The organism is Bacillus sp. AFS040349, from assembly GCF_002577655.1.
In the GTDB taxonomy this organism is placed as follows: domain Bacteria; phylum Bacillota; class Bacilli; order Bacillales; family Bacillaceae; genus Metabacillus.
This window is the reverse complement of sequence record NZ_NUMC01000023.1, coordinates 1-87,265: the sequence shown is the minus strand read 5'-3', so window position 1 is coordinate 87,265 and position 87,265 is coordinate 1. Positions and strand designations below refer to the sequence as shown.

General features: G+C 36.2%; 74 protein-coding genes, 1 tRNA gene, 1 pseudogene, 1 riboswitch and 3 other annotated features. Of the genes and pseudogenes, 8 read left to right on the top strand and 68 right to left on the bottom strand.

Annotated features, from left to right (window positions below):
• Positions 1-8 precede the first annotated feature (8 nt).
• From radC to COD11_RS06360, 14 genes and pseudogenes are all read right to left on the bottom strand, one after another.
• Positions 9-500, bottom strand: a pseudogene (gene radC, locus COD11_RS06425) (RadC family protein); the annotation flags it as partial.
• 108 nt (positions 501-608) lie between these two features.
• Positions 609-1,178: a Maf family protein gene (locus tag COD11_RS06420; protein ID WP_098795932.1), complete on the bottom strand. Its 570-nt coding sequence runs from the start codon at positions 1,176-1,178 to the stop codon at positions 609-611.
• Positions 1,179-1,362: 184 nt separating this feature from the next.
• Positions 1,363-2,376 carry an SPOR domain-containing protein gene (locus COD11_RS06415; protein ID WP_098795931.1) on the bottom strand — a complete coding sequence of 338 codons (1,014 nt, stop codon included), beginning with the start codon at positions 2,374-2,376 and terminating at the stop codon, positions 1,363-1,365.
• Between the two features lie 126 nt (positions 2,377-2,502).
• A complete protein-coding gene (locus COD11_RS06410; protein WP_098795930.1) occupies positions 2,503-3,282 on the bottom strand; it encodes a pilus assembly protein PilO in 780 nt (259 codons plus the stop codon).
• Positions 3,279-3,863 carry a PilN domain-containing protein gene (locus COD11_RS06405; RefSeq protein WP_098795929.1) on the bottom strand — a complete coding sequence of 195 codons (585 nt, stop codon included), beginning with the start codon at positions 3,861-3,863 and terminating at the stop codon, positions 3,279-3,281. Before COD11_RS06405 ends, COD11_RS06410 begins: the two co-directional genes overlap by 4 nt.
• Before the next feature lie 6 nt (positions 3,864-3,869).
• Positions 3,870-4,865, bottom strand: a complete 996-nt coding sequence (gene pilM, locus COD11_RS06400) for a type IV pilus biogenesis protein PilM (protein WP_098795928.1) — start codon at positions 4,863-4,865, stop codon at positions 3,870-3,872.
• A 15-nt stretch (positions 4,866-4,880) separates the two neighbouring features.
• Entirely contained in the window at positions 4,881-5,651 is a 771-nt protein-coding gene (locus COD11_RS06395) for a prepilin peptidase (protein ID WP_098795927.1), read from the bottom strand.
• 96 nt (positions 5,652-5,747) lie between these two features.
• On the bottom strand, positions 5,748-6,209 hold the full coding sequence (locus COD11_RS06390) for a prepilin-type N-terminal cleavage/methylation domain-containing protein (RefSeq protein WP_098795926.1): 462 nt from the start codon (positions 6,207-6,209) through the stop codon (positions 5,748-5,750).
• Positions 6,210-6,302: 93 nt separating this feature from the next.
• The gene (locus COD11_RS06385) at positions 6,303-7,511 is read right to left on the bottom strand and encodes a type II secretion system F family protein (protein WP_098795925.1); all 1,209 of its coding nucleotides are present in this window, start codon (positions 7,509-7,511) and stop codon (positions 6,303-6,305) included.
• Positions 7,511-8,551, bottom strand: a complete 1,041-nt coding sequence (locus COD11_RS06380) for a type IV pilus twitching motility protein PilT (RefSeq protein ID WP_098795924.1) — start codon at positions 8,549-8,551, stop codon at positions 7,511-7,513. The genes COD11_RS06385 and COD11_RS06380 overlap by 1 nt, the downstream gene beginning before the upstream one ends.
• Positions 8,552-8,560: 9 nt before the next feature.
• Positions 8,561-10,222: a GspE/PulE family protein gene (locus tag COD11_RS06375; protein WP_098795923.1), complete on the bottom strand. Its 1,662-nt coding sequence runs from the start codon at positions 10,220-10,222 to the stop codon at positions 8,561-8,563.
• Between the two features lie 24 nt (positions 10,223-10,246).
• On the bottom strand, positions 10,247-11,572 hold the full coding sequence (locus COD11_RS06370; RefSeq protein ID WP_098795922.1) for a G5 domain-containing protein: 1,326 nt from the start codon (positions 11,570-11,572) through the stop codon (positions 10,247-10,249).
• 17 nt (positions 11,573-11,589) lie between these two features.
• Positions 11,590-12,381 (bottom strand): PRC-barrel domain-containing protein, encoded by a 792-nt coding sequence (locus COD11_RS06365; RefSeq protein ID WP_098795921.1) that lies wholly within the window; start codon positions 12,379-12,381, stop codon positions 11,590-11,592.
• Between the two features lie 29 nt (positions 12,382-12,410).
• On the bottom strand, positions 12,411-13,709 hold the full coding sequence (locus COD11_RS06360) for a hypothetical protein (protein WP_141549653.1): 1,299 nt from the start codon (positions 13,707-13,709) through the stop codon (positions 12,411-12,413).
• Between the two features lie 136 nt (positions 13,710-13,845).
• Between COD11_RS06360 and COD11_RS06355 the strand changes: the two genes are divergently transcribed.
• From COD11_RS06355 to COD11_RS06345, 3 genes are read left to right on the top strand one after another with little or no spacing between them, the layout of a single operon-like run.
• Positions 13,846-14,367 carry a type IV pilus modification PilV family protein gene (locus COD11_RS06355; protein WP_176550998.1) on the top strand — a complete coding sequence of 174 codons (522 nt, stop codon included), beginning with the start codon at positions 13,846-13,848 and terminating at the stop codon, positions 14,365-14,367.
• On the top strand, positions 14,351-14,986 hold the full coding sequence (locus COD11_RS06350; protein ID WP_098795918.1) for a PulJ/GspJ family protein: 636 nt from the start codon (positions 14,351-14,353) through the stop codon (positions 14,984-14,986). The genes COD11_RS06355 and COD11_RS06350 overlap by 17 nt, the downstream gene beginning before the upstream one ends.
• Before the next feature lie 18 nt (positions 14,987-15,004).
• Positions 15,005-16,678, top strand: a complete 1,674-nt coding sequence (locus COD11_RS06345; protein ID WP_098795917.1) for a hypothetical protein — start codon at positions 15,005-15,007, stop codon at positions 16,676-16,678.
• A 37-nt stretch (positions 16,679-16,715) separates the two neighbouring features.
• On the opposite strand, the gene COD11_RS06340 is transcribed toward COD11_RS06345, so the two are convergent.
• From COD11_RS06340 to COD11_RS06325, 4 genes are all read right to left on the bottom strand, one after another.
• Positions 16,716-18,461, bottom strand: a complete 1,746-nt coding sequence (locus tag COD11_RS06340; protein WP_098795916.1) for a vWA domain-containing protein — start codon at positions 18,459-18,461, stop codon at positions 16,716-16,718.
• A 168-nt stretch (positions 18,462-18,629) separates the two neighbouring features.
• On the bottom strand, positions 18,630-20,339 hold the full coding sequence (locus COD11_RS06335; protein WP_231307945.1) for a sensor domain-containing diguanylate cyclase: 1,710 nt from the start codon (positions 20,337-20,339) through the stop codon (positions 18,630-18,632).
• Between the two features lie 106 nt (positions 20,340-20,445).
• On the bottom strand, positions 20,446-21,768 hold the full coding sequence (locus tag COD11_RS06330; RefSeq protein ID WP_098795914.1) for a bifunctional folylpolyglutamate synthase/dihydrofolate synthase: 1,323 nt from the start codon (positions 21,766-21,768) through the stop codon (positions 20,446-20,448).
• A gap of 73 nt (positions 21,769-21,841) precedes the next feature.
• A complete protein-coding gene (locus COD11_RS06325) occupies positions 21,842-24,490 on the bottom strand; it encodes a valine--tRNA ligase (RefSeq protein WP_098795913.1) in 2,649 nt (882 codons plus the stop codon).
• A gap of 110 nt (positions 24,491-24,600) precedes the next feature.
• Positions 24,601-24,843, bottom strand: a binding site (T-box leader).
• A gap of 235 nt (positions 24,844-25,078) precedes the next feature.
• On the opposite strand from COD11_RS06325, the gene COD11_RS06320 reads away from it, so the two are divergent.
• Positions 25,079-25,270: a hypothetical protein gene (locus COD11_RS06320; protein WP_098795912.1), complete on the top strand. Its 192-nt coding sequence runs from the start codon at positions 25,079-25,081 to the stop codon at positions 25,268-25,270.
• 41 nt (positions 25,271-25,311) lie between these two features.
• On the opposite strand, the gene ysxE is transcribed toward COD11_RS06320, so the two are convergent.
• The 8 genes from ysxE to hemA all read right to left on the bottom strand — a co-directional run bounded on the left by ysxE (position 25,312) and on the right by hemA (position 34,038).
• Positions 25,312-26,355, bottom strand: a complete 1,044-nt coding sequence (gene ysxE / locus COD11_RS06315; RefSeq protein ID WP_098795911.1) for a spore coat protein YsxE — start codon at positions 26,353-26,355, stop codon at positions 25,312-25,314.
• Positions 26,356-26,455: 100 nt separating this feature from the next.
• Positions 26,456-27,622: a stage VI sporulation protein D gene (spoVID, locus tag COD11_RS06310; protein ID WP_098795910.1), complete on the bottom strand. Its 1,167-nt coding sequence runs from the start codon at positions 27,620-27,622 to the stop codon at positions 26,456-26,458.
• 139 nt (positions 27,623-27,761) lie between these two features.
• Positions 27,762-29,051 (bottom strand): glutamate-1-semialdehyde 2,1-aminomutase, encoded by a 1,290-nt coding sequence (gene hemL / locus COD11_RS06305; RefSeq protein ID WP_098795909.1) that lies wholly within the window; start codon positions 29,049-29,051, stop codon positions 27,762-27,764.
• 43 nt (positions 29,052-29,094) lie between these two features.
• The gene (gene hemB / locus COD11_RS06300) at positions 29,095-30,075 is read right to left on the bottom strand and encodes a porphobilinogen synthase (protein ID WP_098795908.1); all 981 of its coding nucleotides are present in this window, start codon (positions 30,073-30,075) and stop codon (positions 29,095-29,097) included.
• Positions 30,072-30,872, bottom strand: coding sequence for a uroporphyrinogen-III synthase (locus COD11_RS06295; RefSeq protein WP_098795907.1), 801 nt, complete (start codon positions 30,870-30,872; stop codon positions 30,072-30,074). Before COD11_RS06295 ends, hemB begins: the two co-directional genes overlap by 4 nt.
• Positions 30,872-31,804, bottom strand: coding sequence for a hydroxymethylbilane synthase (hemC, locus tag COD11_RS06290; RefSeq protein WP_098795906.1), 933 nt, complete (start codon positions 31,802-31,804; stop codon positions 30,872-30,874). Before hemC ends, COD11_RS06295 begins: the two co-directional genes overlap by 1 nt.
• Positions 31,805-31,836: 32 nt before the next feature.
• Complete coding sequence (locus tag COD11_RS06285) at positions 31,837-32,667, bottom strand: cytochrome C assembly family protein (protein ID WP_373995074.1); 831 nt, start codon at positions 32,665-32,667, stop codon at positions 31,837-31,839.
• 18 nt (positions 32,668-32,685) lie between these two features.
• Positions 32,686-34,038 carry a glutamyl-tRNA reductase gene (gene hemA / locus COD11_RS06280; protein ID WP_098795905.1) on the bottom strand — a complete coding sequence of 451 codons (1,353 nt, stop codon included), beginning with the start codon at positions 34,036-34,038 and terminating at the stop codon, positions 32,686-32,688.
• 364 nt (positions 34,039-34,402) lie between these two features.
• On the opposite strand from hemA, the gene COD11_RS06275 reads away from it, so the two are divergent.
• Positions 34,403-34,891: a LiaF transmembrane domain-containing protein gene (locus tag COD11_RS06275; RefSeq protein ID WP_098795904.1), complete on the top strand. Its 489-nt coding sequence runs from the start codon at positions 34,403-34,405 to the stop codon at positions 34,889-34,891.
• Between the two features lie 638 nt (positions 34,892-35,529).
• On the opposite strand, the gene yihA is transcribed toward COD11_RS06275, so the two are convergent.
• The 26 genes from yihA to COD11_RS06145 form a co-directional block, all read right to left on the bottom strand.
• A complete protein-coding gene (yihA, locus tag COD11_RS06270; RefSeq protein WP_098795903.1) occupies positions 35,530-36,114 on the bottom strand; it encodes a ribosome biogenesis GTP-binding protein YihA/YsxC in 585 nt (194 codons plus the stop codon).
• Positions 36,114-38,435: an endopeptidase La gene (gene lon / locus COD11_RS06265; RefSeq protein ID WP_098795902.1), complete on the bottom strand. Its 2,322-nt coding sequence runs from the start codon at positions 38,433-38,435 to the stop codon at positions 36,114-36,116. The genes yihA and lon overlap by 1 nt, the downstream gene beginning before the upstream one ends.
• 237 nt (positions 38,436-38,672) lie before the next feature.
• Positions 38,673-40,346, bottom strand: a complete 1,674-nt coding sequence (lonB, locus tag COD11_RS06260) for an ATP-dependent protease LonB (protein WP_098795901.1) — start codon at positions 40,344-40,346, stop codon at positions 38,673-38,675.
• 362 nt (positions 40,347-40,708) lie between these two features.
• Positions 40,709-41,974, bottom strand: a complete 1,266-nt coding sequence (gene clpX / locus COD11_RS06255; RefSeq protein ID WP_098795900.1) for an ATP-dependent protease ATP-binding subunit ClpX — start codon at positions 41,972-41,974, stop codon at positions 40,709-40,711.
• A gap of 346 nt (positions 41,975-42,320) precedes the next feature.
• Positions 42,321-43,610 (bottom strand): trigger factor, encoded by a 1,290-nt coding sequence (gene tig / locus COD11_RS06250; protein WP_098795899.1) that lies wholly within the window; start codon positions 43,608-43,610, stop codon positions 42,321-42,323.
• 340 nt (positions 43,611-43,950) lie between these two features.
• Positions 43,951-44,964 (bottom strand): tetratricopeptide repeat protein, encoded by a 1,014-nt coding sequence (locus COD11_RS06245; RefSeq protein ID WP_098795936.1) that lies wholly within the window; start codon positions 44,962-44,964, stop codon positions 43,951-43,953.
• A gap of 246 nt (positions 44,965-45,210) precedes the next feature.
• Complete coding sequence (leuD, locus tag COD11_RS06240) at positions 45,211-45,807, bottom strand: 3-isopropylmalate dehydratase small subunit (protein WP_098795898.1); 597 nt, start codon at positions 45,805-45,807, stop codon at positions 45,211-45,213.
• 86 nt (positions 45,808-45,893) lie between these two features.
• Complete coding sequence (gene leuC, locus COD11_RS06235; protein WP_098795897.1) at positions 45,894-47,321, bottom strand: 3-isopropylmalate dehydratase large subunit; 1,428 nt, start codon at positions 47,319-47,321, stop codon at positions 45,894-45,896.
• A 123-nt stretch (positions 47,322-47,444) separates the two neighbouring features.
• Positions 47,445-48,554 (bottom strand): 3-isopropylmalate dehydrogenase, encoded by a 1,110-nt coding sequence (gene leuB, locus COD11_RS06230; RefSeq protein WP_098795896.1) that lies wholly within the window; start codon positions 48,552-48,554, stop codon positions 47,445-47,447.
• 26 nt (positions 48,555-48,580) lie between these two features.
• Complete coding sequence (locus COD11_RS06225; protein WP_098795895.1) at positions 48,581-50,125, bottom strand: 2-isopropylmalate synthase; 1,545 nt, start codon at positions 50,123-50,125, stop codon at positions 48,581-48,583.
• Positions 50,112-51,143 (bottom strand): ketol-acid reductoisomerase, encoded by a 1,032-nt coding sequence (gene ilvC / locus COD11_RS06220; protein WP_098795894.1) that lies wholly within the window; start codon positions 51,141-51,143, stop codon positions 50,112-50,114. The genes COD11_RS06225 and ilvC overlap by 14 nt, the downstream gene beginning before the upstream one ends.
• Before the next feature lie 98 nt (positions 51,144-51,241).
• On the bottom strand, positions 51,242-51,757 hold the full coding sequence (ilvN, locus tag COD11_RS06215; protein WP_098795893.1) for an acetolactate synthase small subunit: 516 nt from the start codon (positions 51,755-51,757) through the stop codon (positions 51,242-51,244).
• Positions 51,754-53,475 (bottom strand): acetolactate synthase large subunit, encoded by a 1,722-nt coding sequence (gene ilvB / locus COD11_RS06210; RefSeq protein WP_098795892.1) that lies wholly within the window; start codon positions 53,473-53,475, stop codon positions 51,754-51,756. The genes ilvN and ilvB overlap by 4 nt, the downstream gene beginning before the upstream one ends.
• A gap of 113 nt (positions 53,476-53,588) precedes the next feature.
• Positions 53,589-53,839 (bottom strand) — a binding site (T-box leader).
• Positions 53,840-53,852: 13 nt separating this feature from the next.
• Positions 53,853-54,758, bottom strand: a complete 906-nt coding sequence (gene ilvE / locus COD11_RS06205; protein ID WP_098795891.1) for a branched-chain-amino-acid transaminase — start codon at positions 54,756-54,758, stop codon at positions 53,853-53,855.
• A 501-nt stretch (positions 54,759-55,259) separates the two neighbouring features.
• Positions 55,260-55,336 (bottom strand) — tRNA-Arg (locus COD11_RS06200).
• Between the two features lie 275 nt (positions 55,337-55,611).
• The gene (locus tag COD11_RS06195; protein ID WP_098795890.1) at positions 55,612-56,124 is read right to left on the bottom strand and encodes a metallophosphoesterase family protein; all 513 of its coding nucleotides are present in this window, start codon (positions 56,122-56,124) and stop codon (positions 55,612-55,614) included.
• Positions 56,125-56,148: 24 nt separating this feature from the next.
• Entirely contained in the window at positions 56,149-56,736 is a 588-nt protein-coding gene (locus tag COD11_RS06190; protein WP_098795889.1) for an XTP/dITP diphosphatase, read from the bottom strand.
• Positions 56,733-57,500: a ribonuclease PH gene (gene rph, locus COD11_RS06185; RefSeq protein WP_098795888.1), complete on the bottom strand. Its 768-nt coding sequence runs from the start codon at positions 57,498-57,500 to the stop codon at positions 56,733-56,735. Before rph ends, COD11_RS06190 begins: the two co-directional genes overlap by 4 nt.
• A gap of 111 nt (positions 57,501-57,611) precedes the next feature.
• On the bottom strand, positions 57,612-58,685 hold the full coding sequence (locus tag COD11_RS06180) for a GerMN domain-containing protein (protein ID WP_098795887.1): 1,074 nt from the start codon (positions 58,683-58,685) through the stop codon (positions 57,612-57,614).
• Positions 58,686-58,825: 140 nt separating this feature from the next.
• Positions 58,826-59,653, bottom strand: a complete 828-nt coding sequence (racE, locus tag COD11_RS06175; protein ID WP_098795886.1) for a glutamate racemase — start codon at positions 59,651-59,653, stop codon at positions 58,826-58,828.
• Positions 59,654-59,668: 15 nt separating this feature from the next.
• Complete coding sequence (locus tag COD11_RS06170; protein WP_232273900.1) at positions 59,669-60,109, bottom strand: MarR family winged helix-turn-helix transcriptional regulator; 441 nt, start codon at positions 60,107-60,109, stop codon at positions 59,669-59,671.
• Between the two features lie 180 nt (positions 60,110-60,289).
• Positions 60,290-60,514 carry a spore germination transcription factor GerE gene (gene gerE, locus COD11_RS06165; RefSeq protein WP_003184172.1) on the bottom strand — a complete coding sequence of 75 codons (225 nt, stop codon included), beginning with the start codon at positions 60,512-60,514 and terminating at the stop codon, positions 60,290-60,292.
• Between the two features lie 135 nt (positions 60,515-60,649).
• Positions 60,650-61,117: an acyl-CoA thioesterase gene (locus tag COD11_RS06160; protein WP_098795885.1), complete on the bottom strand. Its 468-nt coding sequence runs from the start codon at positions 61,115-61,117 to the stop codon at positions 60,650-60,652.
• A 68-nt stretch (positions 61,118-61,185) separates the two neighbouring features.
• Entirely contained in the window at positions 61,186-61,947 is a 762-nt protein-coding gene (gene sdhB, locus COD11_RS06155) for a succinate dehydrogenase iron-sulfur subunit (protein ID WP_098795884.1), read from the bottom strand.
• The gene (gene sdhA, locus COD11_RS06150; RefSeq protein WP_098795883.1) at positions 61,947-63,710 is read right to left on the bottom strand and encodes a succinate dehydrogenase flavoprotein subunit; all 1,764 of its coding nucleotides are present in this window, start codon (positions 63,708-63,710) and stop codon (positions 61,947-61,949) included. Before sdhA ends, sdhB begins: the two co-directional genes overlap by 1 nt.
• A 32-nt stretch (positions 63,711-63,742) precedes the next feature.
• The gene (locus tag COD11_RS06145; protein ID WP_098795882.1) at positions 63,743-64,351 is read right to left on the bottom strand and encodes a succinate dehydrogenase cytochrome b558 subunit; all 609 of its coding nucleotides are present in this window, start codon (positions 64,349-64,351) and stop codon (positions 63,743-63,745) included.
• Between the two features lie 478 nt (positions 64,352-64,829).
• Here COD11_RS06145 and COD11_RS06140 point away from each other — a divergent pair, with 478 nt between their 5' ends.
• On the top strand, positions 64,830-65,261 hold the full coding sequence (locus COD11_RS06140) for a YslB family protein (protein ID WP_098795934.1): 432 nt from the start codon (positions 64,830-64,832) through the stop codon (positions 65,259-65,261).
• Positions 65,262-65,305: 44 nt separating this feature from the next.
• On the opposite strand, the gene COD11_RS06135 is transcribed toward COD11_RS06140, so the two are convergent.
• The 13 genes from COD11_RS06135 to zapA form a co-directional block, all read right to left on the bottom strand.
• On the bottom strand, positions 65,306-66,535 hold the full coding sequence (locus COD11_RS06135; RefSeq protein ID WP_098795881.1) for an aspartate kinase: 1,230 nt from the start codon (positions 66,533-66,535) through the stop codon (positions 65,306-65,308).
• Between the two features lie 138 nt (positions 66,536-66,673).
• Positions 66,674-66,854: riboswitch (Lysine riboswitch) on the bottom strand.
• 93 nt (positions 66,855-66,947) lie between these two features.
• Positions 66,948-68,732 carry an excinuclease ABC subunit UvrC gene (gene uvrC / locus COD11_RS06130; RefSeq protein WP_098795880.1) on the bottom strand — a complete coding sequence of 595 codons (1,785 nt, stop codon included), beginning with the start codon at positions 68,730-68,732 and terminating at the stop codon, positions 66,948-66,950.
• Positions 68,733-68,988: 256 nt separating this feature from the next.
• Positions 68,989-69,303 carry a thioredoxin gene (gene trxA, locus COD11_RS06125; protein WP_098795879.1) on the bottom strand — a complete coding sequence of 105 codons (315 nt, stop codon included), beginning with the start codon at positions 69,301-69,303 and terminating at the stop codon, positions 68,989-68,991.
• A 440-nt stretch (positions 69,304-69,743) separates the two neighbouring features.
• On the bottom strand, positions 69,744-70,721 hold the full coding sequence (locus tag COD11_RS06120) for an electron transfer flavoprotein subunit alpha/FixB family protein (RefSeq protein WP_098795878.1): 978 nt from the start codon (positions 70,719-70,721) through the stop codon (positions 69,744-69,746).
• Positions 70,722-70,787: 66 nt separating this feature from the next.
• The gene (locus tag COD11_RS06115; RefSeq protein WP_098795877.1) at positions 70,788-71,561 is read right to left on the bottom strand and encodes an electron transfer flavoprotein subunit beta/FixA family protein; all 774 of its coding nucleotides are present in this window, start codon (positions 71,559-71,561) and stop codon (positions 70,788-70,790) included.
• Positions 71,562-71,603: 42 nt separating this feature from the next.
• A complete protein-coding gene (locus COD11_RS06110; protein ID WP_098795876.1) occupies positions 71,604-72,377 on the bottom strand; it encodes an enoyl-CoA hydratase in 774 nt (257 codons plus the stop codon).
• A gap of 106 nt (positions 72,378-72,483) precedes the next feature.
• Positions 72,484-73,077 carry a fatty acid metabolism transcriptional regulator FadR gene (locus COD11_RS06105; RefSeq protein WP_098795875.1) on the bottom strand — a complete coding sequence of 198 codons (594 nt, stop codon included), beginning with the start codon at positions 73,075-73,077 and terminating at the stop codon, positions 72,484-72,486.
• 175 nt (positions 73,078-73,252) lie between these two features.
• Positions 73,253-74,941 (bottom strand): AMP-binding protein, encoded by a 1,689-nt coding sequence (locus COD11_RS06100; RefSeq protein WP_098795874.1) that lies wholly within the window; start codon positions 74,939-74,941, stop codon positions 73,253-73,255.
• Positions 74,942-75,245: 304 nt separating this feature from the next.
• The gene (locus COD11_RS06095; protein WP_098795873.1) at positions 75,246-75,650 is read right to left on the bottom strand and encodes a DUF350 domain-containing protein; all 405 of its coding nucleotides are present in this window, start codon (positions 75,648-75,650) and stop codon (positions 75,246-75,248) included.
• Positions 75,651-75,665: 15 nt separating this feature from the next.
• Positions 75,666-78,026: an endonuclease MutS2 gene (locus tag COD11_RS06090; protein ID WP_098795872.1), complete on the bottom strand. Its 2,361-nt coding sequence runs from the start codon at positions 78,024-78,026 to the stop codon at positions 75,666-75,668.
• 79 nt (positions 78,027-78,105) lie between these two features.
• A complete protein-coding gene (gene polX, locus COD11_RS06085; protein WP_098795871.1) occupies positions 78,106-79,830 on the bottom strand; it encodes a DNA polymerase/3'-5' exonuclease PolX in 1,725 nt (574 codons plus the stop codon).
• 175 nt (positions 79,831-80,005) lie between these two features.
• A complete protein-coding gene (locus COD11_RS06080) occupies positions 80,006-80,545 on the bottom strand; it encodes a CvpA family protein (RefSeq protein ID WP_098795870.1) in 540 nt (179 codons plus the stop codon).
• 9 nt (positions 80,546-80,554) lie between these two features.
• Complete coding sequence (zapA, locus tag COD11_RS06075) at positions 80,555-80,827, bottom strand: cell division protein ZapA (protein ID WP_379051133.1); 273 nt, start codon at positions 80,825-80,827, stop codon at positions 80,555-80,557.
• A gap of 107 nt (positions 80,828-80,934) precedes the next feature.
• Here zapA and rnhC point away from each other — a divergent pair, with 107 nt between their 5' ends.
• A complete protein-coding gene (rnhC, locus tag COD11_RS06070; protein WP_098795868.1) occupies positions 80,935-81,867 on the top strand; it encodes a ribonuclease HIII in 933 nt (310 codons plus the stop codon).
• Between the two features lie 344 nt (positions 81,868-82,211).
• Here the strand turns inward: rnhC and pheT are convergent, their stop codons facing one another.
• The 3 genes from pheT to COD11_RS06055 all read right to left on the bottom strand — a co-directional run bounded on the left by pheT (position 82,212) and on the right by COD11_RS06055 (position 86,847).
• Positions 82,212-84,626, bottom strand: a complete 2,415-nt coding sequence (gene pheT / locus COD11_RS06065; protein ID WP_098795867.1) for a phenylalanine--tRNA ligase subunit beta — start codon at positions 84,624-84,626, stop codon at positions 82,212-82,214.
• 16 nt (positions 84,627-84,642) lie between these two features.
• Positions 84,643-85,677 carry a phenylalanine--tRNA ligase subunit alpha gene (gene pheS / locus COD11_RS06060; RefSeq protein WP_098795866.1) on the bottom strand — a complete coding sequence of 345 codons (1,035 nt, stop codon included), beginning with the start codon at positions 85,675-85,677 and terminating at the stop codon, positions 84,643-84,645.
• A gap of 67 nt (positions 85,678-85,744) precedes the next feature.
• Positions 85,745-86,039, bottom strand: a binding site (T-box leader).
• 55 nt (positions 86,040-86,094) lie between these two features.
• Complete coding sequence (locus tag COD11_RS06055; protein ID WP_098795865.1) at positions 86,095-86,847, bottom strand: TrmH family RNA methyltransferase; 753 nt, start codon at positions 86,845-86,847, stop codon at positions 86,095-86,097.
• A gap of 173 nt (positions 86,848-87,020) precedes the next feature.
• Between COD11_RS06055 and sspI the strand changes: the two genes are divergently transcribed.
• On the top strand, positions 87,021-87,239 hold the full coding sequence (sspI, locus tag COD11_RS06050) for a small acid-soluble spore protein SspI (protein WP_098795864.1): 219 nt from the start codon (positions 87,021-87,023) through the stop codon (positions 87,237-87,239).
• Positions 87,240-87,265: the final 26 nt, after the last annotated feature.

The following is an 87,265-nucleotide window of genomic DNA, read 5'->3' as shown; positions in this document are numbered from 1 at the left end:
CCTTATGGGCGCACAACCTCCCTCGGATGTACAATCGATGCGTTAAGACTGCCGATAAACACGGTTTGTTTATGAAGCACTTGATTTTTTGTATTCAAGTATAGACAAACAAAGTGTTCTTGACTTAAAAAGCGCATTTCTTCCATCACATAATTTGCACCATCTTGCGGAGAGCGTATAACATAACGATCTTCATAAGTTAAACGGTTGAATCTGCGACCAAGTTCAAGAGCAGCTAATATTTGGACGGCCTTAGCCGTTCCAATCCCTGAAATTGTCGTGATCTCCTCAACAGATGCGTCTTTTAACATTCTTAAGCCTTCAAAATGCTTTAACAGTTTTTGTGACAAATCTAGTACAGATTCTTTCTTTGTGCCTGTTCGTAACAAAATGGCTAATAGTTCCTGATTAGAAAGTTTATCTGGACCTTCGTTTAACAAGCGTTCTCTCGGTCGTTCATCTTGAGGGAAATCCCGGATTTTAAAAGTTGATGTTTCCATTTATCCTCCTTCATTTCCCTTTCTGCTCTGTTCATTCTTTTCTCTATGTGTAATAGAATGTTTCCTTTGTTACCTTTTTATGCCACAAAATGATTTACAATTTTCCTCTTACCATGTGAACCCCGCTGCAACAAGCTCTCTTTTTGTTCTAGCGATCGGCAGACCAACTACTGAATAATAATCACCATGTATTTCCTTTACAAGCAATGATCCATACCCTTGAATTCCGTATGCACCTGCTTTGTCCATTGGCTCACCTGTTTGAACATATTCATCAATTTCCTTATCTGTTAAAGAATAAATCGTTACGCTCGTTTTTTCAGAAAAACAACGCACATCATCGTTGTTTATAAGACATACTCCGGTATACACCTCATGTGTTTTTCCTGAAAGCATTTTAAGCATTTGCACGGCTTCAGAGAAGTCCTTAGGCTTACCTAGCATTTTTCCTTCATAAACAACAAGCGTGTCTGATCCAATAACAAAAGCATTTGAAACATTTTCGGCTACACTTTTGGCTTTTTGCTCAGCCAATGATTGAACCATTTCGGCAGGACTGAGCTTCTCGTCAACAACCTCCTCCACCTCACTGGCAATCACTTCAAAAGGAAGTTGGAGAAGCTCTAGAAGTTCTTTTCTACGGGGAGAAGCTGAAGCTAAAATGAGGTTTTTTTTCATGTCAAAACATCCTTTCTTCGTTTCAGATTAGAAGATACTTCTATATCTTACCAAAGGATTTTTTTTAGGACAATTTTGTAATATTAAATTTTAAAGTGTCGAATTTTAGTGATTGCTCAAATAACAAGTTGTATAAAAAAAAGACTGATAAAAGAGTAAAAATATCTTTTATCAGTCTCTTATTCTACGATTGTAAGCTTGCAACAACCTCTAAAATCTCTTGCTGAGCCTCCCAGCCTTTATTAGCTTTAACATTTGCAGCAGCTTCTGAGAGCTTGCTAAGTAAAGACTTTTCTGTGTCGTTCGCAGTTTCAATCTCTTTTAATTGTGACTCAACAGCTGATACTTCATCTTGATTCACACTTTGCCCGTTTGTTGCTTGAGAAGCTAGTGAAGATAAAGTAACAATTGAGCTTACCCATTGATCAGGGGTCTTTGTAGTTGCAATAGAAAGGGATAACTGCTTTCCTCCCCAAAAATCATTAAACGAGTTCTGTTTATATAGATTGTTTAAGGCTTCTGTTTCGGCTTTCTCTTTCCCAATACCAGCTAAAACAGTGAAAGATCCATCTGCCTCAATCACTGTAGAAGCCAACCCTTTATTTTTTATAGTAGACGAAACTGTATCTGCTCCCTCTTTCGTTGAAAAGATCCCACCTTGTACAACGTAAAGCTGAAGAGTAGCTGTAGAGGTTGAAGCTGCTGCTGGCTCCTCTGTATTACCACCCTCGGTTGAAGCTGCATCAGGTGTGTCATTTGTGACAACCGTAGGAACAGACGCTTCTGGCATATCTTTATTAGATAAAAAGTTTAATGCAATATAACCAAATCCAACTCCTAGAAAAATAGCCATAAGAATCACTGTGAACATTTGTTTTAAAGGAAATGTGACAAAATTACTTTTGCTTTTTGCTTTTTTCGAATAAACAAAAGGTGCAACTGTTGAATTTGATAAAATTTTCTTTTTCTTAGGAGTTACTACCTTAGGGTCATCTTCAAAAATACTGTCATCTTCATCAGGCAAAAGCCAAGGAAAATCTTCTTCTTCTTTTTTAGCAGAAGCCATTTCTTTTTCAGCTTGTAGCTTCTCTTCCCATGACGATATTTGATATTCTTCGTTTTTTGATTCTTTATCTGACACAGGACGATCTTTACCATTTATTTTGATTTTTACTGTGTCTGAGGTCTGCTTGTCCATATGCCTACCACCCTTCTTTGAAAACACGACCACTCATAATGATCTAATGCTAACAGAAGGATAAAAAAAAAGAACAAGACATTTGTCGTCTCATCCTTAATTTTTTTCGTCATTTTTTTTAAAATGCTATGATCGATCTTCGTCTTCTTCTTCAATCGCATTTGTAAAAGGATTTTGTTTGTCACTTGGCTCAGGCGTAAAAATTGGTGGTAGCTGTTCTCGTAACTCTTCCAAACTAGGTAAATAAAACGTCGAAACAACAACATTGTATTCATAATCAGTTTCTTCACTATCTTCAAGCAGATGAACGAATTCAGGATTTCCTTCTACTGATACAGATTCAATTTGTGTAATTCTTTTAGAGTTTTCCAAAATTCGGATAAAATCCTCTAATTCATAATAGCTTGGAGATGTTACGGTTAACTCAACCGTTAACTTTTCTAATCCTTGCGGCATTGGCTCTGTTTCTACTTCTTCAGAGGCTTCTTCATTACCCTCATTCTCTGCATCAGGATCTAGTTTCTCGTCATATGCTTCAACAAGCTCATCCCCATCTTCTTCAGCAGTGACCTGCTCTCCTTCTTGAAAGGTTAACGACGTAATCATGCTGTTCGAAATGGTCTCCGCCTTTTCTAAGTCTAGAAGAAATTGCTCTTCAAACGGACTAACAGGCAGAATTTTTTGTAATTCAACTGCAGAAAGCATCGCTTCATTAATATTTGATCCAGAACTAGACTTTTGCAAAGTTTGAATAAGTGTATTCTCCGTTTCAATTTGACTTTGCAGGCTGTCTATTTGTTGAGCTTTTGGTTTTATTAAAAGTAAATAAGAAAAATAAACAACAAGAGAAGATAGAACAAGTGTAAGGACGATGATTATTGTATGTTTTTTTCTCCATTCAATCATTCTTCACTGTCCTCCTCTTTAAAAGCCTTTAGGGCAGCTCTGTCAGTAAGCAGTTTATACCCAGCGAGATATCGCGGAACAGAATCTTCTTCTGCTACATCAATTGGTACCGTTTCTACTGTTAGTAATTTCACTTCTTTTAATAAGTCAGATTCTTTAAGTCTTTTTAAATAATAGGCTGTTTCACTAGATGACTCAAACTGTACAATCAATTCCAGTGAAGAGCTATCCAAGTAATCCATTTGATAGAAATACCCTTTTTCAGGTAGCTGTTTTGTTAATTCATTTAATAAAGGAACAAAATCTACTGGATATTCTTCAGACCATTGAATGGCTTTTTCCAAATCTGATACGGCATCGGAATCAGTACTTTGACTTGCTTGCTGCTGCAGTACAGTTGTCTGCTGCTGAGCTGTATCATATTCTTGTTCTAATTGAGCTATTTGTTCATTTTTCTTGTTCAGTAATGAAAAAATAGTCAGCGTTGCACAGAGTATCATGATGGCCACAATTAAGATAACAAGGAGATTGGTGTAATTTCGTTGCTGTTTTTGTGGGAGTAAATTAATTTCCGCTAACATGATGTTTTACACCTCTTTTAATGCTAATCCAAGCACAGTATGAAACTTAGCGGGAACAGCTATGTTTTTATGTGTGTATACACGATCTTTGAAAAGAGAAATAGTAATGGATGTTCCCAGTTCTTTTAAGTCCTTCTGTAATTCATGTATATACGGGTTATCACCTAATAATTCAATATGTGTAATTTGGTGATCTCCTTGATGAAGACTAAAACGATAGAAATTGATGATTTTTTCAATTTCTTTCACTACATCCCGAAATTGAAGAGAAAGCTCTTCAGGTTCTTTACATTCATATTGATAGTATAATTGCGTTTCCGGCTCAAGTTTGTACGACCATTTTTTCAACATTCCCTCTAACGGCAAATGACGTGTAAAAATTGGCTTACAATCTTCAAAAATACTAAAGTTTACCGAGTCAAGCTTTACTTCCACTAGCAATGTGTTATCTTTACTTTTCACATGCTGTTTGTTATAAAGCAATCTGTAATTAGAAAGTGCCGATAAATCTGCAGCAATTGCTTCTAGCTTCAAATCATCAAGCAGTTCTGTGTATTGCTTAATCATAGCCTCTGGTGCTGCAAAGAGAAGAATTTCCTTTTCAGTCTCTGTTTCTTGCAGAGGCACAAAGTCAAATACAGGCTCTTCAAAAGGAAGATGAATATTGTTTCCAAGCTCTAAATAAAGATAGCCTTTTATTTCATCATCTTTTAAATCTGCTGGTACCTTCACTTTCCGAACACTGACGAATGCATCTGGAGTAATAAATCGTACCTGTTTACGTTTTATTCCCCAGTCACTCATACACTGATCCAAAATCATCGCAAGCTTATCTGCATCCTTAATCTGCCCGTCAACGACAATTCCTTCAGGTAAATACGTTTCAACAAAATGGTTCACAACAAGTGGATCTGTGCTTTTAAGCTCAAGCAGTTGAATGGAATAATTTGATATATATAAGTTAATAGAATGTTTAGTTTGTCTAAATAAAGGAAGAGCCATTATAAAAACCCCTTCTTAATATAAGTAAGAAAAGAATGTAGTCATGTATAGCGAGATAAGTTCAGAACCAAAGAAATATGCCACCAAAGCACCGATAACTAGAAATGGACCAAAAGGGAAAGGTTTGCCCTTTTTCACACTACCTGTCAGCATCCCAACTACTCCTACTATGGTACCAACTAATGTGGCGATAAAAAAGGTTAGGAGCACAAGTTTCCAGCCAAGCACAACACCAAAAACAGCTAAAAGCTTCATATCTCCGCCACCCATACCACCTCGACTGACCAAAATAATAACGAGAGGCACAAGAGTCCCAACAATTAGACCCGCAATTGGATCCCACCATGGTTCAGTACGTATGAACATTCTCTCAATAAAAAATAAAACAAGAAAAAACAAATTCACCTTATCAGGAATAATCATATATTTCAAATCTGATACGGTAACAATCATGCAAAGTGAAATAAGTGACCATGCTATAATCAATTCTTTTGACCATCCCACCAAAAGCGGTGAAATCGTAAAAAGAATCGCTGTTAGTAGTTCCATAGATGGATAAAATGGTGAAATAGACGTTTGGCAGTTTTTGCATTTACCCATTTGCAGTACGTATGACAATATTGGAATAAGTTCAATTGGTGATAGTTTTTTATCACATACTGGGCATGCTGAGCTTGGGTATGCGATGGATTTCTTTATTGGGACACGTAGTCCGACTACGTTGAAAAAGGAGCCTAGTATTGCGCCTAGTATGAAGATGTAGGTGTGTAGGATGATATTTTCCATGAAAGGTAACTCCTTTTATATATAAATAAATATAGATAGTCCTTATCTGGGACTATCTATATTTAGCCTCAATAACTCTCAATAGCTCTTAATTACTTACTTATAATTTGTAACATTAGACCTCTGCAGATCTTTAGCATCAGTCTTTTGTGTAGCAGTATGGGTTATATAAGTTGTGGTGTCATTATCGCCTACTAATGTTACATAAAATTTAGTAGGTTTAGCTGTATTATCAACTGTTACTTTTGTTCCTGTTTCACTGTAATTCGGATTTGTAGAGTCACCATTCGGATCTTTAATTGACTCTAGATGACCTGCAGTAATAAGAGCCCCTAATGTTACTCCGTCAGTCCCAATTTTATCTCCAGTAGTTGTATATAATCTTGCAGCATTAGCAATTTGTTTAGCATTAGCAATATGTGCATCAGCCTTAGAATTCGCAATCATCCCACCAATCGCCGGAATCGCAATCGCAGCAATAATCCCTAAGATTACAACTACCGCTAAAAGCTCAATTAACGTCAATCCACGCTCATTTTTCATAAGTTTTTTCAACATTTCTTTTCCTCCTAAAAGCTTAGTTCTAATTCCCTAAATCTATGTTAATTATACATCAATAGTTTAGGTAGTGAATATAAAAATATTGTAAATTTACATCTGCACATGGTTAAATATGTCAAACATTGGAACAATAATAGCTATGACAATCGTACCAACTATTCCTGCTAATAGAACGATCATTAATGGCTCAATTAGTGACTTTAGTCGGTCTGTACTGTTTTCTACTTCTTCTTCATAAAAGTCCGCTACTTTACCAAGCATTTCATCTAGTGAACCAGTTTCTTCTCCAATGGCGATCATTTGAGTAACAAGTGGCGGAAATGCCCAATGCTTTTTCATCGGTTCAGTTAATGACAAACCATTTTCCAAGGAAACACGAGAATTTGCAATAACCTTTGCTACAACTTCGTTTTCAACAATTTTCTCAACAATTAATAAAGACTGTAGAATCGGCACAGAGCTTGAAAATAACGAACTGAGTGTTCTTGTCATTCTTGCTAATACAGCCTTTTGAATCATGCTTCCAAAGATCGGCATACGAAGGGCAACAACATCTAAATAATACTTTGTTTGCTTATTTTTACGTAACGCAAAAAAGGTTGAAAAAACAGCAGCAAAAAACAATATAACAATATACCAATACTCTTGCATAAAAATACTAGAGTTTAAGACAAATAGTGTGATAGCTGGTAACTGTGCTCCAAAGCCTTCAAACATAGAAACGAAGGTAGGAACAACAGAAACTAGCAAAAAGATTACAACAACAACAGCAACAATTGCAACCGCCATTGGATAGGCCAAAGCAGATTGAATCTTTTGCTTTGTTCGATGCTGTTTTTCATATTGAATAGCAAGCCTGTCCAGCGTTTCCTCCATGCTTCCGCTTGCTTCACCAGCTTTAATCATATTCACAAACATCGAAGAAAAGATCCGTTTATGCTTTGCAGCAGCAACAGATAATGCTTGTCCTGATTTTAAATCATCTTCCATTTGCTCTAAAGCTTTTCGTAACGGCTTACTACTAGTTTGCTTCGCTAGGATATTTGTTGCATCTACTATTGTCACACCTGCTCGTAACAATGTTGAGAATTGCCTTAGATATATAACAAATTCCTGAAGCTTAACAGGATTACCTATCGCTATATCCTTTGTTAGCAGTGTTTCTGGTATTTCTTCAATATTTATAATTCGTATTCCTAGTTCACTCAGTTTCAGAACAGCCTCACGCTTTGAATTGGCAGTAACTTTCCCTGACTTTTTACCTGAACGATCACGACCTTCATATTTAAACTTTGCCATTAGTCTGTCGTCCCTTGTTTGTATGGTAATGCTGCTTCAGAAGAAATAATGCCTGCTTTTACAAACTCTGAAAGAGAGCTTTCAAAGGTTCTCATTCCTTGTGCCCGGCTTGTTTGAATCACGCTCGGAATTTGGTATGTTTTTTCATTACGTATTAAGCTGGCAACTGCCGAATTATTCAATAGGATTTCTGTAACAGCACGGCGCCCTGATTTATCAACAGTCGGGAAAAGTCTTTGTGAAATAACCCCAACTAACACCGATGCTAGCTGAAGTCGAATTTGTGGCTGCTGATTAGCCGGAAACACATCAATAATCCGATCAACTGTTGATGCAGCAGACGAGGTGTGAAGTGTACCAAGAACAAGATGTCCTGTTTCTGCTGCCGTTATTGCTGTGTGAATTGTTTCTAAGTCACGAAGCTCTCCAACTAAAATCACATCTGGATCTTGTCTTAGTGCTGCTTTTAAACCTGATGCAAAACTACCTGTATCAAAACCAACTTCACGTTGATCAACAATACATTTTTGATGTTTATGCAAATATTCAATCGGATCCTCAAGTGTAATAACATGGCGCTTCATATTTTGATTCATAAAGGAAATCATCGAAGCAAGTGTTGTTGATTTTCCACTGCCGGTTGGTCCAGTTACTAAGATCAGTCCATGAGGCTTTTCCACAATTGATTTTAAAATCGATGGCAACTGCAAATCGTCTATTGATGGAATATTCCTTGGGACAATTCGTACAGCTAAGGAAATACAAGAACGCTGGCGAAACGCATTAACACGAAAGCGAGATACACCTGGAATTCCGTAAGAAAAATCAAGCTCTCCTTTTTCTTCAAACAATGACCATTTTGCTGAAGAAATCATCGCCTTTGCCATTTCTTCTGTATCAGCAGGCATTAACATGTTTTCGCCAATTCGAACTAACTCGCCGTTCATTCTCATAACGGGAGGTACGCCAACTGACAAATGAATGTCTGAAGCTTGCTTTTCAAAAGCAAGCTTTAATATAGAGTCAATTTTTGCTTTCAATGTTTTCACCTACTCCGCTACAGTTACACGTAATATTTCTTCTGTTGTTGTTAAACCTTGCTTTACCTTAAGCAGACCATCATCAATTAAAAAGATTGTTTTATTTTTTATCGCAAGATCACGGAGCTTTGAAAATGGTTCATTATTCATGATCACTCGCTTCATTTCATCACTCAACATAAGAAGCTCGTGGATGGCTAATCTTCCTTTATAGCCTGTCATATTACAAGTTCCACAGCCTCTGCCTCTTACAACTTTATCAATAGATAAACCTCTTTTAGCAAAAATCTCAATTTCTCGTTGTGTAGGAGCTTGTTCTGAAGCACAATCACGGCATACTTTACGAACAAGTCGTTGAGCCACAACACCAGTTAAAGAAGATGCAACTAAAAATGGTTCTACTCCCATATCAACCAAGCGTGTAATGGTACCTAATGAATCATTAGTATGAAGCGTGCTTAACACTAAATGTCCTGTTAACGATGCACGTACTGCAACATCAGCTGTTTCACGGTCACGAATTTCCCCGACCATAATAATATTAGGATCTTGACGAAGAATGGATCGCAATCCCTTTGCAAATGTCATTCCAACATTTGCATTGACTTGAATTTGATTAATTCCTTCAAGCTGATACTCAACTGGATCTTCAATCGTAATAATATTTACTTCCTCTGAATTTAAGTGATTTAACGCTGCATACAAAGTGGAAGATTTCCCTGAACCTGTTGGACCTGTAATTAACATAATCCCTGTAGGATTTTCTATTAATGTTTTGAATCTTTTTAAATTTAAGCTATTAAAACCGAGCTTGTTTAAGTCATTTAAGGTACTGCCCAAATCTAAAATACGCATAACAATCTTTTCACCGTAAATCGTCGGAAGTGTTGAAACCCGAAGATCAATTGGGTGAAATTCGATATGCATTTTAATTCGACCATCCTGTGGAACACGGTGCTCGGTAATATCTAAATTTGCCATGATTTTCAGACGGGCAACTAAAACGCTTTGCATATGCTTTGGAAATGTTCGTTCATTTTTTAGAACACCGTCAACACGAAAGCGAATTAACACTTTTGTTTCCTGAGGGTCAATATGAATATCACTGGCTTTTTGTTGAACAGCATTTTGAAGAATTTGATTAACAAGTCTAACAACAGGTGAATCATCACTTGTGATTTTTTCTTCCTGAACCTCATCTTGAACGGTTAATTGGTTCATAATATCTGACATGCTGTCATCGATTTCATAGTACTTATTGATTGCTCTTAAAATATCATCTTTTGAGGCAATAGCTGTTTCAATTTGAAATCCTGTTGCTAGACGAAGATCATCAATCGCATAGAAATCCATCGGATCTGCCATCGCAACAAAAAGCTTATCTCCCTCAACTTTGATTGGAATTAATAAATTTCGCTTAGCCATTTCTTTTGATACAAGCTTAACTAATTTTTGATCAAACGGAAAACGATACAAGCTTACATGCGGAATTCCTAACTGAAATTCTAGAACCTCAATTAATTGCTGCTCTGTAATAAATCCTCTTTCAAGCAAGGCATCCCCTAATCGCTGCCCCTTTTGTTTTTCTGCTAGAGCCGATTGTAGTTGTTCTTCTGTTATAAGTCCTGAATCTAGTAATAAGTCTCCCAATCTTTTTCTAGTATCGTTCATCCATAATCCCTTCTTTAATTCAGGTTATTTTTCAATCGCATTTTTAGCTGGAGTTTCCCAAATGCCTTCGCTGTTAGACTTCTCTTCATTATCCGTTGTATTACTGTCTTCTTTTACTGATTCCTTATTTTCACTGTTATCATTTTCTGTTGTCTCCTGCTCAGTGCTTTCTTTCTCTTCAGTGAATACTTCGTTTGAAGATTCATTATTTAGTAATCTATTAATTAATCCGGTTTCAATTATTTTATGAGTAGGAGGATAAAAATCTTCAGCAATTTCTTCCGATTTAATAAAGACTCCTTCTAGATCAAACACTTCACGAGTGATTTTAACTGATAAACCATCTTTTCCTTTCTGAACAACCTTCTCTTGGCCTTCTTCTAGAAAACTAGTATATCGAATAATAGATTTTGGAGGATATGATGTTTTTTCCACTAAGTTCACTTTATAGCTATTTAAAAATGGTGCCCCATTTACTCTTGCAAATAGTCCAGCATTTGTTAGCTCTAATGAAATCGTATATTCTGTTGAATTTGGGTTATACCATTTTAAATCAGACTTATCTTTTATAATATTTGCCTCATACCCGAGTTCAATCGTTTCTGGCAACTGAATACCTGTATGTCGTTCAACTATAACAAAATTAGTTGAGAGGAATGTTTTATAAAGTGCAGATGCCACAACATTTAGTCCATCCTGCGGAAGATTTTCCGAATCTTTTATTACCTCAAGAAATGAGACTTGCGATTGAGCCGGTATGATGATTGTTCCAATTGAGTCAACCACCTTTTGAACCATAGCCTGATCAAATGATGATGAAACAAAATTTTCAGCTGCTACCGTATTTAGATCACTTTTCACATATGCCCCAATCGAGAAAAACTGATTTTCTGTTGCCATTTTCTTCACAGCATCTACCATGACTGCTTGAAGTTGTTCATGATCAATTGTTTCGTAGCGCTTATTAAGAAAAGTTTTTAGCTGTTCTTCATAGACAGTTTGATTAACAGATACAATCAACTCATTACTTGTTTCACTTGTAATGGAATCAACAGTTGCTGGAAAATCAAAGTTAAAAAAGTCCTGTCCAATCACTGTAATTTCTTCATTAATTGAGAGCTGTAAATACTCACCTTGAAACCATGCCGTTACTTGCTGTTCTAGCTCATTTATAGCCTGCTCTTTTGTCATATTCTCAATATTAACGGAGCCAATTAAAGTTCCTGGCTCAAATGTTCCTTTTGTTAGAAACGCATCATAAGCCTTCACACCCATTTGTGAAAAACTAACTAAATAAACAGTGGAAATAAGTAATACTAAATATATTTTCAACCCTCTGTTTAAGTTCAAAATTGGTTGCTCCTTTTTTACATTTCAGTATTCATAGACAGTTCAACGAATGTACTTGGGCCATCATTTTGGGCCTTTTTAATATCATCAATTGACAATACTGTACCACTTTCAATAAGTAACTCTTGATTCGATCCATAAATATCTTTAATGACTCTTTTTCCTTCTAATAACTGAATTTGTTTTTCCTTAATCACATCAATTTGTTCATTATCCAGATCCTCAAATTGATCGTCCTTTTGTACTGGAGATAGATCTTCTAATAATTCTTCTACCGTATTATTTTGGTTTTCTGTTGAAACTTCCTCTTCAACAAGGTGTTTTGCAGACTCCAGTAATGCTGCGGCAGCATCTTCACTTACAACTAATATATCTTTTCCGAACGTTAAAACATTTTCAGACTTTACATAAACATCTTTATTATTCACAAACAAGTGAAGGCCGATAATAACACCAGTTTCTTCATTAACGTAATACTCTTTGGCTTCTCCGAGTAATTGACCTTTTCGAGTAATAACACGAGTATCGGTAATTTTAATTCGCTTATTAACAAGCTGATTAGCGATTGGTATTTCATTAAGGTCAATAATGGCATTATCTGAATCGATTGTAACCGCAAATTCACCAATTCCAATTACTTTACTAAACGGAATAGCCTTAACACTAACCTGCCAGTCATCATGTTCAACAGTTAAAAAATCAACCGTCCCTTTTTCAGGATTCACAACAAGTGATTTTACATTGCCGAGCTCTACCCCAGCTGTAATACTAATAATTGGTAAACCTACGATTTCACTACTTTTTTTCATCTGTGTCACACACCTATTCTCTATTTTTGCTATTTATTTAAAGAACTTATCCAGGTTAACTGTTCAAGTAGAACAGGGTATTGGTTTAATTTTCGCTTCATATCTTCAAGTAATACATGATAATCATTTTCTTTATTTTTTTCGAAATAATGCTGTAAAAGCTCTTTGGCAAATAAGTAATAATCTTTTTCAGTTGATGCCTCAGAAACAGCTTTTTGAAGAACCGCTTCATATTCAAGATTAGAAAGGTTGTTCTTATAGTAATGAAGTTGTTCTAGCAGCATATTTAGAACGTTATTTGATAACTGATTTTGGTTCTTTGGTTCTTCTACTTCAGTAGGAAGTTGCTGATCATCAGTTTCTTCTTCGAGCAGATGATCTTGTTCAAAGGTGTCAGCTATCTCATTTTCTTCTTCAAGATTATGCTGCGCAACAGATTCTTCTTTTGCGGATCCTTCGGTGTCTTCAATCATTTCCTGATCCTCAGTATAAAGCCTCTCTTCGTCTTCTTTCATTTCTGAAGCCGATACTCTCTCCTCATCATTCATTAACGTTTCAAACAATTCGTTCATTTCGGAGTATGGCTCTGAGTCTTCCAGCTCATCTTCCGTTTCTTTGTTGTCATTTTGAATTCCACTGATTTTATCGACTTCATTATTATCTAGGTCGACCACATCTCGACCCTCAAAAAGCTCAAGTAAAAAGTCATCCCCTAAATCAGTTTCCACCTTATCTTTAGAAGATGCTTCCTGCTCATCATTTTCTTTAGAAATAGCAACTTCTTCTAGTGTCTTAGATTCAGGTTGTTCATCGTTTTGACTTGCATCTAATTGATCAAAAAATTCCTCAAGAAAATCTTGTTCATTCTCATTCTCTGATGTTTCCGATTCGAATTCCACAATTACATCATTTGGTTCTATTTCAATATTAGAAGGTGAAACTTCTATCTCCTCTTCGATGATGATATTAGATGGAGATTCAACATTTTCTTCTTGAAGTTTTTCGTTTTCTTCCTCATGTTGTAATTTTTCTTCTTTTGAAACAAATGACTCATCCTGACTAAATTCATCTGTGTTTTCTCCATGTTCCAATTGAAAAAGAGCCTCCCTTTTATTCAATAAATACCCTACTGCTACTAGAAGAACTAAGATAGCTGGGGCTGCTTGCCATATGGGCATTAATTGAATGGTGAAGGAAAAAAGCGCAGCACATAGTAAAGCTACACCTGCTAATACCATCTTACCGGTTTTATGTAACCCGAACGGAATAAAAAACAGAATTGGCATCAAAAGGATAAAACCAATTACTAACATTAAATATACCTTCAAAATATCACCCCATTTAGTGATTAAGTAATTTTTCCTATATTTCTATCATTTATCCATGTATTTAACTAAAAAAAGACAAAAATCGACTATAACTTATTGTATAATAAAGTCGACCTATTTGAAAGAAGGGATTGGAATGAAATTCAAATTGGTAAAACTTTTCACCTATAACAAAGGTTTTACATTAATTGAAGTATTATTGTCTATAGTTATTTTTAGTATTTTAACTTTAGGTATGCTAGCACTTTTTTCACAGGCCATGACATACACACAAAAAAGCGAAAACGATACTTTAGGAGTATACGCTGCTAGAAATATGTTGAATTTTATGGAACAACAAAGCTTTAACACGATAAAAAAAGACTATGTAGATGCTTTAACAGATGAAGGAGAAGGGTCAACTGTTATGATTACTAATGAAGTTTGTCCTATATGGTTTAATGGTGATAGCGATGAAATAAAAAAGAAACGAGAAAGATGTTACATTACTTTTAGTCCTAATTTAAATAATCGCCAATTGAATGTAAGTGTAGAACTAAAAAAACATACTGATTCCACACTTCAAACTTCATTAATTCCAATGAAAATTTTAGTTGAGTGGGATGAAGGAAACGAATCAAGCTTAGAGGGGTTTATCACAAATGAAAAACTTCGTTAAAGCCATTAAAGAAGAAAGAGGTGTGTCCCTATTAGAAGTAATGGCCACCATCTTAATTTCTTCAATTATTTTGGTTGTTGTTTATAATGTTTTTATTATGGGAATCAAAACTTACGAAAAAGTAGGAGTCGAAATGCAGTTAAAAGATGAAGCAGATCATATTGTCGCTTCTATACTTAAAGAATTGTATGAAACACCAATCGACTCGGTCAAACCTTGTGATGGTATTGAAAACTGTATAACCATTAGTCATGATAAAAAATTAAAAGCAAATGAGCAATTTCCTTCTGTTATTGAGCCAACAGAGCTTGATGCAACACACATAATTGAAATTGCACTAGTGGAGAACGAGCTAAAATTAACAGTACGTACTGATGAAACCGTTCTTTCTACAAGCAATCTTTTAAATAAAAAATATGAACTGCTACTTGGGGATGAAATCGATCAAAATGAACGATCACGACTAGAGATTATTGATTGTATTGATGAAGATAACGAACCTAACACATGTGAAAAAGGCCTTATCCAAATTTTTCTTCATCTTCAAGACAAAAGTTTCACAAAGGACAAACTCATCTCTGTCGATCCTATTAAACTTGAAAGTAAATTCGGTTTTTAACCGCTGGAGGTGTACAAATTGAATAATGAAAAAGGACAAGCTCTTCTTACCGTCCTTCTCGTCTCCTTAATCTTTACGGTGCTGGGGCTAACGATCGTTGCAGCATCTATTAATAGTAACCAGAGAACTGGAGTCCGTATCGATGATATAGAGTTAACTGCTGAAGCAACACGAACTCTAAATGAGGCCATTGCCGTATTTAGTCAAAAGGTTTCAAGTAATATAAATTTATCTGAGCCTAATTTATTAAGTGGTAAATTGGATAATGAACTGTTATTGGAAATAAGAACAGATCTAACAAATAAATTTTCGGAAAATCTTGAAATTGAAGATATTACAGACAACGGTGAATTTGGTGCAATTAATAAATCAAAACACCTAACCCGGATCTTTCGCTTCTCTTATACTAACGAAAATACCGATGGTCGTGCAAAAATCATAAAAAAAGTATCTCGAATCGTCTACTTGGCACCAACTCCTAGCTTCTTAAAATACGCAATTGGTTCAGGACCTGAAGGTAAATTATACCTAAATGGAGCTACTGAAATTGTTGGAGACTTACACAGCGGTTTTATCTTTACCGACGATCTTGCATGGTTCACTGACACTGATGATTCCTTACGGAGAAGTAATGAGACCTTGTTACCCCGAATACTACCTAACAATGATCAGACTGGAGGAAACATATTCTATCGAGAAGAAATAAATAATCTAACTGACTCACCATCTATTATTAAAAATATTAATGATCACTTTGATGAGCCAAAGCCAACTATTATAAAAGATACAGCTGATTTTATTAGTGTAAATTTCGAAAGCACATTGGCACAAATATTTAATGATATTATTGGAAATAGTAAATTCACCGCCAGTGACTTTACCTCAACTTATTCTATGACAAATGCTGTCAATGAGCTTAAAAACGATAGCTTAGTTCAGCAAATTGATTATTGTGAAGAAACCTCTCCACAAGGGGCCCAAAGAGCTCAAGCATACATTTACAACTCAAATATTATACAAGGAAATAGTTGTAATCATTTTCTTGAAAATAGCTGGTTTATCATTGATGGAGATCTGCAAATTCCAAGAGATACTGAAATCCCCGGGAACATCATAGTCACAGGAAATTTAATTATACAGGGAAATGAATTTGATAATAGCCAGCCCGATAAGCTAGAAGTAGAAGAGGATGACAATATTTATTTTAACTCTACTATTTATGTAATGGGAAAAACGAGCATTACTAATACAAATATTAAACGTTTAAATAATGCTCAAAGCTCTAAACTCCTTTTGTTAACCAAAGGAAATTTATCAATTTACCGAATAAATGAATTTAACACGAACAATAAGGACATTGAGCCTCTAGATGCTTTCTTCTATACTGACTCGGAAGCAGACCTATATGGTGTTGCATCACTTTTTAAAATTAATGGAGGTCTTTTCGCAAATAAAAAGCTAACTGTTAATGCAATAAGACAAAACTCATTTTCTAAAACAACGAACGATTTAAAAAGTGTTATAGATCCTGTTATTTTACAGAGAAATAGCGAATCAAGGTTTTTCGTAGAACACGACAGATCGGTTCTCTTAGATCCTGACAGATTAAATTCATTGCCAAGAGTAGATAAATATCAATTATTATATGATCAGGTTATTGTGGAAAATGGGGAAGTAAGCAGTTCACCCTAAGTAAAAAGGCAGATTCAAAAAGAATCTGCCTTTTTACTTACCATTTATTTTCTTTGTCGTAGGTATTTCCACCACCATTCTCAGAACCATCACCTGGATCCGAGCCACCTTCTTGGTCATCTTCACCTGTTTCTCCACCGTCGCTAAAATCTGTATTACGTTTAACAACAACCCTCATAGTCGCAGAGATATTTGAGTTTTCATCAGCAATTGCTTTAATATCTGTGTATCCAATATCTTTGCCTGTAATATACCATTCATGTCCAATTCTATCGATAATTATTGGAACATTATAATCTGTTGTTACATTTCCAATCAGTTTATTTGTCGCATCAAAAGGTACAAATGAGAGATAATCCTCTACTTTAAATTTTTCACCTACATAAATTGTTTTCTGCTTTGGATTAAAAGAAATACTTTCTAATGGAATGTTACGCTCTTTAACTTTCACTGTAAAAGGAATACCTTTCTTCGTGACATTTCCTGAATTATAAAGGATATCAAATGAAAAATTATAATCCCCAGTTGCTGTAAATGTTACAGGTAATTCATAATACAGAGATCGGTCACCAGCATTAGGTGGATTTGGATTATACTTTATATCTTTTAAATTCATAATAACAGAATCATCAACGATGGACACTGCATCTGTTTGTTGAACTGTTACACCGCTTGGAAGCTTAAACCGTATAAAGCCGTTTGAAAGAGATGGATATTCAGCAGAGATATTTGTAGAAATATCTTCAAACATCTTTACGAGGTTATCACTTGTTGCTCTTTCAGCTTTCCCATTAGACATACTAGATAATTCGGCTAAATAATTCATATCCAACTGATCCCGATCTCCAAAACCTATTGATAAAAGCGTTATCTTGTTATTGTTTATACTTTGGGCTTGTTCTCGTCCATGCTGTTTGATTGCATTCGGCACTGACTGGTTGTAATGTGAATGATAATAAAGGTTATTATTATGTTCTATTGCCATTGTATTTCTATCGCCGTTAGAATCATAATACATCGTTTTAGTACCACTTATAGCTACTTTTGAATCAGATATGACATAAGTGTTATTTCCTATCGAAACAAATTTCCCATCATAGTACTTTTCATAGTATTTTTTATAACCATAGTAATAGTAATAGTCAGAATGCTCTATTAATCTAAAATAATTGCCATTAACAGCAACTTGTTTGGATGAATTCGTTGGTTTTCCGTCTGTCATAAAAATAATGTATTGATCACGTTCACTTCTATTTGTTGAGTTTTTTAAGATATTTTCAGCTATCTTTAATGCATCTGTGTAATTTGTCCCACCCTCAGCAGGAGCATTTTTTATTTTATCTATAATTTTATTTGGATCTGATTGGAGGGTACTGATTGTATATGTGGAGTTCACATCTGAATCAAAGGCTACAATCCCATACCGATCATTACCATTTTTAGAATTTGTTTTAAACGTATCAACTGCTTTTTGAACAGCTTCTTTTGCTAACTGAAGTTTTGTTTTTCCTTTACTGACTTCTTCTGACATCGAACCGGATTTATCAAAGACAATGACAACATCCATCGGCTTACGTACATTTGCTTGAGCCGTTCCTCCGGGAAGTAAATCAAACGTTACTGTAGTTGTTACTTTACCATCCCTACCGATTTCCAAAGTTTGCTGTCCACCAACTGTCGCATTTATCGAGAGGCCATCAACAGCTGACGCTTGATTAAAAGGGACAATGGATTGAACGATTAATAGAACCATCATAAATACTGCGAAAAAATATTTGTACATATGTAACCTCCCACGACATGTCCTACTACGAAAGATCTATAGTAGTTAGATAGTTCAATTATATCAGACAAAAGAATCAAATATAATAGCTTCATATAATTTTTACATAAATACTACAATATTAGACGTTTATTGCGCAGGAAATATTCTCTTCTTCACAAGTAAATGCTAGCTAACATATCCAGCTACCCTATTACGTCCAGCTCGTTTTGCACCTATATACATCGCACGGTCTGCATGGCGTATTAGTGATAATGGATCATCTGCATCATTTGGTGCTGTCGCCACACCAAAGCTTGCTGTTACAAAAAGAGCTTGTGTATGATTTGAGTTTTGTAGTGTGGATTCAATGATAAATGGTATATTAGCTATTTTTTGTCTTAGCTCTTCAGCTATTTGCAGGCTGTCTTTGTTGCTATAACCAGGCAGAAGAACAACAAATTCCTCTCCACCATACCTAGCAACTGTTCCATTTCCTCCTACAGCCTCCACAATTCTATTTGCCAATTCTATTAAAACCTCATTGCCGGCATGATGCCCGTATGTATCATTTACTGACTTAAAATGATCTAAATCTATTAGAATAATAGAAAGGGATTTATTTTCCTGACTGCTAATTAATTCAAATTCTTTCTGAAGTTCATTTTCTATAAAGCGATAATTATATAATCCAGTAAGAGCGCAGTGCTCACTTTGTTTTTTTGTTTTCTCATAGTTTCTAGCATTTTCTATAGCAACACCGAGATATGTTGAAAGTAAGTCAATTAACATTAGCTGAGTTCGATCAAATGCCCTCTTTTTGTTGCTTGCTAAAATAACGATTCCAACCAAATCTTGATTTCTCTTCACAGGTACTCCTATAACACTTTCAACAGACTCAGGGAGTTGAGAATGCTGTATATTTTTCCATTGCGCTCGAGAATGAAAAAGAACACTTTCTCTCATAGCGTACACATATCCAGATATACCTTTTTTAGTTGATTTATTCGTTTCTGGCTTTAGCTGAATAAAACCACTTTCAAACTCTCTTACAATTTTAAGCTTTTCTTGATCATAAACATCTATAATATAAGCTGCTTCAACAGGAATCATTTTCGTAATCTTTTCAATAAATATATTGAGAACTTCATTCTTTTGCAGCCTTTCTGTTAACTGGTGACCAATTTCACTTGCTTGCTGCAAATAATGATTAATTTGCTTGCTTTTGTAGTAAAGAGTCAGAATGATAGATAATGTTAATAGTGGAATACCTATAAATAGAATGGAGGAAATCCCGACTTCAAAATATAGAAAATATAAAGCTACTGCAAATGGAAACACGATGATGGAAGTAACAAATTCCCATAGAAAGCTTTTTGTTAGAATATCAAACTTTTCCTTAAACAAAAGTGATTTAATTGCATTCAGTAACAGCTGATTTGAAAGGAATATAGTTGCTTCATAAGCAATGATTGCAGAAAGAAAATGAGCACTGTATCCATTTCTCCCATGTGTTCCACCTACTAAATAGTAAACGATTGCGCCTATTATTGAGATTGACAAAAACAGCAACGAATTAAGAGGCACTCGATACAGATCTTTTCTTCTTAATCGAAGCTTACTTAACAGGACAATCACTGCAATTTGAGTGAAAATGATCTCAACGAACAATCCAAAATAAAGAAAAACAACAAGTGAAACACCTTGAATATAAAACACTGGTGTATCATTAATTATAATTGGAAAGAAAGCAACCAAACACATTAATACTAGAAATGAAATAAGATCGATTTCTAGACCTTTAATGGTAGGAGGCGACATTTGATAAGAAATCCATAGTAAAATGGGGGATAAAATGATCCATGTAGCCCAAATAAGAGCCTGTACCTTCTTATTCATCAATCAGCCTCCTTTACAAAATAAGTATTTATTCCTATATTATACTAAATTTAAAGAATATTTCTAAACTTTTTTCACTAAATATTTACACTAGTTTTCGTAGTCATTATGTTCCTTTATTATGATTCTTTTTTATTAAATAGCTCCTTATTTCCGATATAAAATATAATGATCCTGTAACGATAATTATATCTTCCTTTTCTCCCTGGAATAAATGAAGCAATTGATCCAACATTTCCTTCCAAGATTCAGAATAACTCTTTTCTTCATGTTTACAAGCAGAGTAAAGTTTTTCCGCGACTTCTGCCCTAGGAAAATCAAAAGTCGTAAAATGCATGGTAGCAGCAATACTACTAAGGCGGTCAATCATCTCCTCATACTCTTTATCTTTAAGTGCACTAAATAAAATATGAATATTCTTGTCCGAGTAATGACTCGTTATAGTCTCAATTAGACTCTCAATTCCTTCATGATTATGAGCCCCATCGACAATGATAACGGGATTGCTATTAACCTGTTCAAATCTACCTTTCCACGTTGCTCTTAAAAGACCCTTATAGATTTGATCATCTGAGATTGTTAACTTGTTACTTTCCCTTAAATAATGTAAGGCTGAAACAGCTAATGCTGCATTTTTTGTTTGATGCTGTCCCCTCATCTGAATTTTAAGGTTTTCAAAAAAATAGCCTTCTGTTTCAACAGTAAATATTTCACCTCGCTCATAGGTGGAATGTTCAAGAATGTGAATTTCTGAACCAACACTTAAACTTTCTGCGTCTAATTGCTTTGCTTTATTCTTTATTACCTGAAGTGCTTCATCTTTTTCTACCGCTGTTAGAACCGGCACATTTTGTTTAATAATGCCTGCTTTTTCAGAAGCAATTTCAGTAATTGTATTCCCCAATATATTCATGTGATCATAGCCAACATTCGTAATAATGGATAATAGCGGGTTGATAATGTTGGTCGAATCCAGTCGGCCTCCTAAGCCTGTTTCCAGCAGCAGAATATCTGGTTGATTCAACTTACCGAAGTATAAGAACATCATCGTTGTAATAATTTCAAATTCAGTTGGTCCACCGAGGTCAGTTTGTTCAATTTTCTCAACAAATGGCTTTACCTCATTTACGAGATTTAACATGTCTACATCAGAAATTGGCTCTCCATTAACACTGATCCGCTCATTAAATGTTTCAATATAAGGTGATGTAAAAGTACCCACTTTATAATCTGCTTCCTTGAGTATGTGAAGCATGTAAGAAATTGTTGATCCCTTACCATTTGTACCAGCAACATGAATGGTAGGAATGTTCATTTCAGGATGACCCAGTTCTTTTAAAAGCCATTCCATCCTTTTTAATCCAGGTTTAACTCCAAATTTTAATCGACCATGTATCCAATCCACAGCATCCTCGTAACGGTTAAACATTGGTATCCTCCCTTTAAAACAAGCCATTTAAAAACTCGGGGGAACTAAAATTAGCACCACCCGAGTTCATCTCTTAGCCCTTTAGTTCTTGAATTCTGGCTAATACAATATCACGTTTTTCTCTATAATCGTTTTCTTTAGCTTTTTCCTCTTCAATGACTTTCTCAGGTGCTTTCTTTAAGAAGCCTTCATTGCCTAATTTCTTTTGAACGCGTTCTACTTCTTTATCAAGCTTTTCACGTTCTTTTTCAAGGCGTTTAATTTCTTCTTCAATATTAATTAACCCTTCAATTGGTAAAATAATTTCAGCACCTGTAACAACAGCACTCATGGATTTTTCTGTTGAATCAACTTCTGTTGAGATGCTTAGAGAACTTGTATTACAGAATCTTTCAATATAAGCACGGTTGTTTTCAAGCTGTTTTAATACATCTTGATCTTTTGCTTTTATTCTCATTGGAATTTGCTTGCTCATTGGTGTGTTAACCTCTGCACGAATATTACGAACAGCACGTATCACTTCAACTAATAACTTCATTTCTGTTGCTGCCGCGCGGTCTGTTAATTGTTCATTAACAGTCGGCCAAGCTGCAACTGTAATGGATTCACCTTTATGAGGAAGTGATTGCCAAATTTCTTCTGTAATGAATGGCATAAATGGATGCAGCAATCTCATTGTGTTATCAAGCACATAAGCAAGAATTGAACGAGTTGTTTTCTTCGCTGATTCATCTTCTCCATATAGAGGGAGCTTCGCCATTTCAATATACCAATCACAGAAATCATCCCATATGAAATTATATAGAAGACGTCCAACTTCACCAAATTCATATTTATCAGCAAGCTTTGTTACATTTTCAATCGTTTCATTTAAACGAGTTAAAATCCATTTATCAGCAACAGATTTTTCACCAGTTAAATCAATTTCTTCATATGTTAAGCCATCCATATTCATCAACGCAAATCGTGATGCGTTCCAAATTTTATTAGCAAAATTCCAAGTAGATTCAACTTTTTCATAGCTGAAACGTAAATCCTGACCCGGTGAACTTCCTGTTGATAAGAAGAAACGTAATGAATCAGCACCGTATTGATCAATAACTTCCATCGGATCAACACCATTACCAAGTGATTTACTCATTTTACGTCCCTGCTCATCACGTACAAGACCATGGATTAACACATCCTTGAATGGACGTTTACCTGTAAATTCAAGGCCTTGGAAAATCATACGAGATACCCAGAAGAAGATAATGTCATAACCTGTTACAAGTACATCAGTTGGATAGTAACGTTTAAAGTCAGCTGACTCGGTATCCGGCCAATCCATTGTTGAGAACGGCCATAGCGCTGAGCTGAACCATGTATCAAGCACATCATTGTCTTGATTCCAGTTTTCAATATCAGCTGGTGCTTCCTGGTTTACATAAACCTCTCCAGTTTCTTTATGGTACCAAGCAGGTATTCTATGTCCCCACCAAAGCTGACGAGAGATACACCAATCACGAATATTTTCCATCCAACGTAAGTACGTTTTCTCAAAACGATCTGGAACAAAGTTTACCTTCTCATCATCTTCTTGAAGCTTAATTGCTTCATCAGCAAGTGGCTGCATTTTAACAAACCATTGTGTAGAAAGGTAAGGCTCGACAACCGCACCACTTCGCTCACTATGACCAACTGAATGCATATGCTCTTCAATTTTGAAAAGTACACCTGAATCTTGAAGATCTTTTACAATTTTCTTTCTGCATGCAAAACGGTCTAAGCCTTTATAAGCGCCTGCCTTGTCATTCATTGTTCCATCTTCATTCATAACTAAAATACGTTCAAGGTTATGACGATTTCCGATTTCAAAATCATTAGGATCATGTGCTGGTGTAATTTTTACTGCACCAGAACCGAATTCCATATCAACATAATCATCGCCAACGATTGGAATTTCACGTCCTACGATTGGTAGTACAACGTTTTTGCCGATTAAATGTTTATATCTCTCATCTTCCGGATGAACAGCAACAGCTGTATCTCCTAGCATTGTTTCCGGACGAGTTGTTGCGATTTCAATAGAGCCTGAACCGTCTGCTAATGGATAACGCATATGGTAGAAGGCACCTTGAACATCTTTATAAATAACTTCAATATCAGATAATGCTGTTTTTGTTTGTGGATCCCAGTTAATAATATATTCTCCACGATAAATTAAGCCTTTATTATATAGTGTAACGAATACTTCACGAACTGCTTTTGAGAGTCCTTCATCAAGAGTAAATCGCTCACGACTATAATCAAGACCAAGACCCACTTTTGCCCATTGCTCACGAATATGACCAGCATATTCTTCTTTCCATTTCCAAGTTTCTTCAATGAACTTTTCTCTTCCTAAATCATATCTGGACTTTCCTTCTTCTTTTAACTTTGCTTCTACCTTTGCTTGTGTAGCAATCCCAGCGTGGTCCATACCTGGAAGCCATAACACATCAAAGCCTTGCATTCTTTTCATACGCGTTACAATGTCTTGCAATGTTGTATCCCAAGCATGACCTAGGTGCAGCTTTCCTGTTACGTTAGGCGGTGGGATCACAATTGTATAAGGTTGTTTCTTTTCGTCACCAGTTGCCTCAAAGTACTTTCCTTCAAGCCAAAAAGAATAGCGGTTTTTTTCAATCGCATTTGGATCATATTTTGTTGGTAATGAAACTTGTTGTTCATTGTTTTCCATTAGATTTCCTCCTAAGTTTTCTTTTTACATTTTTTATGTACATGTGAAAGATTACTTGGTACCATTTCACATATTTTCCAGTTTTAAAAATAAAAAACTCCTTCCATCCATAAAAGGACGAAAGGAGAATATTTCGCGGTACCACCTTTTTTTATAGACAGTATAAAAACATTTACTATACAGTCTACACACTCATCAATTTAACGGCTTTCAACCGGCTTCTCCTACTATATTTTTTCAAAGAAGCAACTCCTGGGCGACCTTCCAATGCCTCTACTTAAGAAATCTTCCAGCAATGATTTCTCTCTCTGTAAAGTGATGACGATTGTACTCTTCCCATTCAACGTTTCATCATTATGTACTTTTTCTTTAACAACTTATTCTATATTACTAAACAATCCTTTTTTTCGTCAATATTTTCCCCATATTTCTTCCCTTTCATACAGGCACCTATCACAGAATCTTGGCATATTTTACATTAAGTGGTCCTTTGCACGAACAATTCTTTATTTTTAAACACATAATATGAGCTATTTCTGAAATTGTGAGTAGTTTTATAGAAAAGCTTAAACGAGGAGGAGTTGTCATATGAAGAGGCGGTATAGCCCTTACACACTCCCGCCATGGCTTAGACAAATTCGGGCGGTCGGCGTACAGATTATCATTCCTTTAACCATCTTCCAGGGCATTCGAACTGTTTTCTTTCCTACAACATTTGATGTTCTTTTGCTCGGTATTTTAATTGGCTTAGCTATTGCACTCCGTTATGATTGGATTTAACAGTAAAAAAGGAATCGGAATTGTCCGATTCCTTTTCATTTCTAAGATTCAGTTTGTGCCTCTGCTGCTTCTGCTTCCATTTTCTTTCTGTTTTCTATTTCGGAAACCTTCATGACAAAGTACTCAATATTTTTAAATTGCCAATAAGCTCTTACAAGCTGTTTATTTGCTTCTAACTCAGAGCTCTTTTTCCCCTTTTTTGAATAGTTTTTAATGAAACGACATAGTCGCTCTGGATAAGCCAAATAACCAATAAATAAAAGCATTTCCTCTTCTGTAAATGGGTAGTCTTTTTGATAGGAATAAAACCAATTCACAACATCATCACTTTGAATTGGATACGTTTTCGCCGTTCGATTCAAAAATAATAAAAAATCATCAATAGGACTTGAATATGACGATTTCTCAAAGTTTGATAAATAACCATTTCCATCATCATCATATAAGAAGTGGCGCGCAGATACTTTTCCATGCGTTAACACTACTCTTGAAGACTTTTGATCTGTCATTTTCTCATACCACTCATCAAGCTTTTTACGAGAAAATTCAATAGCTCTTGACACCTCAGTATAGTAAGTAACGGCTTGCAACTCAAATGGAGATAAATAAATCTTTTTCTCACATTCTTCAACAAAGGTTTCAATACGTGCTTTTTCTTCATCCAATTTATTCGTTAGTTTTTCATAATGATTTGTTGCCTCTTGACCATCAAGAGATATTTTCTTTTCTGTTCGTTTGTGAAGGTTTGCTACCTCTTTAAATAGAAGTTGATGACGAGCATCACGTTCTTCTTCTTGTTCATTCACAAGCCATGGCATTAAGTAATAGTACTCCCCATTATATTGAGAAATAAGCTGCTGCTGTTTATTTCTTAAAAGTGGAACATAATTCGAATATTTTTGTTCATTTAAGATTCGAATAGAATCAACAAAATATGGATTAAATTCACTTGATAATTTCTTTAATACATAAGGACCGGTATCTGTATATACCTTAATTGTTTTCTTGGTGATTTCCTCTGTATATTCAGGGTATAAATCGTAATTTTGTAGCAAAAGCCTTAGTTCGCTTAGCTGCATCGACATAGATCCTATCACCTCTACTCCTTAGAAAGAAAATTGAAAAAAACAGCCGAGGAAAAAGATGCCCCATGCTGTTCTTTGTCTTTCAAATAAATAATAGATTTTATTTACTTGTTGAGTATGCAGGGATATAAAGAATTTGTCCTTCATATACATCTTGATCTGCATGAAACTCATTTACACGTAAAATTTGTTGAATGGAAATTTCATATTTCTCACTAATTAGTTCAAGTGTATCTCCTTGTTGAACAATACACATTTTCACTCTGGAGAAATCTTCTTCTTCGTCTCTTGCAAATAAACTTGTTAAGTAATGGGCATCCTTTGTTTCTCCCTCTTCACGACCAACTTCATCTTTCTTTTGTAAATCTTCATCTACATTTGTCGGCTCTTCTTCGGTTTTAGAGAAAAAGGAGTATTGTACTTCTTGAGGTTCAGGAGTTGGTTCTTCTCTTCTTACTTCCACAACAAATGGATCGTAAACCTCTTCTTCAGTTTGTCCTTGCGGCTCAACATTAACTTCTTCATCAACAGCCGGTTCAGGCTCTACAATTTCTTTTTCATATTCAACAGGAGACGCTTCAACCACTTCTTCTTCTACTTCCTCCTCACGCTCTTCAACTACTTCCTGTTCTTTCGTGACAGAGAAGGAAGGTGATAATTTGTCCACGTCTTCTTCATCTAACTTTCTTTCCTCATAGAAAGAAGAAAAAGGTGAAGGTGTAGGCTCTATGCTTGAAACAGGCTCGGGATTATTATGTTCAGCAGTGTTTTGTTCTTCACGGAAAAGAGCTTCAAATGCTTCTTCCTTAGGTTCTTCTGTAGGTCTCTCTTCTTCTTCCACTGTCTCTCCATTCGAAATTCCGCTTATAGATAAATCAGCTATTAATTTTAAGCAAGCATGTTCAGGTAAATCATAATCAAAGGATTCGATCGAAACATACACCTCGTCTAGCTGTTGAATTCGATTTCTAGGAATCGTAATATCAACAGGAAAACGATGATTTAAGACGCTCACACCATCTTCACGTGTATCGACCTCATTTACATAACGTACATTTGCGTATTCGAACGTTTCCTCTTCAGAACTTTCCGTTTCTATTTTATATTCCCCAGTAAGCTGCAGGGCACCACGAATGGAAATGTACTGATCATGTTCATGAATTGCAATATCCGGATCTAAAGAAATAGATAAAAGTTCAGATACTTCCTGTCCTTTTTGAAACCAAACAGATTCTTCTACTGAGAAACGTAGTTGTTGTTGTGACAAAAATATTTCCTCCTTTCAAATAGCCTAGCAAAATAACTATGACATTACAGATGTATGTGTGAAAGAAGGAAATTATGATGATATTTTAAAAAACATAAAAAATCCACCACAACTTGTGATGGATTTAATTTAATCAAAATTATTTTTTCAAATCTGCAAATGCCTTCTTTGCAGCATCTATTGTATGATCAATGTCCGCGTCTGTGTGTGCTGTTGATAGGAATAAGCCTTCAAATTGTGATGGAGGAAGGAATACTCCTTGATTTGCCATGCTTCGATAGTAGCTTGCAAAGAAATCAAGATTTGACGTTTTCGCTTTTTCGTAATTTGTTACATTTTCATTAGTGAAGAAGAAGCCAATCATAGAGCCGGCACGATTGATTGTATGCGGAATTTCATACTCATTAGCAGCAGCTGACAGACCTTCCTCAAGACGATCTGCTTTACGCTTAAATTCCTCATAAGAATCTCTTGTTAACTGTTTTAATGTTTCATATCCCGCTGTCATCGCGAGTGGGTTTCCTGATAAAGTTCCTGCTTGATAAATTGGTCCACTTGGAGCAATTTGCTTCATAATTTCCGCTTTACCACCATAAGCTCCTACAGGTAAACCTCCACCAATTACCTTGCCAAGGCATGTTAAATCAGGTGTAACACCGTAATAGTCTTGAGCACAGCCATAATCTACACGGAACCCTGTCATAACCTCATCAAAGATTAATAAGGCACCATATTGTTCTGTCATTGCTCGTAACCCCTCAAGGAAACCTGGTTGAGGTGGAACAACTCCCATGTTCCCTGCTACAGGTTCTACAATGATCCCTGCAATGTCTTCTCCAAATTGTTCAAATGCATATTGAATGCTTTCTAAATCATTGTATGGAACGGTAATCGTATTTTTCGCAATTCCTTCAGGTACACCAGGACTATCTGGTAATCCTAACGTTGCAACTCCTGATCCTGCTTTAATTAATAAAGAATCACCATGACCATGGTAGCAGCCCTCAAACTTAATGATTTTATTTCGTCCAGTATAGCCCCTTGCTAATCGTAATGCACTCATCGTTGCTTCTGTCCCTGAGCTTACCATACGGACGATTTCAATCGAAGGTACACGATCTATTACAAGCTTTGCAAGTTCGTTTTCAATCAGGGTAGGAGCACCAAAGCTTGTACCTGATTCAACAACTTTTTTAATAGCTTCAACTACAGTATCGTTCGAATGACCATGAATAAGTGGTCCCCAAGAAAGAACATAGTCAATATATTCATTTCCATCGATATCATAGATTTTTGAGCCTTTTCCTCGTTCCATGAATATAGGATTCATTCCAACAGATTTAAATGCTCTTACAGGACTATTAACACCACCGGGCATTAATGATTGAGCTTCTTGAAATGCACTTTCGCTTTTTTGATAGCTATTCATTTTCATTCCTCTTCCTTCCTCTTGTAAAGTAAAAGGCTTTCCCTTATTGATCTTCCCTTATCCACCGTGCTGCGTCTTTTGCAAAGTATGTAATAATTAAATCAACACCTGCACGTTTCATTCCGACTAACATTTCCATCACCAATGCTTTTTCATCAACCCATCCATTTTGTGCAGCTGCTTTAATCATAGAATACTCACCGCTAACATTATAAGCAACAATAGGAACGTTGAATTGATTTTTCACATCACGGATAATATCTAAATAAGATAATGCCGGTTTTACAATTAAAAAGTCCGCACCCTCTTCTAAATCGGACTGAGCTTCTCTTAATGCTTCATCACGATTAGCAGGATCCATTTGATATGTTTTTCGATCACCAAATTGTGGTGTGCTGTGTGCAGCATCACGGAACGGCCCGTAAAAAGCACTTGCATATTTAACTGCATAAGACATAACCGGAATATGTTCAAAGCCAGCTTCATCTAACCCATGTCTGATTGCAGCTACAAAGCCATCCATCATGTTTGAAGGAGCGATAATATCGGCACCTGCTTTTGCTTGGCTGATAGCGGTACGTGCAAGCAAATCAAGGGTAGGGTCGTTTAATACTTGTCCATTTTCAACAATTCCACAATGTCCATGATCTGTATATTGACATAGACATGTATCCGCAACAACAACTAATTCAGGGAAGGATTCTTTTACCTGTCTAGTTGCACGTTGAACAATTCCATTATCATGATAAGCTTGAGTTCCTACATCGTCCTTTTCATCAGGAACACCAAATAAGATAACAGACTTAACCCCTAACGAAACAACCTCTTCAATTTCTTGATTCAGTAGATCTAAAGACAAGTGGTAAACACCTGGCATTGATGGAACTTCGTTTTTCTTATTATCCCCTTCTACAACGAAAATTGGATAAATAAAGTCCTCTGGGCGAAGATGTGTTTCCCTCACCATTGCTCTTAGGTTATTGCTGTTACGTAAACGGCGGTGTCTTGTAAATTGAATATTCATTGATTATCCTCCCGGTTTTGTTCTAATTCAACCATTAACTTCACCATGTCATCAATTGTATAGGAAACAGGCATAACACCTATAAATCCATATTCTTTTAACGTTTTATTCGTAAGTGGGCCGATACATATGAAGGTAACTTTACTCAAATGCTCCATGAGTTCTGATTTATGTAGTACTTTCATAAAGCTGTCAACAGTAGATGAGCTTGTAAAGGTTATGTAATCTAGCTGATCTTCTTTGAGATATGAAATAAGCTTAGCAGCTTCTCTTTTATTATGTATTGTTTCATAGACAATTAAATCTTCTGTGTTAAAACCTTGTTTTTTTAATTCTGTTATCAAAACTGGTCTTGATAGATTTCCTCTAATCACAAGGATTTTTGAAGATTTAGAAAGGTTTTCCCCTATGCTTTCTGCCAGCTTTTCAGCCACAAATTCTTCAGGTATAACAGAAACATTGAGATTTAGTTTCTCCATTTGCTTACTCGTTTTTCTTCCAACAGAAGCGGCAATCATATGCTGTAATGCTTCATAAGGAATTCCAAATCGATCTAAGAACTCTTTAAAGTAAATAACACCATTTGCACTCGTAAACACAATGCAATCAAATTCATGTAATCTTGTAAGCGTTTGTTGAATAATAGATTCATTTGATTTTTTAGGTCTTATTTCTAGAAGCGGAGCGGATATCCCGACTCCGCCTTCTTCTTCAATTTTTTGAATAAATTCTTCTACTTGAGACTTTGCTCTAGTAATTAAAACCCGTTTCCCTTGTAAAGGACGGATCTCCCCCATTATTGATCTAACTCCTCTTTTACCCGGTCGATTAGGGCTTTAGCTCCTTGATTTGTTAATGTTTCTGCGACTTTACTCCCTAATGCTACTGGATCTGTTCCTGTAACCGTTTGTTTATACACTTCTTTCCCGTCAGGTGAGGCAATAAGACCTGTAAATTCAATTTCTTCCTTTTCATTTACTGTTGCAAATCCAGCAATAGGTACTTGGCATCCACCCTCCATTTTAGTAAGGAAGGTCCTCTCAGCAGTAACGGCTAATTTCGTAGACAAATCAGTGAATTTTGCAAAAAGATCTAACAATTCTAGATCATCCGCGCGACATTCAATTGCTAAAGCACCTTGCCCTACTGCTGGTAGGCAAATTTCCGGCTCTAAGAATTCAGTAACAACGTCTTGACTCCAGCCCATGCGTGCCAAGCCTGCTGCAGCTAGAATAATTGCATCATAATCTTCTGTTTTCAGCTTCTCTAAGCGAGTATCTATGTTTCCTCTAATCCATTTAATTTCGAGGTCAGGTCTTTCAATTAAAAGCTGCGCACTTCGTCTCAAGCTGCTTGTTCCGACAATTGCTCCACTTGGTAAATCTGAAAGCTTTTTATGATCTTTAGAGATAAGAACATCTCGGTGATCCTCACGGTTTGGAATGCATCCTATCGTTAAACCCTCCGGTAAAATCCCAGGCATATCCTTCATACTATGAACAGCCATATCAATTTCACCGTTCATCATTGCTTGCTCGATTTCCTTTACGAACAAGCCTTTTCCTCCAACTTTTGATAAAGTTACATCTAAAATTTGATCACCTTTTGTCACAATTTCCTTGATTTCAAATTCAAACGGTAAACCAAAAGATTTTAACTGATTAATTACCCAATTTGTTTGTGTTAATGCTAATTTACTACGTCTAGATCCAACAACTATTTTTCGCATATGCTCCTCCTACTATGTCTAAAAGCAACCAATCATGAATCCCAAAAATGAAACCTTGATAGACTACCAAACAAGAAAAAGTTAATTAATAAAACTAAAAACGATGCTATGTTTAAAAGAGCAACAGACCTGCCCTGTAATTCTTTCACAATTCTTATATAAAGATAGATCCCATACGTCACTAACACCATAAATGACCCTAGCACTTTCGCATCATACCATTGAAAATGAGCTACTTTAATATAGGCCCAAATAACCCCTAAAATTAAACTTAATAACAGCATAGGTACGCCGATAACATTTAATACATATGACATATGGTCGAGTTTTGAAAGATCTTCTAATCGAAGAAGGCGCTTTCCCCACTTTTTCTTTTTGAGTAAATTATATTGAATGGTATAAAGGATCGAAAACACAAACGATAGTGAAAACGCCCCATAAGAAAGTATGGCCATCGTAATATGAATTAATAGCAGTTCCGAGACAAGCTGACTTGATACAGCAGCCGACTCGTATTGAGCTGGGGCAAAAGTATGTATGGCCATCATGATAAAGCCTATTACGTTTGTGAAAAAGATAATAAATTCCGCTTTAAGAAAACGGTTTAAAACAAGTGACAATGTGACTAACACCCATGTATAAAAATAAAGCCCTTCAAACACATTTAAAACAGGAAATCTACCTGTTTCAAACATACGAACAAATAAAAAAATTGTTTGTAATAGCCAAACAATAGAAAGTAACCAGAAGGCAGCTCGATTCGCCTTCCGGTTATTATTAAGAAAATCTATAAAATATAAGAGTACACAAATAGCATAAAGTATTATGGTTAATTCATTAATTCTGCTTAAGCTCATCTCCATAATGAAAGGTCCTTTCACTTACGATTGAAGTGAAGCACGATAAATCGGATCGTTTGCATGAACAGTTTGTTTATCTGATTTATCCATTTTCATTTGCTCTTCAACAGCTTCTTCGATATTAAAGATTTTCATAAATAAATCCAATGATTCCTGTGCATTAGCCTCTGCAGATAGCTCTTTTACCTTTACAATCGGATCTTTAAGCAATTGATTAATAATGCTTTTTGTATGCTTACTTAAAACTTTTCTTTCACGTTCAGTTAAGTTAGGCATTTTTCGCTCGATACTTTCCATCGTTTCAGCTTGAATATTTAAAGCTTTTTGACGAAGTGCTGAAATAACAGGTACAACCCCAAGCGTATTAATCCATTGTTTAAATTGAACAATCTCCGCTTCGATCATCAGTTCAATCTTTTCCGCTGCAACTTTACGCTCTTGTAAGTTTGCTTCAACAATCCCTTGTAAATCATCAATATCATAAAGAAATACACTATCTAAATCCGCAAGCTTAGGATCTAAATCACGTGGCACAGCAATATCGACCATAAATAATGGGCGACCTTTTCTCATTTTTTCCACATGTGTCATCATTTCTTTAGTAATAACAAAATCTTTAGCACCAGTTGAACTAATAAGAATATCCGCTTCCACTAATCCACACTGAAGTTCGTTTATTCCTTTTGCCTTTCCATTAAAACGATTAGCAAGCTCTTCAGCCTTCTGCAACGTTCTATTCATAACAGTAACTTTACCTACACCACTGCCATGCAGATTTTGCACAGCTAATTCCCCCATCTTACCCGCACCTAAAATGAGTACGTGCTTAGAACGAAGGTCACCAAAGATTTTCTTAGCAAGTTCAACTGCTGCATAACTAACTGAAACAGCATTTGCTCCAATATCAGTTTCTGAATGTGAACGTTTAGCCAATGAGATTACTTGCTTAAACAGCTGATTGAATACTGTTCCTGTTGTGTTGTTTTCCTGGGCCTGTAAAAAGCTAGTACGAACCTGTCCCAGAATTTGAGTTTCACCCAAAATCATAGAATCCAATCCGCATGCTACCCTACATAAATGCTCTAATGCACCATCTTGTTCAAAAATAGTTAAATACGGTGAAATCTCTTCTTTCTCTAGTCCGAACCAATCTGCCAAGAATGCTTTAATATAATAACGTCCTGTATGAAGTTGATCTACTACAGCATATATTTCTGTACGGTTGCAGGTAGATACAATGACATTTTCAAGTATGCTTTTTTGTTCTTTTAACTGTTTCATCGCATCTGTTAGCTCTTGAGGTTGAAACGAGAGCTTTTCGCGAATTTCAACAGGGGCTGTTTTATAATTTAAGCCGACAACAAGTATATGCATTTTCTTATACACCCCCATGTACAAGGATCTCTACTTCTAGTATATCACGATTGATTTTTTTCTCTTCTAAAAAATGTGAACAGTCTTTGAAACTATATGTTATGATAAAATATGTTTATTATTTCACTGATTCACACCATTTTCAACTTATTAATGGTCGTGTGTATTTGTTCACAAAAAACACTGTTTTTTCTATAAGAAATTCTACATTCTCTGACATCATTCTCATACTATTCACTCTGTACAATAACAAAAATTACGAAGTTAATCAAGCTATTGATTTGGACAAGGAAACATATCAATTAAATTCTCCGACCACAACGGACAGGTTTTCCTTATATACTATTCATGCAAGAGGTGGACAATGAAAAAAATTACATTATTACCAACAATGCTACTATTAGGAATTGGCATTTTTTATTCTATCCAAAAATTAAATATTCATTTATTTGAAGGACAAAACAGTTGGCCTTTTTTATTAATTTTACTTGGACTTACGTTTTTAGTTAGTGGTCATTTTGAACAAGATGCGTCAGCCATTTTACCAGGAATCATTTTAGCAGGCCTTGGTATCCACTTTCACTTTGCTAGCAAGATTGCTTCTTGGCCTGATTATCCTGCTGCTTTTTTATTCATCTTGTCTCTTGGGATAATTTTAACTGCTACAAAAACTAAAACCGGTTATCAGCAAGGTCTTATTATATTAGCTATAGGCTTATTTCTACACTTTTTCCATAAAATTATTCAATCCCTAACGATCATCGAAAACGGTGTAGACTTTATTGAAACTTACTGGCCACTACTTTTTATTGTTATTGGTGCTTTATTGTTAGTGCTGCGGAGAAGGAGATAGGGTGCCTGTCACTTCCCACATTTTGTTGAAATATGTCGATGTTGATAACACCAAAAGACTCTGGTATATTTCCATAACCGGTTCGGTTTTGGCATACAATAACTAAAATAGCGCACCAATTCGCAGTCTTATTCGCAAGTGAATAAGACTGCTTCTTTTTTGTTGATATATATGAAGTTTAATGAAATGGAATGAACGGTAAAATACGCCTTGAATTTCCAAACCCTTTTAACATGGTGACATAATTTGTGTGAACATGAAAATTCGCAAGCTCATTGTTATTCCGATTGTTGTGCTATAAATGATCTTTAACTACCATTAATTGAGTAACAGATCATTTAAATACACGGAGCTTTTCCGGTTATACTGAAGAATGGAACTCAGTTAAGGGATATAAGCGGAGTTTTTCCGGTTAAGTAAAGTAAAATGGCCCATTTCCAGCTTTTTTGATTAAATAGACGGAAACTTTCCGTTTATTTAATCTATTTCGCGTGCTATTTCCTCATTAAAAGGAATTTCTCCGCTTAATTGCTGCCGATTCTTGAAGATAATGGGTGATATGAAAAATGCTTGGAGCATAATATGCCTCCAAGCATTTTTCTTTGCTGATTTACTTGTAAATTGCTTTAAACCAAACTTTATGACGTATAATGAAGGATCGTTTTCCAAGCTTCATCTTTACCTAAGCCGGTTTCTGATGAAAAAATAACTAATGGATCGGTTTTATCAATTTCTAGGGCATCTTTTATCACCTTAGCATGCTTTTGCCACTTACCCTTAGGAATTTTATCTGCTTTGGTCGTCACAACGATTGTTGGAATGTCATAATGCTTTAGGAAGTTATACATCAGCACATCATCACTTGTTGGAGGATGTCTAAGATCAATTAAAAGGATAACAGCACGCAACTGTTCACGAGAAGTGATATAGGTTTCAATCATTTTCCCCCATGCTTCACGCTCCTTTTTACTAACCTTGGCATATCCATATCCAGGCACATCAACAAAGTGTAGCATTTCATTAATGATATAAAAATTTAATGTTTGTGTTTTCCCTGGTTTTGATGAAATTCGGGCTAATCCTTTTCTACCTAGCAATTTATTAATAAAGGATGATTTACCAACATTAGAACGACCTGCTAATGCTACTTCCGGTAAATCTCCTTCTGGATATTGAGCAGGCTTAACTGCGCTTATAACGATTTCTGAACTTGTTACTTTCATTATTTCTCCTCTGTTAACGCATGTTTTAACACTTCATCTAAATGTGAAACTAAGACAAAGGTAAGTTCATTTCGAACACTATCTGGAATATCATCCAAATCCTTTTCATTGTCTTTTGGTGCAATAATCTTAGTCAAACCAGCACGATGAGCACTCAATGTTTTCTCTTTCAAGCCACCAATTGGAAGTACTCTACCACGTAAAGTGATTTCTCCTGTCATTCCAACTTCTTTTCTTACGGCTCTACCTGTTAATGCTGAAATTAACGCTGTAGCCATTGTTATACCTGCTGATGGACCATCTTTAGGTACAGCACCTTCAGGAACATGGATATGAATATCATTCTTTTCATGAAAATCACGTTCAATGTTCAGCTCTTCAGCACGCGAGCGAATATAGCTAAATGCCGCCTGAGCAGATTCTTTCATAACATCGCCAAGCTTCCCGGTTAAAATCAGCTTTCCTTTACCAGGCGTTACTGATACTTCAATCGATAGGGTATCGCCGCCAACTGTTGTATAAGCTAAACCAGTTGCAACACCAATCTGATCCTCAAGTTCCGCTTGTCCATATCTAAAGCGTTTTTTCCCAAGAAATTCTTCAATATTTTTGTCCGTAATAATGATCTTCTTCCGCTCTTCTTTTACAATCATTTTAGCAGCTTTACGACACACTCCTGCTAACTGGCGCTCTAGCCCACGAACCCCGGCTTCTCTTGTATAATAGCGAATGATGCTTTGAATTCCATCTTCACGGATTTGCAGATGTGATTTTTTAAGTCCATGTTCTTGTAATTGCTTTGGTAGTAGATGATCTTTAGCAATATGAATTTTCTCCAGTTCCGTGTAACCAGCTATATTAATAATTTCCATACGATCGCGCAATGGTCCTGGAATTGTAGCAAGGTTATTAGCTGTTGCAATAAACATAACTTTCGATAAATCATATGTTTCTTCAATATAGTGATCACTAAAGTTATGATTTTGCTCAGGATCTAACACTTCCAGTAAAGCTGCAGAAGGATCTCCTCTAAAATCACTGGACATTTTATCGATTTCATCTAAAAGGAACACAGGATTAATTGTTCCGGCCTTCTTCATACCTTGAATAATTCTTCCAGGCATTGCACCAACATATGTACGTCGATGTCCACGAATTTCGGATTCGTCTCTTACTCCACCAAGTGATATTCTAACGAAATTTCGATTTAACGATTTAGCTACTGAACGAGCTAATGATGTTTTCCCAACTCCCGGAGGTCCTGCAAGGCATAAAATTGGCCCTTTTAATGAATTGGTCAATTGTTGTACCGCTAAATACTCAATTACACGCTCTTTAACCTTTTCAAGGCCATAGTGTTCTTCGTCTAAGATTTCCTCAGCAACATTCACATCTAAACGATCGTCAGTTGCTTTTGACCATGGTAGAGACAGGAGCCACTCAATGTAATTTCGAATAACGCCACTCTCGGCTGAACTTGAAGGAACTTTTTCATAGCGGTCCAGTTCTTTTAAAGCCACTGCTTTTATATGTTCTGGCATTCCCACTTCTTCAATTCGTTCCTTCATCGTTGAAACCTCTCCAAGCTTGCCTTCTTTTTCACCAAGCTCTTTTTGGATGGCTTTCATCTGTTCGCGTAAATAATATTCTTTTTGCGTACGCTCCATGGACTTTTTAACTCGTTGGCCAATCTTTTTCTCCAGCTGAAGTACTTCTTTTTCATTGTGGATAATGGAAATCACTTTGTTCAATCGTTCTGTCACATCAAGGGTTTCCAATATCTCTTGTTTTTCCTTTAATTTTAAAGGAAGATGCGAAGCAATAATATCAGCCATTCGTCCTGGCTCATTAATGTCAGAAACGGTTGCATATGTTTCAGCAGACACTTTTTTAGAAAGCTTTATGTATTGCTCAAAATATTCTAACATTGTTCGCATTAAAGCTTCTTCTTCTACACTTTTCTCTTCAGGGTCTTTATAAATAGAAACTTCAACAGAATAGTATTCATCCTCATCAACAAAACGTTGAATCTTACCTCGCTCTATTCCTTCAACGAGTACGCGGATTGTACCGTTTGGTAATTTCAACATTTGTTTAATTTTAGTCAATGTTCCTATTTCATAAATATCTTCTTTGTTTGGCTCATCTATCGAAATCTCTTTTTGTGTCGTTAAAAAGATAATATGATCTTCCATCATAGCCTTTTCTAACGCCTGAACAGATTTTTCTCTTCCTACATCAAGGTGCAGTACCATTGTTGGATATACTAACAAGCCTCTTAGTGGTAGGAGGGGGACAATTTGATTATTTGATTTCGCCATGCGTTTACACCTCCATGACATGATAATTCATTCTTGTTCAATTCTATCTTATTCTTTTTCAAGTGTCTAATTAAACTACTTTAGTCAATAGGTAGTATACCCCAATACGATAAGTTGAAAAAGGAAATTCCGGAATTCTCATTAAGATAAAATTGGAAATGACTAGAGTTGACCGAAGCTTAAAAAAGGAAAGAGATCTTCTTTATTGTAAAGGAGATCTCTTTAAGATTAACTCTTTTATACAGATTCTTGATGTGGAAATGAAGGTGAATCTTCGTGTTGCAATGGCTTTTCAGTTGGTGGATCAACAAGTGCTATATCAAAGACTTCTTGAAGATTTGTTACCGGTATAATCGTTATCCCATCAATTTCTTTTAGAATGGATTGCATGTTTTCTTTTGGAATAATGACTATATCTGCACCAGCCTTTTTTGCCGCCTTTATTTTCGGAATAACTCCGCCTATAGGCTTTACATTTCCATGAATGCTAATTTCTCCAGTCATGGCCACTTTATTGCTAATGGCAATCTTATGAATAGCTGAGAAAATTCCTGTGGCCATTGCAATTCCTGCTGATGGGCCATCAATTGGTGTACCACCTGGAAAATTCACATGAATATCATAATCATCTGCTTGTATGCCCATAGAACGTAGAACAGTAATAACATTCTCAATCGAGCCTTTTGCCATACTTTTTCTACGAATGGATTTAGATCGATCACCAATACTTTCCTCTTCCACAATTCCTGTTATATTAATGGTGCCCTTATCTTTTTGAGAAGGAATGACGGTGACTTCAATTTCTAACAATGCCCCTGTATTAGGACCATGAACGGCAAGCCCATTTACTAAACCGACTCTTGAGTTATCTTCAATTTTCTTTTCAAATCTTGGGCTTAACTGACTTGAATTAATAACCCATTCGATATCTTCAACAGTAATTTCTTTCCTGTCTTCTGACATTGCCATACCTGTAGCAATTTGCATAAGATTTACAACTTCACGGCCATTTCTAACATAGGAAGTTAAGAGATCAATTCCCTTGTCGCTTACTTCCATTTCTACTTTATCTGCTGCTTTTTTCGCCACAACTGCCAGTTCTTCCTGTTCCAAATCTCTAAAAAATACTTCAAGACATCTAGAACGAATGGCTGGTGGTATTTCATTAGGTGTTCTTGTTGTAGCTCCTATTAACCTAAAATCAGCTGGTAGACCATTTTTAAAAATATCATGGATATGTGTTGGTATTTGTGTATTTTCTTCATTATAATAAGCGCTTTCTAAAAATACTTTACGATCTTCAAGTACTTTTAATAACTTATTCATCTGAATAGGGTGAAGTTCACCGATTTCATCGATAAATAAAACGCCCCCATGAGCATGAGATACAGCTCCTTGCTTAGGCTGAGGAATTCCAGCTTGCCCCATTGCTCCAGCACCTTGATAAATTGGATCATGAACAGATCCAATGAGAGGATCAGCAATCCCTCTTTCATCAAATCTTGCTGTTGTAGCATCTAATTCTACAAATACAGCATTTTCTTTAAATGGTGATCTTTTATTTCTCTTAGCTTCTTCTAAAACGAGTCTAGCAGCCGCTGTCTTCCCTACACCTGGTGGTCCATATACAATGACATGTTGAGGGTTTGAACCGCATAGCGCAGCACGTAACGAACGAATACCATCCTCTTGTCCTACTATATCATTAAAACTTTTTGGGCGTACCTTTTCTGCAAGAGGTTCGGTTAACCGAATAGCTCTCATTTTTCTTAATTGTTCCATTTCTTTCTTTGATTCTCTGTCAATTGATATCTTTTGAGTACGTTGACTCTTTAATAAATTCCAAAAATACATTCCAATAATAATCCCAAAAAACAGCTGAATAAACAGCGCGATACTCGTCCAACTCATTGGCGTCCCTCCTGCAAAGATGTCTTGTTACCGCTACGGTGAAAAGTAAACGAAGCATAATACTTTGTTAAAAGTAACTCTTCGAGAGGTTAGTAAAAGCTTGTTTTGCCCCATAAAAAGATTTCCACATCTATGTATGAAATGTTCGTTAATCTAAAGGGACAAAAGGCGACTTTCGTTTTTGCCTAGGAAAGGCAAAATTAAAATGGATAAACCTTGTAAGAAGCGGTTATTTATAGCTAGTATCTCCTAGCTTTAGCAGGAATAAACATGATTTCAATACAAGTATTTACAGGAGGTGGATTGGAAAAGGCATCAAAAAAAGGAAGCTGGTTAAACCAACTTCCTTTTAAAAGATTATGTTATGCAGATGTTTTTTTATCCTCTTGAATAACTGTACCATCGCTAAGTACAAGTTTAGGTGGTGTTTCCCCTAAAACTGTTTCAGCAGTAATAATGGCTTTAACGATGTCCTCACGAGATGGTAAATCGAACATCATATCAAGCATGATGCCCTCGATTATGGAACGAAGACCACGTGCACCAGTTTTTCTTTCAATTGCTTTTTTAGCAATTTCAAGAAGAGCTCCATCTTCAAACTCAAGTTCAACACCATCTAAATCAAGCATTTTTTGATATTGTTTAACAAGAGCATTTTTAGGTTTTGTTAAGATCTCAACTAATGCTTCTTCATCTAACGGCTCTAAGCTTGCAATGACAGGCAAACGACCGATAAACTCTGGAATCAATCCAAACTTCAATAAATCTTCAGGTAAAACCTGTGAAAGAAGAGCTTTTTTATCAAGATCAGCATTTTTATTATCTGAACCAAATCCAATTACTTTTCGTCCTAGACGACGTTTAATAATTTGTTCGATTCCATCAAATGCTCCTCCACAAATGAAGAGAATGTTTGTTGTATCAATTTGAATAAATTCTTGATGAGGATGCTTTCTTCCACCTTGAGGAGGAACACTAGCCACAGTTCCTTCAAGAATTTTAAGTAATGCTTGCTGTACACCTTCACCAGAAACGTCACGAGTGATTGACGGGTTTTCTGATTTACGTGCCACTTTATCAATTTCATCGATATAAACAATACCTTTTTCAGCTTTTTCTACATCATAATCAGCAGCTTGAATTAACTTTAGTAAGATATTCTCAACGTCTTCACCTACGTATCCAGCTTCTGTTAAAGAAGTAGCATCAGCAATAGCAAAAGGGACATTTAAAATTCTTGCTAATGTTTGGGCTAATAACGTTTTACCACTACCTGTAGGCCCAATCATAGAAATATTACTTTTTGATAACTCAACATCATCAATCTTGCTGTTTGAATTAATACGTTTGTAATGATTATAAACGGCAACAGCTAATGATTTTTTGGCATTATCCTGGCCAATAACATATTCATCTAATATTTCATGAATTTCTTTAGGTTTTGGAACATCTTTAAATTCAACTTCTTCTTCTGTACCAAGCTCTTCCTCAACAATCTCTGTACAAAGTTCAATACATTCATCACATATATATACTCCAGGTCCAGCTACTAGCTTACGTACCTGATCTTGTGTTTTTCCGCAAAATGAACATTTTAATTGTCCTTTTTCGTCGTTAAATTTAAACATTGTTTCACCCCTTGTATCTTTATCTAAATCAAAACATTTCCACCTTACCCCTACTAATTCTTTCAACTATTCAGGTCAGCAGGTAGATGTCCCTAATTAAAACAAATAAAAACGGTATGTACTGCATTTTACCATAAGAGAAGCATTGACAGGAAATGAAACCACTCGGCATTGAAAAAGCTCCCAACCTGAGGGCTCTTCCCAAAAATGTTGATGATCTTAATATTCTCTTACTTAATGTTTATGTATGTATTAGCTTTCTTATATCATTCCCAAAGGAATATAAATAAAACATGATTGTATAAAACAAGGCACGATGTGCTCGCGCCTTGTTCCTTTTATTATATTATGCAACAACTTTGCTATTTTCTACAAGAAAATCGATCGCTTTGCGAACTTTTAAATCTTCTTTTAAGCCTTCAGCGTTTCCACCAAGTGCTTGTTTAATGTTTTCAATAGGCATGTTGTACATTTCAGCCATTTTCGCTAATTCTGCTTCAACATCTTTGTCAGAAACTTCAATGTTCTCAGCTTTAGCAATTGCTTCAAGTGTTAAGTTATATTTAACGCGTTTTTCAGCATCGTCTTTCATTTGAGCTTTTAACGCTTCTTCATCTTGACCTGAGAATTGGAAGTATAAATCAAGATTCATACCTTGCATTTGTAGACGTTGCTCAAATTCCTGCATCATACGTGAAATTTCATTTTCAATTAATGCATTTGGAATATCAACTTCTGCACCTTCAGCAGCTTTATCAACTAGTGAATCACGTAGTTGGTTTTCTGCTTCAGATTTTTTCGCTTCTTCAAGGCGAGTTCTTGTTTGAGCTTTTAACTCATCAAGAGTTTCAACTTCTTCGTTAACATCTTTTGCAAACTCATCATCAAGAGCTGGAAGTTCTTTTGTTTTGATTTCGTGAATTTTCACTTTGAATACTGCTGGTTTACCCGCAAGGTTTTCAGCGTGGTATTCTTCTGGGAATGTTACTTCTACATCCTTCTCTGCACCCGCTTCTAAACCAACTAATTGTTCTTCAAATCCTGGAATGAAAGATCCAGAACCAATTTCTAATGAATAGTTTTCAGCAGCTCCACCTTCGAATGCTTCTCCATCAACATATCCATCAAAATCGATAACTGCAGTATCACCGTTTTCAATCGCGCCTTCTTCTTTTACTACTAGCTCAGCATGACGCTCTTGTAATTGTTTTAATTCGTTATCAACATCTTCATCAGATACAGTATCGTCTAATTTTTCAACTTCTAGACCTTTATATTCACCTAATTTTACTTCAGGCTTTACTGTAACTTTAGCAGTGAAGATTAAGCTTTTTCCTTTTTCGATTTGTTCAACATCGATTTCAGGACGATCTACAGGTTCGATTCCAGCTTCATCAACCGCATTAGGATATGCAGTTGGTAGGATGATGTCTAAAGCGTCTTGATATAGTGATTCTACACCAAAACGTTGTTCAAACATTCCACGTGGAATTTTCCCTTTACGGAATCCAGGAATAGAAACTTGTTTTACAACCTTTTTAAATGCTTCGTCAAGAGCTGTTGTGAACTCTTCTGCTGAAACCTCAACCGTTAGAACGCCATCGTTCCCTTCTAATTTTTCCCATTTTACTGACATGTGTTGTCCCTCCAAAGATCTATAATGATTTGTGCGAATAAGTGATAGGTAATTTGTGGCGCTTGTCCCATTTTAGGCAATCCCCCACGAACATATACCTGTTTTTATGTACGGTAAAAAGTAACCTAGTACTAAACATGCATAGGATTTCGTATTAGAAAAACTTGGCTTTTCTTCAAGACAAATGGCAAAGCTTTAAGTTTTTCCCATACCATCAACTTTTCTAATAGTATAAAAAATAAGGTCCATTTTGTCCAAAATAAAAAAGACCTATATACGATGATCACTATTTTGCAACCATTTTATTATAACACAGAATAAATTCCTTTCAACATATAGCTCATATTTGTAAATAAGAAATTTCTTCTATTTGATAGATTTTATTGCATGCTTCTTGTAAATCTGGCAATGGTTGATCATAGATCTCTTCTATTTCTTCTTGCTCAATTGAAATCCCATGCATCGAATAACCAACAAGATGCAAAGCAGCTGCCCACAGCTTAGCTTCTGTTGGCTGTGGTAAGAAAGGATATAACACATACAGATGCCTTATCCATAATTCTTTAACAGCTTCATATAATGTAGGATTTTCATTACCAAGCGTATCATCTAATATAGTTAACACTTTTTTAGTAAAAGGAAATTCTGCAGGATCTTCCAGATTAGCAGGTACAACCGTAAGACTTTCGCCGAACTTCGTTACTTTCATTTCCTTTTCAACTTCATGCTCAATCATTAAATGCAAAATCATTGATTTGATTGTAGGATGAATTTGTTCATTCTCTAACAAAATTTTAAGTGATGCAAAATGTTTACTAATGTTACTGTCATGCAGTGACTGAACGTAGGCCATTTGTTTATTTGTATCTTGCAAAAGGTCTTCTAAATATAATGGTTGTTCTTCTTCCTGGTCTTCTACATCATTAAGAATATCAACTTCGTTTTGATTCATTTTCCGACTAAATTCCAACAATTTATAAAAGTGTTCAGCACTTTCAGCAGGTAGCTGGTTTTCCTCTAACACCGCTTCGATTGTAGTTTGTACTTCATGATATTCTCGTAGTTGTATTAATATCGTTAGATAAATCTGTAAAACAGTAAAATAATGACCTATGTCTTCTAACAGCATTTTTTTGCAAATATCTTTAGCCTCTGTTAAGTCACCAAGCTCCATAAGGCAAATTGCCATACCGAGATATATTTCAGCTTGATCTTCCTTAAGCTTCTTTGCTTCAGCAAACATTTCAAGTGCTTCATGATACTTCTTTTCTTTCAATAACAGTGTTCCCTTATCTAAATACCTCTCCTTCAAATTAGGAAAGGGAACAACATTTGATTTTTTTTTCGGTTTCATACGTTGGTCAACTCCAGCAACCTTACTTTGCATACAGTTTATCAATCCAAGTCTTGGAAAACAAGTGTGAGGTGGTGCCTGTCACTTCCCGATTTTTGTTGAATGACGTCGCATGAGGCGCCTGTGTACTACTAAATTCTGTGAAATTCGTGAGTTCAAAGTGTTGAAATGACGATTCTATTTAACTTTGAATATTTTCTGAAAGCTTAAGCAGTGCTAGGTTAAGACATATAAAAAGAGCAATCATTATAAAAATGATGCTCTTCTTGTTTCTTCGTAATGTTTAATTTGGTTATCATAATGTAACGTTAAATCAATTTCATCTTTTCCGTGTAAAAGCATATCTTTCCAATATGGATCAACATCAAAGGTTTGCACTAAACCATTTTGATCTGTGATTTCTTGCTTTTCAAGATTAACTGTTAATTCAAAGCCTTCAGCATTTGACTTTTCACGGATAAGGTCTAAAACAGTTTGCTCAAGTGTAATTGGCAGCAAGCCATTTTTCATACAATTTTGGTGAAAAATATCTGCATAAGAAGGTGCTAAAATTGCTTTGAAACCATAATCTGAAAGAGCCCATGGAGCATGCTCACGAGAAGACCCACAGCCAAAGTTTTCACCCGCAAGTAAAATTGTCGCACCTTTACTTTTTTCTTGATTTAATTCAAATTCAGGATTTTCAGATCCATCAGGAAGATATCTCCAATCAAAGAATGCAAACCGTCCATATCCTGTTTTTTCAATTCTCTTTAAAAATTGTTTTGGAATAATTTGGTCTGTGTCAACATTTGTTCTGTTTAATACAGCAACTTTGCCTTTATGTGTAGTAAATGGTTGCATGATGTCCCTCCTAATATGAATACTTTTTCTATGGATGTAACAACACTTTCACACCTAAACAATTTCCATCCTATAGATTAATAAAATTAAAATGACATTGCGTTCTCTTGAATATGACGAACATCTACAAAACGTCCATGTAAAGCCGCTGCAGCTGCCATAGCTGGACTTACCAAGTGCGTTCTGGCACCTTTACCTTGTCTTCCTTCAAAGTTACGGTTCGAGGTAGATGCACAGCGCTCTCCTTCTGGTACAACGTCACTATTCATACTTAAACACATACTGCAACCCGATTCTCTCCACTCAAAGCCAGCTTCTTTAAAGATTACATCTAGACCTTCTTCTTCTGCTACTTTTTTAACCTTTTGAGAACCCGGCACAACGATAGCACGTACATCTGACGGCACCTTCTTGCCTTTTAAGCTACTTATAACTTCAGCTGCCTGTCTTAAGTCTGTTAAACGGGAATTTGTACAAGACCCAATAAACACATGTTCAATCGTAATATCTTCAATTCTAGTATTAGGTTGTAAACCCATATAGCTGTATGCACGCTTAGCTTCATCAACTTCTTCATCATTATGAAAATCATTTAAATCAGGTGTTTTTTGATCAACACCAACCGACATACCTGGATTTGTTCCCCATGTTACCATCGGAGCAATTTCATCACCATTTAATGTGATAACTTTATCGTACTCTGCTCCTTCGTCAGTTCTTAATGTTTTCCAGTATTCAACAGCCTGTTCAAACTCTTCCCCTTTAGGTGCATACTTTCTCCCCTTAATGTAAGAGAAGGTTGTTTCATCCGGTGCAATTAGTCCTGCTCTAGCTCCTGCTTCAATGGACATATTACAGATTGTCATACGCTCATCCATTGATAAGTTTTCAATCACTTCACCTGTATATTCGATAATATATCCTGTACCAAAGCGTACTCCGTATTTTCCAATAACAGCTAGTATAACATCTTTAGCTGTTACACCTTTTTGCAGCTTACCAGGTACATGTATATTCAACGTCTTCGGACGCTGTCTCCATAGTGTTTGAGTAGCTAAAACATGTTCTACTTCACTCGTCCCAATACCAAATGCAATCGCACCAAATGCTCCATGTGTTGACGTATGACTATCTCCACAAACTATTGTTTTTCCTGGAAGAGTTAACCCTAGCTCAGGTCCAATTACGTGTACTATCCCTTGGTCTTCACTTTGAAGATCTGCTAAACGAATTCCAAATTCTTTACAGTTTCTTTCAAGTGCACTAATTTGATTTTTGGCAACTTCATCACTGATTACAAAGCGATTGACTGTTGGAACATTATGATCCATCGTAGCGTACGTTCTGTCTGGTCTTCTTACTTTACGATTCTTCTCTCGAAGTCCCTCAAAAGCCTGTGGCGATGTTACTTCGTGTACTAAGTGTAAATCGATATATAGAAGATCTGGCTTCCCTTGTTCTTGTTGAACAACATGTTCATCATATATCTTCTCAATAATCGTTTTTGGCTTCACGGTCGTAATCCTCCCTTAATAGATGGAAAATGAGGGGCTGACATCTTCCATTGTGTCATACCCCTCAATCCGATAAGCATTGTATCGGTCTCTATATAGTGAATAAAAAGTTATTATAGCTAATTAAGAATAAGCTTCCATTATGTTTAAAATGGCATGGTCATCAGCAAGAGCATTTTTGATTTCTTCGCCCATTTGTTTTGTTGACACGGCTTTTTCACCATTTGCAAGATCTGCTGTACGAGTACCTGAATTTAATACATTATCAACAGCCTTTTCAATTGCTTTTGCCTCTTCTTCTAATCCAAATGATTGACGTAGTAACATTGCAGCAGAAAGAATCGTTGCGACAGGATTTGCTAAGCCTTTGCCAGCAATGTCAGGTGCTGAACCATGAACAGGTTCATATAAATGTAAACCTGATGATGATAAACTTGCTGAAGATAACATTCCAAGAGATCCTGTGATCATTGATGCTTCATCACTTAAAATATCTCCAAACATATTTTCTGTTACAATAACATCAAATTGTCTTGGTGATCTGATAAGTTGCATAGCTGCATTGTCAACAAGCATATGTTCAAGTGTTACATCCGGGTATCTTGCAGACACCTCTTCAGCCACTTCTCTCCAAACTCTACTTGATTCAAGTACATTTGCTTTATCAACAGAAGTTACATGCTTGCGACGCTTCTGCGCAATTTCAAATGCAGATACAAGAATTCGTTCAATTTCAGAACGTTTATAAAATAATGTATCAACAACAGCGTCTTCACCATCACGAACAATACGCTCACTTGGTTTTCCAAAATACAATCCACCTGTTAGCTCTCGTACGATAACGAAGTCTACTCCACTAACATACTCCTTCTTTAAAGGGGAAGAATCTAATAAACTATCAAACGTAGTGATAGGACGTAAATTCGCATATAAATCAAGTGCCTTACGTAGAGCTAACAGCCCACGCTCCGGTCTTAATTCTACAGGATTTTGATCCCATTTAGGTCCTCCAACAGCCCCCAAAATAATGGCGTCAGATTTCTTACAAGCTTCAATTGTTTCTTCAGGCAATGGAGTGCCTTTTTGATCAATAGCGTCACCACCGATTAATCCATAGTTGAACTGAAATTGATGGTTAAAATGTTCTGCAATTGCTTTTAAAATTTCTACTGTTACATCAACAACTTCTTTACCTATTCCATCACCAGGTAATAATGCGATTGTTTTCTTCATGATCTATCCCCCTTCTCTTTAAGGTTTTAATTTAGTAGACTTGCTTCTAATTGAGGAATTTCCGCTAGCAGAGAAATGCGATTTACAGCATTGATGTAAGCTTTCGCCGATGCTTCTAACACATCATGTGCCATTCCTCTTCCACTAGCTTCAGATTCTCCAACTCTTATTTTTACATACACTTGAGCTAGCGCGTCTCTTCCACCACTATTAGATTGAATGCGGTAGTCAATTAGGGTAATAGACTGACCAACACATCTTTCTAACGTATTATAAATTGCTTCAACACTACCAGCTCCAGTAGCTGCTTCTTGAATTAACTCATTATCCTGGTTTAGAAGTGTAATGGTTGCCGTAGGAATTTGAGCTGTTCCATATTGAACCTGTAAAGATTTAAGTTCAAAGGCAGCTTCCTTGTTAGCCACTTTTTCTTCAATAAGCAGGGCTTTTAAATCATCATCAGTGATTTCTTTCTTCTTCTCCGTTAATTCTTTAAAAGCAATAAATAATTTATTTACTTCTTCATCTGAGATTTCAAAACCTAGTTCATGTAGTCTGTTTTTAAATGCATGGCGACCTGAATGTTTACCTAATACCATTGAATTAGTAGAAACACCTACAAGTTCTGGTGAGATAATCTCATAAGTTGTTTTCTCTTTAAGAACACCATCCTGGTGAATACCGGATTCGTGGGCAAATGCATTTCTCCCTACTACCGCTTTGTTTCCAGGAACAACCATACCGGTTAAGCTACTTATTAAATCACTCGTACGCTTTGTTTCTTTCAAATATAAACCTGTTTTTGCTTTATAGTAATCACTTCTAATATGAAGGGCAACGGCAACTTCTTCTAGTGCAGCATTTCCTGCTCTTTCCCCAATCCCATTTACTGTTCCTTCAATCTGACCAGCACCATGTTCTATAGCTGATAGGGAATTAGCAACTGCCATGCCTAAATCATCATGGCAGTGTGCTGATAGAATGACATTGTCAATCCCCTTAACATTTTCACGAAGGTAAGTGAAAATTTCTCCGTATTCTTTTGGAGTAATATAACCAACCGTATCTGGGATGTTAATAACATGTGCACCAGCTTCAATCACCTTTTCAACGATCGCAGCTAGGTACGGCAATTCAGTGCGGCAAGCGTCCTCTGCTGACCATTGAATAATCGGGAAAAATTGTGCAGCATATTGTACAGATTCAACTGCTGTCTGAATCACCTGCTCTTTTGTCTTCTTGAGCTTAAATTCTCTATGAATTGGAGAAGTAGCTAAGAAAACATGTAGTCTAGGTTCTTCAGCATATTTTAATGCTTCCCATGCTGCATCAATATCCCCTTTTACAGATCGAGCGAGGCCAGTTACTGAACTGCTCTTCACTGTTTTTGCAATTTCTTGAACTGCTAATAAATCACCTTTTGATGTAGCAGGAAAACCTGCCTCAATAACGTCCATTCCGAGTTTTTCTAGCTGTTTAGCAATCTCTAGTTTTTCTTTCACATTAAGATTTACACCAGGAGATTGTTCACCATCACGGAGCGTTGTATCAAATAGGTTAATTTTTCGCACTCACACTCACCGCTTCTTTCTGTTTTTGTTTAGATTTTACAAACGGCATCATTGCACGTAGCTTTTTACCAACAACTTCGATTTGATGTTCATTTTCATTATTATTAATTGCATTGAATTGTGGGCGATTTGCTTGGTTTTCTAAGATCCACTCTTTTGCAAATTTACCATTTTGGATGTCTTTAAGAACTTCTTTCATTGCTTCTTTCGAACGACCATCAACTACACGTGGACCTGAAACGAAGTCACCCCATTGAGCAGTATCAGAAATTGAATATCTCATACCAGCCATTCCATCTTCATACATTAAGTCTACGATTAATTTAAGCTCGTGTAAGCACTCAAAGTATGCAACTTCTGGTTGATATCCTGCTTCTACTAATGTTTCGAAACCAGCTTTTACTAGAGAAGTTAAACCTCCACATAATACAGCTTGCTCACCGAATAAGTCAGTTTCTGTTTCTTCTTTGAATGTAGTTTCTAATACACCCGCACGAGCAGATCCAACACCTTTAGCATAAGCTAATGCTTTTTCTTTAGCTGAACCAGAAACATCTTGATAGATTGCGAATAATGCAGGAACACCAGCACCTTCTTCATAAGTTCTTCTTACTAAGTGACCAGGACCTTTTGGTGCAACTAAGAATACATCAACATCAGCAGGTGGTACGATTTGGCTGAAGTGTACGTTAAAACCGTGTGCAAATACTAAAGAATTTCCTGCTTCTAAACCTGGCTTAATTTCTTCTTCATATACTTTCGCTTGTTGCTCATCTGGAAGTAATACCATTACTAAGTCACCTAATTGTGCTGCTTCAGCAACTGATACTACGTGATGTCCATCTTCAACTGCTTTATTGAAAGAACCACCTTGACGAACACCTACTACTACGTCAACTCCGCTTTCTTTTAAGTTCAATGCATGTGCATGACCTTGTGAACCATATCCGATGATAGCTACCTTTTTCCCTTGTAATACTGCCTCGTTAATGTCTCCGTTATAATATACTGTTGTCATGTATAATCTCTCCTTCAAATGATTTTTTGAATAAATTTGATCTATTGCTATATATGAATCTTTTTAACCTGCACCTTGCAGGCAAGATTACAAACGATTTAAACAATTGAGATTGGAACTTCTTTTGTCGTACGTTGTGTACCACGAGTAAAAGCTGTAGTTCCAGTTCTAGCAATTTCTTTAATTCCATATGGTTTTAACAAATCAATCAACACTTCAATTTTCTCAGGCTCACCCGTTACTTGAACAACCACACTTTCACGGCTAACATCAATAACAGTTGCTCTGAATGGCTGAATTAACCCTTGAAGCTCCATTCTAGTCGCTGGAGTTGACATGACTTTTATTAAGGCAAGCTCCCTAGATACAATTGATTGAGATGTGATATCAACAACTTTCAAAACATCGATCTGTTTATTTAGTTGCTTTGTAATTTGTTCTACTTCTTTTTCTTCTTGAGCATTTACAACAACTGTCATACGGGAAACCCCTTCGGTTTCAGCATGACCAACCGTGATACTTTCAATGTTGTAATGCCTTTTTGTAAATAATCCAGTAATTCTATTTAAAACCCCTGTTTGGTTTAATACTGTTAATGAGAGGATTCTTTTCATAGCTTAACACCTACCATTTCATGCAAGCCTTTCCCAGGCGCAACCATTGGGTACACATTCTCATCTTTTGCAACATGAATATCAAGTAATACTGGTTCATCAGACAAGATGGCCTCTTTTAATTTTTCTTCCCATCCATCTTCCTGAACAATTCGTACACCGTTCATTCCATATGCCTCTGAAAGCTTTACAAAATCAGGCTGAGAAACGAATTTCGAATGAGAATATCTTTCTTCATAGAAAATTTCTTGCCACTGTCTTACCATTCCTAAAGCACCATTATTTAAGATTACAACTTTAATTGGTAAGTTTAACTCATGGATAACTGATAATTCTTGAAGAGTCATTTGGAATCCACCGTCACCAAGTACAGCAACAACTGTTGATTCTCGATCAGCAAGTTGTGCACCAATCGCTGAAGGTAAACCAAAGCCCATTGTTCCAAGACCACCAGATGTTACCCATTTGTTAGGATTTTGAAAATTATAATACTGCGCAGCCCACATTTGATGCTGACCAACATCTGTTGTGACAATAGCCTCTCCGTTCGTCCACTTGTGAATAAGTTCTAAAATTTTCTGTGGCTTAAGGTCAGAGTCACTATCTTTATACATAAGTGGATATTCTTCTTTATTAGAAGATAGTTGTTCATTCCACTCATTGTTATCACCTTGTTTACCATCCTGCTTAATTAATTGTTCTAGAACTAGCTTTGCATCTCCTACAATTGGAATTTGAGTAGGCACATTTTTCCCAATTTCAGCAGGATCAATATCAATATGAGCTACCGTTGCATGTTTTGCAAAATGCTCTAAATTTCCTGTTACACGGTCATCAAATCTTGCTCCTACACTGATTAATAAGTCACAGTCATAAATCGCCATATTTGCAGTGTAAGTGCCATGCATTCCTGCCATCCCTAAAAACAATGGATGATCAGCAGGGAAACCTCCTAATCCTAGTAACGTATTAGCAACTGGGATTTGTTGTTGTTCAGCATATTTTTTTAACTCTTCAGATCCTTTAGCATGCAGAACACCTGCACCAGCTAAAATAACCGGTTTTTTTGCTCTACTAACTGCTTCTACTAATTTGCGAATCTGTAAATAATTAGGTTCACTTGTAGGCTGGTATCCTGGTAGATCTACAGGCATATCATAGCTAAATTCACCTTCTACAATTGCAATATCCTTAGGAATATCAATTAATACCGGGCCTGGTCTACCTGTTGTTGCAATATGAAATGCTTCTTTAATAATTCTTGGAAGTTCGCTCACTTCACGAACTTGGTAATTATGCTTTGTAATCGGCGTTGTTATACCTAAAATATCTGCTTCCTGGAAAGCATCTGATCCAATAACAGATGAAGCAACTTGACCTGTAAAAACAACTAATGGTAATGAGTCAATCATAGCGTCAGCTAAACCAGTTACTAAGTTCGTAGCACCAGGACCAGATGTCGCAATGACAACTCCAGGCTTACCAGAAACACGCGCATACCCTTCTGCTGCATGTATTCCACCTTGCTCATGACGAGTTAAAACATGGAATAAACCCGAATCATACAGACTATCATATATCGGTAAAACAGCCCCACCAGGATAACCAAAAATAACTTCAACTTTCTCCTGCTTTAAAGCTTCAATAAGCATTTGAGACCCCGACATTGTATTTGTACATTTGGCAGTTGAGTTGTTCAACTGTACATTTGTACTCATGTTCTTTCCTCCCTTATCTGGCTTTCAGCCGTGTTTTTTTAAGAAAATTTCATAAATTCAGCATATAAAAAACCTTCCCACCCCTCATAAGACTCCACAATTCTTTTGTGTGCCAAAGGGGCAAAAAGGTTAATAAACTTTTCGCGGTACCACCCTTCTTCATGGTCAAAAATCAACCACCTTACGAACAGCATTCTGTTCACTTTGATAACGAGTACCGAAGAATGGGACTCGGTTAACCCTACTACATTTCAGATTAACACTCAGAGGCGAGTTCATTTTTGGGAATATCACCGGCTTCCAGCTACCCCGGTTCTCTGTAGATACCTTACCAAAAACTACTTTTCCTCTTCACCGTTTTAACTATATGCATTTGTTTAGCTTACATGAAGGCTTTGTGGGATATTTTCCACTTTTACGCCTTCTTCAACTACTTTCTTTCTAAAAGCTTCCAAAAGTTTCTTTGTTTCTTCACCAGGGACGCCTTCACCAATCGTACGTCCATCAACCTTTACAACCGCAATGACTTCCGCAGCTGTTCCAGTTAAGAAGACTTCATCAGCAGTATAAACATCATGTCGTGTAAATGGTTCCTCTCGAACTTCATAGCCTAATTCATTAGCTATATCAATTATGGCATTTCTTGTTATGCCCTCAAGAGCTCCAATATATCCAGGGGGAGTTAATAATTTCCCATTTTTTAAGATAAAGACATTATCAGCTGAACCTTCTGCTACATAGCCCTGATCATTTAACATCAACGCTTCACTAACATTGGCCAGATGTGCTTCAATCTTTACCAAAACATTGTTTAAATAATTAAGAGATTTGACTTTTGGACTTAATACATCAGGTCTGTTTCTTCTTGTCGCAACCGTTACAATATCAATTCCTGTTTCATATAAGTGTTTAGGAAAGATAGATAGCGGCTCAACAATAATGACCGTATTAGCCCGTTTACAGTTATAAGGATCAAGTCCTAAGTCACCAGTTCCTCTTGAGACTACTAATCGAATGTACGCATCGCTCAAACCGTTCTTACTAACAGTCTCAACGACTAATTCAGTTAGTTCCTCTTGAGAATAAGGAATTGTGAGCATTATAGACTTTGCTGATTGATATAATCGATCCATATGTTCTTTCATTCGAAAGATATTTCCACTGTAAACTCGTATTCCTTCAAAAACTCCATCACCGTATAAAAATCCGTGATCATAAACTGATATTTTTGCATCTTCTTTCTTTACAAAATCATCATTAAGAAAGATCCACTGGTCACCCATAAGAGCACGCCTTTCTTTTAAAAAATCCAAAAATTAGATCACTGAACATTATGTTTGTAAAGGAAAAATGATAAATAAATTCGAATTTTCTATACTTTTTCAAATGTTCGTGTAACTTTTATTTGAACTTATATTACGCTCAATAAATCCAAGTGTCAACAGTGTTTCTTGAATTATTTGATAATTTAGATTACTTAAATAATTTGTATACGCTTACATTGTTGGTATAAGTGGAAAGGCTATTTTAAAAAAATTTAAAACTTTTTTTAAAATCCGCAAATGTGGAGTTGGAGTAAAGGAAATAATTACATCCTTTTTTGTGGGGACTAAATGGGTATCTCTGTTTTACTTCTTATCAAATATTACAATGGATCCTAATTGGAGAAAACAAACTCGTTAGCTAATCTTACAAACTTTTTTTAAAAGAATAGAAATTGATTTACAAAAAACATGAAAAAACCTTCCATTATGTAATAATGAAAGGTTTGTATGTATTAGTTATGGCGTCCCAGGAGAGATTCGAACTCCCGACCGACGGCTTAGAAGGCCGTTGCTCTATCCTGCTGAGCTACTGGGACATAGATATAAAATAATATAAAGTTCTATTGTTCTAAAATTGTAATGTCGTCCCGATTTCAGAAAGTTTATTCAAGGAGCGGCTCAATCGGTACGCTGTAGCATATTCTTTGGAGCCTATTCAATCGTGCTCTATCCTGCTGAGCTACTGGGACATTATTTCTGTAATCCTGATTAATCATCAGCGACATATATTATTATATTTCCCGTCACAACAAAAGTCAACATTTAAAAATAACTTTTTTTTATAAAGAGGGAGTAAGTCTCCCCCTAACTTTTATTTAAGTGTAAAGCTCTTTGAAAGTTCCGGGAATTCCTGACCGTTTACTTCATAGAACGTCACATTTGCCACGTTATTTTCAAGCTCTAGTATAGCATACGTTTTTTGTTTTCGCATCACAGGAAGTCTTATACTGCCAGGATTTATTAATAATACATCATCAATCATTTCAGCGTTTGCTATATGTGAATGTCCATAGCATGCAATTTTTGCGCTAGTCTCCATTGCCCTATACTTTAAGCTCATAAGTGTCATTTTAACATTATATAAGTGACCATGTGTCATATAGAGCGTAATGCCGCCAAGATCTTCAATGATTTCATTCGGAAGATCTGACCCAAAATCACAATTCCCTTTTACACCTTTAAAAGAAATCAGCTCCTTGCTATTTGATGATAGCTCAGAATCACCGCAATGAAGCATCATATCTACTTCAGCTTTATGTCTATTCTGTATTTCTAAAAGTTCCGTAGTTAATCCATGACTATCACTTAAAATAAGTACCTTCATTTTTTCATTCGCCTCGATTATTATTCATTTCAAAAGTCCTTGAATCTTTTTTAAAGCTTCTGCACGATGACTGATTTGGTTTTTTTCTTCTTTTGACAACTCTGCCATTGTTTTTGTAGAGTTTTTCACCGTGAAAATCGGATCATAGCCAAATCCGCCATCACCACTTGGCTCTTTTGCGATGTAGCCTTCACATTCCCCTATGACGGTTTGTGTTTTCTGACCTGGTATAGACACTGCTAAAGCACAAATAAAACTAGCTGTACGTTCTTCCTTGCTTTGAATATTTTTTAATTTTTCAAGCACCTTGATTATATTCGCTGTATCATCTTTTTCAGGTCCTGCATACCTCGCAGAATAAACACCTGGCTCTCCGTTCAAATAATCAACTGCTAATCCCGAATCATCTGCAATCGTTAATATGTTAAATTGCTCTGAGACAGCCTCAGCCTTAAGAATTGCATTTTCTTCAAAGGTTTCACCAGTTTCTTCAACATCAACTGAATTTGGATAATCTAAAAGAGACTGAACCTGATAACCTAGTGGAGCTAAGATTGCTTCAAATTCTCTAACTTTTCCTTTATTTTTTGTGGCAATAATGATTTGTTTCAATTTGCTGCACCCTGTTTCTTTACATTTTCTTCAACTATAAGTGAAACATCTCCGAGTGCTGCTTTTTGCTCTTCAATAAGCGCTTTGATTCCTATCTCAGCAAAATCAAGCATACTGTTTAATTCATGTCTAGTGAATGTTGCTTCTTCTCCAGTACCTTGTACCTCAACCAAATGACCACTTGATGTCATAATAACGTTCATGTCGACTAACGCACTTGAATCCTCTTTGTAGTCCAAGTCTAAAATTTCTCCATGCTCTGAGTCTATTCCAACAGATATAGCTGCTAGAAAATCTGTAATCGGTAATGTTTTTAATTTGCCATTATTCATTAATTTTTCTAAAGCTATAACCATTGCTACAAATGCCCCAGTAATGGAAGCAGTTCGTGTACCACCATCTGCTTGAATAACATCACAATCAACCCAGATTGTTCTTTCTCCAAGCTCATGTAGGTTAACAACAGCACGTAACGCTCTTCCTATTAGGCGTTGAATTTCCATTGTTCGCCCAGTGATTTTCCCTTTAGATGATTCTCGGATTGTTCGCTGCTCAGTTGCTCTAGGGAGCATTGAATACTCTGCAGTAATCCATCCCTTACCTTCTCCCCTCATAAAGGGTGGTACTCGATCTTCTATACTTGCATTACAAATTACCTTTGTGTTACCAACAGTTATTAAGACAGAACCTTCCGGGTGAATGATAAAATCCTTCATTATTTCTACTTTTCTTATCTGATTTCTTTCTCGGCCGTCATGTCTCAATTTTTTCCCTCCAGTAAAAGCTGCTTATTCATTATGTAAACAAGAAATAAGAGGTAGCTTAAATAAGCATACCTCTCTTTACCCATTATATAGTATATCAAAAACCTGTTATTAAAAACTACCTGTATTCACTTTAGTAGGTCTTGTTACAGGCTCTGTTAACTTTTCTCCATTTTCGTTGATTAGTTCTGATTTTCCATTAACTGTTACAGCCACACTTTCAATACCATCTTGCTCTGTTAATGTTAAAACCAATGCTTCAAGCACTTGAGAAGATATAATTTTTTGCTCTTCATCAAGACTTCCATAAATGGATTCATTAAAATCAAGTGTTACTTTACCATTTTCGTACTTAGGAGCACTTAGAAGTTCAACACCTTCCTGGAAATCACTCATTAACCCTGTAGATGCAGATGGTCCTTCTGCAAGCTCATTTACAGCTGCAACAATTGGATCCTTTTCTTCATTGCTAATTCGCTTTGTAACAGGAACATAATATTGACTACCGTCTGATTCTGCTAAATAATAAACAGTTAATGGATGACTGTCAGTAATATCAACTACATCGCTGGAATCATGATTAATTCCATCTTCTCTACTAACACCATTTTGTATCGGAGTACCGTTTACAGGCATCTCTTTCTGTTCATGACCGTTTACCCAAATTTTCACATTCTTAACTGAATCAAATTGTGTTAATGTCCACGTAATGGATTGAAGAATTTTAGCTTCATCTTCTTTTTTATAGTTATTAAATTCCTTCGAAAAATCGGCAATGGCAGTACCATCTTCTGTTATATTTACTCCCAATACTTGTGTATCCTGCGGAAGTACAGCTCTAAATCCATTCGGTAGCATATTTGAGACAGGACCACCTTCAACTAAATACTCTAATGATTGTTTTGCAACACTGTCAGTTTTAGGTAGGTTCATAGCGTACGGAACAACAAATCCGCTTTTGTCTATTAAGTAGAGCTGACTTGTTACTGATTCCTCTGCTTGATCACTCTTTACATCTTCCACACCATTTTCAGTTTCTACCTGTGCACCATCTTCCATAATGTTCACATCTTGTGGTGGATCAATTTCTTTAGTAGCTTCTTCTGCATTGAACAAACCACAACCAGAAAGTAGCAATGATGATGCAATAACCGTGACTGCAATCTGTTTGTTGTATTTAGACATTAAAATCCCTCCAAAGGCAGTTTGTACTAATATGTATACGAGCTATTTCTCATTTTAGACCGATTTTTTGTACAAACTTTTCAAATGAAGATTTGGAGAGATAAATAGGTATAATAAAAACACAGTGCATCACTGTGTTTTTATAATGTACGATGTTTCTGATTCATCTGATTTAACGTAATTGATTCTACATGTTTAACAGGTTGCTCGAACCATTTTGATGCAATTTTCTCGAACAACTGCTTTGGACCTGTTGTTAAAAAACGGTGATTCTTTTTTCCTGAGAATAAATTGAGAGTTTTATTGAATGATAATATTGTACTAACCTCTCTGGCTGTTTCATCTCCAGAACAGATTATTTTCACGGCTTGTCCCATGTACTCTTCAATTTGTGATTGCAAGATAGGATAATGTGTACATCCTAAAATTAATGTATCAATTTTACTCCCCTTAAAAGCTGAAAGAGAGTCGTTAACAATCTTTTGAGCCTCTTCCCCTTCAAATTCACCACTTTCTACTAACGGAACAAATTTAGGGCAAGCAAGACTCTCAACAAATAGCTGATTATTTAATGTTTTTAATGCCGTTTCATATGCGGCACTTTGAATGGTATTAATTGTACCGATAACCCCGATATGATCATTCTTTGTTACCTTTACAGCTGTTCTTGCCCCTGGGAAGATAACACCTATTACGGGAATATCCACGTTTTCCTGAATTTCCTCTAAGGCTATGGCTGTTGCTGTGTTACAAGCAATAACCAGCATTTTTATATGGTGATTTTCTAACAAATAATTGGTCATTTCCCAAGTAAACCTGCGTACTTCTTCAGCTGGTCTTGGTCCATATGGACAACGTGCTGTATCACCTAAATAGATGATTTCTTCTTTTGGTAATTGTCTCATGATTTCTTTTGCGACAGTTAACCCACCTACGCCAGAATCAATGACACCGATTGGTCTTTTCAAATAATCGCCTCATTCTTAACTCATTTCTTGTTGTAGTTTTATTAACGATTTTTCAAGTATTACTAATTCTTCTTCTTCAAAGTTAACCAGCATATCTCTTAAATAATTTTGTCTTTTTTGAATAACTTCCTCAATAATCCGCTCGCCCTCTGCTAATAAGTGTATTCTTACAATTCTTCTGTCATGAGTATCTTTTACTCTGATAACCAATTGGTTCTTTTCCATACGATCCACTAAATCGGTTGTCGTACTACATGCTAAAAACATTTTATTAGAAAGCTCTCCAATTGTTAAGTCACCATTTTCCCATAACCATTGTAAGGCAACAAACTGAGGTGGTGTTATATGATAGTCATTTAAAATTTCCCGACCTTTTTGTTTAATAATTCCTGATATATGACGAAGTGCCTTTTCAAGATCAGATACCGTTTGTGTTTTATCAATTCCTTGATTTATGCTCAACTTTAACCCTCTCTAAACCATTATAATGTTATCTTTTTATATCAATGTTATTTTCCCTGTTTTTTTAATAAATTGCAAGTTACATATTTTTCAACAAATTCTATATATAAATTTTAAATCATTCTGTATAAAGTAATAACCGGCTCCCTTTATGAAAAGGATAGCCGGTATTGGTTAGAGCTCGAGTTCACCCATTCGAAGGAGCTCAACAACCGCTTGAGAGCGTCCCTTAACACCAAGCTTTTGCATCGCATTTGAGATATGATTTCGAACCGTTTTTTCACTTATAAAGAGCTCACTAGCAATCTCTTTCGTCGTTTTATCTTGAACTAACAATTCGAATACTTCTCTCTCTCTTTTCGTGAGTAGTGGCTTTGATTGAAACTCTTTCTCTTTCAAGTATTGTAACCCTCCTTGCTAAGGTGAGAGCTGATCTAACGGATGGGTATATATTTAGTCAACATATACTATGTGTAACCGAAGAGGACTGTGACAGATTCAGAACGGAAAAGATGTTTAACTGCGTCCATTTTATTAGTTCGTTATAGCTTCATATGCTGTTAAACATTTTTTATCTTCTTCAGACCATGGAACACTCTTTCCTGTTCGCTGTGAAATCTGTACAATTGTTCCTCGGCCAACAAAAATACTCTCCCTATGATCGTTTACTCCTAAGTAATGCAAATCAACCGAAGATGTGCCTATACGGTTTATTTTGACAAAAAGATTTATCTTGTCATCAAAGTAAGCTTGATGTAAAAAATCACATTGCAAATCTGCAACAACAGGAATACTTTCGCCATTTGATTGTAACCATTTCTGCATCATCCCGGTTTTTTTGAAGAATTCTATCCTTCCTTCTTCAAAGTATGTAAAAGGAGCCGTATTGTTCATATGTCCAAACATATCTGTTTCAGAAAATCGAATTTTTATTGGATGTGAAAAGCTAAAGCTGTCTTTATAGGCTGAATCAAAGCTCTCTATATACGGTATTTTTTTCATCATGCTCTTCCTTTCATTTGTCTTTAAATAAAAAAGGAACTGACACGGAAGTCAGTCCCTTTTTACAGTTATCCTTGGTCACTACCAAAGAAATTACGGAATGATTGAAATGCTGTATCACGATTTAATGCTGCAATCGATGTTGTTAAAGGAATACCTTTTGGACAAGATTGCACACAGTTTTGTGAGTTACCACAGTTTGCTAATCCACCGTCTCCCATAATTGCTTCAAGACGCTCAGACTTATTCATTTCACCAGTAGGATGAGCATTGAATAGACGAACTTGTGATAGTGGAGCAGGACCAATGAAGTTTGATTTACTATTCACGTTAGGGCAAGCTTCTAAACATACTCCACAAGTCATACATTTTGATAGCTCATAAGCCCATTGACGCTTTTTCTCTGGCATACGTGGTCCAGGACCTAAATCGTAAGTTCCATCAATCGGAATCCAAGCCTTAACTTTTTTAAGTGAGTCGAACATACGTTTACGATCAACTTGTAAATCGCGAACAACAGGGAACGTACGCATTGGTTCAAGTCTGATCGGTTGTTCAAGCTGATCAACTAGAGCTGTACAAGATTGTCGAGGCTTTCCATTGATCACCATTGAACACGCACCACATACTTCTTCTAAACAGTTCATATCCCAGTTAATTGGCGTTGTTTGTTTCCCCTCAACATTTACTGGATTACGTCGAATTTCCATTAACGCCGATATAACATTCATATTCGGGCGATAAGGTATTTCGAACTTTTCCTGATAAGGGGCTGCTTCTGGTGATTCTTGTCGGGTAATAATAAACTGAACTACTCTATTTTCACTCATTAGTTATCCCCCTTTTTACTTTTAGAATAATCACGTTTACGTGGTTTAATTAATGATACATCCACATCTTCATAGTGGAATTTAGGGGCAGTACGGTCACCTGCATATGTTGCCATCGTTGTTTTTAAGAATTCCTCGTCATTTCGATCTGGGAATTCAGGTTTATAATGTGCTCCACGACTTTCATTACGGTTGTAAGCACCTAATGTTACAACACGTGATAACTGAAGCATATTCTTTAACTGACGTGTAAACGCAGCACCTTGGTTACTCCATTTAGCAGTATCATTAATATTGATGTTATCAAAACGTTCAATAAGTTCCTGAATCTTCTCATCTGTTTTTAGAAGCTTATCATTATGTCTTACAACGGTAACGTTATCTGTCATCCATTCTCCTAATTCCTTATGAAGAACATAAGCATTTTCAGTACCATCTAAGCTCATGATATTATTCCATTTATCTTCTTCCTGTTTTACATGACTCTCAAACACACTAGAAGAAAGATCTTCAGCACTCTTCTCAAGTCCATTAATGTACTTAACAGCATTAGGACCCGCTACCATACCACCATAGATTGCAGAAAGTAATGAGTTTGCACCAAGACGGTTTGCACCGTGCATAGAGTAATCACACTCACCTGCTGCAAATAAACCTGGGATATTCGTCATTTGGTCATAATCAACCCATAATCCACCCATTGAATAATGAACTGCAGGGAAGATTTTCATTGGAACTTTACGTGGATCATCACCCATGAATTTTTCATAGATTTCAATAATACCACCTAGTTTAATATCAAGTTCTTTTGGATCTTTGTGTGATAAATCAAGGTAAACCATGTTTTCACCATTGATTCCAAGCTTTTGCTCTACGCAAACATCAAAGATTTCACGTGTTGCAATATCACGAGGTACAAGGTTTCCATAAGCTGGATACTTTTCTTCAAGGAAGTACCAAGGTTTCCCATCTTTATATGTCCAAACTCGTCCACCTTCCCCACGAGCAGATTCACTCATTAGGCGAAGTTTATCATCTCCTGGAATTGCGGTCGGGTGAATTTGAATAAATTCTCCATTTGCATAATGAACACCTTGCTGATAAACAATCGATGCTGCAGATCCAGTATTGATAACCGAGTTAGTTGATTTCCCGAAAATAATTCCTGGGCCACCAGTTGCCATAATCACAGCATCTGCCCGGAACGATTCAATTTGCATAGATGTTAAGTTTTGTGCAGTAACCCCACGACAAACTCGATCATCATCAATAACCGCACCTAAGAATTCCCATCCTTCATATTTTGTTACAAGACCCGCTACCTCATGACGTCTTACTTGCTCATCTAAAGCATATAGTAACTGTTGACCAGTCGTTGCTCCAGCAAAAGCTGTACGGTGGTGTTGTGTACCACCAAAACGTCTGAAATCTAGTAATCCTTCTGGAGTACGGTTGAACATTACACCCATTCGGTCTAATAAGTGTATAATTCCAGGTGCTGCTTCAGCCATTGCTTTAACAGGTGGTTGATTTGCTAAGAAATCCCCACCATAAACAGTGTCATCAAAATGCTCCCAAGGTGAATCACCTTCACCTTTTGTATTTACAGCCCCGTTAATCCCACCCTGTGCACACACTGAGTGCGATCTTTTAACAGGTACTAATGAAAATAAATCTACTTGAACGCCGGCTTCAGAAGCTTTTATAGTAGCCATTAAACCAGCTAAACCGCCTCCGACAACGATAATTTTACTTTTACTCATTAAGCCCACTCCCTTTAATAGCTATTGCTGGATTAGACGAATGCAAAGATTGCTCGAACACCCACGTATGATAACGCTAAGAAGATACCGAGCGTGACATAAGTAGAGATTACTTGTGAGCGAGGAGTAACTGTGATTCCCCAACTAACTCCAAATGACCATAAACCATTAGCAAAATGGAACACGGTTGAAATAACACCAATTAAGTAGAATACAAGCATAAAAGGACTACTTAAGATAGAAGCCATCATGTCATAGTTTACTTCTGCTCCAAGCGCAGCAGCAATTCTCGTTTCCCATACATGCCAAGCGATAAAAATAAAGGTAATAATTCCTGTTACACGCTGTAGCATGAATAACCAATTTCGAAGATAACCATAGTTACTTACATTGTTTTTTGCTGTAAATGCAATATAAACTCCGTAAATCGCATGGTATAAAAGTGGAAGGAAAATAATTACAATCTCAAGCACATACCTAAATGGCAACATTTCCATAAAGTGTGCTGCATTGTTAAATGCTTCTGCACCTCTTGTGGCAAAATGGTTGACGATTAGATGCTGAATCAAAAAGATCCCTACCGGAATTACTCCAAGTAATGAGTGCAGTCTACGATTAATAAACTCTCGGTTTCCAGCCATAAAACTTACCCCCTAGTATCAATAATGTGCTCACTTTTTTAAAACTAATTTGTTTCCTAATAAAGTTTACCAAATGTAATAGTGGTCTACATTACAGTCAGTAAAATTTACGAATATAAACTAGCAGTCTAGTAATCTTTCATGCTAGTTTAAAAGTAGGTAAATGCAACAAGTACATTTTACTCCCTTAAAGAAAGAGCGTCAAGAAAACGTGTTCATAAATTATAATTTTTCGACAAATACTAATTACATGTAATTTTATTTTATCAGTATACCTTATTTTAAAACAACCTACTTTAGCATCCTATTCTGGAAATTTCAGACTCATTACTAGTTCTAACTTACGTCGTTCATAATTTTCCTTAATATTTCATGTTTTTCACCTTGGATGTTGATATATAATATGAAATAGAAAGAGGGGAATACCGTGAACAAACAATCCGCAAGACTTGATAAGGACAAATTAGAAAATATCCAAATGCCTGCATTCGGACTGGAACTACTCAGGGAAGTTTTAATCCCTGATATTCTCGGCCAAGACTACCAGCAAATGCTCTATTGGGCAGGTAAAGGGTTAGCACGAAAATATCCTGTATCCTCTATTGAAGAACTCTCTGATTTTTTTCAAGCAGCAGGATGGGGACAGCTTACTTTGCTACATAATAAAAAAAATGAAATGGAATTTGAGCTGAGTGGAGAACTAATTTCCATTCGTTTTTCTAAAAGTAATGAATATACGTTTCAGTTAGAAGCAGGATTTATAGCTGAACAACTTCAGATGATGAACAAGCATATAACTGAGACATATGAGCAACTAAAGAAGCGCGCAAACAAAGTTGTGTTTACTGTAAAGTGGGATAGCAAAGACATTCTTGATGATGCACCGTTAGGTAAAAGAAGCCAAAGATGATTAATAATAGAATAAGAGGGGCAATCTCCCCTCTTTATTCTGAATTACACGGTTGCAGCAGGTTTTGAGAGCTCAAACGCATTGTGCAACGTATCAACAGCAGATACCATATGCGCTTGAGAAATAACCGTTGAAACTTTAATTTCAGATGTACTAACCATCTTCACTTCTATACCTTGTTTTGCTAATACATCAAACATCTCTGCAGCTACACCAGGGTTTGAAACCATTCCTGAACCTACAATAGAGACTTTTGCCAATCCGGATTCAGATTCAACGCGTTCATAACCTAACTCTTCTTTATACTGCTCCAATACACGAATAGTATCTTCAAGATCATTTGTTTTAACTGAAAAAGAAATAGAAGTTTTGTTATCAGTTGTTGTATTCTGAATAATAATGTCCACATTTAGCCCATTTTTCGCTAATGTTGAAAAAATAGTTGATAATGTTGTTAATTCATTAGGCAACCCTAACACTGATACTCTTGTTACTTGATCTTCAAATGCAATTCCTCTAACAATTAAGTTTTGTTCCATTTCCGCTTCCTCCTCAATAATTGTGCCCCGCTCATTTTCCATACTAGAACGAACCTCTAATGGGATGTTATAATTTTTCGCAAACTCTACTGCTCTTGGATGCAAAACACCAGCTCCTAAATTTGCTAATTCTAACATTTCATCGTATGATATCGATTCTAGTTTTCTTGCTTCCTTTACAAATCGAGGGTCTGTTGTAAAGACTCCAGTAACGTCAGTGTAAATGTCACACTTGTCTGCTTTCAGTGCTGCAGCTAAGGCTACTGCTGTCGTATCAGATCCACCTCTACCTAATGTAGTAATCTGACCTTCTACCGCTACCCCTTGGAATCCGGCAACAACGACAACTTTTCCCTTCTCTAGCTCTTTATTAATTTTTTGAGGATATATATTCGTAATTCTTGCATTTCCATGTGTTGACTCCGTTTCAATCCCTGCCTGCCAGCCAGTAAATGAAATGGCATCATACCCTTTTTCTATTAGGGCCATTGATAGAAGGGAAATGGTTATTTGCTCACCAGTTGTAAGAAGCATATCCATTTCACGCTTGCTCGGCTTAGAAGTGAGTTGCCCTGCTAAATCAACAAGCTGATCAGTCGATTTTCCCATTGCAGAAACAACAACAACCACATCGTTACCTGCATCTTTTTCTTGTATAACACGATTCGCAACATTTTGAATTCTTTCTACTGAACCCACTGACGTTCCGCCGAATTTTTGAACAATAATACCCAATGATATCTCACCTTCCATATTTGTTTTTCAATGATCGATCATTTGTTAGTAGATAAGAAATCACATTGCAGAACAACAAAAAAGCAATGGGCACATAAAATCCCATTGCTAACTAAACGAAAATTATATTCGCTTATACAATGAGATAGCTCTCCAAGAACATAGTGTTTCTTGACAATTTTACATCTCTTAAATGTAAAACCAGCGATAAAAGTAATGGAGCTTTTATCACTTCGGCAATCATTCCTTTCACTAGTTGTCATTGGAATCCACTTTCCTCAAACTAGTTACTATTAATGACCGCACCTCTACCATCATTTACAAACTAACGATCAATATCAAATTAATAAAATCTTATCAAACATTATAGAAAAGCGCAAGAGATTATTTGTTAAGGAAACATAATGGACTATCAGTTTCCATTTTCCTCTTTTAAATAATCCGTTATTTGCTTTGCTATATTTTCCGGCATACCAGCTTCTTTAAAATCTTCGAGACTTGCTTCCTTCATTTTTTTAACAGATCCAAAATGTTTTAAGAGCATCTTTTTTCTTTGTTCTCCAACACCTGGAATATCATCCAAAATAGATTGAAAGGCATTCTTTCCTCTAAGTTGACGATGAAAGGTGATCGCAAAACGGTGGACTTCATCCTGAATTCTTTGAAGCAGGTAAAATTCCTGGCTGTTTCTTTCTAGCTTTATAAATTCAGGTGGTGAACCTATTATGAGCTCAGAAGTTCGGTGTTTATCATCTTTCACCAATCCGGCTACAGGAATAGATAACCCTAACTCATTCTCTAGCACATCTTGAGCAGCTGCCAAATGCCCTTTTCCACCATCAATAATAATAAGGTCAGGTAATGCTAATTGTTCTTTTAAAACTCTTGTATAGCGTCTTCTGACAACTTCCCTCATAGACTCATAATCATCAGGACCTTTTACACTTTTTATTTTATACTTACGATAATATTTTTTTGCCGGCTTTCCATCCTCAAACACAACCATTGCTGATACAGGGTCAGTTCCTTGTATGTTTGAATTATCAAATGCTTCAATTCGATGGGGAGTATGGATCCCTAATTTATCACCTAAATTTTCAACAGCCTTAATTGTTCTTTCTTCATCTCTTTCAATTAAAGAAAATTTCTCTTGAAGAGCAATCTTTGCATTTTTGTGAGCTAATAATATAAGGTCCTTCTTTTTACCACGCTTAGGCTGAAGTGTTGTTACGTCTAACAACTTTTCAACTAATTCAAATTCGATACTATCCGGAAGCAGGATTTCCTTTGGGATAAAGTGACTTGTTTTAGAATAAAATTGACCCAAAAACGTAAGAAACTCCTGTTCAGGACTATCATAGATTGGAAACATTGACACATCACGTTCAATTAATTTTCCTTGTCGGATAAAAAAGACTTGTACACACATCCAACCCTTATCGTATGCATACCCAAACACATCACGATCAACAAAATCATTTAACGTCATCTTTTGTTTTTCCATCGTTGCTTCTATATGAAGAATTTGATCTCTAAGCTCTTTTGCCCGCTCAAATTCAAGCTCTTCTGAAGCCTTACTCATTTTTTCCGATAATTCATTCTTAATATTTTTGTATCCACCATTTAGGAACTTCGTAATTTCCTCTACCATTTGTCGATTTGTTTCTTCAGACACATCTTTAACGCACGGTGCTAAGCATTGACCCATATGGTAATAAAGACAAACACGATCAGGCAATGTCGAGCATTTTCTTAGCGGGTATAAACGATCTAGTAATTTTATCGTTTCACGCGCAGATTGAACGTTCGGATATGGCCCAAAGTACTTTCCTTTATCCTTTTTAACTTGTCTTGTTACAAGGAGTCTAGGGTGCCGTTCATTTGTAATTTTAATAAAAGGATATGTTTTATCATCCTTTAACATTACATTATACTTGGGATCATATTTTTTAATCAGATTTAATTCCAATATTAATGCTTCTAGATTAGAAGAGGTAATAATATATTCAAAGTCAACAATTTCATTAACTAAACGTAATGTTTTTCCATCATGTGAACCTGTAAAGTAAGAGCGAACGCGATTTTTCAGTACTTTTGCTTTCCCTACATAAATGACAGTTCCCTGTCGATCCTTCATGATATAACAACCCGGTTGATCAGGAAGAAGTGCAAGCTTTTCCTTAATATGTTCTTTCATAGCAGACACTCCTTTTTTATAATAGTAATTGACAATAAGATAGGCAGTAATTCCCCACTTTAATTCTGAATTAAAAAGGCGAATTACTGCCTATTTCATAATAGCTATAGACCATTTTATCATGTACACTTTCTTTCGTCCTTTGTTAATTTGTCGTATTCTATGAAATTCTTTCCTATCTTGCATTCATTGTAAAAAGGATTGACACAAGGTCAATCCTTTTTATAAACAGCATGATAAAAATCAAGGTAATTTCTTATACGTGCTTGTTTAATACTTCAGCAAGCGCTTCTTTTGGCTGATATCCTACAGCTTTATCAACAACTTCACCGTCTTTTAGTACAAGTAAAGTTGGGATACTCATAACGCCGAATTTGCCAGCTGTTTCTTGGTTCTCATCAACATCAACTTTAACAATTTTCACTTTATCTCCCATATCTGAATCAAGCTCTTCAAGAACTGGAGCAATCATTTTACAAGGTCCGCACCATGGTGCCCAAAAATCTACTAATACGACACCTTCGTTTGTTTCGTTTGAAAATGTTTGATCTGTTACATTTGTAATTGCCATTCGTAATTCCTCCTAAATTGTAAGGGTAAATATGTTTAAAGTATAGCATTACAGTGCTAAGTAAGCTAATGATTTGCTTCAGTATTACTTTTCCCTATGTTGAGAAAGAATAACATGTTTTTTCAATAAACGACATATTTTGTATAGATTAAGTTGTATTGAAGCAAATACATTTAATTCTTTCTTTTTTATTTCTCAACCCGTGTGAAATTAGTTCGTTTCATTGCGCTACAGACACTCGCTTTCCGCGGGGAGGAAGCTGAGCCTCCTCGGCTTTGCCTGCGGGGTCTCAGCCTTTCCTCTACCTCCCGCAGGAGTCAAGTGTCTTTCGCTACATTCCACTATTAAGCTAAAACATGATATCAATAAATATAACACTTTGGCAAAACACCTTAAATTAAAAAGCACGCTTTGGAAACGTGCTTTTGTTTAAACTAAAATTATGCGTGAACCTTTAATTTTCTAAATTCTTCTGTTAATAGTGGAACAACTTCAAATAAATCTCCTACGATTCCATAGTCTGCTACTTTAAAGATGTTAGCTTCAGGGTCTTTGTTAATTGCCACTATGACCTTAGAGTTTGACATACCTGCTAGATGTTGAATCGCACCTGAAATTCCGCATGCAATATATAAATCAGGAGTTACCACTTTTCCAGTTTGACCGATTTGAAGAGAGTAATCACAATATTCAGCATCACATGCTCCACGCGAAGCCCCTACTGCTCCTCCTAAAACATTTGCTAATTCTTTTAAGGGTTCAAAACCATCTTCACTCTTAACTCCACGACCACCAGCAATAACAACTTTTGCTTCTGATAAATCAACACCCTCTGAAGCTTTACGAACAACTTCCTTTACAATTGTTCTTAAATCTTTAATATCTACAGATAGGGTATTTGTGTCTCCGCTTCTTGTATCATCTTTCTCTAGTGGAGCGATATTGTTTGGACGAATAGTGGCAAAGATAACTCCGTCAGTTACTATTTTCTTCTCAAATGCTTTTCCTGAATAAATTGGACGAGTAAATACCACATTTCCACCTGTTACCTCAATAGCTGTAGCATCTGAAATTAACCCCGAGCCTAATCTTGCTGCAATTTTAGGTGATAGGTCTTTACCAAGTGCCGTATGACCAAAAACAATGCCTTCAGGATTTTCTTCTGAAATAACCGACAATAAAGCTTGAGAGTAACCATCTGGTGTATATGTTTGTAATTTTTCATTTTCAACCGCCACAACACGATCAGCACCAAAATGAATTAATTCGGTTGATAATGCTGAAACATTATCTCCTAATAAAACAGCAACTACCTCTCCACCCTCTGCAATTGTTTTTCCTGCAGCAATCGCCTCAAAAGATACATTACGTAGTGATTGATCACGAACCTCACCTAATACAAGTACTTTTCTTGCCATTATCATTTCCCCCTGTTCAACTATTTAAAATTTCTCTCCCATACTTCACAGAACCTTCTCTATCAATTAAACAACTTTCGCTTCATTTCTAAGTAATGAAACTAATTCTTTTACTTGATCCCCTATTTCACCTTCTAATACTTTTCCAGCCTCTTTTTTCGGTGGTAAATAGATTTCAATTGTTTTTGTTTTAGCTTCAACATCGTCTTCGTCTAAATCAAGATCATCTAATTCAAGCTCATCTAATGGCTTTTTCTTTGCTTTCATAATTCCTGGTAATGATGGATAACGAGGTTCATTTAACCCCTGTTGAGCTGTTACAAGAAGTGGAAGAGATGCTTCAATAACCTCAGAGTCTCCCTCTACATCTCGAACAATCGTTGCTTTGTCTCCATCAATTTCAAGCTTAGTAATGGTTGTTACATACGCAATATCTAATAACTCAGCTAGTCTTGGACCAACCTGACCAGATCCACCGTCAATAGCTACATTTCCACCAAGGATAATATCTACTTCTTGGTCTTTAAGATATTCAGCTAAAATTCTTGAGGTTGAATATTGATCACCATTTTCTAAATCATCTTCAGTATTAATTAAAACAGCTTTATCACACCCCATAGCCAAAGCTGTTCTTAATTCTTTCTCTGAATCCTCTCCACCAATTGTGACTACCGTTACTTCTCCCCCATTTGCATCACGTAATTGAATACCTTCTTCGATTGCATATTCATCATAAGGATTTATAATAAACTCTGCTCCATCCTCATTGATTTTTCCATTTTGCACAGCAATCTTTTCCTCAGTATCAAACGTTCTTTTCATAATTACGAAGATATTCATTTTCCATTCCCCCATGTTAAGTTAAGTATTTTAATAGATACTTTATTTTCCCGTAAAATTCGGCTTTCTCTTTTCAATAAAAGCTGTAATCCCCTCTTTTGCATCAGCGCTATTAAAAAGTTCCCCAAAAAGCTTAGCTTCCTGTTTCATTCCTTCCTCATAGGTGGAGAATTTAGAAGCATTTAAAAGTGATAAGACTGCTTTAACTGAGCCTGGACTTTTTTGAGCAAACTTGCCAGCTAATTTCTTTGCTTCTTCAAACATACTCTCTTGCGGGTAGGCATGATTTGCAAGACCTAGTTCTACTGCTTCCTTCCCTAGAATTGGTTCACTTGTTACCATCATTTCTAATGCACGGCCCCTACCGATATATCTTGGTAGCCTTTGAGTACCACCAAAACCTGGAATAATTCCTAGTTGTAATTCCGGTAATCCAAGCTTAGCATCTTCCGTTACAATTCGTAGATGACAAGACATTGCAAGTTCTAAACCGCCCCCTAATGCAGCACCATGTATGGCTGCAATAATCGGCTTAGGGAAGTTTTCAATTCTTTCAAATATTTTCTGTCCCTCTTCTGCTAATTTTGAAAACTCTCCATCTGATGAAACAGTAACAAACTCCTTAATATCTGCTCCAGCAGAGAAAAATCTCCCTTCACCATGAAGTACGACCGCTCGGACCTGGTCATCTTGTTCAATTGAATCAAGTAAAATTGAAAGCTCTTTCAAAACATTTGATGAAAGTGCATTTGCTGGTTCATGATTAATCGTCACAACAGCAACATTGTTTTCTTTGCTTAGCCTTAACAGCTTCATCTAATTTCCTCCTATTTACTAAAATCTACTTAAATGTATTTTCTTTATAGTAGGAAAATGCCTTATTTATCATGTCCCCTCCCTTATTTAGAGAAGGGAACAAATTTCACGAAGATTTAGGTGTCACAAAACCGTAAACAAATAAATCGTGAACTTTCTTTGTTTGATTAACTAAACTGTATTTTTGTTCATTCATGACCCATGTTGTTACTGTTTCATCAATGGTTCCAAAAATCATTTGTCTTGCTAATCTTACATCTAAGTCTTGTCTAAATTCTCCACTTTCCTTTCCTTCTTGAATAATTTTGTCAACAACATTGAGGTAACCCTTTAATACCTCGTTTATTCGCAGTCGTAAGTCCTTGTTAGACTGTCTTAACTCAAGTTGTGTCACAATGGCAAGTTGATGATCTTCTGAAAGTAGTGTAAAGTGTTTTTCTATCAGAGAATACAACTTGTCTGCTGCATTTGTTTTATCTTTTATTTCTTCTTCAATTTTTTCTATAAAAACGCCCATCTTCTCTTGAAAAAGAGAAACAAGGATGTCTTCTTTATTTTTAAAATATAAGTATATAGTTCCATCAGCAACTCCAGCTTGCTTAGCAATCTTGGATACTTGTGCTTGATGATAACCATTTTCTGCAATTACAATAACAGCTGCATCAATGATCTGAATAAACTTTGGTTTCTTCTGTCTCAATGTAATGTTCGACTCCTTTTTCTTAATGAATGAATCATCATTCATAATTCAATCTTAAGTTTTCCTTAGCTTTATGTCAAGCCCTCAATTAGCAACTTTTTATTTTCATTTACCAATATGTAATCGAGAGGGTCTTAAGTATAAAACCCTAAAACCCTCTCTCTTTATTTCACTATTAGTTTGCGTTTTTCATTTTTTCTTTTTCCTCTTCAACTAATGCACGTCTTAATATTTTTCCGACAGCTGTTTTAGGAAGATCGTCTCTAAATTCATAAATATGTGGTACCTTATATGCCGCTAAATGTTTACGCGCATATTCATTAAATTCCTCGGCTGTTGCATGTTGATGATCCTTTAAAACTATATAAGCTTTTACTGTCTCTCCACGATAGGGATCAGGAATTCCCGCAACCACTACCTCTTTGACTTTTTCATGCTCGTATAGAATTTCTTCAATCTCACGTGGGTAAATATTAAACCCACCAGCAATAATCATATCCTTCTTACGATCTACAATATAAAAGTAACCTTCTTCATCCATGTAGCCAATATCACCTGTTAGCAGCCAACCATCTTTAATCGTCGCTTCTGTTTCTTCCTTTTTATTCCAATATCCTTGCATAACTTGAGGACCTCTAATCGCAATCTCTCCAAGTTCATTCGGCTCAGCGATCCCCCCATTTTCATAAGAAAGAACAACTGCGTCTGTGTTTGGCCATGGAACACCAATACTGCCTTTCTTTCTTTTCCCCCAAATAAAATTTGAATGAGTAACGGGAGATGCTTCCGATAAGCCATAGCCTTCTACTAATTTCCCACCTGTTATTTGTTCAAATTTTTCTTGTATTTCCACAGGAAGCGGAGCGGATCCACTTATGCAGCATTCGATTGAGGAAAGATTATACTTATGAATATCAGGATGATTCAAAAGTGCAATATAGATTGTTGGAGCACCTGGAAATAAAGTTGGCTTTAATTTTTCAATTGTTTTTAATGTATCTGTGGCATCAAACTTTGGTAAAAGAATCATTTTAAAGCTTTGCATCACAGATAAGTTCATAACAGTTGTCATCCCATAAACATGAAAGAAAGGAATAATTCCTAATACAGATTCTTCCCCTCTTTTGCATTTGTACATCCATGCTGCACACATCTTTGTGTTTGAAACAACATTTTCATGTGAAAGCATAACACCCTTAGGAAAACCTGTCGTACCTCCAGTATATTGCAGGAGGGCCACGTCTTCTGAAGGAATATATGCTGGTACTTCAACAGAAGGCTTTGATAATTCCATAATTTTTTTAAACAAATGCGTGCTGCCCTCATGTTCTACTTTTACAACGATTTGATTTTGCTTCTTTTGGACAAAAGGATACAATAAATTTTTCGGAAATGGCAAATAATCTTTAATGCCTGTGACGATAATATGCCGCAATTTTGTTAACGCTTTCATTTTAGAAACTCTTGGATATAATAAATCAAGCGTTACGATAAAAGTGGACTCGCTGTCTTTTAGTTGGTATTCTAATTCTCTTTCCATATATAAAGGATTCGTCTGGACAACTATACCGCCAGCTAGTAATACAGCATAATAAGAGATCACTGCTTGTGGACAATTTGGAAGCATTATTGACACACGATCTCCCTTTTCTAACCCCAAGGATTGGAAATAATTCGCCAGCTTTAAAGATTGATCATATAGGTCTGAATAGGTTAACTCCTTTCCTAAAAAATGAATAGCGATTTTATTAGGAAATTCTAGTGCAGATTGCTCTAAATAATAATGCAGTGGTTTTTGATCAGTATTAATTTGATGAGGAATTTCGGTAGGATATAATGATAACCAAGGTTTTTGACTTTCCATTTTACTCTCCTCCTCCTGAGGGATATATAAGCAATGAGGAAATCTAATCTTTTTGAAAATATTCACTTGCGCTTCCACTTAAAAAAAGTATAGCAGATTTTTTTATTTTCAGAAATATAAAATATTTATAAAAGGCATACTCACTATATGATGACTAAATTAAACAAATAAAAAAGCCTGACATATAGCCAGACTTTTTATAAATATCATTTAAAAGAAAACTAAATAAATAACCCCAATTAAAATAAATAGACCGCATAAACCGAACATTACCTTTGCCAACGTCTCCAATAGTATACACTCCTTATATTGCCGCCCCTATAACAAATGATAAACCTACAGATATGACTAACGAAATAAATCCTACTGCACGATTATCCTTTTGTATCTCTTCATCTATTTTAAATTTTGGCGTCATAAATTCATAAATAAAATAACCTAAAAGTAACAATATGAAGCCAAATAAACCCGAACCCATCATTTCCAATAAGCTATCATGTTGATTAATAGAAAATCGAAAGATATTGGCAATCCCAAAAATTTTCCCACCAGTAGCCATTGCAACGGCAAAATTACCATTTTGAATTTCTTCCCAGTTTTTATATTTCGTAACGAGTTCAAATATGGTCAAAAATACAATGATACATAAAACAACAACACTATAGTAGGCAGCAATTTGAACAAGCTCATTTTCCCAAAATGTATTCATATTATCTTCTCCCCACTATTTGAGTTCTACAATAGTAACTCCTGTACCGCCTTCTCCGGCTTCTCCAAATCGTGTATTTTTCACGCTGCGGTGATTCTTTAATAGCTCCTTAACACCTGTTCTCAGCGCGCCTGTTCCTTTTCCGTGGATAATGGAAACTCTTGGATACCCCGCTAAAACCGCGTCATCCAGGTACTTTTCTACTCTCAATAAGGCATTTTCATACCGTTCTCCACGTAAATCCAATTCAAGCGAGACGTGATAATCTTTCCCTTTTACAGCAGCTAGTGGCTTTGCTTGTACTTCCTGCTTAGGACGTTTGATGTATTGAAGATCTGCTTCTTTAACCTTCATTTTCATAATTCCCATTTGCACTTGCCATTCATTATCACTCACTTTTTCAACAAGATGGCCCTTTTGGTCAAAGCTAATCACTTTTACTTCATCACCAGGCAAGAACTCTTGTTTAACAGGCTGCTTTTTCTCTACCTTTTTGCTTTTCACAAAATGGGGCTGAGCTTCTTCCAGTCGTTTTTTTGCATCAATCAATTCATGCTCCTTAACTTGAGCATGCTGTTCTTTGCGCATCTTTCTTAAATCTCTAATAATTTGTTCAGCTTCTTTGTTTGCCTCTTCTAGTTTTTCTGCGGCACTACGTTCTGCTTTTTCATATAAGGCGTCACGTTGCTCATTAAATTCAATGATTTGTTTTTGAAGCTCTTTATGAAGCTTTTCAGCTTCTTGACGAAATCTCTCGGCTTCAACACGTTCATGTTCAGCAGTTTTTTTGCTTGTTTCTAATGAAGCAATCATTGTATCAACTTCATTACTTTCGTCACTCATTTGTGCTCTTGCCATATTAATGATTTGTTCTTGTAAACCTAATCGCTTAGAAATTTCAAAAGCGTTACTACGACCGGGTACACCAATTAAAAGCTTATACGTCGGACTTAAGGTTGTGATATCAAACTCAACACTCGCATTAATCACGCCTGGACGATTGTAGCCATATGCTTTCAATTCCGGATAATGAGTTGTTGCAACAACTCTTGCTCCTCTGTTATACACTTCATCAAGTATAGAAATCGCTAACGCTGCCCCTTCTTGCGGATCCGTTCCAGCTCCAAGCTCATCAAACAACACAAGACTTTGGTCATCTGCTTTTTGAAGAATATCAACAATATTCACCATATGCGAGGAGAACGTACTTAAACTTTGCTCAATTGATTGCTCATCACCAATATCAGCATATACTGCTTTAAATACAGTCACTTCTGAACCATCTAGTGCTGGAATTTGTAACCCAGCCTGTGCCATAAGTGTACATAATCCAAGTGTTTTCAAAGCAACAGTTTTACCACCTGTATTTGGTCCTGTAATCACGATTGTTGTGAAATCAGTTCCTAATTCAATATCATTAGCAACAACTTCGTCTAAAGGTAAAAGTGGATGTCGAGCCTTTAACATTCGAATAACACCATCTTGATTCACTTCTGGCTTTGTTCCTTTGATTTGCTTTGCATATTTAGCCTTTGTAAACATAAAATCCATGTCTGCTAAGCAATTGACATTTTGTAAAATGTCATCACCCTGCTCAGCAACTTCCTGTGATAAAAGCGTTAAAATTCGATCGATTTCTACTTTTTCTTTTACCTTAGCCTGCTGCAGAACATTATTCAATTCTACGATAGCTTGAGGCTCGATAAATAACGTCGCACCAGAGCTGGATTGATCATGAACAATCCCACCATACGAAGCTCGATATTCCTGCTTAACTGGTAAAACAAAACGGTCATTTCTTATCGTAATAATGGCATCTGATAACATTTTAGAAGCAGAAGACGAGCGGATCATTGATTCTAATTTATCTCTAACTCTTGCTTCATTTGTTCTTAATTGTTGACGGATTCCTTTTAAAGTGACACTAGCACTATCAAGTACATAACCATTATCATCAATACATTGATTAATATTTCTCTCTAAGTCATGAAGAATAATAATCTGCTCTGCAAGTTGTGGCAAATGTGTTAATTCGATTTCTTCCTCTACCATTTTTTCAACAAAACGCTTCATCTGACGTCCTGCATATAAAGTTCCTGCAACCTCTATTAATTCCACCGAGCTTAACATACCGCCAATTTTCGCTCTTTTCACTGTTGACCTTACATCAACAAGTCCACCTAATGGTATGTTTCCCTTCAGCCTGAGCACCTTTGCAGCCTCATCTGTTTGCTCTTGGAGGGTGACAACATCCAGGTAATCACTTGAAGGAATAAGTGCCTTTGCCTTCTCTTTTCCAAGAGAAGAGGAAGCATGTTTTATTAGTTGTTCTTTTACTTTTTCAAACTCTAACACATGTAAAACTTTTTGCTGCAATGTGGTTTACCTCCTAATTAGAACAAACATGCCACTATTTTAGTAGGCATGACTTTTTACAAAAACAATGTATAAAGTGTTACTCACTATAATGTCTATTTAAAAATGATTTGAGTCTGTCAAGATCCCAAGTGTTAATAACATTTTCACTCTCAATCCAGCCTTTTTTAGCTGTTGATATACCTATTGTCATATCTTCTAGCATTTCCATATTATGCGCATCAGTATTAATCACAATTTTCACTCCAGCTTCTTGAGCTTTCCTTACATACTCTGAGTTTAAGTCCAAACGATGAGGATTTGCGTTTAATTCAAGCGCGGTATCAGTTTCTTTTGCAAGCTGTATTAGTAGATCAATATCCACATCATATCCCTTACGTTTACCAATAATTCTTCCGGTTGGATGTGCAATAATATCAACGTGATGATTTTCAAGAGCTGTTTTTAATCTTTTCATAATAACATCCTGTGATTGTGAAAAACTAGAGTGGATAGAAGCGATAACAATGTCCATTTCCTTTAATAGCTCATCATCATAATCTAATGTAGCATCAGGAAGTATATCCATTTCTACTCCAGCAAGGATTGTTATATCGTCATATTCTTCATTCAGAGCATCAATTTCCTTTCTTTGTGCTCTTAATCTTTCAGGTGTTAAACCATTTGCTACTTTTAAATATTGAGAATGATCAGTAATAGCAATATATTTGTAGCCCTTCTTACGACAAGCCTCTACCATTTCCCTAATCGTAAATGCACCATCACTCCAAGTTGAGTGCATATGAAGATCTCCCTTTATATCTTCTAATGAGATAAGCTGAGTTCGATGACCAAACGAATCTACCTCTGTTCCATCTTCTCGAATTTCAGGTGAAAAATGTGGGAGGTTAAAATACTGATAAAACTCTTCCTCAGTTTGAAACGTTTTGATTTCATTTGTTTCTATATTTTCTACACCATATTCACTTATTTTTTCGCCACGCTCTTTTGCAAGCTGCCTCATTCTTACATTATGATCCTTTGAGCCCGTAAAATGATGAAGGGTTGTAGCAAATTCTGCAGGCTTAACTAAACGAAAATCAACACTCACTTCATATTCATATTGCAATTGAACTGAAACTTTCGTATCTCCACTCGCGATAGTGTCTGACAATCTCGGTAAAGCTAAGAGCTGATCTCTTACCTTACTAGGTTCATTTGTAGAAATAATAAAGTCCAAATCTTTAATTGTTTCTCTCATACGACGCAGACTTCCTGCTCGTGAGTAACTTTCAATTCCTTCACACTCTTCAAGATACGCTTCAATTTCATCAGCTATTGGCAACATGAAAGACAATGGTAACCGTTCAGGACGATTGCCCATTTCCTCAATAGCCGCTACTATTTTTTCTTCTGACTTTTTCCCAAAGCCAGCTAATCCTTGGATTTTATTTTCTTCACAAGCCCGTTTTAAAGACTCAACACTATCTATATTAAGTTCTTTATATAGCTTGGCAATTTTTTTGCCACCTAATCCCGGAAGCTTTAATAATGGTAGCAACCCTTCTGGTACCTCTTTTTGCAATTGCTCCAAAACCTCTGATCTTTTTGTCTCAACGAATTCTTTAATCACGGCTGAAGTGCCTTTTCCAATTCCTGCTATCTTTGTAAAGTCATCAATAAGAGCCAAGCTTCGATCGTCCGATTCTAAAGCATTTGCTGCTTTTCTAAATGCTGATATTTTAAAAGGATTTTCTCCTTTTAATTCCATTAATACTGCTATATTTTCTAATAGTCGAATAACATCTTTTTTATGAATATCCATTTTTTTCACCTCTATATCTAACACTTCTCTAAAAATGATACAAATAATTAAAGAAAAAGTACAATTTTTACCCATTTCATAACATATCAAAAGAGACTGACTCAAACCAAGGGCAAGATCCTCTGGTCTCATAATTGCTGAGTGATGGAGGGATTACCCTTTTGAGTCAGTCTCTTTAGGACATATATTGAATCCAAAGCTCATTAACTTTATCTGAGAAGTAAGGAGTATGATTCACGATTAAGTTGGCTAATACTGATTGATCTAAAGCCGTTTGTATCTGTTCCATAGGAATTAAGGCAGCAATAAAAAGTAAGATAAATAAAACAAGGTATGATTCCAAAAAACCTAGTATAGAACCAGCCCACCTATTTAATTGCTTTAATATCGGCAACAGAGCAACAAAATCAAGCATTGTCCCGATAATTTGCATCACAATTTTCGTTCCTATAAATAAAATAACAAATGCTACAGCGCGATAATAGGCACCTTCAAGATCCTCTCCATTTAACAATGAGAGAATAGCTGGCCCATCACTTGTAGCGGGATATGGTACCCACAGTTTCAATTTGGGTGCAAGATCATCAAAATACTGGTATGCTACTATGTATGCGATAATAAATCCTGTCAAATGAACAAATTGAAGGATAAAACCGCGTTTTAAGCCGACTAGTATCCCGAATAGTAGAATAATAAATAATACGAAATCTAGCATTTCTTAGCTTCAATCCTTTTCTATTAGTTGTTTCTCCAGTTTTTCATAATCTTCTTTTAATTTTAAATAATCATGAACAACATTGACTGCTGTTAAAACAGCTAATTTATTAATATCAAGAGAAGGGTTTTTACTATTAATCTCTCGCATTTTATCATCAACCATTGCAGCAACAGCTCGAATATGGCTTGTGCTTTCAGTCCCAATAATTGAAAATTGTTGACCATATATATCTACTGTTGTTTTAGACTTAGGGCGATTTGACAACGATAAATCCTCCATTTCCTGCAAATCCTAATTCTTATCATAACACGAAGCTTTATCATATGGGAAGAATATCGCTAGCCATTACTTTTCTAAAAGAGTATATAAACGAAAGGATGTTTCATATGGCCAACTCAGTCATTAAAGTAAATTCGACAACGATCACTCAAATGGAAAAACATTATGAAAACAATAGAACAGAGAAAACTCCCCAAGGTGCTGTTTTTTCAGCAAAAACCAATGGATGTACAATAACTGCGTACAAATCGGGTAAGGTTCTTTTTCAAGGAGCTTCAGCAGAAGTGGAAGCAGCCAAATGGGGGACGGTTACACCTTCAGCTAAAAAAGGTCCGTCAGCAAGCAAAACGCCAACTGGTTTTCAGCCACCTTCCAATATTTCGAGTCTCTCTATTATCGGTTCAGATGAAGTTGGAACTGGAGACTTTTTTGGACCAATGACGGTAGTAGCAGCATACGTTAGAAAAGAGCAAATGCAGTTATTACAGGAGCTCGGTGTTAAAGATTCTAAAAACTTAAAAGATCCTCAAATCTGTGAGATTGCAAGGGACCTCATAAAAACGATACCTTATAGCTTGCTAATCCTTCATAACGAAAAATATAACGAGCTTCAACAGCAAGGAATGTCACAGGGCAAAATGAAGGCTTTATTACATAATCAAGCAATAAACAAGCTACTAAGTAAGATTGATCCTGAAAAACCAGACGGACTTTTAATTGATCAGTTTGCAGAGCCAGCTGTGTATTTTAAGTATCTTCAAGGGAAAAAAGTGTATATAGAAAATATCTATTTTTCAACAAAGGCGGAAGGTGTTCACCTAGCGGTTGCAGCTGCATCTATTATTGCGAGATACTCCTTTATTAAAGAATTCGAAAAGCTATCTGAAAAAGCGGGTGTTATCATCCCAAAAGGTGCAGGTGCACAGGTTGACGTTGCCGCTGCAAAAATCATTCAAAAGAAAGGTCCAGAATTTTTAGCTACTATTACAAAAAAACATTTTGCAAATACCGAGAAAGCAGCAAAGCTAGCTAGAAGGTGATGAACAATAAGGTTCTCAGAAACGAATAAGCGGGTTTATTTGTGATTTCGGGTAATTTATCGGCGATTCCTGAAGATTTGTCTTCGATTCCGGACCGTTTATCCTCGATTCTCAGAATTTATCTTCGATTACGGGCCGTTTATCTTCGATTCTGAGAATTTATCTTCGATTACGGACCGTTTATCCTCGATTCTCAGAATTTATCTTCGATTACGGGCCGTTTATCTTCGATTCTCAGAATTTATCTTCTTTTAGACAATTTTCAACAAAAACCTACCCAATCACTAAGCCTATTCAAGTGAAGCACAAAAAACGAATCACCAAATCGGTGATTCGTTTTTATTTTACCCTCTTAATGTTGCTCCAGTTTTCTCTTCTACAGCTTTTAATACTTTTTCGTGCGCCTTTGATACGTCTTCATCTGTTAACGTACGTTCAGGATCGAAGTAACGTAATGAGAATGCCACTGATTTTTTCCCTTCTTCAAGACGATCGCCTTCATAAAGGTCAAAAACAGCCACATCTCTCAGCATTTTTCCTCCAGCTTCTTTAATTACCTTTTCAATATCACCAACAATAACATCTTTGTTTACAACAAGTGCAATGTCTCTAGTGATAGAAGGATAGCGAGGAATGACTTCAAAACGAGTTTCTTCTACATCTGCTGTTAAAAGATCAACTAATGAAAGTTCAAACACATATGTTTCTGTAAGATCTAGTTCCTTTTGAACAGTTGGATGCACTTGACCGACGAAACCAACAAGCTTTTCTCCAAGGAATATTTCGGCAGTACGTCCTGGATGCATGCCTTCTCGTTTAGATTGTTTATATTCAATCACATCTGATAAGCCTAATAAATCAACAAGACCATCAATTATTCCTTTTACAACATAAAAATCAACAGGCTTTTTCTCACCCTGCCATGAGTGTGAGTGCCATAGGCCAGTAACAGCTCCTGATAAACGTTCTTTTTCAAGCGGCTGAACATCTTTTCCTTGTGAAAGGAATACTGATCCAATTTCATATAGTGCCACTTGATCAATTTGTCGAGCCAAATTGTATCGTAACGCATCTAAAAGATGTGGAAGAAGACTTAGACGTAATACGCTTCTTTCCTCACTCATTGGTAGAGCAAGCTTAGTTAGTTCAGATGCTTCAAGAGCATATTTAGGTGCCTTTTCTTCACTAGTTAGTGAATAAGTAATGGCTTGATATAATCCTGTACCCTCTAGATAACGGCGAACTTTGCGACGTTTTTCCTGGTAATCAGTTAATTTACCTGGAATCGCTTGACCAACAGTTAATGTTGTTGGGATATTATCATAACCATAAAGTCTTGCTACTTCTTCTACTAGATCTTCTTCAATTGTTAGATCACCACGACGAGTAGGTACAGTTACAATGATTGTAGAGTTATCTAGTTCCACCCCAAATTGAAGTCGTTCAAAAATACTCTTCATTTCTTCCGCTGAAATGTTCATACCAAGCACTCTGTTTACTTTTTCAACTGTTGTTTTTACAACAGCAGGTTCAAAAGTTGTAGATCTAACCTCTACTGCTCCTTCTAGCACTTCTCCACCAGCATATAAAGAAATTAATTGTGCCGCACGCTCCGCAGCTGCAGGAACACGATTAGGGTCAACTCCTTTTTCATATCGTGCACTTGCTTCACTTCTTAATCCATGATCTTTTGAAGCTGTGCGAATACGTTGGCCATTAAACAAAGCAGACTCTAAAAGAATTGTTTTTGTATCAGATTGTACTTCTGAATTCGCTCCACCCATTACTCCAGCTAATGCAACAGGCTCTGTACCATTTGTGATCACTAAATGTTCTGAAGTTAGTGTTCGTTCTTGATCATCAAGTGTAACAATTTTCTCTCCGTCTTTTGCACGACGAACCAAGATTTCCTTAGATCCTAAACGGTCATAGTCAAAAGCATGAAGAGGCTGGCCGTATTCTAATAGTACGAAGTTTGTAATATCAACTACATTATTATGAGGGCGAATTCCAGCTGCCATTAAACGTGATTGCATCCATAACGGAGAAGGAGCAATCGTGACATTTTTCATTACTTTTGCGATATATAAAGGATTATCGTCAGTTGCTTCTACATTGACTTGAACATAATTTGAAGCTGTCTCTGATGAGCTTTCATAAGAAATTTCCGGATACTTCACTTCACGATTTAATATCGCTGCAACTTCGTGTGCTACCCCTAACATGCTAAGGGCATCAGCACGATTTGGTGTTAATCCTAACTCAAGTACAGCATCATCAAGGTTTAATTGTTCTAAAGCATCTTTTCCAACTTCTGCATCATTAGGGAAAACAAAAATCCCTTCAGAATATTCCTTCGCTACGAGCTTGCTTTCGATCCCTAGCTCTTGTAATGAACAAATCATTCCGTTTGACGCTTCTCCACGAAGCTTGGCTTTTTTGATTTTAAAGTTACCAGGTAAAACAGCACCTACTGTTGCAACTGCAACCTTTTGTCCTTTATCAACATTTTTAGCTCCACAAATGATTTGGACAACTTCACCGTTTCCTAAATCCACTTGACATTTATTTAGTTTATCCGCATCAGGATGTTGTTCTTTTTCTACGACATGACCAACAACAACACCCTTCATGCCTTCATTTAAAACCTCTACACCTTCAACCTCAATACCACTGCGTGTGATTTTTTCTGCTAATTCATCTGGTGTAATGCCCGATAAATCAACATAATCTGCTAACCATTTATATGAAACATACATGTTTTAAGCCTCCTATTTACGCTCGTTTAAATTGTTTTAAGAATCGTACATCATCTGTATAGAAATGACGGATATCATCGATACCGTACTTTAACATGGCGATACGTTCTCCACCGATCCCGAATGCAAAGCCAGTATATTTTTCAGGATCAAAGCCAGCCATCTTTAATACATTCGGATGTACCATTCCAGCTCCTAGCATTTCAATCCATCCTGTTTTCTTACAAACGTTACAGCCTTTTCCTCCACATAAGAAACAAGATACATCTACTTCAACAGATGGCTCTGTAAATGGGAAAAAGCTAGGGCGCAGACGTATTTCACGCTCTTCACCAAACATTTTCTTCGCAAACACTTCAAGTGTACCTTTTAAATCACTCATACTAATGTTTTCATCAATAACAAGTCCTTCAATTTGTGTAAATTGATGAGAGTGTGTAGCATCATCGTTATCACGTCGAAACACTTTACCTGGACAAATAATTTTAACTGGTCCCTTGCCCTCATGCTTTTGCATTGTTCTTGCTTGAACCGGTGAGGTATGTGTACGTAAAAGAAGTTCTTCTGTTATATAGAAAGAATCCTGCATATCACGAGCTGGATGACCTTTTGGCAGGTTTAAAGCTTCGAAGTTATAATAATCAGTTTCAACCTCTGGACCCTCGGCAATTTGATAGCCCATTCCAAGGAAAAGATCTTCAATCTCTTCAATAACAGCAGTGATTGGGTGATGATTTCCGACTCTTACAGGACGACCTGGTAACGTCACATCAATCGTCTCTGTTGCTAGCTTTTGCTCAACAGCGAGCTGTTCTAAATGCTCCTGCTTACTAGAAATAGACGTAGCAATTGCTTCTCTTACTTCATTTGCTAACGCACCCATTACCGGACGTTCTTCAGCTGAAAGCTTACCCATTCCTCGTAACACTTCTGTAATTGGACCTTTTTTCCCTAAATAAGCGACACGAATATCATTTAAAGCTTTTAAATCCTGCGCTTGTTCTACTTTTTCAAGCGCTTCTTGTTGAAGCTGTTTTAATTGCTCCTGCATGTTGTTTCCTCCTTTATTTAAAAAGCGTATTAGTAGCTTTTTTTGCAAAATAAAAAACTCGCCCCATAAAAGGGACGAGTTGAATTCGCGTTACCACCCTTGTTAGTCATACTAAAAAAATACTTAGTACAACTCACTTCATTTCCATAACGGTAAAAACCGGAACACCTTTACGTGCTAGAGATCGGATGTTGGAGGTGAGAGGTCGGATAAACCATTACTTCCAAAACCGATTCCATACGGTCCTAGTGTCAACTCGAGAGGTGAATTCATTTACTTCAATCTAAAAAATGCTTTCAGTCGAGGCATTTTCTCCCTGGGTAGACGAACTGTAAAGTACTAGTCTCTGTCATCGTTTTTTAAGCTTATGTAATTTCTATCTTATTATAATCAAACTCTTTTGTTCCCGCAACCTGCCTAGCCACGTAAATGATAAAGTAATATTCCTGTTGCAATGGCCACGTTCAACGATTCTGCCCCTCCATATATAGGTATATACAGATTTTTAGATGTTTTTTGTAATAATTTATCGTTTACTCCACTACCTTCATTACCAACTATCAGACAGAATTTCTCTGCCGGAGCAACTTCTTTATAACTTTGCCCATTTTGCAACGAAGTACCATAAGTAGGAATTTCCTTTTCCGTGTAAACATCGATCCATTCTTCTAAATTACCTTTTGCAATTGGAAGATGAAAGAGTGAACCTTGACTTGAACGGATAACCTTTGAATTATAATGATCAACAGTTCCTTCACCTAATATTATCCCATCAACTCCTGCCGCGTCAGCAGTACGTATGATTGTACCTAAGTTTCCTGGATCTTGAACACTGTCTATTAATAAAATTTTATTCCATGATTGTGGAGAGTGCTCTCGTTGGAATTCACATATAGCAGCTAGTCCTTGTGGTGCTTCTGTATCACTTATTGCTTTCATAACATCCTTTTTAACAAGTGTTATGTTTAAATTATCGACATTTAAATGAGGTGGAAGCGACATATCTTCCGAAACAATTAATAACCTAATCATTTCTTTGGTTTTTAAAGCCTCTTCAACTAGATGTAGCCCTTCAATCAGAAATGTACCGGTTGCCTCACGTTCTTTTTTTGTATGTAATTTTTTCCATTGCTTTACTCTTGGATTTTTGACTGATTCTATTCGATCCACTTTCATACTCCTTTTATAACAATTCCATTTTCTCTTTCCAATCATACATAATTCTAACCTAATTAACAAATTCTAAAATTAAATGCGGAGAAGCCTTGATACTTTACATAAGTTTTACTCATCAAGGAACGAAGCTAGAAATAATTAAAGCTAAAAAGAAGGAGTGTGCTACATTGAATTTAAATCTACGCCATGCAGTTATCTCAAATGTTTCAGGAAATTCGCAAGATCAATTACAAGACACGATTGTTGATGCTATACAAAGCGGTGAAGAAAAAATGCTACCAGGCTTAGGTGTTCTTTTCGAAGTGATTTGGCAAAATGCTAATAATGAAGATAAAAAAGAAATGTTAACAATGTTAGAGCAAGGTCTAAACAAGAACGTTCAATAAAAAAATGGGGCTGACCCAAAAGTCTA

What these genes read in the sequence shown, in the direction of transcription:
- COD11_RS06420 (WP_098795932.1), bottom strand. Translation starts at nt 1,178, where the DNA reads ATGAAAAAAAACCTCATTTTAGCTTCAGCTTCTCCCCGTAGAAAAGAA.
- COD11_RS06415 (WP_098795931.1), bottom strand. Translation starts at nt 2,376, where the DNA reads ATGGACAAGCAGACCTCAGACACAGTAAAAATCAAAATAAATGGTAAA.
- COD11_RS06410 (WP_098795930.1), bottom strand. Translation starts at nt 3,282, where the DNA reads ATGATTGAATGGAGAAAAAAACATACAATAATCATCGTCCTTACACTT.
- COD11_RS06405 (WP_098795929.1), bottom strand. Translation starts at nt 3,863, where the DNA reads ATGTTAGCGGAAATTAATTTACTCCCACAAAAACAGCAACGAAATTAC.
- pilM (WP_098795928.1), bottom strand. Translation starts at nt 4,865, where the DNA reads ATGGCTCTTCCTTTATTTAGACAAACTAAACATTCTATTAACTTATAT.
- COD11_RS06395 (WP_098795927.1), bottom strand. Translation starts at nt 5,651, where the DNA reads ATGGAAAATATCATCCTACACACCTACATCTTCATACTAGGCGCAATA.
- COD11_RS06390 (WP_098795926.1), bottom strand. Translation starts at nt 6,209, where the DNA reads ATGTTGAAAAAACTTATGAAAAATGAGCGTGGATTGACGTTAATTGAG.
- COD11_RS06385 (WP_098795925.1), bottom strand. Translation starts at nt 7,511, where the DNA reads ATGGCAAAGTTTAAATATGAAGGTCGTGATCGTTCAGGTAAAAAGTCA.
- COD11_RS06375 (WP_098795923.1), bottom strand. Translation starts at nt 10,222, where the DNA reads ATGAACGATACTAGAAAAAGATTGGGAGACTTATTACTAGATTCAGGA.
- COD11_RS06365 (WP_098795921.1), bottom strand. Translation starts at nt 12,381, where the DNA reads ATGAAAAAAAGTAGTGAAATCGTAGGTTTACCAATTATTAGTATTACA.
- COD11_RS06355 (WP_176550998.1), top strand. Translation starts at nt 13,846, where the DNA reads ATGAAATTCAAATTGGTAAAACTTTTCACCTATAACAAAGGTTTTACA.
- COD11_RS06350 (WP_098795918.1), top strand. Translation starts at nt 14,351, where the DNA reads ATGAAAAACTTCGTTAAAGCCATTAAAGAAGAAAGAGGTGTGTCCCTA.
- COD11_RS06340 (WP_098795916.1), bottom strand. Translation starts at nt 18,461, where the DNA reads ATGTACAAATATTTTTTCGCAGTATTTATGATGGTTCTATTAATCGTT.
- COD11_RS06335 (WP_231307945.1), bottom strand. Translation starts at nt 20,339, where the DNA reads ATGAATAAGAAGGTACAGGCTCTTATTTGGGCTACATGGATCATTTTA.
- COD11_RS06330 (WP_098795914.1), bottom strand. Translation starts at nt 21,768, where the DNA reads ATGTTTAACCGTTACGAGGATGCTGTGGATTGGATACATGGTCGATTA.
- COD11_RS06325 (WP_098795913.1), bottom strand. Translation starts at nt 24,490, where the DNA reads ATGGAAAACAATGAACAACAAGTTTCATTACCAACAAAATATGATCCA.
- COD11_RS06320 (WP_098795912.1), top strand. Translation starts at nt 25,079, where the DNA reads ATGAAGAGGCGGTATAGCCCTTACACACTCCCGCCATGGCTTAGACAA.
- ysxE (WP_098795911.1), bottom strand. Translation starts at nt 26,355, where the DNA reads ATGTCGATGCAGCTAAGCGAACTAAGGCTTTTGCTACAAAATTACGAT.
- hemL (WP_098795909.1), bottom strand. Translation starts at nt 29,051, where the DNA reads ATGAATAGCTATCAAAAAAGCGAAAGTGCATTTCAAGAAGCTCAATCA.
- hemB (WP_098795908.1), bottom strand. Translation starts at nt 30,075, where the DNA reads ATGAATATTCAATTTACAAGACACCGCCGTTTACGTAACAGCAATAAC.
- COD11_RS06295 (WP_098795907.1), bottom strand. Translation starts at nt 30,872, where the DNA reads ATGGGGGAGATCCGTCCTTTACAAGGGAAACGGGTTTTAATTACTAGA.
- hemC (WP_098795906.1), bottom strand. Translation starts at nt 31,804, where the DNA reads ATGCGAAAAATAGTTGTTGGATCTAGACGTAGTAAATTAGCATTAACA.
- COD11_RS06285 (WP_373995074.1), bottom strand. Translation starts at nt 32,667, where the DNA reads ATGGAGATGAGCTTAAGCAGAATTAATGAATTAACCATAATACTTTAT.
- hemA (WP_098795905.1), bottom strand. Translation starts at nt 34,038, where the DNA reads ATGCATATACTTGTTGTCGGCTTAAATTATAAAACAGCCCCTGTTGAA.
- COD11_RS06275 (WP_098795904.1), top strand. Translation starts at nt 34,403, where the DNA reads ATGAAAAAAATTACATTATTACCAACAATGCTACTATTAGGAATTGGC.
- yihA (WP_098795903.1), bottom strand. Translation starts at nt 36,114, where the DNA reads ATGAAAGTAACAAGTTCAGAAATCGTTATAAGCGCAGTTAAGCCTGCT.
- lon (WP_098795902.1), bottom strand. Translation starts at nt 38,435, where the DNA reads ATGGCGAAATCAAATAATCAAATTGTCCCCCTCCTACCACTAAGAGGC.
- lonB (WP_098795901.1), bottom strand. Translation starts at nt 40,346, where the DNA reads ATGAGTTGGACGAGTATCGCGCTGTTTATTCAGCTGTTTTTTGGGATT.
- clpX (WP_098795900.1), bottom strand. Translation starts at nt 41,974, where the DNA reads ATGTTTAAATTTAACGACGAAAAAGGACAATTAAAATGTTCATTTTGC.
- tig (WP_098795899.1), bottom strand. Translation starts at nt 43,610, where the DNA reads ATGTCAGTAAAATGGGAAAAATTAGAAGGGAACGATGGCGTTCTAACG.
- COD11_RS06245 (WP_098795936.1), bottom strand. Translation starts at nt 44,964, where the DNA reads ATGAAACCGAAAAAAAAATCAAATGTTGTTCCCTTTCCTAATTTGAAG.
- leuD (WP_098795898.1), bottom strand. Translation starts at nt 45,807, where the DNA reads ATGCAACCATTTACTACACATAAAGGCAAAGTTGCTGTATTAAACAGA.
- leuB (WP_098795896.1), bottom strand. Translation starts at nt 48,554, where the DNA reads ATGAAGAAAACAATCGCATTATTACCTGGTGATGGAATAGGTAAAGAA.
- ilvC (WP_098795894.1), bottom strand. Translation starts at nt 51,143, where the DNA reads ATGACAACAGTATATTATAACGGAGACATTAACGAGGCAGTATTACAA.
- ilvN (WP_098795893.1), bottom strand. Translation starts at nt 51,757, where the DNA reads ATGAAAAGAATCCTCTCATTAACAGTATTAAACCAAACAGGGGTTTTA.
- ilvB (WP_098795892.1), bottom strand. Translation starts at nt 53,475, where the DNA reads ATGAGTACAAATGTACAGTTGAACAACTCAACTGCCAAATGTACAAAT.
- ilvE (WP_098795891.1), bottom strand. Translation starts at nt 54,758, where the DNA reads ATGGGTGACCAGTGGATCTTTCTTAATGATGATTTTGTAAAGAAAGAA.
- COD11_RS06195 (WP_098795890.1), bottom strand. Translation starts at nt 56,124, where the DNA reads ATGAAGGTACTTATTTTAAGTGATAGTCATGGATTAACTACGGAACTT.
- COD11_RS06180 (WP_098795887.1), bottom strand. Translation starts at nt 58,685, where the DNA reads ATGTCTAAATACAACAAACAGATTGCAGTCACGGTTATTGCATCATCA.
- COD11_RS06160 (WP_098795885.1), bottom strand. Translation starts at nt 61,117, where the DNA reads ATGAAAAAAATACCGTATATAGAGAGCTTTGATTCAGCCTATAAAGAC.
- sdhB (WP_098795884.1), bottom strand. Translation starts at nt 61,947, where the DNA reads ATGAGTGAAAATAGAGTAGTTCAGTTTATTATTACCCGACAAGAATCA.
- sdhA (WP_098795883.1), bottom strand. Translation starts at nt 63,710, where the DNA reads ATGAGTAAAAGTAAAATTATCGTTGTCGGAGGCGGTTTAGCTGGTTTA.
- COD11_RS06145 (WP_098795882.1), bottom strand. Translation starts at nt 64,351, where the DNA reads ATGGCTGGAAACCGAGAGTTTATTAATCGTAGACTGCACTCATTACTT.
- COD11_RS06140 (WP_098795934.1), top strand. Translation starts at nt 64,830, where the DNA reads ATGCCTGCATTCGGACTGGAACTACTCAGGGAAGTTTTAATCCCTGAT.
- uvrC (WP_098795880.1), bottom strand. Translation starts at nt 68,732, where the DNA reads ATGAAAGAACATATTAAGGAAAAGCTTGCACTTCTTCCTGATCAACCG.
- trxA (WP_098795879.1), bottom strand. Translation starts at nt 69,303, where the DNA reads ATGGCAATTACAAATGTAACAGATCAAACATTTTCAAACGAAACAAAC.
- COD11_RS06120 (WP_098795878.1), bottom strand. Translation starts at nt 70,721, where the DNA reads ATGGCAAGAAAAGTACTTGTATTAGGTGAGGTTCGTGATCAATCACTA.
- COD11_RS06115 (WP_098795877.1), bottom strand. Translation starts at nt 71,561, where the DNA reads ATGAATATCTTCGTAATTATGAAAAGAACGTTTGATACTGAGGAAAAG.
- COD11_RS06110 (WP_098795876.1), bottom strand. Translation starts at nt 72,377, where the DNA reads ATGAAGCTGTTAAGGCTAAGCAAAGAAAACAATGTTGCTGTTGTGACG.
- COD11_RS06100 (WP_098795874.1), bottom strand. Translation starts at nt 74,941, where the DNA reads ATGGAAAGTCAAAAACCTTGGTTATCATTATATCCTACCGAAATTCCT.
- COD11_RS06095 (WP_098795873.1), bottom strand. Translation starts at nt 75,650, where the DNA reads ATGAATACATTTTGGGAAAATGAGCTTGTTCAAATTGCTGCCTACTAT.
- polX (WP_098795871.1), bottom strand. Translation starts at nt 79,830, where the DNA reads ATGGATATTCATAAAAAAGATGTTATTCGACTATTAGAAAATATAGCA.
- COD11_RS06080 (WP_098795870.1), bottom strand. Translation starts at nt 80,545, where the DNA reads ATGCTAGATTTCGTATTATTTATTATTCTACTATTCGGGATACTAGTC.
- zapA (WP_379051133.1), bottom strand. Translation starts at nt 80,827, where the DNA reads ATGGAGGATTTATCGTTGTCAAATCGCCCTAAGTCTAAAACAACAGTA.
- rnhC (WP_098795868.1), top strand. Translation starts at nt 80,935, where the DNA reads ATGGCCAACTCAGTCATTAAAGTAAATTCGACAACGATCACTCAAATG.
- pheT (WP_098795867.1), bottom strand. Translation starts at nt 84,626, where the DNA reads ATGTATGTTTCATATAAATGGTTAGCAGATTATGTTGATTTATCGGGC.
- pheS (WP_098795866.1), bottom strand. Translation starts at nt 85,677, where the DNA reads ATGCAGGAGCAATTAAAACAGCTTCAACAAGAAGCGCTTGAAAAAGTA.